Source organism: Kitasatospora sp. NPDC088160, assembly GCF_044741445.1.
GTDB lineage: Bacteria > Actinomycetota > Actinomycetes > Streptomycetales > Streptomycetaceae > Kitasatospora.
Genome location: NZ_JBIUSS010000019.1, coordinates 1 through 85945 on the forward strand (window position 1 = coordinate 1; position 85945 = coordinate 85945).

Consider the following 85945-nt stretch of genomic DNA (forward strand, 5'->3'; position numbering starts at 1 on the left):
GCCACCAGGTTCGACAAGACCGCCGTGTCCTACCAAGCCGCCGCCACCCTCGCCTCACTCCTCATGTGGGCCTGACCTTTGACGACACTGCCTAGGAGTCGACGGAACTCCTGGAGATGGGCAACCACCCGGGGAGACTCAACAACCGCCGCGAGGTCGAGAGCTTTTGTAGCAGTGGCGCAAGCCAACTCGACCTCCCGTCGTTGGAGTTGGGTCCGCGCGAGCCAGAAGGTGTGGAACGCGCGTCCTCTAAGGTTCGTCGTTGACTCGGCCCGCAGCGCTTCGGCGATGAGGGGTTCGGCAGCGATGGCTTCCCCCATTTGGCCAAGGGCGATTCCGGTATCCACGGTGAGCTTGGTGTGGTCGAAATACTGGACCCACGCAGGGTCGTCATCGCCCTCGGCGATGCGCTCGAAGTGCTACTCCCGCCGTGGACGGGATCGACGCTCTTTCCGAGACACCCCCAGAGGTTGCGGAGACCTTCAAGGCCTTTTCCACGAAGCTGGCCGGCGAGGGGTTCGCCTTCCTGAACTCCAGGCTCGATGCCGTCGGCCCCGTCCTGGTCGCGGTGCGGAACGGGCAGGTGGCCGGTGCCATCGGCCCGATGGAAACGATGCCCGACCCGATCGGGCGCGTCCGGCTCCTACCCCAGTACTTCGGAGTCCTACCGGAGTATCGAGGACTCGGGCTCGGGCGCCGACTGTGGCGGGCCGCCATGCACTGGGGCCAGGAGCACGATGCCGACTACCAGTTGCTGCAGACCACCGTCGGCGGCGCCTCTGACCAGCTCTGCCAGAGTGAGGGGCTGATCGACCTTGGGTTCGTCTGCACCTCTGGCGTCTGAACCCACAGCTCAGTCGCGAACGCCAGCGCATCCACGCCGCCATGGACCGCATCCTCACAGCCCACACCGAACGCTCAAACGGCGCGCTCACCATCGTTGCCCTCGCTGCGGTGCCGTCGGCCTGCGGGCTGGAGCTGGGAACCTGTGGGCCGTGACCACCACCCGCATTCACTGGGCAGACCTGCCCGACTCCGTGCACCGGGCCGTCGCCGCCCGCCTCGGGACGCCGGTCCTTGCCGCGCAGACCGTCTCGGCCGGTTTCAACTCGGAGATCGCCGCCAAGCTCAGCACCGCCAGGGGCGCTGTCTTCGTCAAGGGGATGCGGCTGAGTCACCCACGCGTGTGGACACAGCGACGTGAGAGGGAGGTCAACCCCTACGTGGAAGGCCTCGCCCCCACCGTCCTCTGGCACCTCGACGTCGACGGCTGGAGCCTTGTCGCGTTCGAGCACGTCGAAGCCCGCCACGCCGACTACCGGGAAACCGGGGACTTGGAGCTGATGGTCGACGTCCTCAGCCGGCTCGGCCGCGTCCCGTGTCCGCCGATCGAGCTACGCCGGGCCGAGCAGCGATGGGCCGCCTACGTGGACGATCCCGAGGTGCTGTCCCGCCTCGCCGGCGGCTATCTGCTGCACACGGACCTGAACAACGAGAACGTCCTGATCCGCGAAGACCATGCGCTGCTGGTCGACTGGGCATGGGCCACCCGGGGAGCGCCCTGGATCGACCCGGCCCTGTGGGTGATCTGGTTGATCGCTGCGGGCGGCCACAGCCCGGCTGGGGCGGAAGCGTGGGCTGCCAGGGTCCCGGCCTGGCAGGGCGGCGATCCGGCGGTGGTGGACGTCTTCGCGCAGGCTCAGGCCCGGATGTGGGCCGAGATCGCCGGAGACGATCCGGACCCGTGGACCGATCGGCTGAACCGGGCAGCTCAGCTGTGGGCCCGTTTCCGGGGGCGTGGCTGAGGTCTCCCGGCCGCGCTCCCCGGCTGCGGATGTCAGTGGGCGGGTGCAGACTCGCAGGGGTCGGGGAGGGTGCGCGTGCGCGCCCGATGGGACTCGTCCCGGCCACGTCTTCCGTCGAAGGGGCACCACCTCATGCTCACCACCGACTTTCCGGCCGGCGCGCCCTGCTGGATCGACCTCGGCAGCCCGGACATCCCCGCCACGGCCGAGTTCTACGGCAAGGTCTTCGGCTGGACGTTCCGGTCCGGCGGCCCGGAGGCGGGCGGCTACGGCTTCTTCCAGTTGAACGGCAGGACGGTAGGCGCCGTCGGCCCGCTCGACGAGGGTGACCAGCCGACCTGGACGACGTACTTCCGTACGGCCGACGTGAACGCCACCGCGCAGGCCGCCGAGCAGGCGGGCGGTTCGGTCCTGGTCCCGCCGATGGACGTCATGGGCGAGGGGTGGTTCGCCCAGTTCGCCGACCCGCAGGGGGCCAGGTTCGCGGTCTGGCAACCGGGCACGACCACCGGCCTGGACGTGGTGTCGGAGGACGGCGCGCTGGTCTGGTCCGAGCTGCACACTTCGGACCAGAGCGCCGGGTTCGGCTTCTACCAGGCGCTGTTCGGCTGGCGGGTGGAGAAGTTCGAGCCGGCTCCGGGCATGGACTACCGGGTGATCTCGACCTCCGAGGGCGACCAGCAGGCCACGGCCTTCGGTGGCATCGCCCCGACCATGTCCCCGCAGGAGCCCTCCGCCTGGACGCCGTACTTCGCCGCCGGCGACGTGGACGCGCTGATCGCGAAGGCGAAGGCTGCCGGCGGCACGGTGGTGATGGGGCCCGAGGACGTGCCGAACGTCGGCCGGATCGCCTGGATCGTGGACCCGCACGGCACGCCGTTCGCGCTGATCAAGGGCGATCCCCGCGAACAGTCCTGAGCACGCGAGAGGGCCCGCTGCGCCGGTGCGCAGCGGGCCCTCTCGCGGTAGTACGGACGGTCACCGCACCGGGTGCCCGGCCTCCCGCAGCGCGTCCTTGACCTGCCCGATCCGCAGGTCCCCGAAGTGGAAGACGCTCGCGGCGAGCACCGCGTCCGCACCCGCCTCGACGGCCGGCGCGAAGTCGGCGAGCTTGCCGGCGCCGCCGGAGGCGATGACGGGCACGGAGACGGCCTTGCGGACGGCCCGGATCATCTCCAGGTCGTACCCGTCCTTGGTGCCGTCGGCGTCCATCGAGTTGAGCAGGATCTCGCCGGCGCCGAGTTCGGCCGCGCGCCCGGCCCATTCGACGGCGTCGAGGCCGGTGCCCTTGCGCCCGCCGTGGGTGGTGACCTCGTAGCCGGACGCGGTCTCGGTGCCGGGAGGGCAGCGCCGGGCGTCCACGGACAGCACCAGGACCTGCCGCCCGAACCGCTGGGCGATCTCGCGGACCAGTTCCGGCCGGGCGATGGCGGCGGTGTTGACGCCGACCTTGTCGGCGCCGGCCCGCAGCAGCTTGTCGACATCCTCGACGGCGCGGATTCCGCCGCCGACGGTGAGCGGGATGAAGACCTGTTCGGCGGTGCGGCGGACCACGTCGTAGGTGGTTTCCCGGTCGCCGGAGGAGGCGGTGATGTCGAGGAAGGTCAACTCGTCGGCGCCCTCGGCATCGTAGAGCTTGGCCATCTCGACCGGGTCGCCGGCGTCGCGCAGGTTCTGGAAGTTGACGCCCTTGACCACCCGCCCGGCGTCGACGTCCAGGCAGGGGATGACACGTACGGCGAGGGTCACGGCTGGTTGCCTTCCAGGGTCTTTGCCAGCCCGGCACGATAGGCGTCGAGCTCGACCTCGACCATCATCCGGGAGTCGATCAGCCCGTCGACCACCACCATGGTGGCCGCCGGGCGGGCGGCGTCGAAGAGTTGGTGGTGGGCGCGGCCCACCTCGTCGGCGTCGCGGGCGTGGGTGATGTACATCCGGGTGCGGACCACGTCATCCGCCGTCAGACCGTACGCGGCGAGGGCGCTGAGGCCGACGCCGAACGCGGCGAGGGTCTGCCGGTAGGGGTCTCCCTCGTGCTCGATCCGGCCGTTCACCCAGGCGGTGGAGCCGGCCACGTGCACGTGGTCTCCCGCGGCGACCGCCCGCGAGTAGCCGAACTGGTCCTCCCAGGGGGAGAATCCGCCGACCCTGCCACGCACGATCCGACGTTCCGTCATCCTGAAACCGCCTCCAGGGCCTCTTCGAGGGTGAACTTCTGCTCGTAGAGTGCCTTGCCCACGATGGCGCCCTCGACACCCGCACCGACCAGGCCGGCGATGGCGCGCAGGTCGTCGAGCGAGGAGACGCCGCCGGAGGCGACGACGGGGCGGTCGGTGGCGGCGCAGACGTCGCGCAGCAGCTGCAGGTTGGGGCCGGTCAGGGTGCCGTCCCGGTTGACGTCGGTGACGACGTAGCGGGCGCAGCCCTCCTGGTTGAGCCGCTCCAGCACCTCGAAGAGCTGGCCGCCGTCGCGGGTCCAGCCGCGGCCGCGCAGGGTGGTGCCGACGACGTCCAGGCCGACGGCGATCTTGTCGCCGTGCTCGGCGATGGCCTTGGCGACCCACTCGGGGGCTTCCAGGGCGGCGGTGCCGAGGTTGACCCGGGTGCAGCCGGTGGCGAGCGCGTTGGCGAGCGACTCGTCGTCGCGGATGCCGCCGGACAGCTCGACCTTGATGTCGAGGCGGCCGGTGACCTCGCGCAGCAGCTCGTAGTTGGTGCCGGTGCCGAAGGCGGCGTCGAGGTCGACCAGGTGCAGCCACTCGGCGCCGGCGTTCTGCCAGGCGAGGGCGGCGGCGAGGGGTTCACCGAAGGAGGTCTCGGTGCCGGACGCGCCCTTGACCAGGCGGACGGCCTGGCCGTCCCGGACGTCGACGGCGGGAAGCAGTTCGAGGCGGCTCATAGTCACAACTCTTCCAAGCTCAGAGGGTGTTGACCCAGTTGGTCAGGAGGGCGGCGCCGGCGTCGCCGGACTTCTCGGGGTGGAACTGGGTGGCCCAGAGCGGGCCGTTCTCGATGGCGGCGACGAAGGGCTGCCCGTGGGTGGCCCAGGTGACGAGCGGGGCGTGGATCCGTGCGCTGTGGGTCTCCAGCTCCCAGTGCCGCACGCCGTAGGAGTGCACGAAGTAGAAGCGGCTCTGCGGGTCGAGGCCGGCGAACATCCGGCTGCCCTCGGGCACGTCCACGGTGTTCCAGCCCATGTGCGGGATGACGGGGGCGTCCAGCGGCTCGACGACGCCGGGCCACTCGTCGCAGCCGGCCGTCTCCACGCCGTGCTCGACCCCCTTCTCGAAGAGGATCTGCATGCCGACGCAGATGCCCATGACGGGGCGGCCCCCGGCGAGCCGGCGGCCGATGATCCAGTCGCCCCGGACGGACTTCAGGCCGCGCATGCAGGCCTCGAAGGCGCCGACGCCGGGGACGAGCAGGCCGTCCGCGTTCATCGCGGTGTCGTAGTCGGAGGTGACGGTGACGTCCGCCCCGGTCCGTTCGAGCGCGCGCTGCGCGGAGCGGAGGTTGCCCGACCCGTAGTCGAGGACGACGACGTTCTTGCCCATGTTCAGGTGTCCAGTCTCTCTACTGCGGGTCTACAGACGCATGATGCCGGAGGCCAGGCACATGACCGAGCCGAACGCGAGCACCAGGATGACGCCCTTGGGCAGCTTCTGCTTCCAGAACGAGATCACGCCGCCGGCCAGGAAGAGGCCGACGAAGATGAGGGCGAGGGCCGCCTTGCTCACAGTGCACCCTTGGTCGAGGGGAGGATTCCGGCCGCGCGCGGGTCGCGCTCGGCGGCGTAGCGCAGGGCTCGGGCCAGCGCCTTGAACTGGCATTCCACGATGTGGTGGGCGTTGCGCCCGTACGGCACGTGGACGTGCAGGGCGACCTGCGCCTGGGCCACGAAGGACTCCAGGATGTGCCGGGTCATCGTGGTGTCGTACGAGCCGATCATCGGCGCCATGTGCTCGGGCTCGGTGTGCACCAGGTACGGCCGGCCGGAGAGGTCCACGGTGACCTGGGCGAGCGATTCGTCCAGCGGCACCGTGCAGTTGCCGAAGCGGTAGATGCCGACCTTGTCGCCGAGCGCCTGCTTGAAGGCGGCGCCGAGCGCGAGGGCGGTGTCCTCGATGGTGTGGTGGGTGTCGATGTGCAGGTCGCCGTCGGTCTTGACGGTGAGGTCGAAGAGACCGTGGCGGCCGAGCTGGTCGAGCATGTGGTCGTAGAACCCGACGCCCGTGGAGATGTCGGTCTTCCCGGTGCCGTCGAGGTCGATCTCGACCAGGACCGCGGTCTCCTTGGTGGTGCGTTCGACGCGTCCGATGCGGGACATACGGGTTACAGCTCCTTGATCACTGTTCGAACGGCGTCCAGGAAGGCGTCGTTCTCTGCGGGCGTGCCGGCGGTGACGCGCAGCCACCCGGGGACGCCGTTGTCACGGACCAGGACGCCCTGGTCGAGGATGGCCTGCCAGACGGCGTGGGTGTCGGCGAAGCGGCCGAACTGGACGAAGTTGGCGTCCGAGTCGGTGACCTCCAGGCCGAGCCCGCGCAGCGCGTCGACCAGCCGGTCGCGCTCCTCCTTGAGCCGGCCGACGTACCCGAGCAGGGTGTCGGTGTGCTCCAGGCAGGCCAGCGCGGTGGCCTGGGTGACGGACGACAGGTGGTACGGCAGGCGGACCAGCTGCACCGCGTCCACCACGGCCGGGTCGGCGGCCAGGTAGCCCAGGCGCAGCCCGGCCGCGCCGAAGGCCTTGGACATGGTGCGGGAGACCACCAGGTTGGGGCGGCCCTCGATGAGCGGCAGCAGCGAGGCCCGGTGCGAGAACTCGACGTAGGCCTCGTCGACGACGACCAGGCTGGGCCCGGCGGCCTGCGCGGCCTCGTACAGCCGCAGCACGGTGTCGGCGGCGACGGCGGTGCCGGTCGGGTTGTTCGGCGAGCAGATGAAGACCACGTTCGGCCGGTGCTCGGCGATCGCGCCGAGGGCGGCGTCCAGGTCGATGGTGAAGTCGTCGTTGCGCGGGCCGGAGATCCACTCGGTGCCGGTGCCCCGGGAGATCAGCGCGTGCATCGAGTAGGAGGGCTCGAAGCCGAGCGCGCTGCGGCCGGGGCCGCCGAAGGTCTGCAGCAGCTGCTGGAGCACCTCGTTGGAGCCGTTGGCGGCCCAGACCTGCTGCCGGGTGACGGCGAAGCCGGTGGTCCGGCCGAGGTACGCGGCGAGGCCTTCGCGCAGTTCGACGGCGTCCCGGTCGGGGTAGCGGTTGAGGTTGCGGGCGGCCTCGGCGACGCGCTCGGCGATCCGGGCGACCAGTTCCTCGGGGAACGGGTACGGGTTCTCGTTGGTGTTCAGCTGGACGGGCACGTCCAGCTGCGGCGCGCCGTACGGGGACTGGCCGCGCAGCTCGTCGCGGATGGGGAGGTCGTCGATCCGAGTCACCCGCGTCGCACCCACCTCAGAAGTAACAGGAGTCACGATCCCGGCACCGTCCAGTCGAAGCGCGCCTTGATCGCGTCGCCGTGCCCGGGCAGGTCCTCGGCGTTGGCGAGGTTGACCACGTGCGCGGCGACGTCCGCGAGCGCGTCCCGGTCGTACTCGACGACCTGGACGCCGCGCAGGAAGGTCTGCACGGACAGGCCGGACGAGTGGCAGGCGCAGCCGCCGGTGGGCAGCACGTGGTTGGAGCCGGCCGCGTAGTCGCCCAGCGAGACCGGCGTCCAGCGGCCGATGAAGACGGCGCCCGCGTTGACGACCTTGGCGGCCGCCGCGTGCGGGTCCCGGGTCTGGATCTCCAGGTGCTCGGCCGCGTAGGCGTTGACCACGGCGAGGCCCTGCTCCAGGTCGTCGACCAGGATGATCCCGGACTGCCGGCCGCCCAGTGCCTCGGCGACCCGCTCGCTGTGCTTGGTCCTGGCGACCTGGACGGCGAGTTCCGCCTCGACCGCTTCGGCCAGCGCCGGCGAGTCGGTGACGAGCACCGAGCCGGAGGTCGGTCCGTGCTCGGCCTGGCTGATCAGGTCGGCGGCCACGTCGGACGGCAGCGCGCTGTCGTCGGCGAGGACGGCGATCTCGGTCGGGCCGGCCTCCGAGTCGATGCCGATCCGGCCGGCGAACAGGCGCTTGGCAGCCGCCACGTAGATGTTGCCGGGGCCGGTGACCATGTTGACCGGCGCGCACTCCTCGGTGCCCAGCGCGAACATCGCCACGGCCTGGGCGCCGCCGACGGAGTACACCTCGTCCACGCCGAGCAGCGCGCAGGCCGCCAGGATGGTCGGGTGGACGCGGCCGTCGAACTCCTTCTGCGGCGGGGACGTCACCGCGATGCCCTGGACGCCCGCCTCCTGGGCCGGCACCACGTTCATCACCACGGAGGACGGGTAGACCGCCAGCCCGCCCGGCACGTAGAGGCCGACGCGCTCCACGGGCACCCAGCGCTGGGTGACGGTGCCGCCCGGCACCACCCGGGTGGTGTGCTCGGTGCGGCGCTGGTCGGCGTGCACGGCGCGGGCCCGGCGGATCGACTCCTCCAGCGCGGCCCGCACCTTCGGGTCCAGCGTCTCCAGGGCCTCGGTCAGCTGCTCGGCCGGGACGCGGGTCGACTCCAGCCGGACGCCGTCGAAGCGCTCGGTGATCTCGATCACGGCCGCGACCCCGCGATGGCGTACGTCCTCGGCGATCGGCCGCACCTTCTCCAGGGCGGCCGCCACGTCGAACTCGGCACGGGGCAGCAGGTCACGCGGGTCGTCCAGCGAGCCGCGGAGGTCGATTCGAGAGATCACGCCACCCAGTGTAAGGAGTGGCCGGAACCCCTGGCCCCGCATTTCAGTCCGTGATACGAAAGGCGAGACGACCGGGGGGACGGGGAAAACCATGCTGGAGCACGCCCCGGAGGGCTGGACCGACACGGAGCGTGAGCTCTGGGAGGCCTTCCGTCGCGGCAACGTCTTCGACCGGCGGAGTGGCGACGCCGCCACCGACGACCCCTTCGGGGACGCCGTCTGGGGCCCCGGGCGCACCGTCCGGGCCAGGGTGCTCGCCCATCTGCTGCTGGCCGGCCCGGCCGCCGCCACCGGGCGGGTCGCCTCGCTGCGGCTCAACGGCGTGCTGGTCACCGGCGCGCTCAACCTGGCCGGCGGCGCCATCGGCCACTACGTCGAACTCCGCGAGTGCCGTTTCGAGCGCAAGATCCTCATCTCGGAGGCCTCGGCCTCGACGCTGCGCTTCGTCACCTGCCTGATCCCCCGCCTGGAGGCCTCCCGGCTCACCACCACCGGCGACCTCCACCTGGCCCGCTGCCGGATACCCGAGGGCGTACGGCTCACCGACGCCAAGGTCGGCACCGACCTGCTGCTCAACCAGACCATCCTGGGCGGCGACCGCTACGGCCGCGCGCTGTCCGCCGACGGCCTGGCCGTCCACCAGGACTTCGAGGCCGAACGCGTGGACGTGGAGGGCGAGTTGAGCCTGCGCACGGCCCGGATAGGCGGGCGGCTGTCGCTGCGCGGCGCCCAGCTGCGCGCCGTCCCGCAGAACCGCACCTGCCTCAACGCCGTCCGGCTCACCGTCGGCCACACCCTCTACCTGACCAGCTCCGCCGACGGCGGCTGGTTCGGCTCCCGCAGCTACTACGGCTCCGGCTACGGCCAGAACCCGCCGCCCGGCGCCCCCAGCACCCCGTTCCGCGCCTACGGCCGGGTCCGGCTCTCCGACGCCCGCTTCGAGAGCGCCTGCCTGATCTCCGGCGAGTTCCACCTGGAGGGTGACGACGAGCTCTCGCTGCGCCGCATCCACACCCCCGAGCTGCGGTTCACCTGCCGGATCCGCCCCACCGGCACCGTCTCGCTCTCCCGCGCCCGGGTCGGCAACCTCGTCGACACCCCGGACGCCTGGCCGCGCGGGCGCCACCTGGGCCTGACCGGCTTCGTCTACGAGGTGCTGCGCCCGGTCGGCCCCTTCAGCGTCCAGCAGCGGATCGCCTGGCTGGAGGGCTCCTCGGTGGACTTCCAGCCCGAGTCCTACGAGCAGCTCGCCGCCGCCCTGCGCCGCGACGGCGCCGACGACGACGCCCGCGAGGTGCTGTACGCCAAGCAGCGCCGCCGCCACCGGACCCTCCCGCTGCCCGCCCGGATCTGGGGCCGGGTCCAGGACGCCACCGTCGGCTACGGCTACCGCCCCGGCCGGGCCGGCCTGTGGCTGCTGCTCGCCTGGGCGCTGGGCAGCATCTGGTTCGCCACCCACCCGCTGGAGCCGCTGAAGGCCGACGAGCACCCGCACTGGAACCCGGTGCTGTACACGCTCAGCCAGCTGGTCCCGGTCGTCGAGCTCGGCCAGCAGGGCTGGAACCCCGGGGGCCTCAGCCAGTACGTCACCGCCGGGCTGGTGATCGTCGGCTGGCTGCTCGCCACCACCGTCGTGGCCGGCGCCACCCGCATGCTGCAACGGGGCTGACCGACCCGGCGGGCCCGCCCGCGGGCACAACCCCGACGCGCCGCGACCGCGCGGGGAACTACGCTGTCCGCCGTGACAGAACGGCTGCCGCTCTTCCCGCTGAACAACGTGCTCTACCCGGGCCTCGTGCTGCCCCTGAACGTCTTCGAGGAGCGCTACCGCCGTCTCGTCGCCGACCTGCTCCAACTACCGGCCGACACGCCGCGCCGCTTCGGCGTGCTCGCCATCAAGGACGGCCGCGAGGTCGCCCCGGTCCGCCCCGATGAGGGCCCGGCCGGGCCGCTCGACGGCCTCGGCACCGCCACCGGGGACCCGCTGGAGGCGATGTTCCACATCGGCTGCGTCGCCGACGTCGCCTCCGTCCAGGAGCAGCCGGACGGCCGCTACGAGCTGCTGGTCACCGGCACCACCCGGTTCCGGCTCCGCTCGGCGGACGTCTCCGGCCCGTACCTGACCGGCGAGGCCGAACTCGTCGAGGAACAGCCCGGCGAAGGCTCCGGCGCCCTCGCCGCCGAGGTCGAGCGGGCCTTCCGGGTCTACCAGAAGCGCCTCGCCGGGGCCCGCGAGGCCAGCACCGTCGGGCGCCAGGAGCTCCCGGACGACCCGCAGGTGCTCTCCTACCTGGTCGCCGCCGCCTCGGTGTTCGAGACCCCGGTCAAGCAGCAGCTGCTGGCCTGCCCCGACACCGCCCAGCGGCTGCGCACCGAACTCGACCTGCTGCGCCGCGAGAGCTCCGTGCTCAGCTGGCTGCCGTCGCTGCCCGCCGTCGACCTCACCCGCCAGTCGTTCAGCCCCAACTGATCCGGAAAACCCGCACGTAATCCGGGACACCCGCACGTAAGTCCGGGGGAACCCGCACGGCGAAGAAGGAGCCCCACATGGCGAAGAAGCCGAAGAAGGGCGGGCAGGGCACCCCCGCCACCGTCGCCCTGGAGACCGCCGCCGTCCCGTTCACCGTGCACGCCTACGAGCACGACCCGGCCGCCGCCTCCTACGGCGGCGAGGCCGCCGAGGTCCTGGGCGTCGCCGCCGAGCGGGTCTTCAAGACCCTGGTCGCCGACGTGGACGGCGTGCTCACCGTCGGCGTGGTCCCGGTCGCCGGGCAGCTCGACCTCAAGGCCCTCGCCGCCGCCGTCGGCGGCAAGCGCGCCGCCATGGCCGACCCGGCCGCCGCCGAGCGCAGCAGCGGCTACGTCCTCGGCGGCATCTCCCCGCTCGGCCAGCGCCGCCCGCTGCGGACCGTGGTCGACGCCAGCGCGCTCACCCACCCCACCGTCTACGTCTCCGGCGGGCGCCGCGGCCTGGAGGTCGAACTCGCCCCGGCCGACCTGGTCACCCTGACCGGTGCCCGCACCGCACCGATCGCCCGCTGACCCCGGCTGACCCCGGCTGACCCCCGCTGCCCCCCCGCTGACCCCGGCCGACGGGCCCACCCGCAGATGGGCCCGGGCCCACGCGGTCAGCCCTGCCCGCGCTCCCCCGGCCGCGCGGCGTCCTCCGGCCGAGCACCGTCGTTCGGCCGCGCAGCGCCGTCCGGCCGAGCGCCGTCGTCCGCCCGCACGGCGTCCTGCGGCCGCGCCGCGCCGTCCGCAGGGGCCTGCGGCACGGCCGCCCCGTACGGCCCGGCCCAGTACGGCGGCGGGTCCTCCTCGCGCTTGCCGAACGCCGCCGACAGCGCCAGCAGCACCACCATCGCCGCCATCGGCCACACCAGCAACGCCCCCAGCGCGCCGAGGTCGATGCTCGCGTCGAAGTGCCCGCCGTTGCCGACCCGCCGGGCTTCGGCGATCAGGTCGTTGCTGGGGCCGAGCCACCGCCCGAGCCGCCAGGCGCCGACCGAGCCGAGCAGTCCGCCGACCACCAGTCCGAGCGCGACCGCGATGCCGCCGCCGCGCTGCCGGGTGGCCAGGAAGGCCCCGAGCGCGGTCAGGAGGCCGGCGCCGAGCGCGATCAGGGCGAAGACCGCGTCGGCCCCCGCCCGCTGTTCGCCCTCGGGGTCGGCGTAGAGGATGCGGTCGCCGTCGACGACCAGCGGCACCTTGGGCGCGAGCCAGACCCACAACCCCGCCATCACCAGTCCGACCGCGATGCAGGCCAGTACCGTGCCCGCGCCGAGCCGCAGCTCGGGCAGCAGCCGCTCCTTGAGCGTGGGGCCCGGCGACTGCGCGACCGCGAGGCCGTCCGGCGGCGGGGTCCCGGCGTCGGGGGCGGGCGGCGGCGCGTACGGATCGGGGGTGATGTCCGGCACCGCGTCCGCGGCGGCGCGGGTGGGGTCCGGAGGCGTGTTCGGTACGGTCACGGACCCCATCGTTTCACGATCGCGGCCGGGACGAGCCGTCGCCCGTACCTGGCGGAACCTGAACCCCGCACCTCGCGGAGCCGGCCCCCGCACCGCGCGGAGTCCGAGCCCCGCACCTCCCGGAGCCGGCCCCCGGGACACGCCGGGACACCCCCTACCGGGAGACGGCCCGCCGGTAGGCCCAGGTGGCGATCGCCAGCGACACCACGCCGACGCCCGCGCAGACGGCGAGGTCGCCCGCGATCAGCGCCCAGTCCGGGTCGGGTTCGAAGGTCCGGGCGAAGGCCTCGACGCCGTACGTGGAGGGCAGCAGGTCGCGCAGCCACAGGACGGGCTGCGGGAGGTGGTCGACGGGCAGCACGCCGAGCAGCAGGGCCGCCGACATGCCGAGCTGCCCGAGCATGGTGGCGATCTCCTGGCGGGGCGCGAGCAGCCCGCAGGCGGCCCCGAGCCCGGACAGGGCGGCTCCGGCGAGCGGGACGACGGCCAGCAGCACCCACAGCTGCCCGAGCGGCAGCCCGAACATCACGGCGCCGAAGGCCGCGGTGAGGACCGTCCCGGGCAGCGTGAACGAGGCGTAGGCGCCGGCCGCGCCGAGCACCACGGAGGCGGCGGGTACGGGCAGCGTCGCGTAGTGGTCGAGTCCGCCGGTGGCCCGCAGCTTCCCGAAGTACTGGGCGAGCAGGTTGAGGGCGACGAACGCCACCACCAGCACGCTGGACCCGGCGACCACGGACCGCGCGGCCGAGGTCTGCCCGGCGTCCACCACGCCCCGCATCATCACGAGGATGCCGACGGACTGGAAGGTGGCGACGAACAGCAGCGGGATCCGCGCCACCCGGGCCCGGGCGAGCTGGGCCCGGTAGACGGCGGCGAGGGCGGGCAGCAGCCGGGCCGCGGGGGCGAGCGGGGCGGGGGTGCCGCCGGTCGCGGGGGCGGTGGCCTGCGGCGGCACCGAGAGCAGCGTCACTTGGCCAGTCCTCCGTGGCGGCCCCCGAGCTTGAGGTAGGCGTCCTCAAGGCTCGGGGTGGCGAGGGTGAAGTCGTCGAGGGCGGCGAAGGCCGGGCCGGTGGTGACGGCGGCGACCAGTTCGCGGGCCTGTTCGGGGGTGGTGCGGACGGTCCAGCGGCGGCCGGTGCGTTCGGCCCGTTCGGCGAGTTCGGCGACGGCGGGGACGGCGAGCGGCGCCTCGTCCCGCCAGACCAGGTCGAGCCGGACGTCGCCGTCGACGAGGGCCTTGAGTCCGCCGGGGGTGTCGCAGGCGATGACCTGCCCGTCGTCGATGACGGCGACCCGGTCGAGCACGGTCTCGGCCTCGATGACGTTGTGGGTGACCAGCAGGACGGTGGCGCCGCGTTCGGTGCGGCGCCGGTCGACGGCGGTCCAGACGGCCCGCCGAGCGACGGGGTCCATGCCGGTGGTGGGTTCGTCGAGGACGAGCAGCGGCCGTTCCCCGACGAGGGCCGCGGCGACGCAGGCGAGCCGGCGCTGACCGCCGGAGAGCTTGGCGAGCGGCCGCTGGGCGAGGGGTTCGAGCCCGAGTTCGGTGAGGACGTCGGCGCTTTCGGCGCGGGCCTGGGCCCGGGTGAGGCCGCGCAGCCGTCCGGTGGTCTCGGCGGCGAGCGCGACGGTCAGTTCGTCGAGGGCGCTGGATTCCTGGCCGAGGTAGCCGAGCAGCCGGGCGGCCCGTTCGGGGTGGCGGACGATGTCGTGGCCGAGGAGTTCGACGGATCCGGAGTCCGGCCGCAGCAGGCCGGTGAGCTGGCGGACGAGGGTGGACTTGCCGGCCCCGTTGGGTCCGAGCAGTCCGAAGATCTCGCCCTGGCGGACGGTGAGGCTGATTCCGTCGTTGGCCCGGATCTCGGTGGCGCCGGCTCCGCGCCCGGTGCGATAGGTCCTCACGAGGTCGCGCACGGCGACGCACGGCGGGGTGTTCTGGGGTGCTCGCCCTGCCGACTCGTTCACGACCGAAGACTTTACGCGTTCGCACGGGCGAACCGGACAAGGGGGCCTGATCACCGAAAACCGGCGCGCGGCCCGGCGGGTCCCGCCGGGTCCAACCCGGGCCGTGCGCCCGTCAGTCGTCCACGACCACCATCGATCCGCCGGGCACCCGCACCGCCAGTTCCTTCCAGAATCCGGCCCGGATGGCGTAGCGGTCGTGTTCGTCGATCTGGTCGTCCTTGTGCGCGAGCAGTCCGAAGCGGGCGGCGTAGCGGAGGAGTTCGCCGTCGACCCGGTGCGGGATGCGGGGGTAGTCGGGCCAGAGCACGGTGAGCCGTTCGACGTCGCCCAACCGTTCGCTCCAGCGGCGGGCGAAGACCTGGCCGACTTCGTGGGCGTCGCCGCCGATGGAGGTGATGTCCTCCTCGCGGTCGGCCCAGCGCTGTTCGGCGGTGGTGAGGTGGGCGAGGGTGGGGAGGCTGTCGCCGGCGGTGACGGCGGGTTCGGGGGCGGGGCGGTCGACCCAGCCGCGGTCGGAGGACCAGCGCAGGACGGGGCCGGCCTGTCCGGCGGCGCCCGTCGAGCCGACGGCCTGTCCGTTGGTGCCGTGCCCGTTCGCCTGCCCGTTCAGGAGCCCGTTGGCGCCCTGTCCGTTGGCGCCGTGCCCGTTGGCGCCGTGCCCGTTGACGAGCCCGGTGCCGCCGTGGCCGTTCGCGAGTCCGGTGCCGCCGTGCCCGTTGACGGCCGAGGCGACGGCGGGGGTGCGCCCGGCGAGGTCCTTGGGGGTGGGGACGACCTTGAGCGCGGCGGCCGACTGGGGCCGCCCCGCCGCTGGAACCGCCCCTGGAACGGTCCCTGGGACGGCGCCCGGGACGGCCCCGACGGCGGAGGCCCCGACGGCGGAGGCCCCGACGGCAGCGGGCACGGCGGCAGCGGGCACGGCGGCCGGCTGGACGACCGGGGGCGCCACGACCGGCGCCGCGGCGGGTGCCGCCACGGGCGGGCCGACGGGCGGGGCGGCGAGGATCTTGGCGATCTCCTGGCGGGCGCCGGGCGCGGGGAAGACGCTGGCGTTCTCCCGGAGGCTGAAGGAGCCCTCGATCCACTCGCGGTCGAGCACTCTTCGCTCGTCGGCCTCGCCGACCAGGTCCTCGGACTGGTTGAAGTCGCCGTCGGCGGCCTGGAGCGCCCACAGGTGGACGGCCACGCCGTGTTCCTTGGCGGTCATCATGCCGGGCAGCAGGTCGCCGTCGCCGGTGATCAGGACGACGTCGGCGCAGGCCCGGTTGCGGGCGAGTTCGGAGAGTTCGGCGTGCATGGCGGCGTCGACGCCCTTCTGCACCCAGCGCCCTTCGGCGCGGGTGAGGGCGCCGAGCCGCACGGTGACGCGGGGCAGGACGCGCAGCCGGCGGTGTTCGGGCATCGGGCGCCGGTCGGGGGCGGCGTCGAACCAGTAGATGCGCAGCAGCGGCAGTCCGGTCTCGGCCTCGGCGCGTTCGCGCAGCGCGGTGATCAGCGCGGTGTGGTCGACGGTGACTCTGGAACGGGACGGGTCACCGGCGAGCAGGCTGGCGGCGGCGCCCAGCAGGTATCCGGCATCCACCAGGACGACACAGCGGTCCATCGCGCACCTCTTTCCACTCGCCCTCGTGTGGGGGTCGGGCCGGGTGGGCGCGGATCCGCCCGTCGTCCGGGCGTGGTGGGGTGAGGGGCCCCCGTGGCCGCCCGATCGTTGGGTCACCTTTTCCCCCTGGTTCGCGCGCCGAACCTCGACGGATGTCGCGGTACCGCAACGGCAAGCCCAACGGAACGCAAAGGCGGGCCCCGTTCAACGACGGGGCCCGCCCTTGGTCACGCCGGGGGGTGCGAGCGGGCGCTCGCCGCGGGGTGCGAGCGCCCGAGGCCCGGCGGGGCCGGGTGTCAGCCCTTGAGCTCGGCGGCGACCAGCTCGGCCAGTTGGACGGCGTTGAGCGCGGCGCCCTTGCGCAGGTTGTCGTTGGACACGAACAGCGACAGGCCGTGCTCGACGGTCTCGTCGGCCCGGATGCGGCCGACGTAGCTCGGGTCCCGGCCGGCGGCCTGGAGCGGGGTGGGGATGTCGGACAGCTCGACGCCGGGGGCGGCGGCGAGCAGTTCGGCGGCGCGCTCGGGGCTGATCGGGCGCTCGAAGCGGGCGTTGATCTGGAGCGAGTGGCCGGAGAAGACCGGGACGCGCACGCAGGTGCCGGCGACCTTGAGGTCCGGGATGCCGAGGATCTTGCGGCTCTCGTGGCGGAGCTTCTGCTCCTCGTCGGTCTCGTTGGAGCCGTCCTCGACGATGGAGCCGGCCAGCGGCACCACGTTGAAGGCGATCGGGCGCTGGTAGACCTTGGGCTCGGGGAACTCGACGGCGGAGCCGTCGTGGGCGAGCGCGGCGGCGCCGTCGACGACCTTGGCGGCCTGGTCCTGGAGTTCGGCCACGCCGGCCACGCCGCTGCCGGAGACGGCCTGGTAGGTGGAGACGACGAGCGCGGCGAGGCCGGCCTCCTCGTGCAGCGGGCGCAGCACGGGCATGGCGGCCATGGTGGTGCAGTTCGGGTTGGCGATGATGCCCTTGGGCCGGTCGGCGATGGCGCCGGGGTTGACCTCGGAGACGACCAGCGGGACGTCGGGGTCGCGGCGCCAGGCGGAGGAGTTGTCGATGACGACGGCGCCGGCCGCGGCGGCCTTGGGGGCGAGGGCCTTGGAGGTGGAGCCGCCGGCCGAGAAGATCACGATGTCCAGGCCCGTGTAGTCGGCCGTGGCCGCGTCCTCGACGGTGACCTCGGTGCCCTGCCACGGCAGGGTGCGTCCGGCCGAGCGGGCCGAGGCGAACAACCGCAGCTGCTCGACCGGGCCCAGTCCGCCTTCACGACCAGCGCGCTCCGCCAGGATCTCGCGGACCACTCCGCCGACCTGGCCGGTGGCCCCGACAATGCCGATCTTCATTCCGACTACTCCTCTGGATGGTGCTGTCTACAGCCGCACTCTGCCCATCATGCCTTGTCACGCGGGTGCGGCGGCCTGGTGTTCCACGCTATGAGAGAGGGCTAGTGGTCCAGACCACTCACCAGCTTCAGCGCGGCCTCGACCTCCGCCTCCCCGGCCGGCAGCAGCGGCAGCCGGACGTCCGGGGTGGGGATCCGGCCCTGGGCGTGCAGCACGCCCTTGATCACCGTCGGGTTCGGCGCGGCGAAGGCGGCCAGCGCCAGCCCGGTGAGCCGGTGCCCGAGCGCCCGGGCCCGGGCGGCGTCCCCGGCCTGCCAGGCCCGCGTCAGCTCGACGAACCGGGCGGTGGCCAGATGGGCGGAGGCGAGGATGCCGCCGGCCGCGCCGAGCGCCAGCAGCGGCGACAGGAAGGCGTCCTCCCCGGTCAGCACCGCGAAGTCGGCGGGGGCGGCGGCGAGCAGTTCCACCGCCGTCTGGTCCACTCCCCCGGTCGCGTACTTGACGCCCGCCACGCCGTCCAGCGCGGCGAGTTCGAGCAGCGCGGCGGCGGACAGCTGCTGCCCGGTGCGGTACGGGATGTGGTAGACGACCAGCGGCAGCGGGCTGCTCCCGGCGAGCGCCCGGAAGTGCGCGACCGTCCCGGCCTCTCCCGGCCGCAGGAACGCCGGGACGGTGACCAGCGCGGCCGCGGCCTGCGGCACCCGCTTGCCGAGCGCGGCCAGCGACTCGGCGGTGGAGCGGGTGTCGCCGCCGTGCGCGCCGACGGTCAGGAGGGCCCCGCGGGCGGCGCAGGCGGCCGCGGCGGTCTCGACCACGGCCCAGCGCTCGTCCTCGCTCAGCGCGGCGGGCTCGCCGGTGGTCCCGAGGGCGACCAGCCCGGCCGCGCCGGCCTCCAGCAGTTCGGCGGCGAGCACGGCGAGGGCGTCCAGCGCGACCGTACCGTCCGCGGCGAAGGGCGTGATCAGGGGGACGTGGATGCCGGTGAGTTCCATGGCCACGATCCTGCGGCTCGCCGATCGCCCAGGTCCAGTTCACATTCGTGATGCTTCTCGTAAGCTGAGCCGATGCTCGACGTCCGACGCCTGCGCCTGCTGCGCGAACTCGCCCACCTCGGCACCATCGCCGCCGTCGCCGAGGCGCTCTCCTTCAGCCCTTCGGCGGTGTCCCAGCAGCTGTCCGTCCTGGAGAAGGAGGCGGGCGTCCCGCTGCTGGAGCGCACCGGGCGGCGGGTCGCGCTCACTCCGGCCGGGCGCAACCTCGTCCGGCACGCCGAGGCGGTGCTCGCCCTGCTGGAGCAGGCGGGCGCCGAACTCGCCCACGCCCGGCGGGGGTTGGCCGGCCCGTTGCGGATCGGCACCTATCCGTCGGCGGCCCGCGCGATCATCCCGGCGGTGCTGGGCGAGCTGGCCGCCTGGCATCCGGGCCTGGAGCCGATGGTGACCGAGGTGGATCCGGCGGGCGTCGCGGCGGCGCTGCGCGCGGGCGAGCTGGACGTCGCCCTGGTCCACGAGTACGACCTGGTCCCGGCCGATCCGGAGCCGGGCCTGGCGGTGACCCGTCCGGTGTTCACCGAGCCGATGTACCTGGCGGCCCGCGCCCCGGGCACCGTCGCCGAGCAGCGCGGCGCGCCGTGGATCATGGCCCCGCCGGGCACGCTCTGCCACAGCATGGCCGTCCGGGCCTGCGAGTCCGCCGGGTTCGCGCCCCGGATCCGGCACCAGATCGACGACTTCGCGACCGTCCTGGCCCTGGTGGCGGCCGGCCAGGGCGTGGCCCTGGTCCCGCAGCTGGGCGCCGCGCAGCCCCCGCCCGGCGTGGTCCTCACCCGGCTGCCGATGTACCGCCGCACCCGGGCCGCCTTCCGCGCGGGCGCCGGCTCGCACCCGGCCATCTCGGCCTTCGTCTCCGCCCTGCACACGGCCGTCCCCCCGGGCCTGGGCGGGCACGGCTGATCCCCCGGGGGCGCACCCCCGGGGGATCGGTCACCGGCTCAGCCCGCCAGGCAGCTCGGCCCGAGCAGCTGCTTGAGGTCCCCGAACAGCGCCGGGTCCGACTTCACCCGGTGCCGGTCCAGCCGCAGCACGGTCGTCTTGTTCCGGCCCTCCAGCCGCACCCGGACCTCCGTAGTGCCCCGGTGGCTGCCCAGCACCTCGCCGAGCCGGGCGATCAGCGGCGGGGTGATCTTCACGCTCGGGATGTTGATGACGATCGGCGCCTCGGCGTGCGCGTTCGACAGGTCCGGGACGGACAGCTCCATCCCCATCAGTCGCGGCACGTCCTCCCGCTTGTCCAGCTTGCCGCGCACGAACACCACGGCGTCCTCGACGAGTTGGGCCGAGACCAGCTGGTAGCTGGCGGGGAAGAACATACAGTCGATCGAGCCCGCGAGGTCCTCGACGGTCGCGATCGCCCAGGCGTTGCCCTGCTTGGTCATCTTGCGCTGGAGGCCCGAGATGATGCCGCCGATGGTGACGATGGTGCCGTCGGGCCGTTCGGCGAGGTCGGCCACCGCGCAGTCCGCCTTGTCGGCGAGCACGTGCTCGATGCCGTGCAGCGGGTGCGAGGAGACGTACAGGCCGAGCATCTCGCGCTCCTGGGTGAGCAGGAAGGACTTCTCCCACTCCTCCTCGGAGAAGACGACGTCGAGGCCGAAGCTGGGCTCGTCGGAGACGGCGTCCCCGCCGAACAGGTCGAACTGGCCCTCGGCCTCCTTGCGCTTGACCCCGACGACGTTGTCGATCATCGGCTCGAACTGCGCGCTGAGGCCCTTGCGGGTGTGCCCGAGCGAGTCGAAGGAGCCCGCCTTGATCAGCGATTCGACGGTCCGCTTGTTGCAGACCACCGACTCCACCTTGTCGAGGAAGTCCGGGAAGGAGCTGAACTTCCCCTTCGACTTGCGGGTGCGGATCATCGAGTCGACGACGGGGCCGCCGACGTTGCGGATCGCGGTGAGGCCGAACCGGACGAGCGTGTCACCGTGCGGGGTGAAGTCCGAGTCCGACTCGTTGACGTCCGGCGGCAGCACCTGGATGCCCATCTTGCGGCACTCGTTGAGGTAGATCGCCGACTTGTCCTTGTCGTCCTTGACGGACGTCAGCAGGCCGGACATGTACTCGGCCGGGTAGTTCGCCTTGAGGTAGGCCGTCCAGTACGAGACCAGCCCGTACCCGGCGGTGTGCGCCTTGTTGAACGCGTAGCCGGAGAAGGGGACCAGGACGTCCCACACCGCCTGGATCGCCGCGTCCGAGTAGCCGTGGTCCCGGCAGCCCTTCTGGAAGGGCACGAACTCGGCCTCCAGGATCTCCTTCTTCTTCTTGCCCATGGCCCGGCGCAGCAGGTCGGCCTGGCCGAGCGAGTAGCCGGCGAGGATCTGGGCGGCCTTCTGCACCTGCTCCTGGTAGACGATCAGGCCGTACGTCGGCTTGAGGATCTCCTCCAGGGGCTTCTCCAGCTCCGGGTGGATCGGGGTGATCTCCTGCTGGCCGTTCTTGCGCAGCGCGTAGTTGGTGTGCGAGTTGACGCCCATCGGGCCCGGTCGGTACAGCGCGAGGACGGCGGAGATGTCTTCGAAGTTGTCGGGCTTCATCAGCCGCAGCAGCGAGCGCATGGGGCCGCCGTCGAGCTGGAAGACGCCGAGCGTGTCGCCGCGCGCCAGCAGTTCGTAGGTCGGCTTGTCGTCCAGGGGCAGATCAAGCAGGTTGATCTTGATGCCCTTGTTCTTCTCGATCGCCTTGACGGCGTCGTCCATGATCGTCAGGTTGCGCAGGCCGAGGAAGTCCATCTTGAGAAGGCCGAGGCCCTCGCAGGTGGGGTAGTCGAACTGCGTGATGGTGACGCCGTCGGTGTGCCGGGTCCAGACCGGGATGTGGTCGGTCAGCGGCTCGGCGGACATGATGACGCCGGCCGCGTGCACGCCGGGCTGGCGGATCAGGCCCTCGATGCCGCGCGCGGTGTCGATGACCTTCTTCACGTCCGGGTCGGTCTCGTACAGCCCCCGGATCTCGCCGGCCTCGCTGTAGCGCGGGTGGCTGCTGTCCGTGATGCCGGACAGCGGGATGCCCTTGCCCATCACGTCCGGCGGCATCGCCTTGGTGATCCGGTCGCCCATCGCGTACGGGTAGCCGAGGACGCGCGAGGAGTCCTTGATGGCGGCCTTCGCCTTGATGGTGCCGTACGTGACGATCATGGCGACCTTGTCGGATCCCCACTTCTCGGTCACGTACCGGATCACGTCACCGCGCCGGCGCTCGTCGAAGTCGATGTCGACATCGGGCATGGAGATGCGCTCGGGGTTGAGGAAGCGCTCGAAGATCAGGCCGTGCGGGATGGGGTCGAGGTCGGTGATGCCCATCGCGTACGCGACCAGCGAGCCGGCCGCCGAACCACGGCCGGGGCCCACCGCGATGCCCTGCTCCTTGGCCCACATGATGAAGTCGGCGACCACGAGGAAGTACGCCGGGAACCCCATCTGGATGATGGTGTCCATCTCGTACTCGGCGAGCTTCTTGTGCTCCTCGTCGTACCCGCCCGGGAAGCGCCAGTCCATGCCCTTCCACACCTGGGACTTGAAGAAGTCCGCCTCGGACTCGAAGCCCTCCGGGATCGGGAAGCGCGGCATGAGGTTGCGGAACTTGAACATGCCCTCGGTGTCGACCCGGGAGGCGACGAGGAGCTGGCTGTTGCGGCAGCCCTCCTGCCAGGCGTCCGAGGAGTCCAGGGCGTACATCTCGGCGGCCGACTTGATGTAGTAGCCGGTGCCGTCGAAGCGGAAGCGGTCCGGGTCGGAGAGGTTCTTGCCGGTCTGCACGCAGAGCAGCAGGTCGTGCGCCCCGGCGTCGGCCTCGGTGGTGTAGTGCGAGTCGTTGGTGACGACCGGGGGGATGTTCAGCTTCTTGCTGATCTCCAGCAGCCCGTCGCGGACCCGCTTCTCGATGTCGAGGCCGTGGTCCATCAGCTCCAGGAAGTAGTTCTCCTTGCCGAAGATGTCCTGGTAGTCGGCGGCCGACTTCACCGCCTCGTCGAACTGGCCCAGGCGCAGCCGGGTCTGCACCTCGCCGGACGGGCAGCCGGTGGTGGCCATCAGGCCGCCGGACAGGTCGGAGATCAGCTCCTTGTCCATCCGGGGCCACTTCACCAGCCAGCCCTCGGCGTAGGAGCGCGAGGTCAGCTTGAAGAGGTTGTGCAGGCCCTCCTTGTTACGGGCCCAGATGGTCTTGTGGGTGTAGGCGCCGGAGGCGGAGACGTCGTCCCGCTTCTGGTGCGGCTGGCCCCACAGGATGCGCTTGGTGTTGGAGCGGGACTCCGGCGCGACGTACGCCTCGATGCCGATCACCGGGGTGATCCCGGCGGCGGTCGCCTGCTTGTGGAACTCGGCGGCGCCGTACATGTTCCCGTGGTCGGTCATCGCGACGTGGGTCTGGCCCAGCCGCTCGACCTCCTTGAACATCTGCTTCAGCCGGGCGGCACCGTCCAGCATCGAGTACTCGGTGTGGACGTGCAGATGCGCGAACGGCTGATCGCTCAAGGCGGGGCCTCCGGAGGCGAGTGCGGGTCTGGTGGGCCGGCGAACGCGCAGGTACGCGCAGGTCACGGAAGGTGCCTGGAAACGGATGTGGCCCGGACCACCTCGTGGGGTCCGGACCATCACTCACACGTTCACGCGTCTACTCTAGCTCCCCTTCGGAGGCGGCTCCCTCCGGCTCGGAGCCTCCCGAGCTCAGCCCGGCGAGTCGCGCCCCGGCGGCCTCGCGGACCTCCGGTACCTCCATCGGGTCGTCCCGCAGGTGGGCGAGGCGTTCCCGGACGTGGGGGCGATCGGGGGCGTGCGCGACGGCCAGGAGGCGGGCGTCGGCCTCGCAGTCCCAGAGGCACTCGGTGTACACCTCGGCCAGCCCGGCGGGGGCGACGGCGGCCAGTGCCTCCAGGTAGGCGGGGCGCTCGGAGGAGTGCGGCGTCCACAGCCAGAAGCGGCGCAGCAGCGACGCGGCCCCGGCCGCTTCGGGGCCGAACCGGGCCAGGCCCCGGGCGGTGCGCATCGGGCCGCACCACTCCTGGGCCGCCCACTGCCGCTCCAGCTCGCCCGTCGCCATGGACGGATCACTCGCGCCGCCGCCGTGCTCCGGCAGCAGGGCGGGCGGGCTCGCGCTGTCCCGCTCGGGGGCCGGGTCCGTCGAGCCGCGGGGGCCACGCCGCCGGCGTACGTCCTGCCCGTCACGGACGTCCTGCCCGGCCGCCAGGTCCTCCCACCACTGGGGCGGCCAGACCACGGCCACCGACTCCAGGACGGCCACCCGGTGCTCGCCCTCGCGGACGTGGGTGCGGAGTGCGTCCCGGGCCTCGGCGGAGCCGCCGAGCGCCAGCAGCTCCAGGACTCCGGTGGCCCGCAGGCAGGTGTCCTCGTCCCCGGTCAGCAGTTCGACGATCGGTCCGACCGGCAGTTCCAGGTCCCGGACGAGCCGCGCCAGGTAGAGGTGCCGGTCGTCCACCTGCCGGTCCCAGCGCCAGTCCCAGCGGATGCGCCCGTAGACCAGGTCGGCGGCTGCCGCCGGGTCCTCCGCCGCCATCCGCGCGCCCAGGCCCCGGCCGCGCTGCAACAGCCCGGGCAGGGTGCCTGCCGGGGCGTACTCGTATCTCCGCTGTGCCACGTGCCCAATCGTCCCTCAGCCCCCGACGGCTGGGCGGCGGGGGCTGGGGGTGGGGGTGGGGGTGGGGGTGGGGGTTAGGTGTCCTCGTCGGGCGGGGTCGCGCGGAGGGCGGTGATGACGCCCAGGACGACGGTGGCGATCGCCAGGGCGAGGAGGACGGCGAAGGCGGTGGCGATCAGGAAACGCACGAGTCGTCGCCTCGTTCGGCGGCGAGGAGGAGGGAGAGGAGGTTGAGGAGAGTGGAGGCGGGGGCGGCGTTGAAGCGGACGAGGATGCGGCCGTCGATGGTCTTGTCGGTGGTGGCCGAGGGCCAGATCAGGCCGAACCTCCGGCCACGCTCCTGGACTTCGGCGAGGAGCGTGTGGATGTGGTCGTCGGTGTAGTGCCGGATCCGGGGGTCGGTCGGCAGCATGGGGCGACGGCGCGGGAGGGGGAAGGACATCAGGCGGCGTCCAGCTCGAACCACACCATTTTGCCGCGTTCCTGGGGGTCCACGCCCCAGCGGTGGGTGAGTCCTTCGATGAGTTGGAGGCCCCGGCCGGACTGGGCGAGGGGCGCCGGCTCCTGCTTCTTGGGGAGGTCCGGGCTCTCGTCGCTGACGGACACCCGGAGGGTGGGGCCGACAGCGAGGATGAGGACGAGCGGCGCGGGGGTGCCGCCGTGCCGCCAGGCGTTCACGAGCATTTCGACGAGCGCGAGTTCGGCGTCCGCAGTGGCCGAGGGCGAGTACCCGCAACGACCCATCGCGTCCCGGAGGGACTGGCGGGCGATGGCGAGGGAGGGCGTGTTGAGGTGACGCATGGGAGTTCTCCCGAGGCGTGATGGTGAGGGAAGAACCGGCGGGCATGCCGCCGAAAGCCCATCAAGAGGGCTTTATTGACGATCCGTCGGATCGCCACGACACCGAACATAGCGCAGATGAGTATCCAAATTTCTACGCTCTCGGGAAGTTCCCCCTATGGTGGTAACCGGTGGACCAGCGCTCGACGAGCGCGGCAGACTTGGCCACACTGCACGCCAGGAAGGAAGCCATGCCGCCACGCTCGAACCCAACGCTGCGTCAACGCCGACTCGGAACCGAGCTGCGGAGAATGCGCGAGCAAGCTGGGTTTGGCGGCTCACAACTCGGCCGCGTCGTCGGCATGAGCCCCGCCCAAGTGACGCAGATGGAGTCAGGCCGGATCGGCATCAGCGTCGAACGTCTTCACACCATCGCCGCCGCATGTAACTGCGCAAACCGGCCCTTGATCGATGCGCTCGCCGCCATAATCGCGGAGAGGGGAAAGGGCTGGTGGGAGGAGTACGGCGAAGTCCTCACGTCGGACTTCCTTGAGGTAGCCGAGATCGAGGGGTACGCCGAGAAGCTCTCCATGTGCACGACCACCTACATCCCGGGGCTACTCCAGACCGCCACCTACGCCTCCGCTGTGTTCAAGCGAATCTATCCACCACTGCCTCGCAAGGATGTCGACATCCGAACAGCGTTCCGCGTCCAGAGGCAGCAGGTCATCCGATCCGGCCGGGCACCGTTCCGAGCGTTCATCCACGAGGCTGCACTGCGGATGCAGTTCGGCGGGCCGAAGGTGCTCGTGGACCAGCTTGACGCTCTGCTCGAAGACTCCCAGCAGCCCGGTATCTCCGTTCGCGTAGTTCCCTTCGCAGTCGACACCTTTCCCGGGGCCGGTGAGAACCTCACATTCGCAGAAGGGTCGGTCCCCGAGCTCGACACCATTCAGCTGGACGTCTCCCAAGGAGCCCTGTTCTTCGACTCTCCTGCGGACCTTGCCCGGTACCGGGCGATCTTCGCCCGCCTGGCCTCCACGGCTCTCCCCGAAGATGGGTCTCGAAGCTTCATCCGATCCATCAAGAAGGAACTGGAACAAACGTATGCCTGAGTCGACATGGCAAAAATCCAGCTTCAGCGCCTCAAGCAATGAGTGCGTCGAAGTCCGAACGGTCGACGGGCTGGTCGAACTCCGCGAGTCGGACGAGGGCCACCTCACCATCCCCACCACCCCCGCCCACTTCGCCGCCTTCCTCCAAGCCGCCAAGACCGGCGAGTTCGACCACCACGCCTAGACACACCACAGCGCAGGAAGTCGGCCAACCCGACTTCCTGCGCCGAACAACCAACGGGACCCCAGATGACCGACACCAACTGGCAGAAGTCCAGCTACAGCGGGGCTTCCAACGAGTGCATGGAGATCCGCACCGCCGACGGCCTGGTCGAACTCCGCGAGTCCGACGAGGGCCACCTCATCATCCCCACCACCCCCGCCCACTTCGCCGCCTTCCTCCAGGCCGCCAAATCCGGCGAGTTCGACCACCACGCCTAGGGCCTGTCCGGCGGATCAGGCGCGAGCGTGGTCCGCCGAATGCCCAGAGCGACTCAGGCCTGCGAGAACTGAGCGACGTACTCAGCGAACGCCGGGATGCCGACTTCTGCACGGCGCTCGTCCATGTGCTCGGGATCCTCGCAGGGCCACGGGATCGGCGAGCCGTCCTTCACGCCGGCGATCTGCGTGCCGTAGATCTGCTTCTGCCCTTCGTTCACAAGCGTGCGATCACGCAGGAAGGCGAGATCGCGCGGGCTGGCAGCACCGCTGGCCACCGCCTGCTCCATCAGCCCCAGCGCGCGCCGCTGAATGTCGAGCTGACGGTCGGCGTGCTGCGCGATCAGCCACGCAGCCCGAGCGGCGTCCTCGCCGACCAGCTCCGCGGTCGGCCACCCGTGCGCGTCCATGATCTCGCCGAGACGATCCGCGTGCTGCGCGGTCAAGCGGCGCCACGCCAACTGCTCCGCCGGGTCATCGCTGTTCGCCTGGCGCGCGGCCTGGTGATCTGCCGCAACCATGGCGGTGAGCTCTGCGGCCACTGCGGCGATGTCGGATGCCATCCCTACTCCACGTCAGATCGAGGTTTTCGCTGGTCATCCGCAACCTTAGGTGCGCAAATCACGACAAAATCTCCTCCCGGAGGACGGTGACAGACGCGTCCGAATGTTGGGATACTTGATCTATCCGCGGAGCCGGAGCCGGATCGACGCAACATTGACAGTCCCGTGAAAGACGTAGGCGCGCTTCTCATAGCGCGCCGCGACGGCGCGGAAGTGCTTCAGTCGATCCACTGGCCCGGCGTGATCAGTAGGGCCAGCGGCCGGCAGCCGCCTTCCCCCGCCAGGTGGACTTTGCCCAGGTCCCGTCTGCGGACCAGCGCCGATGCCGCTCGTAAACGGTCTTCCAGCTCCCGAAACGCTCGGGCAGATCACGCCAGGGCACTCCCGTTCGGACGTGGTCGTGACGGTTGGATGTGCGGTGACGTCCCTTCGACCGCTGGAGGCACGGTGGCTGGGCCTGTCATCAAACCCAGGCACTGCACCGCTACCTGCGCCGGCGCAACGCCAACGCCCGCCACCCCGACGTACTCGCCGCCCACCGCAAGGAACGCGCCAGCATCCGCGGCGAGAAGGGCATCCGCTGGGGCGGACGCCCCCTCGACGCCGCAGCCTGACCGACCCCGAACCGCAGCCCCGGAGTGCCGAAAGGGACAGGTTCACGAGAAGGACAGCGGCAGAAGGACGGCTCAGGAGGCGGACGGCTCGATCTCCCCCGCGAAGACGATGACCTGGTCGATGAGGCTCCGCCGCAGATGGACGACGTCCGTTCCCGCCAGGCGGGGGCCCCCATCCGGCGTGGTGAAGACCCACTGGTACCGGGCCCACTCGCCAGGCATGTCCACCGCTGAGCAGCGCGCCATCGTGCCGGCCCCCGCCGGGTGGCGCCGGATGTCCAGCACGAACTGCTCGACCGCCGCGATTCCTTCGCTGCGACCCAACGGCCCCCAGAAGACCACGTCTGAGGTCAGGGCCTGGGAGAGCAGGGCAGTCACATAGCTGTCGTCCGAGGCGTTGAACGCGGAGATGAACGTGTCGATCGCGGAGCGTGCCGTCTCTTCCTGCATGCCCCAGTAATACCAGCCGTTGCGCGTGCGCTCGCCCCGCGAGCCGCCTTCCGATCACGTCGGACCATCCCGGTCACAGCACTGGACACACCACAGCGCAGGAAGTCGGCCAGCCCGACTTCCTGCGCCGAACAACCAACGGAGCCCCAGATGACCGGCACCAACTGGCAAAAGTCCAGCTACAGCGCCGCGAACAACGAGTGCGTGGAGATCCGCACCGCCGACGGTCTGGTCGAACTCCGCGAGTCCGACCAGGGCCACCTCACCCTCCCCACCACCCCCGCCCACTTCGCCGCCTTCCTCCAGGCCGCCAAAGCCGGCGAGTTCAACCACCACGTCTAGATGAATGAGTCCAAGGGATCCGGGTTGGCCGCAACGAGGCTGACTGCGCCTGCTCAGTCCAGGCGCCGCCGGTAGTAGGAGATCGTGACGACCGCGAGCAGCGGCCCCCACAGCAGCAGTGGGGCGTAACAGGCGTCCATCACGACGAGCGCCGCCCCGGTCGGGGCTCCCTGTGCCCCTCCGAAGCCGCCCGCCCGGGGGATCGTCAACAGCATCAGAACGGCCGCGCCGAGCAACGCCGGAATCACCGCCGCCAGCGGCGCGACACGCTTCCCTCCGATCAGCGGGATCCAGCCCGGCACCACCTCGCCCCAGGGCTTGACCAGCCCAAGGGTGAGCAATGTGAGCCCTTCGGTACCCAAGCTCATCGCGATGCACATGGCGCTGAACCAGCCGGGGATGTCCAATCCCGTGGTGTTGAATCCCACCGGCATGCCGACCCCCATCGCGATCCGCCAGATCCCGGACGGCACCGCGGTGAGTGCCGCAATGTGCGCGACTCGGACCACCCAACGGGCAGGAGACTGACTCTCGGAGGCCGCAGCGGCTGTCGGTGTCCCAAACGTGACCATGGCCCCATGCTGTCCCGCGGTCCGCCCCGCCGAATCATGCGCAAGGTCCAACTCAAATCCCCCGCAGGGGGGATGGAGAACCTCGGCTTCGACCGGACAGTCGCCGACACCCGACTGACCGCACGCCAACCGAGTCCAAGGGATCGTCTGCGGAGATGGCGCGAGGGCGTCCAATGTAGGTGTGCGAAGGCAGAATTGGACACCCTCGCAACGGCGCTCCACGTAAGGATCGACGACCAGCTGAAGGCTTCGCCGGACTTCCGCCGCCTGTTCCCGCACCTGCCCCAGCAGTCCGGGTACAACAAGCGGCTCCGCAACGCATCCGAGCTGATCAAGCACATGATCTGGGCGGACTGCCGGTCCTGTTCGCACTCACCCGCGCGAAGTCCGACGAACGCGAGTCCCTGCACGGCATGCTCGATGCCGCACCCGACGTCGTCGCCGCCCATCCGAGGCAGACGATCATCGGCGACAAGAACTACTACGGCCACGACTTCGAGCACGACCTCACCGAGCGTCACCTGGCGTGTGTCCTGGCGCTCACCGCCGCGATCTGGTTCAACGACAAGACCGGCCAACCCGTCAAGCGATCCCTGATCGCCTTCGATCACGCAGGAAGTCGGCCAGCCCGACTTCCTGCGCCGAACAACCAACGGAGCCCCGGATGGCGCGGGCGAGGCGGCCTCACCCCGGCGGGTGAGGCCGCCGTGCGCATCACCAGGGCACTACGCCGGCGTCCTCGAAGAACTGGCCGGTCGGGCCGTCGTCGGGCAGGGTCGCGAGCTTGATCGCGATCGCCGCGCCCTGTTCGGGGGTGCGCACGCCGCGGAAGCCGTTGAGGTCGGTCGCGACGTAGCCGGGGCAGCCCGCGTTGATCAGGATGTTCGTGCCGCTCAGCTCCCGGGCGTACTGGAGGGTGACGGCGTTCAGGAACGTCTTCGACGGCGCGTACGCCACGGCCACCGGACCCGCCGTCTGCTCGGCAGCGGCTCCTGACTGGCGGGTGAGGGAGCCGACGCTGCTGGACATGTTCACGATCCGCGGTGAGGCGGAGCGGCGCAGCAGCGGCATCATCGCGTTGGTGACGCGGATGACACCGATCACGTTGGTCTCCACGACCGTCCGGATGGTGGCGGGATCGACCCGGGTGGGCTCCTGCGGCATGCCGCCGGTGATGGCGGCGTTGTTGACGAGCACGTCGAGGCGCCCGGCCCGTTCCTCGATCAGCCGGGCGGCGGCGGTCGCGCTCGCGTCGTCGGTCACGTCCAGCGGTACGCCGAACGCGTCGACGCCGGCGGCGCGCAGCCTCTCCACCGCGGCCTCACGGCGCTGGTCGTCGCGGGCGCCGACGCCGACGCTCCAGCCGAGGGCGCCCAGGCCCGCGGCGATCTCGTAGCCGATTCCCTTGTTCGCGCCGGTGACCAGCGCAGTCGTTCGTTCGCTCATGGGGCCATGCTGCCGCCGGCCCCCGGTCGGGGTCCAAGACCGATCGGGTGGGAATCGATACCGTCTGGGTATTGATCCGGAGTACCGTGGCCGGATGGAGACCCGGGAACTGCGCTACTTCGTCGCCGTCGCTGAAGAGCTGCACTTCGGGCGCGCCGCGCAGCGCCTCGGGATCGCGCAACCGCCGCTGTCACGGGCGATCCAGCAGCTCGAACGACGGCTCGGGGCAGCGCTGCTGGATCGGACCAGCCGCACCGTCACGCTGACGGAGGCCGGCTCGGTCCTGCTGGTCGAGGGCCGGGCGGCCCTGGAGGCGGTCGACGCCGCCGAGCGTCGGACCCGCCGCGCCGCCGCTTCCCCCACCGGCCGCCCCGGCCTGGTCCTGGTCACGAAAGCCAGCGCGTCCAGCGAACTGCTGGCGGAACTCCTCGGCGCGTACGCCGCCGAACCCGGCGCGGTCCCCGTCGACGTCATCCTGTGCGGCCCGGCCGAGCAGGCACGATTTCTGCTCGAAGGCCGAGCCGACGTGGCGCTGCTGCACCGGCCGTTCGACTCGACGGCCAGGCTCCACACCGAAGAACTCGGCACGGAGGGCCAGGTGGTGGTCCTGCCGACCGGGCATCCGCTCACCGCCCGGGACCACGTGCACATGGCCGACATCACCGGGCTGCCGGGCCTGCCCCTGCCACGCTGGCCCAACCCCGACGGCACCTACCCACCCGGCCCCGGCCCCCAGGTCCGCGACCACGCGCAGCTGTTGCAGCTCGTCGCGCTCGGCCGGGCTTGCGCGGTCTCACCGGAGTCGTGCCGAGCCCAACTGCACGGTGACCTCGCGGCGGTGCCCGTGCTGGACGCGCCGAAGGTCACCACCGTGATCGCCTGGCCACCGCACAGCCGGTCCAGAGCCGTCGCCGACTTCGTCCGGACGGCGACACGTCTCCGGTAGTTCCGACCTGCCCGGCCGGGTTCCACCTGTCGTGGCCCGGCTCGACCGTCACCGGACATCGCCGTCACGACCAGCGGAAGTCCCAACCGGTGGAACTCCCGTGCGACCGTGGGCGATCGCCGAGGACCAGGGGTGAAGGCAGCCGCCTCCGCGACGCCTGTCGAAGTTGCGTTTTCCCCGGCCCAAGTGGCCTCTTGCACCGGCCATTGCGGGGGCCCCGAACAGGTGACGGATCGCGAGACGCCCCACGCGCAGGAAGTCGGCCGGCCCGACTTCCTGCGCCGAACAACCAACGGGGAACAACCCACCACCCGCCGCCAAGCAGCCGAAGCCGGCGAGTTCGACCACCGCTCCCCAGTGCCGCTCACGCGCCGCCCGCCGCGGGATCAGGCGCTGCCCGCCTTTTCCTCGACCAGGACGGCGCCGGAAGCCGCTTCGGCCTTGCGCAGCGGAAGTTTGGACCAGCGGAAGGGAGCCAGCAGCAGGCCGAGGTAGGAGTCCGGCAGCCGGACCTGGTCGGCCAGGCCGATGTCCTCGGGCGGCATCCGGTCAGCGGGCAGGTAGAAGGTCCCGAACAGCAGATCCCACAGGACGACCTTGCCGCCGAAGTTCTTGTTGGCTTCGCGCAGGTCCCTGGAGTGGTGCCAACGGTGCCCTTCCGGTCCGGGCACCAGGTAGTTCAGCGGGCCCAGACGGACGTCCATGTTGGAGTGCATGGTGACGCCGTGGCAGTTGTAGAAGGTGAGGAGGATGATCAGGCCGGAGAGGCTGTGCAGCGTCCACCCGGTCAGGGCCAGCGGGAAGACGATCGCCACGTCGTCGAGGAAGAAGTCGATGGGGTGGAACCGGGCGGAGTTGAGCCAGTAGAGCCGCTCCGAGCTGTGGTGCACCGCGTGGAAGCGCCAGAAGACCCGCGAACCGTGAATCCAGCGATGCATCCAGTAGTAGAAGAACTCTCCCACCAGGAGCGCCAGCGCGGCCTGGGCGACGGGAGGCCAACTCGTCGGCCACAACGTGCTGTCCAGCTCTTCGGAAAGCAGGACGGATCCGGCGAACAGGACCGAGAGGAACAGCGGCTCGATCAGCCGGGCGACCACCAGCAGGGCCACCAGACTGGAGGTGGCGTCCGAGACGACGTCCTTGCGCGAGCGGTTCCAGCCCTCGTAGAACGGCTGGACCCGCTCCAGGACGGCCACGTACACCGAGGCGAACAGGGTGACCATCGGCACGATGGCCCACTGCGGGAACGAGGTGTCGACCAGGGTGATGGATGCCCCGAGTGTCAGCACCATGAGGATCGGATAGCTGAGATAGCGGATGGTGAAACGCAGGGTTCTCCGCGCGCCGCCGAGTTCTGTTTCCGTCGTTGATTTCATTCCTGATCTCCCCGTGGACTTCTTCGGACTTCTTCAGGCTTCTTCTGCACCCCTCCGCGCGGGACGGGCAGGTATCTACTGGCTTCCGGGGATCTGCTGCCATATCCGGACCGGCCCCAACGGCGAGAATCCGTTTGCCTCGGCAGCCGCCAGCTCCGCGTCCCGCTCGTACCCGACCAGGTCGATTCCCGGTGCCTCTTCGTGAGCACAGGAGATGAGACCGGCCCATGTCCGGGAAGATTCCCCCGAGGGTCCGAAGACGTTCGACACCCCCGCCACACCATGGCTCAGGTGGAGCACGGCTCCCGCCACCAGGCCGTCGCCCGAGAATCCCCCGAGGAAGATCACGCCGTCATCGAGCAGAAGGGTTTCGGGGAACGTGTTCACCGACGTGTCGCCGCCCGCCCATGCCCGCTCCCACGTCCGCAGCTCATCGGTGCCGGTGATACGCCGCCACCGCTGGTCGGCGCCGTCCCGTGACGCCACCTGCGCCGGGGCCGCGGCTGCGGCCGGCCGGTGGATCCACTCCGCCTCGATGAGAATGCGATAGTTCCCCGGGAGGAGGTCGGCGTTGGCGAAACTGTCCTTGACGAAAAGCGGCCCCAGCGGCGCCTCCCGCAGTACGTCGAGAACCTCCGAGCCGGACATCGACGGGCTCAGGATCACCAGGTTCGGGTAGTACGTGAGACTCTTCTTCAGATTCACCCACGCGACGTCGGAGATCTCTCCGGAGAACCCGTGCGCCCGACACATCGCCTCGCACCAGGACGAGTTGTTCCGGGCGGCGGCAAGCAGCATCGGCGCCACCGGAGGGGCGGCGGCCGGAGCCCGGCCATGGCCGAACCATCTCACCGGGAAGGCCGCGACCGAGCGAACGGATCGGCACCAACGGACCCACAACCTCGTAACGTCCACCAACTCCCTTTCGTCAAGGCCGACTCCGCAGCCGGCCGGCTTCCGCACCGCCGACCCTTCGAAAGGGATGGGTCCTGTCCGGGAAATCCCCTGACGACCCAGGCCGAGCGCCTTCAACGACCTTCTTGCACATCGGTGTTGCGCGGCGCTCCGCTATGATCACCCCTGCTCATGACCACGTCAAGATCCTTCCCGAGGGCACCTGCGACACCCGTACACGCCCGCCGGCGTCGACACGTCCGTGGGCCGGAAGCGCGGTCGGGCCGACAATTCCCGCGCGCACTCGCGGTTTCGTGCACCAGAATGCCCGCATGGAAACGGACACCGTGGCGGAACTGGTCACGCGGGCACTGTCGGCAATGCGCGCCATCACCGCCTCGGACGATCCGGACGACCACGACGGCTGGAACGAGTACTCACCGCTGCTGTGGCGGGCGGCCGCCGACGAGGCGGCGCTGCCGCTCGGCCTGGAGCTGATCGGTTCGGCCGATCCGATCGAGCGCACAGCGGGCTGCGACCTGCTGCGCGACACCAGCTATCACCACGAGGCAACCCGCGCCGGGACGGCCACCGCACTGGTCGCCCTCGCGCAGCGGGAGACCGACGACCACGTGCTGCGGGCCCTGGCGCGCGCGATCGAGCAGACGCACGACCCGCGCGCCGTCCCCGTCCTCGTCGCCCTCGCCGGGCATCCTGACGCCGAGGTCCGCGAGGGGGTGGCCCGCTCGTTCGCGGAGGTCCGCACCGGCCTGCCGGACGGGCCGGACATCCACACCCTCATCAGGCTGACCCAGGACCAGAACCCGCACGTCCGCGACTGGGCGACGTTCACCCTCGGCGTCCAGTCCGCGGCGGACAGCCCCGCGATCCGGGCCGCGCTCTGGGCGCGGACGGCCGACGAGCACGACGAGACCCGCATGGAAGCGATCCACGGACTGGCCAGTCGGCACGACCCCCGCGTCGTCCCGCTCCTCGCCGAACTGATCGGCAGCCCCGAGGGCGCACACGCCCTCACGTTCAGCGCGGAGCCGATCACGGACGACCCCGAACTCCTGCCGCCCCTCCCGGAGTACGAGCCCGGAGACGACTGGACCACCGACGCCGTGAACGCCTGCAACCCGGTCCGGCGGGCCCGCCTCGACGCCTTCGCCTGGGAACTGGTCTGCACGCTCCACCGGCTCCGCCCCGACCTGGACGCCGCCGTCTCGATGGAACGCTGCGGCTGGGGCCGCTCCCTCGACATCCACGCCGCCTCGGAGCCGACGGGCTACGACATCGAGGCGCTGCTCACCCGCGCGGACGGCGACCCCGCGCGCGCTGCCGAACTGGTCTCGACCGACCTGCCGAGAATCCAGCCCGACTGACACCTCGCCCCTTTCGGGAGCCGAGACTTCGGGTCTAGCCCTTGGTGCCCCTGCCGCTCAGGAGGTCCGCGATGCGCGCGTCGACCTGCTCACGGTCGTAGCCCCGCCGCACGATCTCGAACGCCGGCGGGGGTGGCGGCGAACCGGCTTCGGACAGGGCCCTGAGATAGAGGTCGACCTGCTGGCGTTCGTAACCACGCCGCACCAAGTCGAAGCCACGGAACTCTGGCGATGCTGACACTTCGCGGGTCCTCCAACCTTCGGTATCCACGTTCGTCGTCATGACACGGGCTACAGCAACCCCGCTGCGGCCACCGGTGATCACCGGCGTGGCCGCGGCTCCCACCCTAGACTCTGCCCACCGACAGGTGGCGCCCGATGTCCTGATGCCCCGAACTCCACCTCCGCCACCGGAAGCCGGTTGACGGGTCATCCGGCATTCGGGTTCATCCGAAAACCCACCGGCCGGGGTGGCGTAAAAAGGCGTCAAGACTCTCGATCTCGCCATATGGATTCCGTATGGAGTCGCGGGGCGGAGGATTCCGATGTCTACGATCCATCTTTGCCGAGTAGAAAGATGGATCTGACATGAAACCCCTGTCCCGCCTCAAACGCGCTCTGGCCTGCGGAATCGCCGCAGTCGCCGGGGTCGCCGGCCTGACCGTGCAGGCCCAGGCCGCGGAGTCACCCCTCCACGCGGACAAGACCTGCGGAACCCCGGCCTCGGTGGGCGGCGGCAACTGCATGACCGCGCTGATCGGCTCCGCCTTCGACACGATCAGGCTCATGCGCAACGCCGCCAACCTCAACAAGCTGGACAACGCGGAGTTCACCCAGAGCACCGCGTCGAAGTTGAGCGCGAAGTTTCCCGGGTTCAACGTCATGGTGTTCAAGACCGTGGGCACCGACCTGTATGACACCGAGTGGTTCAAGAACGAGTACAAGTCCGACATGAAGGGGGTGTTGATCGACACCACCTACAAGCTCAACCATTTCATGGACAAGGAGAAGAAGGAGCCCTCCGGCTACGACATATTCCGGATCTGGGTCTTCCAGGGGGACTCGACCATCCGCAACCGCGGCGACGGCGGTTACATGAACTGGGCGTTCATCGGCAATGACGGCGACACCGTCAAGAAGGAGCCGTGGACCTGCCGGGCGGGCACCGCACGGCCCTACAAGTGCGACGGCGACGTGCGCACCATCCACTTCCCCGCGCGGTCCGGCTACGGCACCAGGACCGGCAGCCTGACCCCCGACTCCAGCCCCGGCTACCACGCCTGCCTGGACGTCAACGGCAACGGCAACGCGAACGGCACCCCCGTGCAGATGTGGGAGTGCAACGGCAGCGACGCCCAGAAGTGGACCTACAACGGGTACAAGCTCCAGGCCGCCAACGGCAAGTGCCTCGACCTGGAGGCCAACAAGACCGCGAACGGGACCAAGCTCCAGGTCTGGGACTGCCTGGAGATCCCCGGTCAGCGCTGGAACATGTCGGCCAGCGGCGGTTTCCGGCACATGGCGGACATGGACGACCGGTCCAAGGACGTCTGCATCGACGACTTCAACGGCCAGACCGCCAACGGCAGCACCGTGGCGGCCTGGGCCTGCGGCTCCGAGGACAAGCGGGACGCGCCCAACCAGAACTGGGCCTGGGGCGGCACCCCGCCGACCACCAACCCGCCCACGCCCGGCGGAGGCGGCGGCAGCAACGGCGCCGACGTGACCCTGAAGCTCGACAACGGCCTGGGTGCCGTCCCGGTCAACGGCTCCGCCGGCGCGTCGGTCGTCGCCGGGATCCGGGGTGGCAACGAGTCCAAGTGGAAGCTCACCCCGGTCGGCGGCGGTCGCTACCGGATCACCAGCTCGTACGGGCTGGAACTCACCGAGAACAGCAACTACATGGCCGAACTCCAGCCGTGGAGCAACTCCTCGAAGCAGAAGTGGGAGCTCGTCGGAGTCGGCAACGGCAAGTACCAGATCCGGATCTCCGACGACGACTGCCTCGCCCACGACGCCGACTTCAAGCAGCTCGGCGTGTGGACGTGCAAGTCGGGCTGGCAGCAGGCGTGGGTTCTGGAGTCCGCGTCCGGCGGCGTGATCACCCCGACCGATCCGACCAACCCGACGAAGCCGGACCCGAAGCCCAAGCCGGACCCCAAGCCGAAGCCGGACCCGAAGCCGGACACCAAGCCGACCGTCCCGACCGAGCGGCCGCTGTTCCTGAAGCTCTCCAACGGCCTGGGCGCCTCGGCCCCCACCGAGACCTCGACCTGGGGCGCCCCGATCGTGGGCGGGATCCTGGGGTACAAGGGGTCCACCTGGACGATCAAGCCGCTGGGCGGGGACCGCTACCGGATCGTCAACGACCTCGGGTACAACCTCACCGAGAACCCCGAGACCTACGTCGCCGAGCAGCAGGCGTGGGGCAACACCTCCAACCAGAAGTGGGAGTTCGTCGGCCTCGGCAACGGCAAGTACCGGATCCAGATCGGCGACGACGACTGCCTCACCCACGACTCCGACTTCAAGCAGCTCGGGGTGTGGAGCTGTGAGGGCGGCTGGAAGCAGGAGTGGTCCTTCCAGCTCCTCTGACCGACCAGGCCAGGCCGGCCCGTATCAGGCCAGGCCGGAGTCACGGCGAAGGGCGCCGGCCGCACGGCCGGCGCCCTTCGCCGTTCTCAGCGGGCGCCCCGCCCGGAGGCGGCGTGGTAGCGCAGGCCGTCCATCAGGAGGTCGAGGAGGCGTTCCATCCGGGTGTGGTGCTCGGGGGTGGTCGCGGCCATGGACAGGCCGCTGAGGCTGAACAGCACGTCCTCCGGTTCGACGTCGGCGCGCAGCGCGCCCGACTCGGCCCCGGCCCGCAGGAGTTGGGTGATCGCGGCGGTCAGCATCGCGCGGCTGTGCGAGAAGGGGTCGCTGCCGGAGGCTATGAGCGCGCGCAGCGCGTCGGACATCCCGCGCTTGGTGGTCATGTAGCGGACGAAGCCGTCCATCCAGGCGCGCAGCGCGGCGTCGGGCCCCCTGCCGTCCAGCAGTTCCGCGGCGGAGTCGCACAGCTTGGCGAGTTCGCTGCGGTAGACCGCCTCGACGAGTTCCTCGCGGGTGGCGAAGTGCCGGTAGAGGGTGCCGATGCCCACGCCGGCCTCCTTGGCGATCGCCCCGAGCGTCGCGTCCGGCCCGTCCTGGGCGAAGGCCCGCGCGGCCACTTCGATCAGTCGGTCGCGGTTGCGGCGCGCGTCGGCGCGCAGCGGCCGGGGGTCGGCGGTGGTCACGGCTGGTCCTCCTCGGGTTGCAAACGGAGGATGCTCCGCTTAGCCTGGAGACATGCGGAGGGCCCTCCGGTTTCCACTCTACCGGCCGCCCCCTCCCGCGCACCCCCAGCTCCGGTCACCCAGCCAGACGGGAAGATCATGAACGCCAACACCCCGCGCCTCACCACCCCCTTCGGCGCCGAGTCCACCGCCGCCGAGGTCGTCTCCGGCACCGACCTGACCGGCCGCCGCGCCGTCGTCACCGGCGGCGCCTCCGGCATCGGCGTCGAGACCGCACGCGCCCTCGCCTCGGCGGGCGCGCAGGTCACCCTCGCGGTCCGCAACCTCGACGCCGGCGCCCGCACCGCCGAGGACATCACCGCGACCACCGGCAACAAGGACGTCCGGGTCGCGCCGCTGGACCTCGCCGACCAGGCCTCCGTCGCCGCGTTCGTCGCCGCCTGGGACGGGCCCCTGCACATCCTGGTCAACAACGCCGGCGTGATGGCCTCGCCCGAGCTCCGCACGCCGGAGGGCTGGGAGCTCCAGTTCGCCACCAACCACCTCGGGCACTTCGCGCTGGCCACCGGCCTGCACGCGGCCCTGGCCCGGGACGGCGGCGCCCGCGTGGTGGCCGTCAGCTCCAGCGCCCACCACCGCTCCCCGGTCGTCTTCGAGGACATCCACTTCCGCGAGCGCGCCTACGAGCCCTGGTCCGCCTACGGCCAGTCCAAGACCGCCAACGTCCTGTTCGCGGTCGAGGCCGCCAAGCGCTGGGCGGCGGACGGCATCACCGTCAACGCCCTGATGCCCGGCGGCATCCGGACCGCCCTCCAGCGCCACGTCTCCGAGGAGGAGCTCGACCGGCTGCGCGCCCAGGCCGCCAACGGCGCGGAGCTGCTGTGGAAGACCACCGAGCAGGGCGCGGCGACCTCCGTCCTGCTCGCGGCCTCACCGCTGCTGGCGGGCGTCAGCGGCCGCTACTTCGAGGACTGCAACGAAGCCGTCCGCGGCGAACTCAGCGCCCGCAGCGGCGTCGCCGACTACGCCCTCGACCCCGAGGCGGCCGCCCTGCTCTGGCAGGTCTCGCACGACACCCTGGGCAGCCGCGACTGACGGTCCGCGGCAGAACGCCCCGCGCTCCGCTCCCCCGACTCGCCGAGGGGAAGCGGAGCGCGGGGCGGGCCCGTTACCTGCGCGGTCCCGCCAGGGCGTAGGCCCCGGCGCCGGTCACCAGCAAGGCCACCGCGGCCCAGGTGGACGCCTCCGTGCCGGCCGGGTAGACCATCCAGCCGAGCGACTTCCCCACGACGTTGGGCGGCATCGGCGGGACGAGGACGGTGATCGCGAGCCAGCCGGTCGGCAGGGTCCAGGCGAGGTGCGCCCCGCACAGCACCACCCCGAGCCCGGCCAGGCCGACCAGGCCCGCGCTGTCCCGGACGACGACCTCGGTGGGGGCGAACTTCGGCCCCACCGCCTGGACCGCCAGCAGCGCCGCACCGGCGACCGCGCCGATCAGCAGCGCGTGCGCCGCCCGGCGGGGCGCCCACCGGATCGCGGCCGTCCTGTCCAGTGCGGGGTCCTGCCCGCCGAGCCCGACGGAGCCGGCCGCCACGCCCGCGGCGAGCACGAAGTACGCGACCGGGTTGATCGAGTCCGCCGCATCCGCCGCACCCGTACCGCCGCCCCGGTTGAAGGCCCACACCACCAGCGCGATGAGCGTGACCGCGGCGGCCGACGTGGGCACCTGCCGTGAACGCGCGTACAGCATCAGCCACCTCACTGCGACGCCTCCCCGGCCAGCTTCTGCATCTGCTTGTACCCCGCGCAGGAGAGGGCGGCGGCGTGCAGCTCGACGATCTGCGAGCGCTGCTCGGCCGGTGGCAGCGCCATCAGCTTCTGCCACGCGGCGTCGGCCTCCGCCCAGAGCTTGATCGCGTACGCGTCGGTGCCCTTCTCCTTCAGCGGTTGGAGCTGGGGGTCGTGGAGGGCCCAGCTCACGGCGAGGCTCTGGCCGAGGACGTCGTAGCTCCCCCCGCCCTCCCGGTCGTTGTCCGGGTAGCAGCTCGGTGCCAGGCCCCTGCCGATCAGCGCGCGGGTCAGCTTCTCACCTGTCGCGTCGGCGAGCATCCGATCGTTGAAGTCGACCAGCAGCACGTCTGCGGAGAGTTCGCGCGCCTCGGCGAGTTCGTGCAGCGCGGTGTCCTCGCGCACCGAGGTCGGCGCCTTGTCGCCCAGGACGTCGTGCAGCACGCGCATCGCGTCCTTGCTGCGCAACGCGAGCTCGGCCAGGCGCGAACGGCTCGCCTGCGTCACGCACACCGGCCCGTCGCACACCAGCGTCGCGGCGGCCTTGTCGACGACGTAGGTGTCGCGCGCAGCGGCCGGGATGACCAGCAGGGCCAGGGCCAGGCCGGCCAGGACGGGAGTCACCGCGAGCAGCCGGGCCCGGCGGGTCACGGCCACCAGCAGCGCGAAGCCGGTGGCGAGCAGGCCGAGCAGCCAGAGCGTCTGGCCGAGGTGGACGGAGCCGGCCAGGGTCAGCAGCATCTGCCGCGGCTCCGCGGTCGCCGGGTTCAGCTGGGCGAAGCGGTTCGACACCCTGCCCGTCGGTACCGCCCCTTCACTGTTCACGCGCAGGAGCAGGCCCGTCGCCACGAGGACGACCACCACCAGCGCCGGCGGGGTGAGGACGGAGGGCAGCGCCCGCGCGACACCCATGCCGAACACGGCGCCCGCGACCAGGGCCAGTACCGCCACCAGTGAGATCGGCAGCCACCCGAGGGGGGTGTAGGTGGTCGGACCGAGCGCCACCTGGATTCCGCCCGCCAGGACGAGCAGGCCGAAGCCCGCCGCCAGCGCGAGCGCGATCGCACCGGTCGGCAGCGCCGCACGGCGCCAGGCCGGCAGCGGCGTGGTCGACAGCAGCTCGGTCATCCCCGAGCGGGGTTCGCGCAGCCCGTACACCGCCCCGATGCCGACCACGAACGGCCACCAGAAGGACAGCAGGGACCGGGTCCACATGGCCATGGTGGTCCACTGGGCCGTCCACCCCGCGGTGCCGTGCCACCAGAACGCGTCGAACGGGAAGAAGACCGCCAGGCTGCCGCCCAGGACGACGACTCCGGCCCACGGGGCGGCGGAGCGCTTCAGTTCGGTTCGCAGCACACGTCCGTTCACCAGGCGCTCCCCTGCTGCCCGGAGTTGCGGAGCAGCGCCGAGTAGCCGCGCTCCAGGGGGCTGTCGCCCGGGTGGTCGGGGCTGCCTGCCGCACCCAACTCGTCCGGCGTGCCCTGGAAGACGAGGCGGCCGTCGGCGAACAGCACCACGTCGGAGCAGGCGGCCGCGACGTCCTCGACCAGGTGGGTGGAGACGACCACGCAGGTGTCGCGGCCCAGGTCCTGCAACAGCTCGCGGAAGCGCAGCCGCTGCGCCGGGTCCAGGCCGGCCGTCGGCTCGTCCAGCAGCAGCACCGCGGGGGAGTTGACGATGGCCTGGGCGATGCCGGCCCGCCGCACCATGCCGCCGGACAGGGTCTTCATCCGGTGGTCGGCGCGGTCCGCCAGGCCCACCCGTTCCACGGCCCGTTGCACGGCCCCGGGGATGTCCGCCTTCGGCACCTCCTTCAGCCAGGCCATGTACTCGACGAACTCGCGCACCGTGAAGCGCTTGTAGTAGCCGAAGTCCTGCGGCAGGTAGCCGATCTGGCGGCGCAGGGCCCGGTGGTCGCCCACCCTGCCCCCCAGGGAGGTGCCGAGCATCTCCAGTTCGCCCTCGGTGGGGCGCAGCACGGTGGCCAGCGTCCGGATCAGGGTGGTCTTACCCGCCCCGTTGGGCCCGAGGAGCCCGTGGGCGCCGATGCCCAGGGACAGGTCGAGCCCGTCGACGGCCATCTTGCTCCGTCCGACGCGCACCCTCAGGCCGCTGGCCCGGATCTCCCAGGCGTAGGTCTTCGGCGCGGTGTCGGCCGCGCTCGCCGTATACGTCATGCGATGGTCCCTTTCCAGGGTGGACATGGGTTTCACAGCGTTGAGTACGCGTCCCTGCGGGTGATCACGGCGCAGATGCCGAGCGCGAGGAGCAGCCCCCACACGGGCAACTGGTCGCGATGCAGGGCGAGTTCGAGGACGGCGGGGATGCGGCCGGTGACGAACGCGGGCACCACGACGGCGGCGCCCCACCCGGCCACCAGCCCCACGGCGGCGCGGGTCACGCCGACCACGCTGCCCAGCGCCAGGGCGGTGGAGGTGAAGGCCAGGGAGGGCAGCAGCCACTGCGCGACCGTCGTGTTCCCGGTCAGCCATCCCCCCAGCAGGAGCCCGGGCACGACCACCACGAGGACCGCGGTGGTGCGCCTGAGCAGCAGGGCCAGGCCGGCCCGGGCGGTCGAGGCCGTCAGTTCGTACGCCGGGTCCAGACCGCGCGACCACGATGCGGCGACACCGCACAGCGGCAGCACGGGCGCGATCAGCGCCACCATCGAGGCGCCGCCGAAGACCTTCGCCGGCGCGGCCACGTCCAGCAGCAGCGCCACCAGGGTGACGACGGCGGTCATCGCCAGCCACGGGGTCATGGCCGGTGTCAGCCAGGCCGACACCCACGTCGGGCGGTGCCGCCGCCGGGGCGCCCCGACGGACACGCCCAACTGCGCGTCCAGACCGGCCCGGACGGTGTCGACGAGCGCGGCGACGCCGGGCGCCTCGGTGGCCACGGAGGCCGCCAGCAGGCTCCGGCACGGCGCGCACGTCTCCAGGTGGGCCTCCAGCGCCCACACCGTGTCCGCGGCCATCGCCGTGTCACCACGCGCGTAGTCGTCGATCAGCCGCCTCGACGCGTGTTCCGCGTTCATGCCAGCGCCTCCCGCATCGCGATCCGGGCCCGGCGGGCACGGGTCTTGACCGTGCCTTCGGGCAGTCTGAGCAGGACGGCGGTCTCCCGGACGGAGAGCCCGTCGAGCACCGTCGCCTGTAGTACGTCTCGGAGTTCCGGCGCCAGCCGCCGCAGGGCGTCGCCCACGTCGCCGCCGACGGTCCCGGCGAGCGCCTCCTCCTCCGCCGCGGGCACCACGGCCCGCTCGGCGGCGGCGGCCGGCGGTTCGGCGTGGTGGGCACGACGGCGGAAGGCGTCGACGAGGCGGCGCGCCGCGATCGTCCACAGCCACCCGACGGCCGTCCCGCCGACGGCGCTCCCGGCGAACGCGCCGGCCGCGCGCCACACCGCCAGATAGGTCTCCTGCATGACCTCGGCGACGATCTGCTCGTCCGCGCAGCGACGGCGCAACCGCACCGCCAGCCACGGCGACGTGCGCCGGTACAGCTCGTCGAACGCCGCGCGGTCACTTCTGGCGATCAGCCGGACGAGGCGTTCCTCGTCCAGCTCGTCCAGTGCTCTCCTGCGTGATCTCACACCAGCCAGACGCCCGCGACCGCGCGCAGGTTCTGCGTTCGACGTGACCTGCGTCACATGAGAGCAGCGCAGGAAGTCGACCTACCCGACTTCCTGCGCTGCGGCCACCTCGACACCCTTCAGTCGGGCAGGTTCCCGTCGCCCCCCAGGTTGGCGACCATCCGACGCAGGACGTCGATCGTGGTCGCGAACTCGGCCGCGCCGATGCCCTCGTGCGTCTGCCGGTGCACCCGCAGATTGCGCTCCCGCGCCCGGAGGCGGCCGGCCTCCCCCGCCTCGGTCAGCGTCATGGCCCCCGCCTCCTCCGTCAGCCACCCCCGGGCGACGAGGTCGTCGAAGACGCCGCCGAAGTCGATCCCGAGGTCCTCGTACCTCGCCAGCCGCTCGACCAACGCCGCCCGGGTCCACCGGCCCGGATCTCCGGCCACGTGGTTGAGCGTCCACCAGTGCGGCTGCGTGAGGTCCTCCACCGCCAACTGCGCACGGAGGGCCCCGACCACCCGCCGGCACGCCTCACCGCTCCACGCGCCGATGGGCTGGGCGGCCAGCTCCTCCTGCGAGTACTCCCGGACTGCCATGTCCATTCGCCCCCCTCAAGCGATCACCGGAACACGGCCACCGTAGAACCTCAACCGCCCTTGAGATCAAGGCTGGTTCAGAAGGCGGCCGCCCGGATCAGGCACCTGTGGCGGCAGGCACCCCGGCGCCCTACCGGTCCTCGGCCGTCCGCGCCAGCAGCGCGATCTCGGCCGCCACCGCCTCCGGTTCGGCCGCGACGCTGACGTGGGCGACGCCGTCCAGCCCGGAATGCGTGCCGACCCGCACCGCCCGCTCGGCGTTGCGCAACAGGTCGAAGTCGTTGATGTCGTTGCCGAAGGCCGCGTACGCGCCGATGCCCATCGACGTCAGGGCCTCCCACTTCGTCGTGGAACCGGGCGCGAAGTCGATGATCGCCTCGTCGAGGTGGTGGTTCACCATCAGCCCGAGCCCCCGGCCGGCCTCGGCGAGTTCCGCCATGTCCGACGCCTCGACGACCAGGAACTTCACCACCTCGGGCAGCTCGGCCAGCTCCACCCGGCTCGCCAGGCCGCCCTGGTCGACGCGGCCCCGGATCGGGTGGTCCACCGGCCCGGTGTACGCGTAGTCCCAGGGCCCGTCCGCGAGATAGCCCGCCTCGTAGCGCGCGACCGCCGCCATCAGCCCGCCCAGCACCGCCGGTTCGAACACGGCCCGGGCCCGCACCTGCCCGTCGACCGACACCAGGCTCCCGTTCCCGCCGATCAGCATCGCGGCCGGGAAGGCGCCGTCGAGCACCGGCAGCATGTCCCGAACCGGCCTGGCCGACGCGAAGACCACCCGGTACCCGGCCCGCTCGCACTCCCCGATCGCCGTCAGGATCCGACCGTCGATCGTCCGCCCGTCGAAGCAGAGCGTGCCGTCGAGATCGAAAACCACCGTGCGGGTGCGAAGGTTGATCATTCCCGGATGATATCCGTCCGTTCGGAGCCCGCGATGTGATCCCCTCGACGCCGCCCCCGACACCCGTTCGACCGCGATCGCCACCGGTGCTCCGACCTCCCGAAAGCCGCTTGCCGGGCGGGCGACGGCCCCCGTACCGTCGCCCGACATGACCCCGACCCTGCGTACCGAGCGCCTGCTGCTCGACCCGTACGTCCTCGCGGACGAAGAGGACTTCGTGGCGCTGTTCCAGAACCGGCAGGTGTCCCGGTGGATGGGCGACGGCCCGCAGTCCGAGGCCGAGGACCGGGCCCTGTTCGGCCGCGTCTTCACCCAGGTCTACGCCTCGAACCGGTTCGACGTCTGGGCCGTGCGGCACGACGGCCGCCTCGTCGGGCACGCCGAGATCAAGCCCACCACCGCGGTCGAGGGCTTCGAGATCGTCTACGCGCTGGCCCCGGAGGCGTGGGGCCGCGGCCTGGGCACCGAACTGGCGGCCGCGATCGTCGACTACGGCTTCACCGCCCTGGGGCTGGCCGAGGTGCACGCGACGGTCGCCGACGCCAACCTCGCTTCGCTGGCGTTGCTGGGCAGGATCGGCTTCCGGCACGTCCGCGACATCACGGAGGACGACGGCAGCACGACCCGCCTGCTCACCCGGGGCCGCGCCGATGCCTCCGGGGCCGCCTCGCCGTAGCTTTCCCGCCGGAGCAGAAACGCCGAGGCCGGAAGGACTGAGGCCGGAAGGACTGAGGCCGGAAGGCCGGAACGAACGCTCCCCCGATCGGGGGAGGACCCCCACGAGCTGCGCCGCAATACTGGTGATCATGATCAGGGGAATCCGGCCGCTGCTGCGCGGCTCCACGTACTCAGGCGTACTGTTCGCCTTCCTCGGCGCGCTGGCGAGCCTGCCGCTGCTGCCGTTCGCGATGCTGCCGATGATGGCCTGGCCGTCCGGCCCCTACCTCGCACGGGCGGTGCTCACCCTGCTGGCCTGGGCGGCGCTGCTCGCCGTGGTCGGGCTGGCCCGCACCACCCGGCGGGTGCTGATCGGCGGCGCCCGCCGGCTGCTGAGGGTGCCGCTGCCGGACCCGGTGTCCGACACCCGGGCGGCGGACACCCCTGGCACCGACCGCTGGCGCACCCCGCTGTGGCTGCTGCTGCACGTGGCACTGGGCTGGGTGGGGGGCCTGGTGAGCCTCGTCCTGCTCGGCGCGGCCGTGGCCCTGCCGGGCGGCTGGGTCTCCGGTGATGCCCGGCTGAGCTGGCCCGGCCGGTCGGTGCAGGTGACGGGCGTCTGGAGCTGGGTGGTGGCGGCGGCCTGCCTGCTGCTGGCGCCGGTGGTGTGCGCGGCGGTGGCGAGCGCCCTGCGCGGTCTGGCCCCGAAGCTGCTGGGGCCGTCGGCGGCCGAGCGGCTGGCGATGGCGGCGGAGCGGGAGCGCCGGCTGGCCGAACGCAACCGGCTGGCGCACGAGTTGCACGACTCGATCGGGCACACCCTGACGGCGGCCACGATCCAGGCGGCGGTGGCGGGCGAGGTGCTCTCCGCCGACCCGGTGGCGGCGCGGGCCGCCATGCGCAGCATCGAGGAGTCGACCCGGGCCGCCCTGGAGGACCTGGACTACGTGCTGGGTGCGCTGCGCGAGGAGGAGTCGGGGGCGGCCACGGCCCGGACCTTGGCCGACCTGCCCGAGCTGCTGGACCGGTTGCGGCACGCCGGCGCGGTGGTGGAGCCGGAGCTGTCCGGCGAGCTGGCGCAGGTGCAGGGGACGCTCTCCCGGGCGGCGTACCGGATCCTCCAGGAGGGGCTGACGAACGCGCTGCGGCACGGAGCCGGCGGCCCGATCGAGGTCCGGGTGGCGGCCGGGCCGGACACCCTGGAGCTCAGCGTGGTCAACCGGACCGGGACGGGTCCGCGCCAGGGCGCCTTCCCGACGTCCGGCCACGGCCTGCCGGGCCTGGCCGAGCGGGTCCGGCTGCTGCACGGCGAGATCGAGGCCGGGCCGGACGGGCCCCAGGCCTGGCGGCTGGCCGTGCAGTTGCCCGTGCGGTTGTCGGCATGACCGGCCCGGACCCCACCGACGCCCCGAGCAACGCCCCCGTCACCCTCCTGATCGCGGACGACGACGAGGTGACCCGCAGCGGCCTGCGCACCCTGCTCGCGGTGCAGCCGGGGATCACGGTGGTCGGGGAGGCGTCCGACGGCGTCGACGCGGTCGACCAGGCGCAGCGGCTGCGGCCGGACGTGGTCCTGATGGACGTACGGATGCCGCGCCGCAACGGGATCGAGGCCACCCGGCAGCTGCTGGCCGAGTCGGCCGCGCCGCCGAAGGTCGTGGTGATCACCACCTTCGAGAACGACGGCTACGTCACCGCCGCGCTCAGCGCGGGGGCGAGCGGGTTCGTGCTGAAGCGGCTTCCGGTGCGGCAGATCGCGGAGGCGGTGCGGGTCGCGGCGGCCGGGGAGGCGATCCTCTTCCCGGCGGCGCTGCGCCGGATGGTCTCCGCCCGCCCGCTGGACTCCGCCGAGGCGCTGCCCCGGGCGGCGTTGACGGTGCGGGAGGAGGAGGTGCTGCGGTCGATGGCCACGGGCCAGTCCAACCCGGAGATCGCGGAGTCGCTCAGGGTGAGCCTGGAGACGGTGAAGACGCACGTCGGGAACGTGCTGACCAAGCTCGGCGCGCAGAACCGGACCCACGCCGTGGTGATCGCGTACGAGTCCGGCCTGGTGGTGCCGGGGCTCGCCGGCTGACCGGCCGCCCCGACGACCCCCTCACCTCCCGGTCAGGAATCCAGCTCGCCGAGGAAGTCCAGCGCGATGGCCCAGGCCCGCTCCGCCGCCTCGGCGTCGTAGTCGGCCAGCTCGGTGTCGGTGAACAGGTGCCCGGCGCCCCGGTAGCGGTGCACCTCGACGTCGGCCCCGGCCCGCCGCATCCCCAGGTACCAGGCGTTCAGCCAGTCCTCGGTCTCGAACGGGTCCGGCTCGGCGACGTGCAACTGCACCGGGATCTCGGTGGCCGCGTCCTCGCGCAGGTCGGAGGTGCCGTGCAGGAGCAGCAGGCCGCGGGCCTTGTCGTCGGCGAGGGCGAGGTTCTGCGCGAGCGAGCCGCCGAGCGAGAAGCCCGCGTAGACCAGGCCGCCGTCCGACAGCGGAGCGGCGGCGGTGACGGCCCGGCGCAGCAGTTCCTCGCTGCCGCCGACCTCCTCCTGGTACGCCAGTCCGGCCTCGATGTCGTCGAAGGTCCGCCCGTCGTACAGGTCCGGGGTGTGCACGGTGTGCCCGGCGGCGCGCAGCCGGTCGGCGGCGGCGTGGATGGCGGGGCGCAGCCCGAGGGCGGAGTGGAAGAGGACGATCTGGGCCACGGTCGGGGTCCTTCGGCAGCTGAGGGCGGGTACTCCCCCATGATCCCGCATGATCCGGCGACCCGACTTCCCCGGCCGGCCCGCCCCGACTTCCCCGGCCCGCCCGCGCCGAACCGCAGCCCCCTTCCCCTCCACGACGGGTCGTCAGGTCACCTGATTTACCTACGCTTTACTAGCGGGTAACCTTCCGGACGTGAACGATCTTGTCCATGACATGACCCCCGCCCACCCGCGCCGCCGCCAGGTCCTGAAGGCCGGCGCGCTGGCCGCCGGCGCGACCGCCGCCCTCCCGATCACCCTCCCCACCCCCGCCGAAGCCGCCGAGCCGGCCCAGGCCGCCGGAGCCGCCCAGGCCCCCGGAACCCCCGAAGCCGCCCCCCGCTTCCTGCACGGCATAGCCTCCGGCGACCCCCTCCCCGACGGCGTCCTGCTCTGGACCAGGGTGACGCCCCGCCCCGAGGCCGTCCCCGGCTCGGGCCTCGGCCCCGACACCGAGGTCCGCTGGGAGCTGGCCGCCGACCAGGCCTTCACCCGCGTCGTCGCGAGCGGCACGGTGACCGCCACCGCCGCCGCCGACCACACCGTCAAGGCCGACGTCCGCGGCCTGACCCCGGACACCCCCTACTGGTACCGCTTCACCGCCACCGCCACCGCCGGTACCGGCACCGCCGCCTCCCCCACCGGCCGCACCCGCACCACCCCCGCCACCGACGCCGCCCTCTCCCGGCTGCGGTTCGGCGTCGCCTCCTGCGCCAACTGGGAGGGCGGCTACTTCTCCGCCTACCGCCACCTCGCCGCCCGCGGCGACCTGGACGCCTTCCTCTTCCTCGGCGACTACATCTACGAGTACAAGACCGGCGAGTTCTGCGCCCGCGGCACGGTCGTGCGCCCGCACGCCCCCACCCACGAGATCCTCACCCTCGCCGACTACCGCACCAGGCACGGCCAGTACAAGACCGACGACGACCTCCAGGCCCTGCACGCCAAGCTCCCGACCATCGCGATCTGGGACGACCACGAGTTCGCCAACGACGCCTGGTCCGGCGGCGCCGAGAACCACACCCCGGGCACCGAGGGCGCCTGGGCCGACCGGATGGCCGCCGCCAAGCAGGCCTACTTCGAGTGGATGCCGGTCCGGCCCTCGATCGCCGGCACCACCTACCGCCGCCTGCGCTACGGCAAGCTCGCCGACCTGCACCTGATGGACCAGCGCTCGTTCCGCTCCCAGCAGGCGAAGACGGGCAGCGGTGCCGTCGACTCGGCCGACCGCACCCTCACCGGCCGAGCCCAACTGGACTGGCTCAAGGCCGGGTTGTCCGCCTCCGACACCACCTGGCGGCTGATCGGCAACGAGGTGATGATCTCCCCGGTCGCCTTCCTCTCGCTGCCCGACTACCTGCTGCGCCCGCTGGCCAAGCTGCTCGGCCTGCCCGGCGAGGGCGTGGCGGTCAACCCCGACCAGTGGGACGGCTACACCCACGACCGCCGCGAGCTGCTCGGCCACCTCAAGGCGAACGGCATCACCAACACCGTCTTCCTGACCGGCGACATCCACTCCGCCTGGGCCGCCGACGTCCCGAACGAGGCCGCCACCTACCCGCTGTCCGGCAGTGTCGCCACCGAGTTCGTGGTCACCTCGGTGACCTCCGACAACGTCGACGACCTCCTGAAGGTCGCCCCGCAGACCGTCTCACTGGCGGCCGGCACCGCGATCAGGACGGCCAACCCGCACGTCAAGTGGGTCGACCTGGACTCGCACGGCTACGGAGTCCTGGACATCACGCCCGAGCAGACCCAGATGGACTACTACGTCCTCTCCGACCGCACCCGCAAGGACGCGACCAGCAGTTGGACCCGCTCCTACCGCACCCGCACCGGCACCCAGCGGATCGAGCGCGCGAACGCCCCGATCGCCTGACCCCACCCCGGGCCCCCACGCCGGGCCCCACGTCTGTCACCCGGGCCCGCCGCACCCACGCGGCGGGCCCGCAGCACGACGGCCCTACGACACCACGTCCTTGCGCGCGAACCCCCGGAACGCCAGCGCGAGCAGCACCGCCGCGTACGACAGCGACAGCGAGACGCCCTGCACCATGCCGCCCCACTCCAACTGCGGCTGCAGGGCGTCCGCCCAGGCGTACTGCCAGTGTGCGGGCAGCCACTCCCGCAGGCCCCCCAGCGCCGTGACGGCGTCCAGCACCCCGGTGATGATCGACGCGAACACCGCCCCGCCGACGGCGCCCAGCGGCGCGTCCGTCGCCGTGGAGAGCCAGAACGCCAGCGCGGCGATCACGATCTCGGCGAGGAACACGTAGGCCGCCGCGACGGCCAGCCGGGGCAGCGCCTCCCCGGCCGAAAGGCTGGCCCCGGTGGGCAGCTTGAGGTCCCCCCAGCCGTACGCGGCGGTGCCGACGACCAACCCGATCAGCGGCAGCATCACCACCGCCACCGCCGAGAACGCCAGCCCGACCGCGAACTTGCGGGCCAGCAGCCGGGCCCGGGGCACCGGCGCGGCCAGCAGGTAGCGCAGCGAGGACCAGCTCGCCTCGGAGGCGACCGTGTCGCCGCAGAACAGCGCCACCGGGATGACCAGCAGGAAGCCGGTGCCCACGAACAGCATGGTGGCGGCGAAGTTGGGCCCGGACGCGGTGGCCAGGTCGATGAAGGTGGTCCGGTCGGGGCGGCTCGGGGTGCCGCCGATCTGGAACGCGGCCAGCATCACGAACGGCAGGGCGGCCAGCACCGCGCCGATCACCAGGGTGCGGCGGCGCCGCAGTTGGCGCATCGCCTCCACCCGCAGCGGCAGCGTCCGGCCCGCCCGGTACCCCTCGGCGTGGTCCGCCGACACGACGCCGCTCGCGCCACTGCTCACATCGCTGCTCACGTCACCGCTCACGTCACCGCTCGCCCCACCACTCACGCCACTGCTCACGCCGCACCTCCGATCAACGACAGGAACGCGTCCTCCAGCCGCCGCTGCGGCCCGGCGCTCTCCACCGGCACGCCGAGGCGCACCAGTTCGGCCAGCAGTTCGTGCGCCGCCAGCCCGTCCAGGCGCACCAGCAGCCCGCCCTCGACGGCCTCCGCCGACCCGACCCCGGCCAGCGCGCCCACCTTCTCGACGACCGACCCGGGCTCGTACCCGGCGGGCACGCCGAGGAACAGCAGCTCGCCCGCACCGACGATCTCGCCGACGGCTCCGGTGGTGATCAGCCGCCCGCGGTCCATCACCACCAGGTCCGTGCAGCTCTGCTCGACCTCGGCGAGCAGGTGGCTGGAGACGATGACGGTACGGCCGGCGGCGGCGTACCGGATCATCACCTCGCGCATCTCGCGGATCTGCGGCGGGTCGAGCCCGTTGGTCGGCTCGTCGAGGATCAGCAGGTCCGGCATCCCGAGCATGGCCTGGGCGATGGCGAGCCGCTGCCGCATGCCCTGCGAGTAGGTCCGCACCGCGCGGTCGAGCGCCTCGCCGAGACCGGCGATGGCCAGCGCCTCGTCGAAGCGGGCGTCCGCCTCCGGCCGACCGGTGGCCTGCCAGTACAGCCGCAGGTTGGCCCGGCCGGTGAGGTGCGGCAGGAAGCCCGCGCCCTCGACGAAGGCGCCGACCCGGGAGAGCACCGGTGCGCCGGGGCGCACCAGGTGGCCGAAGATCCGGATCTCACCCGCGTCGGGCCGGATCAGGCCCATCAGCATCCGCAGCGTGGTGGTCTTGCCGGCGCCGTTGGGCCCGAGCAGGCCGAGCACCTGCCCCTGCTCCACCCGGAAGCCCAACTCCCGCACGGCGTAACGGTCCTGAGCGCCCTTGTAGCGCTTGCTCAGGCCGGTGATCTGCAACGGCACCCCGGCCAGCGCCGGATCGTACGCCGGCCCGTCGCCCGCCCCCCGCCGACGGCGGCGCAGCAGCCGGGGCGACAGCACCAGGCCGAGCGCCACCACGACGGCCGCCAGCGGCAGCAGCCAGGTGCGCGCGGGCAGCGGCGTGGCCTCGGTGACGAGTTCGTCGTCGGTCGGCACGGTGAGCGCCCCGGCCGGCGCGACCCGGTAGGTGGCGGGCTCGACGGGCGAGGCGTACGCGAGGTCGGTGGCGGCCAGGACGAGCCGCAGCCGGTGCCCGGCGGCGAAGGTGTGGTCGACGGCGGGCAGCGCGACCGTGACGGTGCGGCCCGCGTCGGCGCCGGTGACCCGCAGCGGGGCGGCGAGCTGCTGCGGGAGCACGGCCTTGCCGTCCGGGCCCACGTCGTACAGCTTGGCGAAGAGCACCGCGTCCGGCCGGTCGGCGCGCACCTGGACGGGCACGGTGGGCTGCCCGGTCAGGTGCAGCGGCTGGTCCAGCGGCGCGGAGTCGAAGGCGGCGTGCTGGCCGGGGAAGTCGAGCGACAGCCCGGCGCCCAGCGAGGCGGCCTGGCTGAGCGCGCCGATCCCGGGCAGCGTCGAGATCCCCGGCGGGGCCCCGCCGGGCGGGTTGGCGATGGTCTGCTCACCACCGGCCAGTTCGACACCGTGGGAGCCGGTTCCGCCCAGGCCCGGGTAGCGGTCGGCGGAGGCGCCGCGCAGCACGGCCTGGAAGCCGGTGGAGTCGACGCCCCCGGTGCGGGTGACCCGGAACGCGGGGCCGGTGTCGTCGCCCTGCCCCTTCAGGTAGTGGTCGAACCAGGCGGTCACCCGGTCGTCGACCCGGGCGCTGGTGTCGGTGCCGCCGTCGTGCCCGCCGGCGAACCAGTCCACCGAGACCGGCGCCCCGTTGGCCGCGACGGCCCGGGCGATCCGGTCGCCCTGGTCGAGCGGGAACAGCGAGTCCTGCTGGCCCTGCACGACCAGGGTGGGCGCCTTGAGCTGCGCGGCCACCGAGGACGGGCTGGAGCGGTCCAGCAGCGCGACGGCCTCCGGGTCGGCGTGCCCGGCGGTGGCGACCCGGTCGTACATCTGGCAGAGCGACTCCAGGAACCGCCCGCAGCCGACCGGCCCGCCCGCGGCGTCGCCGCCCTGCCCCGGCCCGCCCTGCCCGGCCCCGCCGCCGCGCGGCGCGCCGCCGGAGGGCCCGAGGTCGCCGGCCGCGCCGGTGGTGAAGAAGATCCCGGCCCAGAGCTTCTTGAACACGCCGTCGACGGCGCCCGAGCCCTGCACGCCCTGCGGGAACAGCGCGTCGGCGAGGTTCCACCAGGTGATCTGGGTGGCCACCGCGTCGATCCGGTGGTCGTACGCGGAGGCCAGCAGCGAGACGGCGCCGCCGTACGAGGCACCGGTGATGCCGACCCGGGGGTCGCCGGGCCCGTCGAGCTGCACCTCGGGCCGCTGGGCCAGCCAGTCCACCAGGTGCTTGACGTCCTCGACCTCGCGGTCGGGCGCGTTGAGGCCGATCTTCCCGCCCGAGTGCCCGAAGCCGCGTGCCGACCAGGTCAGCACCGCGTAGCCCTGCCGGGCCAGCTGCTGGGCGCGTTCGCGCTCGCCGTCCTTGGAGCCACCGAAGCCGTGCGCGAGCAGGACCGCCGGGCGCGGGGTGCTGCCGGTGGTGAAGAAGGAGGTGTCCACCTGGACCTGCTGGTCACTGCCGGGGGTCTCCGGCATGGCGAGGAAACGGTCCTCCTGATGGACCGCCGGCTCACCGCCGGACGCCACCGTCGCCGTACCGACCCCGGCCACCACCACCAGGGCCACCGCACCGGCCACCACCCTGCGCCGCACCGTCGTACCCCGGCTGCGCCACCGGCGCCACGCCCCACCGAACTCCATGGGGGCTGATCGTATCCGCCCCCCGGGTAGGCGTCCGATAAGGCCACCGCCGAAGCCGCCGCTTCCGCCCCGTTCACCCCGTTGCGCCCTGGTACGGCACGGGACGACGGAGATCCCCGCACCCCACCAGGGGTACGGGGATCCACAGGGCGCGCCCTACAGCACCCGCGTCATCGTCCGATGCGGTATCCCCGCGTCCTCGTACACCGGGCCCTCGGCCGCGTACCCCAGCCGCTCGTAGAACCCCAGCGCCCGCACCTGCGCGTGCAGTTCCACCTCGACGGCGCCGCGGTCGAGCCCGGCCGCCTCGATCGCCCGCACCAGCTGGGCCCCGAGCCCGGTCCTCCGGGCCGCCGACACCACCGCGAGGCGTCCGAGCAGCACCCTGCCCTCGACACCCCCGGTGAGCTTCAGCGCCTGCTCCCCGAAGATCAGCCGTCCGGTCCCGAGCGCGGTCCCGTCCGCCGCCACGGCCAGCAGGTGCACCGAGGTCGCGTCGTACTCGTCGTACTCCAGCTCCTCCGGCACGTTCTGCTCGACGATGAACACCTCGCGCCGCACGTCCCGCACCAGCGCCAGGTCCGCGGCGCCCGCCGCGGTCCGGATGGCCGCCGTCATCTCAGCTCTCCGACGAGATGATGTCGAGCGCCTTGCGCAGGTCGGGCGAGTACTCGCTGGAGAACTCGACCCACTGCCCGTCCGCCGGGTGCTCGAAGCCGAGCGACACGGCGTGCAGCCACTGCCGGGTCAGCCCGAGCCGCTTGGCCAGCGTCGGGTCGGCGCCGTAGGTCAGGTCGCCCACGCAGGGGTGGCGCAGCGCGGACATGTGGACCCGGATCTGGTGGGTGCGCCCGGTCTCCAGCTTGATGTCGAGCAGCGAGGCCGAGCGGTAGGCCTCGATCAGGTCGTAGTGGGTGACGGACGGCTTGCCGTCCTTGGTCACGGCCCACTTCCAGTCCGAGCTGGGGTGCCGCCCGATCGGCGCGTCCACGGTGCCGCTCAGCGGGTCCGGGTGCCCCTGCACGAGGGCGTGGTAGCGCTTCTCGGTGATCCGGTCGTGGAACTGCCGCTTGAGGTCGGTGTACGCGCGCTCGGACTTGGCGACGACCATCAGCCCGGAGGTGCCGACGTCCAGCCGGTGCACGACGCCCTGGCGCTCGGCGGCGCCGGAGGTGGAGATCCGGTAGCCGGCCGCGGCGAGCCCGCCGATGACGGTGGTGCCGGTCCAGCCGGGGCTGGGGTGGGCGGCGACGCCGACCGGCTTGTCGACGAGCACGATGTCCTCGTCGTCGTGGATGATCCGCATGCCCTCGACCGGCTCGGCGATGATCCGCACGGGGGCGGCGGGGGCCGGGATCTCGACCTCCAGCCAGGAGCCGGCGGTCACCCGGTCCGACTTTCCGGCCACGGCGCCGTCGAGCGTCACCTTGCCGTCGGCGGCCAACTCGGCGGCCTTCGTCCGGGAGAAGCCGAACATCCGGGCGAGGGCGGCGTCGAGGCGCTCGCCCTCCAGGCCGTCGGGTACGGGGAGGCTGCGGATCTGCGCTGCGGTACTCACCCGTACGAGTATGCCGGAACCGCGGCCCTCCGCCGCCCGCCCGACCGCCCGGGGGCCCCTGCTACTCGGTCTTGCCGCCCTGCTGGTGGACGGTGCCGTCCGGGTTGCTGCCCCGGAAGGAGAGCAGCACGACGAGGATTCCGCCGCAGACGATCGCCGAGTCGGCGAGGTTGAAGACCGCGAAGTGCTGGACGGAGATGAAGTCGACGACGTGCCCGCGGAAGACGCCCGGCGAGCGGAACAGCCGGTCGGTGAGGTTGCCCAGGGCCCCGCCGAGCAGCAGCCCGAGCGCGATCGCCCAGGGCAGGCTGTACAGCCGGCGGGCGATCCGCCAGATCACCACGATGACGGCCGAGGCGATCATCGTGAAGACGACGGTCAGCGCCTGCCCCATGCCGAAGGCGGCGCCGGAGTTGCGGATGACCTGGAAGGTGACGACGTCCCCGATCACCTTGATCGCCGCGTGGTTCTCCAGCCGGGCCACGACCAGCAGCTTGCTGCCGAGGTCGATCAGGAAGGCGAGCAGCGCGACGACCATCAGCACGCCGACCCGCCGACGGCCCTTCGGCGCCTCCGCCGTGGCCGGGGCGCTCGCCTCGGTGGGCCCAGCAGGCTCGGCGGGCTCGGTGGACTCGGCCACGGCCACCTCCACGGCTTCGGCGGGGGTCGGGACGGCGTCGTCCCGCGTCTGGGGGGAACCTTGCGTACTGATGATCCGCTCCGCTGCCGGTGGAGCTCCCCCGGTTGGAGGTGGGGGAGGGTGGGCCCATTGGTCGCCGTACCGGACACCTCCGAACCGGACGTGTCCCGAGGATTCAGGCGACGTTACGGGGTCGAGCGTACGGCAAGCCCGACCCCCTGCGCCGCCCCGGTCGGCCGCGTCAGCGGCGTTCCTGCTTGGCCTTGCACTGCACGCAGAGCGTGGCCCGGGGGAAGGCCTGCATCCGGGCCTTCCCGATGGCCTGCCCGCAGGACTCGCAGGTGCCGAAGCCGACGCCCTCCAGTCTGGTCAGGGCCCGCTCGGTCTGGGCGAGGCTGTCCCGGGCGTTGTTGGCGAGCGCGAGCTCGCTCTCCCGCGAGATGTTCTTCGTACCGGCGTCCACCTGGTCGTCACCGGCTCCGTCGTTGGAGTCACGCATCAGGCCGGAGATGGCCGCCTCCGCGGCGTCGATCTCGTTCTGCAGCCGCTCCAGCTCGCTGATGAGCTCGGTGTGCAGCTCGTGGACCTCGTCGGTGGTCCACGGGTCCTCGCCGGGCCGGACCGGCAGCGTGGCCGGGTCCACCGACTCGGCGCCGCGCGGCACGGTGACGGTGTCGGTGCTGCTCTTCTGCCGTGCGGTAGTGGTCACGGTCCCCTCCCCTGGATCGGCCGCCACGGCCTTGCGTGCCCGCTTGGTGGCGGTACCCGCGCCGGTTGCCTTCTCAGCCATGGCTTCGACCCCATCTACGAACGAATCGAGCCGCCGGTTCCCGGCGGCCTCCAGTGCCGGAACGATAATCCCGATCAAAACCGGTCACAACATGACATTCCGACGCCCCATGATGACCCCACCCAGGCAGCCGCCCCAGCCGCCACGCCCCGCGCGCTGACCAGACTTGTGCCCAGATCACCCCCGCCTAACCACCACCGCCGCCGGCCCCGGAGCGCCCCGGCCGTCCACCGCGGGGAAAAACGATTTGGACAAACCGACTCGCCCGGCCGATACACTGGCCCTGCAAGGCGCAGATGGGACGAGTACCGACGTACGCAGCCACCAGCGACCCGGGGACGGTGCGAGCCCGGGGGTGTGCACGGCGGGAAGATCACCCCGGAGCCGCCGGAAGAACGGCCGCCCGCCACCGCGCGGGCCGGCCCACTAGACCCGGCAGCAAGCCCAAACAAGAGGGCCGCAGCAGCACCGCGGCCAAGGAGGGTGGTACCGCGGGGCGGCTCGCCGTCTCGTCCCTCCGTCGGATCCCGTTCACATCCGCCGGAGGTATGACGCCCGCGATGAGCACCTACAACTCCGTCCCCGCACAGGTGGACCTGCCCGCCCTCGAACACCAGATCCTGTCGTTCTGGCAGGACAACAAGATCTTCCAGCGCAGCCTGGAGCAGTCCGAGGGCCGCCCCGAGTGGGTCTTCTACGAGGGCCCGCCGACCGCCAACGGCATGCCCGGCGCCCACCACATCGAGGCCCGCGTCTTCAAGGACGTCTTCCCCCGCTTCCGGACGATGAAGGGCTACCACGTCGCCCGCAAGGCCGGCTGGGACTGCCACGGCCTCCCGGTCGAGCTCGCCGTCGAGAAGGAGCTGGGCTTCTCCGGCAAGCAGGACATCGAGGCGTACGGCATCGCCGAGTTCAACGCCAAGTGCCGCGAGTCGGTGACCCGCCACACCGACGCCTTCACCGAGCTGACCACCCGCATGGGGTACTGGGTCGACCTCGACGAGGCCTACCGGACGATGGACCCGTCGTACGTCCAGTCCGTCTGGTGGTCGCTCAAGCAGATCTTCGACAAGGGCCTGCTGGTCCAGGACCACCGGGTCGCCCCCTGGTGCCCGCGCTGCGGCACCGGCCTGTCCGACCACGAGCTGGCCCAGGGCTACGAGACCGTCGTCGACCCCTCGGTCTTCGTCCGCTTCCCGCTGACCAGCGGCCCGCTGGCCGGCCGGGCCGCGCTGCTGGTCTGGACCACCACCCCGTGGACCCTGGTCTCCAACACCGCCGCCGCCGTCCACCCGGAGGTCACCTACGTGGTGGCCACCGACGGCGAGGAGAAGCTGGTCGTCGCCGAGCCGCTGCTCGCCAAGGCCCTCGGCGAGGGCTGGGAGGCCACCGGCGAGTCCTTCACCGGCGCCGAGATGGAGCGCTGGGCCTACCGCCGCCCGTTCGACCTGGTCGAGATCGAGAACGCGCACTACGTCCTCAACGCCGACTACGTCACCACCGAGGACGGCACCGGCATCGTCCACCAGTCGCCCGCCTTCGGCGCGGACGACCTCGCGACCTGCCGCAGGTACGGCCTGCCGGTGGTCAACCCGGTGCTCGCCGACGGCACCTTCGCCCCCGAGGTCCCGCTGGTCGGCGGCCAGTTCTTCAAGAAGGCCGACGAGGCCCTGGTCGCGGACCTCAAGGAGCGCGGCCTGCTCTTCCGCCACCTCCCGTACGAGCACAGCTACCCGCACTGCTGGCGCTGCCACACCGCGCTGCTCTACTACGCGCAGCCGTCCTGGTACATCCGCACCACCGCGGTCAAGGACGCCCTGATCCGGGAGAACGAGGCCACCAACTGGTACCCGGAGAACGTGAAGCACGGCCGCTTCGGCGACTGGCTGAACAACAACATCGACTGGGCGCTCAGCCGTAACCGCTACTGGGGCACCCCGCTGCCGATCTGGCGCTGCGAGGAGGGCCACCTCACCTGCGTCGGCTCGCTGGCCGAGCTCTCCGAGCTCACCGGCACCGACCAGAGCGAGCTCGACCCGCACCGCCCGTACATCGACGACGTGACCTTCGCCTGCCGCGAGTGCGGCGGCGCCTCGACCCGGGTCCCCGAGGTCATCGACGCCTGGTACGACTCGGGCTCGATGCCCTTCGCCCAGTACGGCTACCCGTACCAGAACAAGGAGCTGTTCGAGAAGCGCTACCCGGCGCAGTTCATCTCCGAGGCGATCGACCAGACCCGTGGCTGGTTCTACACGCTGATGGCGGTCGGCACCCTGGTGTTCGACAAGAACAGCTACGAGAACGTCGTCTGCCTGGGCCACATCCTGGCCGAGGACGGCCGCAAGATGTCCAAGCACCTGGGCAACATCCTGCAGCCGATCCCGCTGATGGACCAGCACGGCGCCGACGCCGTCCGCTGGTTCATGGCCGCCGGCGGTTCGCCCTGGTCGGCCCGCCGGGTCGGCCACGGCACCATCCAGGAGGTGGTCCGCAAGACCCTCCTCACCTACTGGAACACCGTCGCCTTCCAGGCCCTGTACGCCCGCACCGCCGGCTGGTCCCCCTCGGCGGCCGATCCGGCCCCGGCCGACCGCCCGCAGCTGGACCGCTGGGTGCTCTCCGAGCTGAACACCCTGGTCCGCGAGGTCGACGCCGCCTTCGAGGCGTACGACACCCAGCGCGCCGGCAAGCTGCTGTCCGGCTTCGTCGACGACCTGTCCAACTGGTACGTCCGCCGCGGCCGCCGCCGCTTCTGGCAGGGCGACGCGGCCGCGCTCGCCACCCTGCACGAGGCGCTGGAGACGGTCACCCGCCTGATGGCCCCGATGACCCCGTTCATCACCGAGCAGGTCTGGCAGGACCTGGTCGTCCCGGTCGCCGCGGACGCCCCGGCCTCGGTCCACCTGGCCACCTGGCCGCAGGCGGACGAGTCGCTGATCGACACCGACCTCTCCCGGCACATGGCGCTGGTCCGCCGCCTGGTGGAGCTCGGCCGGGCCACCCGCGCCGAGTCCGGCGTGAAGACCCGTCAGCCGCTGTCCCGCGCGCTGATCGCCGCCCAGGGCTGGGACGAGCTGCCCGCCGACCTGCGCGCGCAGATCGCCGAGGAGCTCAACGTCTCCACCCTGGAGTCGCTCGCCGAGGTCGGCGGCTCGCTCGTCGACACCAGCGCCAAGGCCAACTTCCGCGCCCTGGGCAAGCGGTTCGGCAAGGGCGTGCAGGACGTCGCCAAGGCGGTCGCCGCCACCGACGCCGCCCGCCTGGCCGCCGAACTGCGCGCCGACGGCGAGACCTCGGTCGAGCTGAACGGCGAGCCGGTCACCCTCTCCCCGGACGAGGTGGTCATCACCGAGACCCCGCGCGAGGGCTGGGCCGTCGCCAACGAGTCCGGCGCCACCGTCGCCCTCGACCTGGCCATCACCCCGGAGCTCAAGCGGCTCGGCGTCGCCCGCGACGCCATCCGCCAGATCCAGGAGGCCCGCAAGAACTCCGGTCTCGACGTCGCCGACCGGATCGTCCTGCGCTGGCGGGCCACCACCGAGGAGACCGCCGAGGCCATCGCCGAGCACGGCCCCCTCGTCGCCGAGGAGGTCCTGGCCACCGACTTCGCCGCCGGCACGGCCGACTGGGACTCCGAGACCTTCGCCGACGAAGCCCTCGGCCTCGCCTTCCAGCTCCGCAAGGCCTGACCGACTCCGAAGCCGCCGTCACCCCGCCCGGGGCGACGGCGGCTTCGCCGTACCCGCGCGCCCCCGAAGCGACGTCACCACCCCGCGCGCCCGTCCCCCACCCTCGTCCGCACCACAGCAGAGCGCCCCCTGTTCGACCCGCGGGTCGAACAGGGGGCGCTCTCAAAAGGCCTCGCTACAACCTCAGTTGTCGCCGTCCTCGTCGATCAGGAAGCCCCGCATCGGCGCCGGAGCCTGCTGCATCGGCTGCGGAGGCTGCGGGCGGACGGCCGCCATCGGCTGCGTCATCCCGGCCGGCTGCATCTGCGGCGCGCCGGTGTTGCCACCGGACGCCTGACCGCCGAAGCTCGGCGCCGGCGGGTTGCCACCGAAGGAGCTCTGCCCGCCGAACGACGGCGCGTTGCCGCCGAAGGCCGGCTGGTTGCCACCGAAGGCCGGGGCACCGCTCATCGCACCGGCACCGGCCGGAGCCATCGACGAGGCCGCCGGCGGCAGCGACGCGGTGGCGGGGATCCGCGGCGGGGCGAGCGAGTCGTCGGCCTGCGACTCCAGCTGGCGCAGCTGGGTCTCCAGGTACGACTTGAGGCGCGTCCGGTACTCGCGCTCGAACGCCCGCAGGTCCTCGACCTTGCGCTCCAGCGTGGCGCGCGCGGACTCCAGCGAGCCCATCGCGACGCGGTGCTTCTCCTGCGCGTCCCGCTCCAGGGCGTCGGCCTTGGCACGGGCGTCGCGCTCCAGGCCCTCGGCGCGGCTGCGGGCCTCGCCGACGATCTTGTTGGCCTCGGAACGGGCCTCCGAGATCGCCTGGTCGGCGGTCTGCTGAGCGAGCGCCAGGACGCGGGCGGCACTGTCGCCACCGGGGCCCTGCTGCTGCATGGGGGCACCCATGGGGCCGCCCATCTGCTGCTGCTGCGGGCCGCCCATGGGGCCGCCCATCGGCTGCATCTGCTGCTGCTGGCCCATGCCCTGGCCCATCGGGTTGCCCATCTGCTGCGGGCCACCGGGGCCGCCCATGGGCTGGAGCATCTGACCGCCCATCGGCTGGACCAGCTGCTGCTGGCCGCCCATGGTCTGGTTCATCTGCTGCTGCGGGCCGCCCATCTGCTGGGGGCCGGCGGGGAGCTGCGGGGCGCCGGAGGGCAGGCCGAGCGGCTGGTTGCCCATCTGCTGCTGCTGCGGGCCGCCCATCTGCTGCTGCTGCGGACCACCGGGGCCCATCTGCTGCTGCTGCGGGCCGGGGCCCTGCTGGCCGGGAACCGGCGGGCCGGATATGGCGGCCGGAACGGGGGCGCCCGAACGGGCGTCCTGCGGCGGCTCCTTCCGCATGTTCGCCTGGTTCTGCGCGGCGGCGCGAGTCGCGGCGGCCAGCTTGGCGCGCAGGTCCTCGTTCTCGCGAAGCAGGCGGGTCAGCTCTCCTTCGACCTCGTCGAGGAAGGCATCGACCTCGTCCTCGTCATAGCCTTCGCGCAGGCGGACGGTCGTGAACTGCTTGTTCCGAACGTCCTCGGGGGTCAATGGCATCTCTTCACCTCAACGTGATCGTCGGCACACCGGCATCCTGTCGCATCGCTCACCTACGACTAGGGCCGCACAAGCGAGATCAGGACATACACAATGATCATCAGTACGAAGAAGGACAGGTCGAGCGCCACGCCCCCGAAACGCAACGGCGGAATGAACCGCCGAAGAAGCTTGAGCGGCGGATCCGTGACAGTGTACGTGGCCTCCAGGACCAGGACCATGGCCTTGCCGGGCCGCCACGAACGCGCGAACTGGAAGACCCAGTCCATGACCAGTCGCACGAGCAGGAACACCAGGAAGACGGTCAGGGCGTAGTAGAGCACCGCCCACACGATGTCCATCGCGTTTCCCTCTCCCCGGTTCCGGGCCCTTGGGCCTGCCGCTCGTCACCTGTCGCTAATCCACTGTTGATCAGATCCACACGTAAAGTCGTGGCCGGGTCAGCTCTGGTTGAAGAACCCACCCTCGGCGATCCGAGCCTTGTCCTCCGCCGTGACATCGACGTTAGCAGGCGACAGCAGGAACACCTTCTGTGTCACGCGCTCGATACTGCCGTGCAGACCGAAGACGAGTCCAGCGGCGAAGTCTACGAGTCGCTTCGCGTCGGTGTCGTCCATCTCGGTCAGATTCATGATCACGGGGGTCCCGCCACGGAACTGTTCCCCGATGGTACGGGCCTCGTTGTAGGTCCGCGGGTGCAGCGTGGTGATGCGGTAGGGCTCTCGTTCGTTCACTACCTTGGGCATGATCACCGGGGCGCTCTTCTCCAGGTTGTGGCGGCGTTCGGGTGTGATGGACGACACTGGGGCCATCCTCGGGGTCTCCTGCCGGATCGGCACCGCGGCCGGGACCGGCTGCGGAGTGATCGAGGAGACCGGGGCGGGCGCGGCGGCCGGCCGGGGGATGTCCTCGGTCCGCTGTCCCGTTCGAATCGGCTCGGGGTCCGCGTCGTAGTCGTCGTCAGGGTCGTACCCCTGACCGTCGTACGTCTCGTCCTCCACGAGGCCGAGGTAGACCGCCATCTTGCGCATTGCGCCGGCCATGCTCCTGTCTCCTCCGCTCATAGCCACCTCGCTGGCGCTCGGTGGCGGCTTCGCGAAACGCGCACCTTCCGATGGTCGCTCGCTCTGCTCGCTCCGTGCGGACCGACTCCGTCCCGGCGGCCAGGCCGTGCGGCCCTGCCTGCGGATTCCGCGGTCCACCCACGACGGCCCGTCAGGCCGACGGCCGGTCAGAGTTCGTGGGGTGGGGGCCGCGGAGCTGCGATCCACGGTTCGCTAGCGCTCCGAGGAGCTGCTAGATTCTGTCCTATTTTGTCCTGCAGTCTGATCTACTACCCGGTGACGTTACCTGAGGGGTGACCTCACTCCGAGTACCGCCGTTCCGACGCGCACATGTGTCGCCCCGGCGGCAATCGCCTGCTCAAGGTCACCGCTCATTCCCGCGGAGACCATGGTGGCAGCAGGATGGGTCGTGCGTACTGCGGTTGCGATTTCCGTCAGCCGCTCGAAGGCACGGAGCGGGTCTCCGGCGAGCGGACCGGCCAACGGAGCGACGGTCATCACACCGTCCAGCCGCAGTCCGGGCGTGTCGGCAATCGCGTCCGTGAGTTCCGCGACGTCCTCCGGGGCGACGCCGGCCCGGTGGGCCCCCTCGCCGTGCTCCTTGTCCAGGGCCACCTGCACCAGGCAACCCAGCTCCGGGCGCTCGGACTTGAGCACCGCCGCGGAGAGCGACCCGACCAGCCGCAGCCGGTCCACCGAGTGCACGTGGTTCGCGTACCGGACGACCGAGCGGACCTTGTTGGTCTGCAGCTGTCCGACGAAGTGCCAGTCAAGAGGAAGGTTTCTGCACTGCTCTGCCTTGGGTGCGGCGTCCTGGTCGCGGTTCTCCGCGACATCCGTCACACCCAGTCCGGCCAACAGCGCGGTGTCCTCGGCGGGGTAGGTCTTGGTGACGACGACCAGGGTGACCTCGTCGCGCGGCCGTCCGGCAGCCGCACAGGCGTCGGCGATCCTCCGCTCGACCACGTCGAGGTTGGTCCCCAGCTCCTCGTACCGGGCCCGCTGCCCCTCCGTCAGGGTCTCCAGCCAGCTCTGGTCGGGAAGGCCGCCGCGACTCCCCGGGAACGGTCCGTAGATGTCGTTCGTCATCAATGATCAGAGCCCAACCAGACGTAGCTCGCGAGCCGGCCGGTGCGCTGCTCGCGGCGATAGGAGTAGTGATCCGCGGATTCGAGGGTGCAGACCGGTGACCGCACCAACCCGGTGACCCCGGCGGCGGCCAGCTGGGCCGCGACCCCCTCGGCCACGTCCAGCGCCGGTGTTCCCCAGGAGGTCTCGGCGAACGCGGCGGGCACCACCGCGGCGACCTCCGCCCGCAGGCCGGCCGGCACCTCGTAGCACCGGCCGCAGACCGACGGGCCGGTGGCCGCGGCGATCCGGCCGGGCTCGGCCCCCAGTTCGACCATCGCCCGCAGGACCGCGGGCACCACCCCGGCCGCCAGCCCGGGCCGGCCCGCGTGGGCCGCGCCCACCACACCCGCCACCGGGTCGGCCAGCAGCACCGGAGTGCAGTCGGCGGTCAGGACGGCGAGCGCGAGCGGCCGGTCGGTGACCACCGCGTCCACCGTGGGGGCGTCCCCCGGCGACTGGCGCTGCGTCACCACGGCGACCCGCGCGCCGTGCACCTGGTTCATCCAGACCACGTCGGCCGGGTCGAGCCCGAGCTCGCCGGCGGCGATCGCCCGGTTCTCCCGGACGGTCTCCGGGTCGTCCCCCACCGCCCCGCCGAGGTTGAGCTCCCCGTACGGCGAAGTGCTCACCCCGCCCCACCTGTCGGTGAAGGCGAAGTGAGCACCCGCGCGTACGGCGTGATCGATCACTTAAGGAAATCCGGGACGTCGAGCTCCTCCGCCGGGCTCTCGACGAACGGCTGCCGGACCGGCTGCACCTGCGGCGGCACCGGGGCGGTGGTCACGGTCTCGGTGGCGCGCGGCGCGGCGTGGGTCTCCCCCTCCGAACGCGACGTCACCGAGCCGATGCTCCCGTAGGACGGCCGGGTGGCCGGGCGCTCCGGGGCGGCCGGCGGCGTGGCCGACGCGGCGGGGGTGGCCTTGACCACCGGGTCGCGGACGATCGCCGGCGGCTGCCCGCCGTCGAAGCCGGCCGCGATGACGGTGACCCGGACCTCGTCGCCGAGCGCGTCGTCGATGACCGCGCCGAAGATGATGTTGGCCTCGGGGTGCGCGGCCTCGCTGACCAGCTGGGCCGACTCGTTGATCTCGAACAGGCCGAGGTCGGAGCCGCCCGAGATGGAGAGCAGCACGCCGCGGGCGCCGTCGATCGAGGCCTCCAGCAGCGGCGAGGAGATCGCCATCACGGCGGCCGCCTTGGCACGGTCCTCGCCGCGGGCCGAACCGATGCCCATGAGCGCCGAACCGGCCTCCGACATGACGGACTTGACGTCGGCGAAGTCGAGGTTGATCAGGCCGGGGGTGGTGATCAGGTCGGTGATGCCCTGGACACCGGAGAGCAGGACCTGGTCGGCCGAGCGGAACGCGTCGAGCACGCTGACCTGGCGGTCCGAGATGGACAGCAGCCGGTCGTTGGGGATCACGATGAGGGTGTCGACCTCTTCGCGCAGGCTCGCGATGCCGTCCTCGGCCTGGTTGGCGCGGCGGCGGCCCTCGAAGGTGAAGGGGCGGGTGACCACGCCGATGGTCAGGGCGCCGAGCGAACGGGCGATGTTGGCGACCACGGGCGCACCGCCCGTGCCCGTGCCACCACCCTCACCCGCGGTGACGAAGACCATGTCGGCCCCCTTGAGGACCTCCTCGATCTCCTCGCGGTGGTCCTCGGCGGCCTTGCGGCCGACCTCGGGGTTGGCGCCGGCGCCGAGGCCCCGGGTGAGTTCACGGCCCACATCGAGCTTGACGTCGGCGTCGCTCATCAGGAGGGCCTGCGCATCGGTGTTGATCGCGATGAACTCGACGCCCTTGAGACCGACCTCGATCATCCGGTTGATGGCGTTGACACCACCGCCGCCGATTCCGACGACCTTGATGACTGCGAGGTAGTTCTGCGGTGCTGCCACGTCGAAGGCCTCTCGCCTCGAATTTCCGGGTCGGCCCGACCCGACGGGGGATCGTACCGACGGATGTCGATGGGTAGGGAGCCTGGTTTCCGACTGAATGTCCGAAATGCCGACCGCCGACCCCAACCCTAAACTTGACCTTTAGGGTTAGTCCTGTGCCTCCGTCACATCACCAGGGGGCACAGTCTGGTGACACAGGACACTAGGTGGCTCCAGGCACGTGTTTCAACGAACACGCCGAGCTTCCCCTTTTCTTTTGAGCCTATGTGATCATCGGCCGGCACATGAAACCGGGGTGACCACCAAGGGTCGGGCCGACACTTCACAGCGTCAACCCCTCCCTCAGGCACAGAACCTACCGGATCATCCCGACACCGCCGGCGCCTCCGGCGCACTCACGTCGAAGTTCGAGCCCTTCTGAGCCATCAACGCGACCAGCGTCCGGGCCTTGCGGTCGGTCTGCTCCGGGCTCCCCCAGCGCACCGTCGCACCCCCGCTGAGCTGCAGCTGAATATCGTCGTACGAGTGCACCAGCACCGCTCCGGCCCGCTTCGCCACCTCGGGCGGCAGTCCGGCGGCCACCGACACCGCGCCCTGAACCAGCTGCGAACGGGAGATCACCCCGTCCGCGTCCTTGGCCTGCTGACTGAGCCGCAGTTCCACCACCGGCACCCCCTCCGGCGGGGCCGCCTCGGTGGCGAAGCTCACGCCGGCGGCGTCCACCTGGGTGAACTGACCGTCCTCCCCCTTGACGGCGGCCACCGCCGTGCGCTGGACGACCTTCACCCGCAGGGTGTGCGGCCAGCCCCGCCACACCTCGGCCTTCGCCACCCGGGGGATCGCCTCCACCCGGCGCTGGACGGCGTCCAGGTCCACTCTGGCCAGCGGGCCGTCACCGATCCCGCCGATCGCCTCGCGGACCTGGTCCGCCGTCAGCTTCTCGTCCTTCGGCCCCTGGACCGCGACCTCGCGCACGTCCAGCACCGAGGAGAAGAACACCACCCAGGCCAGCACGCCCAGCACCGCGGCGCCGAGCACGCTCAGCACCACGATGCCCCGCCGGGAGAGCCGGAGCCGAGGAGCGGACTCCTCGGCCTCCAGCTCTTCCTCCAGCGGGTCGGCGAGCCGGCCGTCAGCCACGGCGGCGACCGCCGCGGGAGGCCTGGATCGCCTCGTAGACCATGCCGACCAGCAGGTCGTCGGCGTCCCGGCGGCCGAACTCGGCGGCGGCCCGGCTCATGTCCCACAGCCGCTGCGGGTCGGTGAGCACCGGCAGCACGTTCTGCAGCACCCACTCCGGGGTCAGCTCGGCGTCGTCCACCAGCAGGCCGCCGCCGGCCTTGACCATCGGCTGGGCGTTCAGCCGCTGCTCGCCGTTGCCGATCGGCAGCGGGACGAACGCGGCGGGCAGCCCGACGGCGGCCAGCTCGGCGACGGTCATGGCGCCGGCCCGGCAGAGCATCAGGTCCGCCGCCGCGTAGGCGAGGTCCATCCGGTCGACGTACGGCACCGCGCGGTACGGCGGCATCCCGGGGATGTCCTCGACCTGCGGCAGCTCGTTCTTCGGGCCGACGGCGTGCAGGATCTGCACGCCGTACTGCTGGAGCCGCGGGGCGATCGCGGTGACCACCTCGTTGAGCCGGCGCGCGCCCTGGGAGCCGCCGGAGACCAGCAGGGTGGGCAGCCGCTGGTCGAGGCCGAAGTAGTGCCGGGCCTCCGGCCTGGCGGCGCCCCGGTCCAGGGTGGCGATGGTCCGGCGCAGCGGGATGCCGATGTACCGGGAGTCACGCAGCTTGCTGTCCGGCGTGGAGACCGCGACGAAGTCCGTGTAGCGGGCGCCGATCTTGTTGGCCAGGCCCGGACGGGCGTTCGCCTCGTGCACCACGATCGGCACGCCGGCCCGCTTGGCGGCCAGGTAGGCGGGCATCGCGACGTAGCCGCCGAAGCCGACCACGGCGTCCGCGTTGACCCGCTCGATGATCTCCTGGGCGGCCCGGACGGTGCCGCGCAGCCGGCCGGGGACGGTGATCAGCTCGGGGGTGGGCTTGCGGGGCAGCGGGACGGCCGGAATCAGCTCCAGCTGGTAGCCGCGTTCCGGCACCAGCCGGGTCTCCAGTCCGCGTTCGGTTCCCAGGGCGGTGATCCCGATGGACGGGTCGTGCCTGCGGAGGGCGTCCGCGAGGGCCAGCGCCGGCTCGATGTGACCGGCGGTCCCCCCGCCGGCGAGTACGACATGCACCGAAATTCACCGCTCCCTGCGTGCCGGCCCCGGGGCCGGGCGCGCTGTGGTTCGTCGTCGTGGCAGCACCCGGGCCAGTCGTCTCCTGATCCGGGAGTTCTTGCTCCGGGCGGCCAGCGCCGCCTTCGCGCCCGAGGTGCTGCGCGCCAGGCACAGCAGCACACCGATCGCGGACATGGCCGACAGCATGGCGGAACCGCCGTAGGAGAACAGCGGGAGCGGGACGCCCGCGATGGGCAGCAGTCCCAGCGCCGACCCCAGGTTGATCATGGCCTGCGCCATGATCCAGGTGGTGGCGGCTCCCGCGGCGTACCTGACGAAGGGGTCCTTCGTACCGATGGCCACACGGATACCCGCGTAGCCTAGTGCCGCGAAGAGACCGATCACCGACAGCGTCCCCACCAGGCCCAGTTCCTCGCCGGTCGCGGCGAAGATGAAGTCGGTGTGCGCCTCGGGCAGCTGGCCCCATTTCTCCACGCCGGCACCGAGACCGGTGCCGAAGCCTCCGCCGAGCGCGAACGAGTACACGCCGTGCAGCGCCTGGAAGCAGGCCCCGTCCGGGTCGGGCTTGGTGACGCCGATGCAGCCCAGGCGCTCCGCCCGGTGCGGGACGGTGATCACCAGCGCGGTGCAGACGACCACGGCCACCCCGACGGTGGCCACGAACAGCCGCAGCGGCGCGCCGACCATCCAGAGCAGCGCGAACAGCATCGCCACCAGGATCATCGAGGTGCCCATGTCGCCGCCGAGCATGATCAGCGCGAGCAGCAGCAGGGCGCCCGGCACCAGCGGGACGAGCAGGTGCTTCCAGGTGGTGAGGGTGCCGGCCTTCTGCTTGCGGGCGAGCAGGTCGGCGCCCCAGAGCACCAGCGCGAGCTTGGCGAACTCCGAGGGCTGGAACTGGAAGAAGCCGAAGTCCAGCCAGTTCTGGTTGCCGTTGATCCGCACCCCGATGCCGGGTACGGCGACCAGCGCGAGCGCGCCGATCACCCCGAACATCACCGGGTAGACGATCACCCGCAGCACCGCCAGCGGCACGGAGGCGAAGCCGATCAGCAGGACCAGGCCGAGGATGGCCGCGATCAGCTGCTTGAGGAAGTAGTACTGCGCCGAGTGGTGCTGGCCCAGGGCGAGGATCTGCGAGGCCGAGAAGACCATCATCAGGCCGAGCACCACCAGCAGCAGCGTCGTGCCGATGACGAGCAGGTAGGGCGTGAGCGGCCGGTCCAGCCAGTACCGCACCCGGTACCGGAAGGCCCGTACCCGGGCCAGCGGTCCGGCCGACTTGTACTTGGTCGTGGTGGCCGAGATCACGCGCCACGGCTCGGCGGCCTCCCGCTCCGGTGCTCCGGAACCCGCCCTGCCCTGCCCAGCCACTCCCCGCTCACTCTCTCTTCACGGCTCACCCGCCGCCGGGCCGATCCGGCCCGGTACGGCCCTTCGGCTCACTCCCCGCGGTCCGCCAGCTGCCGGACCGCGGCGGCGAAGAGGTCGCCGCGCTCGCCGTAGTTGGTGAACATGTCCATCGAGGCGCAGGCCGGTGCCAGCAGCACCGTGTCACCCGGCCGGGCGAGCGAGGCGGCCGTCCGGACGACCTCCGCCATCGCCACCGCGCCAGTCTGGCCCTCGGCCGCCTCGATCACCGGGACATCCGGAGCGTGTCGCTCCAGCGCCTCCCGGATCAGCGCGCGGTCCTCGCCGATCAGCACGGCGGCGCGCAGCCGCCCGGCCGCGCCCTGGACCAGGTCGTCGAAGGTCGCGCCCTTGGCCAGGCCGCCGGCGATCCAGACGACCGGCCGGAAGGCGGCCAGCGAGGCGGCGGCGGCGTGGGTGTTGGTGGCCTTGGAGTCGTCGACGTAGGTGACCTCGCCGACCACGCCGACCTCGGCGATCCGGTGGGCGTCCGGGCGGAAGGCCCGCAGGCCCTCGCGGACGGCCTTCGGCTCGACGCCGTACGCCCGGGCCAGCGCCGCCGCGGCGAGCGCGTTGGCGATGTTGTGCGGGGCGGCAGGACGGCGCGCAGCGCCCTCCTCGGAAGGGTGGTGGTGGGCGACGGGTGGGCTGACGTCCTCGACGGTGCCCAGCTCGGCCGCGTTCTTGGCCCGGTCGGCCACGAACGCGCGGTCCACCAGCAGCCCGTCCACCACCCCGAGGTTCGACAGGGCGGGCGCGCCGAGGCCGAAGCCGATCGCCCGGCAGCCCTCCTCGACGTCGGCCTCGCGGACCAGCGCCTCGGTGGCCGGGTCGGCCAGGTTGTACACGCAGGCGACGGTGTTGCCCTGGTAGATCCGGCCCTTGTCGGCGGCGTACGCCTCCATCGAGCCGTGCCAGTCGAGGTGGTCGGGGGCCAGGTTGAGCACGACCGCCGAGTGCGGGCGCAGCGAGGGCGCCCAGTGCAGCTGGTAGCTGGAGAGCTCGACGGCGAGCACGTCGTACGGCTCCTCGGCGAGGACCGCGTCCAGGACCGACACCCCGACGTTGCCGACGGCGGCGGTGCGCTTCCCGGCGGCGGTGAGGATCGAGGCGAGCATCTGGACGGTGGTGGTCTTGCCGTTGGTGCCGGTGACGGCCAGCCAGGGGGCGGGCTCGCCGGTGGCGGGCAGCGGCCGGCGCAGGCGCCAGGCGAGTTCGACGTCGCCCCAGACCTCGATGCCGGCCGCCGCGGCGGCGGCGAACAGCGGACGGTCGGGCGCCCAGCCGGGCGAGGTGACGACCAGCCGGGTGCCCTCGGGCAGGCTGTCGCCGTCGCCGAGGCGGACGGTGACGCCGAGCGCCTCCAGCTCGGCGGCCCGGGCGGTCAGGCCCGCGCCGCTGCCGCCGTCCACCACGGTGACGTGGGCGCCGAGGCCGTGCAGGACGCGCGCGGCGCTGATGCCGGAGACGCCGAGCCCGGCGACGACGACGGGCAGGTTCGCAAAGTCAGGGTTCGTCATCCGGTCCGGTATCCCGCGTAGAAGAGGCCGAGGCCGACGGCCACGCAGAGTCCCTGGATGATCCAGAACCGGACCACGACCAGGACTTCGCTCCAGCCCTTGAGTTCGAAGTGGTGCTGCAGTGGCGCCATCTTGAAGACGCGCTTGCCGGTCATCCGGAACGAGCCGACCTGGATGATCACCGACAGGGTGATGATCATGAAGAGGCCGCCGAGCAGGATCAGCAGCAGCTCGGTGCGCGAGCAGATCGCCAGACCGGCCAGGGCGCCGCCGAGGGCGAGCGAGCCGGTGTCGCCCATGAAGATCTTGGCGGGCGAGGTGTTCCACCAGAGGAAGCCGAAGCAGGAGCCCATCAGGGCGGCGGCGACCACCGCGAGGTCCAGCGGGTCGCGGACGTCGTAGCAGCTGACGGTCGCGGTGACGGAGTAGGCGCAGCTCTGCCCGTACTCCCAGACGCCGATGAAGGTGTAGGCGCCGAAGGCCATCACCGAGGCACCGGTGGCGAGGCCGTCCAGACCGTCCGTCAGGTTCACGCCGTTGGAGGTCGCGGCGATCATGAAGTAGGCGAAGATGACGAACAGCACGGGGCCGATCGACCAGCCGTAGTCCCGGACGAAGGACAGGTGCTGGGACGCCGGGGTGAGCCCGCGGTCGTCCTGGAACTGCAGCGCCAGCACGGCGAAGGCCAGGCCGACGATGGACTGGCCGGCCAGCTTCGCCTTGGCCCGCAGACCGAGCGAGCGGCGCTTGACCACCTTGATGTAGTCGTCCAGGAAGCCGACCAGGCCCAGACCGGTCGTCAGGAAGAGCACCAGCAGGCCGGAGGCCGTCGGGCTCTCGCCCGTTATCGCCTTGGTCCCGAAGTAGGCGATCAGGGTCGCCAGGATGAAGGCGATGCCGCCCATGGTGGGCGTGCCCTTCTTGCTGTGGTGCGCCTTCGGCCCGTCGTCGCGGATGTACTGGCCGTAGCCCTGCCGGGCGAGCAGCTTGATCAGGGCGGGGGTACCGACCAGCGACAGGATCAGGCCGATCATGCCGGAGAAGAGGATCTGCTTCATTACGCGGCCACACCGTCCGAGAGGAGGGCCTCGGCCACCTTCTCCAGCCCCACCGAACGGGACGCCTTCACCAGGACCACATCCCCCGGCCGAAGTTGACTGCGCAGCAGCTCGACCGCCGCGTCCGCGTCGGACACCAGCACCGACTCCTCACCCCACGAACCTTCGTTCCTCGCGCCGAGTTCCATGCAGGCCGCCTCGCGTCCACCGACCGCCACCAGCTTGGTGACGTCCAGTCGGACGGCGAGCCGCCCGATGGCGTCGTGCTCGGCCAGGCTCTCCTCGCCGAGCTCCCGCATCTCGCCGAGCACCGCCCAGGTGCGGCGGCGCTCCGGGCCGCGTCCCCCCATCGAGACCAGCGCCCGCAACGCGGCCCGCATCGAGTCGGGGTTCGCGTTGTAGGCGTCGTTGACGACGGTGACACCATCGGCCCGGTCGACGACCTCCATGCGCCAGCGGGACAGCGCACCCGCTTCGCCCAGGGCGGTCGCGGTGTCGTCGACGGACATCCCGAGCTCCACCGCCACCGCAGCGGCGGCGAGGGCGTTCGAGACGTGGTGCTCACCGTACAGGCGCAGCTGCACGGGCGCGGAACCGGCCGGGGTGGTGAGCCTGAAGGATGGCCGTCCGGCGGCGTCCAGCCGAACGTTCGTCGCCCGGACGTGGGCATCCGGGGATTCCCCGAACAGGACCACCTTCGCCCTGGTACGGCCGGCCATCGCGCGCACCAGCCGGTCGTCCGCGTTGAGGATCGCGGCGCCGTCGGCGGGCAGCGCCTCGACGAGTTCGCCCTTGGCCTCGGCGATCGCCTCCTGCGAGCCGAACTCGCCGACGTGCGCGGTGCCGACGTTCAGCACCACTCCGATCCGGGGCGGCGTGATCGAGGTGAGGTACTCGATGTCGCCCTTGTGCCGGGCGCCCATCTCCATGACCAGGTGCCGGGTGCCGGGCTCGACCCGCAGCGCGGTCATCGGGTGGCCGATCTCGTTGTTGAGCGAGCCGGGCGGGTAGACCGTGTCGCCGAGGCGCTGCAGCAGCTGGGCGATCAGGTCCTTGGTGCTGGTCTTGCCGGCCGAGCCGGTCAGCGCGACGACGGCGGTGCCCTCGGCGCGGGCGACCACGGCCCGGGCCAGCTTGCCGAGCGCGTCCACCACACTGTCGACCAGGACGGCGGGCACGCCGACCGGGCGGTCGGCCAGCACCGCGACGGCGCCGGCCCCGACCGCGACGTCCGCGTAGTCGTGGCCGTCCACGCGCTCGCCGACGAAGGCCGCGAACAGGCCGCCGGGGCGCACCTTCCGCGAGTCGACCTCGACCGGGCCGGTCACCAGGGCGCCGGGGTCGGCGCCGTCCAGGGTGCCCCCGACTGCGGCGGCCACCTCGGCGAGGGTCAGTGCGATCACTGCTGCTCTACTCCTCGGTCGCCCCGGGCGGCCGTGGTCTGCGTGATGGATTCGCGCAGCACCTCCCGGTCGTCGAAGGGGCGGATCTCGTCTCGTACGTACTGGCCAAGTTCGTGGCCCTTGCCGGCCACCAGCACGGTGTCCCCGGCGTGGGCGCGGGCGACGGCGATCCGGATCGCCTCGGCCCGGTCGGGGACGACCAGGACGGTCCCGCGCTCGGCCTCGGGCACCGCGGCGGCGCCGGTCAGCATGCTGGCGAGGATCGCCAGCGGGTCTTCGCTGCGCGGGTTGTCGCTGGTCAGCAGGGCGGTGTCGGCGAGCCGGGCGGCGATGGCGCCCATCGGGCCGCGCTTGTGCGGGTCCCGGTCTCCGCCGCAGCCGACGACGACGTGCAGCCGGCCCTTGGTGACCTCGCGCAGCGAGCCGAGGACGGCCTGGAGGGCGTCCGGCTTGTGCGCGTAGTCGACCACGGCGACGAACGCCTGCCCGGCGTCCACCCGCTCCAGCCGGCCCGGCACGCCGGGCACCGCGGCGACGCCGGCCACGGCCCGCTCCAGCGGCAGGCCGGCGGCGACCAGCAGGGTGATCGCGGCGAGCGCGTTGGCCACGTTGAACGGGCCGGGCAGCGGCACGGCCGCGTCGGCCTCGGCGCCGTCCGGGCCGAGCACCCGGAAGGTGGAGCCGACCGGGCCGAGCTGGACGTCCACGGCCCGCCAGTCGGCCTCGACGGCGCCGGTGGCGGAGAAGGTGGTCACCGGGATCTTGGCCTCGGCGGCCAGCCGGCGGCCGTACTCGTCGTCCACGTTGACCACGCCGTGGCGGGACTTGCCGGGCTGGAAGAGCCGGGCCTTCGCCTGGAAGTAGTCCTCCATGTCCGGGTGGAAGTCGAGGTGCTCGGGGGTGAGGTTGTTGAACAGGGAGACGTCGTACGTCACCCCGTCGGTGCGGCCGTAGACCAGCGCGTGGCTGGAGACCTCCATGGTCACCGCGTCCGCGCCGCGCTCGGCCATCACGCCGAGGATCGCGTGCAGGTCGGTGGCCTCGGGGGTGGTGCGCTCGCTCTTGATCCGCTCGTCGCCGACCCGCATCTCGACGGTGCCGATCACCCCGGGGGCGCGCCCGGCGCCGAGCAGGCCGCCCTCGACCAGGTAGGACGTGGTGGTCTTGCCGTTGGTGCCGGTCAGCCCGATCATCAGCAGCCGCTCGGAGGGGCGGCCGTAGACGGCTGCCGCGAGCTCGCCCATCCGGGCCCGCGGCCGGTCGACGACCAGCAGCGGCAGGCCGGTGCCGGCCGCCAGCTCGGCGCCGGCCGGGTCGGTGAGCAGCGCCGCCGCGCCCGCCGCCGCGGCCTGGGCCGCGAAGGCCGCGCCGTGGTGGTTGGCGCCGGGGAAGGCCACGTACACGTCGCCGGGGCGCACCGCCCGGGAGTCGTGGGTGACGCCGCTGACGAGGCCCCCCTCGACGGGATCGAGGCCCAGCTGGCGGGCCAGTTCGGCGAGCGGCAGGGCGGCGGTCCCGGCCGGGCGGGGCGGACTCACGGTGATTTGATCGGGTTTCGGCACGGCGGGAAGGCTATCCGCCGAAGGGTGTCCAGGGCCAAACCGGCCCTTCGCCGCGCCGCCGTCCGGCCCGACCCGCTCGTTGCTCATACTCGCTCACGGCTTCCACTCGACGGGCAGGTTGGGCGCCTGGCTGCCGCTGGGCGGGACCTGCATGGTCTTCAGGGTGAACTCCATCACCTGCTTGAACACCGGTCCGCACAGCTGGCCGCCGAAGTGGCCGTTGACCGGCCCCTGGAGGGTGCAGGAGACGGTGTACCGGGGGGCGTCGGCGGGGGCGAAGCCGATGAAGGAGGCGGTGTAGCCGTCGTAGCCCTTGCCGTTGGCGGCCCCCCGGTTGGCGGTGCCGGTCTTGCCGGCGACCCGGTAGCCGGGGATGGCGGCCTTGCCGCCGGTGCCCTGCTCGTCGTCGACGACCGACTCCAGCATCGAGGTGAGGGTCTTGGCGGTCTGTTCGCTGACCACCTGGGTCTGCTCGCCCGGCGGGGTCGCGGTGTACTTGCCGTCCGGGCTGGTGGTGCCCTGGACGATGCTGGGCGCGACCCGGACGCCGCCGTTGGCGATGGTCGAGTACACCGAGGTGGCCTGCAGCGCGTTCATCTGCAGCGGGCCCTGGCCGAAGGCGATGTTGTACTTCTCCGAGGCGACCAGGTCCCCCGGCTTCTTGAGCATCCCAGGGGTCTCGCCGGGGAAGTTCAGACCGGTCGGCTGGCCCACGCCGAACTTGCGCATGTAGCCGTCCAGCGTCTTGTTGACCTCCGACTGGTCGGCGCCGAGGGTCTCGACCGCCTCGATGGTGCCGATGTTGGAGGACTTGGCCAGCACCCCGGCCAGGGTCAGGTACCAGTCGCCGTGCTCAACGTCGTCCTTGAACTGCTGGCCGGCCCGGACCAGCCGGTTGGGCACGGTGACCTTGGTGTCCCAGTTGGCCTTGCCGGTGTCCAGGACGGCGGCCAGGCTCATCAGCTTGGCGGTGCTGCCCGGCTCGTACGCGTCGACCAGCGCGGCGTTGCCCATCTGGGACTGCTTGGCGGTGCTCAGGTCGTTCGGGTTGAAGCCGGGCGCGGTGGCCATCGCCAGGACCTGACCGGTCTTCACGTCCTGGACGACGACGTAGCCCTTCTCCGCCCCGGAGTTGGCGACCTGGTCGGTGAGCGCCCGCTGGGCGGCCCACTGGATGTCCCGGTTGATGGTCAGCTTCACGTCGGTGCCGGGCACGGCCGGGTCCATCGAGCCCCCGGCGGTGGGCACCAGCCGGCCGCCCGCCTGGGCGTAGCTGCTGTGCCCGTCCTTGCCGGCCAGCTGCTTCTGGTACTGGAGCTCCAGGCCGCCGGCGCCCTCGCCCTCACCGTTGACGAAGCCGACCAGGTTGGCGGCCAGGCCGTCGGCGGGGTAGATCCGCTTCTGGGTCTCCCGGTTGAACACCCCGGCCAGCGGGTTGGCGCACTCGTTGTCGACCCGGGTGCGTCCGCCCTGGTCGGCGGCCTTGGTCAGCAGCCGCTTCTGGGCCTGGCAGGTCCGCGAGCCGGCCTGCTTCTCCAGGCCCGCCTTGAGGTCGCTGATCTGGCTCTTGGTGGCCGGGGTCTGCTGGGCGGCGAGCCGCTTGTAGCGGGTCTTGGGGGTGTGCAGGTCGGCGGCGATCTTGTCCTTGGGCACGCCGAGGATCGGCGCCAGCAGGGCGGCCGCCTGCTCCGGGGCGTCCGGGATGCCGGTCGCCGCCGGGGTGAACATCGCCGGGTCGGCGGTGATGTCGTACGCGTCGACGGTGGCGGCCAGCGCCACCCCGTCGGAGGACGTTATCGAGCCGCGCTCGGCGGTGATCGGGATGTTCAGGTAGCGGTTGGTGTTGGCGTCGGCGGCCAGCGCGTCGGAGTCCAGCAGCTGGAGCTGTACCAGGCGGCCCGCGAACACCGAGAACACCAGCGACATCACCACGGTGATCACCCGCAGGCGGCGCTTGGGCTCGGCCAGCCGGAGCGCCTTGGGGCGCAGCGGGCGGCGCGGCCGGACGGCGGCCTGGCTCCGGGCCGGCGGGCGGCCCTCGGGGCGGCGCTGCTGCGGTGCCCGGGGCGTACGGGCGGCGGCGGCCTTGGCGGGCTGGCCCTTGGCCGGCTGCCCCTTCGCGGACTGTCCCTTGACGGGTTGTCCCTTCGCGGGCTGGGCCTTGCCGGCGGACTGGCCGCGCGGCGCGGCCGCGCGGGGCGCGGCGCCCTTGGGCGGCTGGCGGCGGCCGTTGCCGGAGCCTCCGGACGGCTGACGTGGCGTGCTCATCGGCCCGCACCTCCGGTCGACGGCGCGGCCGGGGAGGCCGGGTTGATCTGGACCACGGAGTCACCGGCCGTCGCCGCCGGGCTCGGCGCGCCCGGGGGGGCGCTCGCCGGGGGCGCACCCGCCGGGGCGCTCGGCGCCGGCTGCTTCATCGGCCACGGGTCGACCGTCGAGCGCTTGACCGGCGGGCTGTCCTGCGCCGGTCCGGGCGTGCCGATCACCTTGCCGCCGTTCGGGACGTCCAGGAAGGCCATCCCGCCGGCCGGGACCATGCCCAGCTCGGCGGCCCGCCGCGCCAACGCGTCCGGCGCCGAGCTCTGGTCGATCTGGTGCTGGAGGCCCTGCTTCTCGTCGGTCGCCACGGTGGTCTGCTTCTGCAGCCGGGACAGTTCGAAGGAGCCCTCGTTGAGCGCCGTGTTCAGCGCCAGCAGCCCGAGCAGCCCCGCCGCGAGCAGCACCACCACGAGCACCGCGAACGGCGTGCGGCCCCGCACCGGACGCCGCCCCGGCCGGACCGTGATCCGCGCCCTGCCCTGTCCGGGGAACGATCCCCGCCCCGCCCGGACCCCACCGGCCACCGGCCCCACTGCTCTCCTCCGCCCTTCGGACCCCGCCGGGGCCAACGTTTCAGCCCCGCTTGCTACGGTCCCTGATCCTCTCCGCCACCCGCAGCCGTACGGGCGCGGCGCGCCGGTTCTCCTCGATCTCCTCCTCCGTGGCCAGCTCGGCACCACGGGTGATCAGCTTGAGCCAGGGCTGGTGCTCCTCCGGGATGAACGGCAGCCCCGGCGGCGCGGTGTTGGTCGACCCGGCGGCGAAGTACTGCTTCACCAGCCGGTCTTCCAGCGACTGGTAGGACATCACGACCATCCGACCGCCGATCGCCAGGGCCTCCAGCGCACCGGGAATCGCCCGGTCCAGGACCTCCAGCTCGCCGTTGACCTCGATCCGCAGCGCCTGGAACGTCCGCTTGGCCGGGTTCCCGCCGGTCCGGCGGGTCGCCGCCGGAATGGCGTTCCGCACCAACTCGACCAGACGCGCGCTGTTGGTGAACGGTTCCTTCTCCCGCTCCCGGAGGATCACCGAGGCGATCTTCCCGGCGAACCGCTCCTCGCCGTAGACCTTGAGGATCCGGGCCAGGGCACCGTGGCTGTAGGTGTTCAACACCTCCGCCGCGCTGATCCCCCGGGTCTGGTCCATCCGCATGTCCAGCGGCGCGTCCTGCGCGTACGCGAAACCGCGATCGGCCTCGTCCAGCTGCATCGAGGAGACGCCGAGGTCGAACAGGACGCCGTCCACCCGGTCGATGTCCAGGCGCTCCAGCACCTCGGGGATCTCGTCGTAGACGGCGTGCACCAGGGTGGCCCGGTCTCCGAAGGGCGCCAGCCGCTCGCCGGAGAGCTTCAGCGCCTGCGGGTCGCGGTCCACCGCGACCAGCCGCACCTCGGGGAACTGGGTGAGCAGCGCCTCGCTGTGCCCGCCGAGGCCGAGGGTGGCGTCCACCACCACCGCCCCGGGGCGCGAGATCGCCGGAGCCAGGGCGTCCATGCACCGCTGCAGCATGACCGGAACGTGCTTGGGGCCCGGATCGTTGGTGGTCATGCGCGGTGGCGCCCTTCCTCAGGTGCGGAGCAGCCCGACGACCGGGAGCTCCGACCATTCTCGCCCACCACTGCACGACGCGACGACGCGGCCCGTGGTCCCCGCCCGCTCCAGGGGGAAGATCGTGACCGCCCGGCGCCGGGGAAGGTGCGCCAGGTGGGCACGGAGCGGGTGGAGGCCACGGGCCGCATCAACCGGGCCACCCAGGCCGGAAAAGCCCGGTTGACGGGATCCGGCGGGTGTGCTCCACTGCGCCGCAAACTCTATCGCGCGGGCCCCGCCAGTCAATGGTCCGCTCCGGCGCACCACCCGGGCGGCGGTACGGATCACCGCAGGTCGCAGCCATGGGAGTGGCCCCGCGGAGGTGCCGGCCGGGGGCCCGCGGGAGCGGCCGCGCGCCCCACCCGCGCACCCGCCCCGCGGGCGCTCCGGGACCAGCCCGGACAAACCCTCCCGAACGCGTGGAACGGTCCGCCTGTTGTGGCTATGCGCTCGATCACAGCGGCCCGATCTGTAGCTCTCCTCCCCACCGCGGACGCCCGAATCGCACTAACGTCGCCACCATGACAGTGACCCCCGACCGGCCGACGCCGACCGACGCTGCCGACTCCCCGCGACCCGCCATCATCGACCGCTTCGTCACGGACAACCGCGAGTACGCCGTGACCTTCCGGGACGGCGGCATGGACGCCCGCCCGGTCCAGAAGATCGCCGTGGTGGCGTGCATGGACGCCCGCCTCGACCTGTTCGCGGCGCTCGGCCTCGAACTGGGCGACGCCCACGTCATCCGCAACGCGGGCGGCGTCGTCACCGACGACACCATCCGCTCCCTCACCATCAGTCAGCGCGCCCTCGGCACCCGCTCGGTCGCGCTGATCCACCACACCGGCTGCGGCCTGCTCGGGCTGACCGAGGACTTCCGCCGCGAGCTGGAGCTGGAGGTCGGCCAGCGCCCGCAGTGGGCGGTGGAGGCCTTCGTCGACCTCGACGGCGACGTCCGCCAGTCCATGCAGCGGGTCCGCACCTCGCCCTTCCTGCTGCACACCGACGACGTCCGCGGCTTCGTCTTCGACGTCCACACCGGGCTCCTGCGCGAAATCCACTGAACCCCGTACCCGCACCACCGCCCCGCACCGCGCACCGCCCGGCCAACGGCGTCCGGGCATCCGGGGCCGTCCCGAGGGTGACTTCTGGTCACCGGTCAGGGGAGAATGCGCCTGCCGGTCAGACCCCGAACCACCTGGGGCGGCCAGGCCGCAGGCCGCTACCCCGGCACCGGATTCCCGACGGAACCGCCCCCGGGAAGGCCGCGTCAAGCATGGGGTGGGGTCCGGCCTCGGGGTGAGGCGGGCACAGGGTGCCAGGGAGCGTATACGGGTGACGAGCTACAGCGATCAGGCCGGTCTCGGCAGTCCTGCGGGGGGCGGCCAGGGGACGGACGGGTACCACCGGGCCGGACTTCCCGAGCTCGCCGCGGTCGTGGACCGGATCCGCGCCAACATCGAGAGCGTGATCGAGGGCAAGCCGGAGGCCGTCCGGGTCGCACTGACCGTCCTGCTCGCCGAGGGCCACCTGCTGCTGGAGGACGTGCCCGGCGTCGGCAAGACCATGCTGGCCAAGGCGCTCGCCCGCTCGGTCGACTGCACCGTCCGCCGCATCCAGTTCACGCCCGACCTGCTGCCCTCGGACGTCACCGGCACCAACATCTACGACCAGCACCAGCGCGACTTCGAGTTCCGCCCGGGCGCGATCTTCGCGCAGATCGTGGTCGGCGACGAGATCAACCGCGCCTCGCCCAAGACCCAGTCCGCGCTGCTGGAGTCGATGGAGGAACGCCAGGTCACCATCGACGGCACCAGCTACGAGCTACCCTCGCCGTTCATGGTCGTGGCCACCCAGAACCCGGTCGAGATGGAGGGCACCTACCCCCTGCCGGAGGCCCAGCGGGACCGTTTCATGGCCCGGATCTCGATCGGCTACCCCAGCCCCGAGGCCGAGTTCGCGATGCTCGACGTGCACTCCGGCGCCAGCCCCCTGGAGGACCTCCAGCCGGTGGCGCACGCCGCCGACATCCTCAAGCTGGTCGACCTGGTGCGCAGCGTGCACATCGCCGACCCGGTCCGCCGCTACGCCGTCGACCTGGTCGGCGCCACCCGAACCAGCCACGAGCTGCGTCTGGGCGCCTCGCCGCGCGCCACCCTGCACCTGGTCCGGGCCGCCCGCGCCGCCGCCGCGCTCGACGGGCGCGACTACGTCACCCCGGACGACATCCAGCGCCTGGCCGTGCCCGTCCTCGCGCACCGCCTGATGCCGACCGCCGAGACCCAGCTCAGCCGCCGCACCGCCGAGCAGATCGTGACCGACCTGGTCGCCCGGCTGCCGCTGCCGCGCCCGCAGGGCGGCCCGGCCGTCCGGAGGGGCTGAGGTGGCCCCGTCCGACCCGACGTCAGGTCTGCGGACCGGGCTGCGCGGCCTCACCACCCGGGGGCGCTCCTTCCTCGCCGCCGGCGTCACCGCGGTCGGCTGCGCCTACCTGCTCGACCAGGACGCGCTGCTGCGCGTCGGCGTGCTGCTCGCCGCGCTGCCGCTGGCCGCCGCGCTGGTGGTCGCCAACACCCGCTACCGGGTGGCCAGCGGCCGCCGGCTGAGCCCGCGTCGCGCGGTGGCCGGCCAGGAGGCCCGGGTCCACCTGCGGGTCGACAACGTCTCCCGGGTGCCCACCGGGCTGCTGCTCCTGGAGGACAAGGTCCCGTACGTGCTCGGGCCGCGCCCGCGCTTCGTGCTGGACCGGGTCGAGCCGCGCGGCCACCGCGAGGTCTCCTACCGGGTCCGCTCCGACCTGCGCGGCCGCTACCCGCTCGGGCCGCTCCAGCTGCGGCTGTCCGACCCGTTCGGGATGTGCGAGGTGAACCGTTCCTTCTCCGCCTCCGACGTCCTCACCGTCGTCCCCCAGGTCCAGGCCCTGCCGCACGTGCGGCTGAGCGGCGAGTGGGGCGGCCAGGGCGAGAGCCGTGCCCGCACCCTGGCGCTGGCCGGCGACGACGACGTGATCCTGCGCGAGTACCGGCCCGGCGACGACCTGCGCCGGGTGCACTGGAAGTCCACCGCCCGGTACGGCGAACTGATGGTGCGCCGCGAGGAGCAGCCGCAGCGGGCCCGCGCGACCGTCCTGCTGGACACCCGGGAGATCGGCCACCGCGGCATCGGCCCCGCCTCCTCCTTCGAGTGGGCCGTGAGCTGCGCCGCCTCGGTCGCCGTGCACCTGCTGGAGCGCGGCTACCAGACCCAGCTGCTCACCGACACCGGCCAGTGGGTGCCCGGCCCCGGCGCCGGCGGCGGCAACACCGCGGCCGACGCCTCCGGGCTGATCCTGGACGCGCTCGCGGTGGCCGACCTGTCCGACGGCGCCGGCCTCTCCCGCGCAGAGGAGCCGCTGCGCGCCGGCGGCGAGGGGCTGCTGGTCGCCGTACTCGGCGAACTCGACGAGGCGCAGACCGCCCGGCTGGCCCGGCTGCGCAGCCGCACCGGCGGGGCCGTCGCGTTCCTCCTCGACACCGGCACCTGGGCGGGCCTGCGGATGCTCGCCCCCGACACCGGCGGCGACGAGTTCCGCAACCGGGTCCGGCAGCTGCGCGAGGCCGGCTGGACCGTCCTGCCGGTCAGCTCCGGGGACTCCGTCCCGGACCTCTGGCAGGCCGCCGACGGCGCCAAGACGACCTCCCCCTACCGAGAAGAGGCCGGCGCGTGACCACCCGGGCCAAACTGACCGTCTACTCGGCGCTGGCCACCGCCCTCGCGTCGCTCTGCCTGACCCCGCTGCTCACCACCAGGAGCTGGATCACCCACGCCTTCCTGGTGATCGCGGTGATCGCGGCGGTCGGCGCGGGCCTGCGGCGGGCCCCGCTGTACCGCTGGACGGTGCCCGTCGGCCAACTGCTGGTGCTGTTCCTGCTGATCCTGATCGGCTTCGCCGGCTCCGGCTCGCTGCTGGGCGGCGTGGTGCCCGGGCCGTCCTCGCTGCGCGCCCTCGACCACGTCATCAACTCCGGCCTGGACGACATCCAGGTGTACGCCATCCCGGCGCCGCCCAACCCCGGCCTGCGGCTGATCCTGGTCACCTCGGTCGGCCTGGTCGCCGTCGTGGTGGACACCGTCGCCGTGACGTACCGGCGCTCGGCGCTGGCCGGGCTGCCGCTGCTGGCGCTGTACTCGGTCGGCAACGGGCTCTCCGGGGACCACGGCAGCTGGCTCTGGTTCGCCCTGGCGTCGGCCGGCTACCTGGTGCTGCTGTTCGCCGAGGGGCAGGACCGGGTCTCCCGCTGGGGCCGGGTCTTCCACGGCGGCTCGCGCGACGGGACGAGCTCCGGCCGGGTCAGCCCGGGCGGCCAGCAGGTCGGCGTCCTCGCGCTGGTCGCGGCGCTGCTGCTGCCGGTCGTCCTGCCGCACTGGGACTCCGGCCTGCTGAGCCCCGACTCCGGCGGGTCCTCGGGCAAGAGCTCCATCGGGTCGGCCACCAGCCTCGACCCGCTGGTCAGCCTGGAGTCGGCGGTCACCAAGCCCACCAACAACGAACTGCTCAGCTACACCCTGGACAGCGAGATCGCCGACCAGATCTACCTGCGCACCGGGGCGCTGGACCAGTTCGACGGCACCAACTGGCGGCTCGGCAGCACCACGGTCAACGACCTCCCGTCCTCCTTCCCCGCCCCCGAGGGCCTGCGGGACGCCAACCTCCCCCGGATCGAGGGCGACTTCCAGATCAGCGACCGGCTGGAGAAGAGCTGGCTGCCGATGCCCTACCCGGCCGCCTCCGTCCAGGTCCCCAACCGGTCCGACTGGAAGCTCGACCCGCTCACCCGCACCGTCCTGCCGACCAACGACCGGGCGATCCGCAGCCTGCGCTACCACGTCAGCGCGCTGGACGTGCGGCCCACCGCGAACGAGCTGCGCACCGCGTCGACCGCGCCGCAGGACATCCGGGACCACTACACCGGCCTCCCCCAGGACCTCCCGCCGGTCGTCGCGCAGCAGGCCCACGAGGTCACCGCCAAGGCGACGAACGACTACGACCGGGCGATGGCGCTGGTGAGCTGGTTCACCGGCCCGCAGTTCCAGTACGACACCGCGGTCAACGGCGGCACCGGCAGCAACGCGATCGCGGTCTTCCTGCGCGACCGCAAGGGCTTCTGCGTCCACTTCGCCTCCACCATGGCGGCGATGGCCCGCACCCTGAAGATCCCGTCCCGGGTGGCCGTCGGCTTCACCCCCGGCGACGCCAAGGGCGGCAACGTCTACTCGGTGACCGGCCGGATGTACCACGCCTGGCCCGAGCTGTACTTCTCGGGCTACGGCTGGCTGCGCTTCGAGCCCACCCCGAGCCGCGGCGTCCAGCCCCGCTACACCGAGCAGTCCACCACCCCGACCACCGCGCCGACCCAGCAGCCGACCGCCTCCGCGCAGAGCTCGGCGCCGGTCGCGGCGCCGACCGACAGCAAGGACTGCGACGCGAAGCAGCGCCAGCTGGGTGAGTGCGGCGGCAGGAGCAAGGCCGTCAGCAGCGCCGCCGAGGACTCCTGGCTGCTGTCCGGGCAGGTCCTGGGCAGCGCCGCCGTGGTGGTGCTGGTGATCGCGCTGCTGCTGGTGCCGATGCTCTGGCGGTCGGCGCTGCGCCGGCGCCGGCTCGGCCCCGGCGGCCGGCGCGGCCCCGGCGGCGGCCCGGCCGAGCTCACCGACGCCCAGGTGCTGGCCGCCTGGGACGAACTGATCGACTCCGCCTGGGACCTCGGAATTCCCCCGGACGAGTCACGCACCCCGCGCTCGGCCGCCCGGCGGATCACCGAGAAGGCCGAGCTGGACGCGGACTCGGCGGCGGCCGCCGGGCGGCTGGCGCTGGCCACCGAACGGGTGCTCTACGCCCCGGCCGGCCAGGTCACCACCGCCCCGCTGTCGGCGGACGTCCGGACCGCCCGGCAGGGCCTGCGGGCCACCGCCGGCCGGGCCGGGCGGACCAGGGCGGTGCTGCTGCCGCCGTCCTCGGCCCAGCTGTGGTGGCGGATCTCGGACGCCCTGCGGGCGGCCCGGGAGGCGGTCGGCACCAGCGTCGGCCGGGTGTCCGCCGCGGTCACCGGCCCGGTGCGGCGGGTGGTCTCCCGGCGCAAGCGCAAGCCGGAGTCCGAGCAGGCCTCCAGGGAGTCCTGAGCGGGGCCCGGGCGAACGGGCCGTCGCGCGGACGCGGGAACGCCGGGGGGGGGCGGGGGGGGGCGGGCCCCCCCGGGGGGGGGGCCGCGGGGGGGGGGCCCCGCGGGGGGGGGGGGGGCGGCGCCGGAGCCGGCGGCCGGCGCGGGGCGGCCGCGC

At 72.2% G+C, this 85945-nt stretch carries 80 protein-coding genes and 2 pseudogenes; 25 read left to right on the plus strand and 57 right to left on the minus strand.

The window, feature by feature from the left end; genetic code table 11:
* Positions 1–430: 430 nt before the first annotated feature.
* The 3 genes from ACIOGZ_RS27285 (at position 431) to ACIOGZ_RS27295 (ending at position 2723) form a co-directional block, all read left to right on the plus strand.
* Positions 431–844, plus strand: a complete 414-nt coding sequence (locus ACIOGZ_RS27285; protein ID WP_400987771.1) for a GNAT family N-acetyltransferase — start codon at positions 431–433, stop codon at positions 842–844.
* A 151-nt stretch (positions 845–995) separates the two neighbouring features.
* Positions 996–1805, plus strand: coding sequence for an aminoglycoside phosphotransferase (locus ACIOGZ_RS27290; RefSeq protein WP_400987773.1), 810 nt, complete (start codon positions 996–998; stop codon positions 1803–1805).
* Positions 1806–1937: 132 nt separating this feature from the next.
* On the plus strand, positions 1938–2723 hold the full coding sequence (locus ACIOGZ_RS27295; protein ID WP_400987775.1) for a VOC family protein: 786 nt from the start codon (positions 1938–1940) through the stop codon (positions 2721–2723).
* A 60-nt stretch (positions 2724–2783) separates the two neighbouring features.
* On the opposite strand, the gene hisF is transcribed toward ACIOGZ_RS27295, so the two are convergent.
* Genes hisF through hisD form a run of 8 tightly spaced genes read right to left on the minus strand, consistent with a single transcriptional unit; the run spans position 2784 to position 8578 of the window.
* Complete coding sequence (gene hisF, locus ACIOGZ_RS27300; RefSeq protein ID WP_363582824.1) at positions 2784–3554, minus strand: imidazole glycerol phosphate synthase subunit HisF; 771 nt, start codon at positions 3552–3554, stop codon at positions 2784–2786.
* On the minus strand, positions 3551–3982 hold the full coding sequence (locus tag ACIOGZ_RS27305; protein ID WP_363582826.1) for a RidA family protein: 432 nt from the start codon (positions 3980–3982) through the stop codon (positions 3551–3553). Before ACIOGZ_RS27305 ends, hisF begins: the two co-directional genes overlap by 4 nt.
* On the minus strand, positions 3979–4704 hold the full coding sequence (gene priA, locus ACIOGZ_RS27310) for a bifunctional 1-(5-phosphoribosyl)-5-((5-phosphoribosylamino)methylideneamino)imidazole-4-carboxamide isomerase/phosphoribosylanthranilate isomerase PriA (RefSeq protein ID WP_350885736.1): 726 nt from the start codon (positions 4702–4704) through the stop codon (positions 3979–3981). Before priA ends, ACIOGZ_RS27305 begins: the two co-directional genes overlap by 4 nt.
* A gap of 19 nt (positions 4705–4723) precedes the next feature.
* Positions 4724–5359, minus strand: a complete 636-nt coding sequence (gene hisH, locus ACIOGZ_RS27315; RefSeq protein ID WP_063347181.1) for an imidazole glycerol phosphate synthase subunit HisH — start codon at positions 5357–5359, stop codon at positions 4724–4726.
* Between the two features lie 30 nt (positions 5360–5389).
* Positions 5390–5542: a hypothetical protein gene (locus ACIOGZ_RS27320; RefSeq protein ID WP_350885740.1), complete on the minus strand. Its 153-nt coding sequence runs from the start codon at positions 5540–5542 to the stop codon at positions 5390–5392.
* A complete protein-coding gene (gene hisB, locus ACIOGZ_RS27325; protein WP_063347182.1) occupies positions 5539–6132 on the minus strand; it encodes an imidazoleglycerol-phosphate dehydratase HisB in 594 nt (197 codons plus the stop codon). Before hisB ends, ACIOGZ_RS27320 begins: the two co-directional genes overlap by 4 nt.
* A 5-nt stretch (positions 6133–6137) precedes the next feature.
* On the minus strand, positions 6138–7238 hold the full coding sequence (locus tag ACIOGZ_RS27330) for a histidinol-phosphate transaminase (RefSeq protein WP_400987777.1): 1101 nt from the start codon (positions 7236–7238) through the stop codon (positions 6138–6140).
* Between the two features lie 32 nt (positions 7239–7270).
* Entirely contained in the window at positions 7271–8578 is a 1308-nt protein-coding gene (gene hisD, locus ACIOGZ_RS27335; protein WP_400811973.1) for a histidinol dehydrogenase, read from the minus strand.
* Between the two features lie 91 nt (positions 8579–8669).
* On the opposite strand from hisD, the gene ACIOGZ_RS27340 reads away from it, so the two are divergent.
* From ACIOGZ_RS27340 to ybaK, 3 genes are all read left to right on the plus strand, one after another.
* Entirely contained in the window at positions 8670–10247 is a 1578-nt protein-coding gene (locus tag ACIOGZ_RS27340; protein WP_400987779.1) for an oxidoreductase, read from the plus strand.
* Positions 10248–10319: 72 nt separating this feature from the next.
* On the plus strand, positions 10320–11048 hold the full coding sequence (locus ACIOGZ_RS27345) for an LON peptidase substrate-binding domain-containing protein (RefSeq protein ID WP_363582835.1): 729 nt from the start codon (positions 10320–10322) through the stop codon (positions 11046–11048).
* Between the two features lie 77 nt (positions 11049–11125).
* A complete protein-coding gene (gene ybaK, locus ACIOGZ_RS27350) occupies positions 11126–11620 on the plus strand; it encodes a Cys-tRNA(Pro) deacylase (protein ID WP_063347187.1) in 495 nt (164 codons plus the stop codon).
* Between the two features lie 86 nt (positions 11621–11706).
* On the opposite strand, the gene ACIOGZ_RS27355 is transcribed toward ybaK, so the two are convergent.
* The 6 genes from ACIOGZ_RS27355 to ACIOGZ_RS27380 form a co-directional block, all read right to left on the minus strand.
* Positions 11707–12546 carry a hypothetical protein gene (locus ACIOGZ_RS27355; RefSeq protein WP_363618915.1) on the minus strand — a complete coding sequence of 280 codons (840 nt, stop codon included), beginning with the start codon at positions 12544–12546 and terminating at the stop codon, positions 11707–11709.
* A 154-nt stretch (positions 12547–12700) separates the two neighbouring features.
* Entirely contained in the window at positions 12701–13516 is an 816-nt protein-coding gene (locus tag ACIOGZ_RS27360) for an ABC transporter permease (RefSeq protein WP_400811969.1), read from the minus strand.
* Positions 13513–14511, minus strand: a complete 999-nt coding sequence (locus ACIOGZ_RS27365; RefSeq protein ID WP_400811967.1) for an ABC transporter ATP-binding protein — start codon at positions 14509–14511, stop codon at positions 13513–13515. The genes ACIOGZ_RS27360 and ACIOGZ_RS27365 overlap by 4 nt, the downstream gene beginning before the upstream one ends.
* A 112-nt stretch (positions 14512–14623) precedes the next feature.
* Complete coding sequence (locus ACIOGZ_RS27370; protein ID WP_400987781.1) at positions 14624–16114, minus strand: NYN domain-containing protein; 1491 nt, start codon at positions 16112–16114, stop codon at positions 14624–14626.
* Between the two features lie 296 nt (positions 16115–16410).
* Positions 16411–17457, minus strand: a complete 1047-nt coding sequence (locus tag ACIOGZ_RS27375; RefSeq protein WP_363582845.1) for an aspartate-semialdehyde dehydrogenase — start codon at positions 17455–17457, stop codon at positions 16411–16413.
* A gap of 101 nt (positions 17458–17558) precedes the next feature.
* A complete protein-coding gene (locus ACIOGZ_RS27380) occupies positions 17559–18449 on the minus strand; it encodes a dihydrodipicolinate synthase family protein (protein ID WP_363582847.1) in 891 nt (296 codons plus the stop codon).
* 72 nt (positions 18450–18521) lie between these two features.
* On the opposite strand from ACIOGZ_RS27380, the gene ACIOGZ_RS27385 reads away from it, so the two are divergent.
* Positions 18522–19409: a LysR family transcriptional regulator gene (locus tag ACIOGZ_RS27385; protein WP_350885762.1), complete on the plus strand. Its 888-nt coding sequence runs from the start codon at positions 18522–18524 to the stop codon at positions 19407–19409.
* A gap of 38 nt (positions 19410–19447) precedes the next feature.
* Here ACIOGZ_RS27385 and dnaE read toward each other — a convergent pair whose 3' ends face one another.
* The 4 genes from dnaE to ACIOGZ_RS27405 all read right to left on the minus strand — a co-directional run bounded on the left by dnaE (position 19448) and on the right by ACIOGZ_RS27405 (position 24902).
* Complete coding sequence (gene dnaE, locus ACIOGZ_RS27390; protein ID WP_363582849.1) at positions 19448–22981, minus strand: DNA polymerase III subunit alpha; 3534 nt, start codon at positions 22979–22981, stop codon at positions 19448–19450.
* Positions 22982–23120: 139 nt separating this feature from the next.
* A complete protein-coding gene (locus ACIOGZ_RS27395; RefSeq protein WP_400987783.1) occupies positions 23121–24101 on the minus strand; it encodes a hypothetical protein in 981 nt (326 codons plus the stop codon).
* A gap of 175 nt (positions 24102–24276) precedes the next feature.
* Positions 24277–24543, minus strand: coding sequence for a hypothetical protein (locus ACIOGZ_RS27400; RefSeq protein WP_159398403.1), 267 nt, complete (start codon positions 24541–24543; stop codon positions 24277–24279).
* Positions 24543–24902, minus strand: coding sequence for an ATP-binding protein (locus ACIOGZ_RS27405; protein WP_363582853.1), 360 nt, complete (start codon positions 24900–24902; stop codon positions 24543–24545). Before ACIOGZ_RS27405 ends, ACIOGZ_RS27400 begins: the two co-directional genes overlap by 1 nt.
* 170 nt (positions 24903–25072) lie before the next feature.
* Here ACIOGZ_RS27405 and ACIOGZ_RS27410 point away from each other — a divergent pair, with 170 nt between their 5' ends.
* The 3 genes from ACIOGZ_RS27410 to ACIOGZ_RS27420 all read left to right on the plus strand — a co-directional run bounded on the left by ACIOGZ_RS27410 (position 25073) and on the right by ACIOGZ_RS27420 (position 26437).
* Positions 25073–25996, plus strand: coding sequence for a helix-turn-helix transcriptional regulator (locus ACIOGZ_RS27410; RefSeq protein WP_350885772.1), 924 nt, complete (start codon positions 25073–25075; stop codon positions 25994–25996).
* Complete coding sequence (locus tag ACIOGZ_RS27415) at positions 25989–26180, plus strand: DUF397 domain-containing protein (protein ID WP_400987786.1); 192 nt, start codon at positions 25989–25991, stop codon at positions 26178–26180. Before ACIOGZ_RS27410 ends, ACIOGZ_RS27415 begins: the two co-directional genes overlap by 8 nt.
* A 65-nt stretch (positions 26181–26245) precedes the next feature.
* Complete coding sequence (locus tag ACIOGZ_RS27420) at positions 26246–26437, plus strand: DUF397 domain-containing protein (protein ID WP_400987788.1); 192 nt, start codon at positions 26246–26248, stop codon at positions 26435–26437.
* 53 nt (positions 26438–26490) lie between these two features.
* On the opposite strand, the gene ACIOGZ_RS27425 is transcribed toward ACIOGZ_RS27420, so the two are convergent.
* Positions 26491–26997, minus strand: a complete 507-nt coding sequence (locus ACIOGZ_RS27425) for a DUF6624 domain-containing protein (protein ID WP_363582861.1) — start codon at positions 26995–26997, stop codon at positions 26491–26493.
* 292 nt (positions 26998–27289) lie between these two features.
* Positions 27290–27388: pseudogene (locus ACIOGZ_RS27430) on the minus strand (transposase); the annotation flags it as partial.
* Positions 27389–27461: 73 nt separating this feature from the next.
* Here ACIOGZ_RS27430 and ACIOGZ_RS27435 point away from each other — a divergent pair.
* Positions 27462–27611: pseudogene (locus tag ACIOGZ_RS27435) on the plus strand (IS630 family transposase); the annotation flags it as partial.
* 72 nt (positions 27612–27683) lie between these two features.
* On the opposite strand, the gene ACIOGZ_RS27440 reads toward ACIOGZ_RS27435, so the two are convergent.
* Positions 27684–28061 carry a nuclear transport factor 2 family protein gene (locus ACIOGZ_RS27440; protein ID WP_363582862.1) on the minus strand — a complete coding sequence of 126 codons (378 nt, stop codon included), beginning with the start codon at positions 28059–28061 and terminating at the stop codon, positions 27684–27686.
* A gap of 150 nt (positions 28062–28211) precedes the next feature.
* Here ACIOGZ_RS27440 and ACIOGZ_RS27445 point away from each other — a divergent pair, with 150 nt between their 5' ends.
* On the plus strand, positions 28212–28403 hold the full coding sequence (locus tag ACIOGZ_RS27445) for a DUF397 domain-containing protein (RefSeq protein ID WP_400987790.1): 192 nt from the start codon (positions 28212–28214) through the stop codon (positions 28401–28403).
* Between the two features lie 53 nt (positions 28404–28456).
* On the opposite strand, the gene ACIOGZ_RS27450 is transcribed toward ACIOGZ_RS27445, so the two are convergent.
* Positions 28457–28912, minus strand: a complete 456-nt coding sequence (locus ACIOGZ_RS27450) for a hypothetical protein (protein WP_400805688.1) — start codon at positions 28910–28912, stop codon at positions 28457–28459.
* Positions 28913–29689: 777 nt separating this feature from the next.
* Complete coding sequence (locus tag ACIOGZ_RS27455; RefSeq protein ID WP_363582868.1) at positions 29690–30421, minus strand: SDR family NAD(P)-dependent oxidoreductase; 732 nt, start codon at positions 30419–30421, stop codon at positions 29690–29692.
* A 94-nt stretch (positions 30422–30515) separates the two neighbouring features.
* Between ACIOGZ_RS27455 and ACIOGZ_RS27460 the strand changes: the two genes are divergently transcribed.
* Positions 30516–31367 (plus strand): LysR family transcriptional regulator, encoded by an 852-nt coding sequence (locus ACIOGZ_RS27460; protein WP_363582870.1) that lies wholly within the window; start codon positions 30516–30518, stop codon positions 31365–31367.
* A 386-nt stretch (positions 31368–31753) separates the two neighbouring features.
* On the opposite strand, the gene ACIOGZ_RS27465 is transcribed toward ACIOGZ_RS27460, so the two are convergent.
* Positions 31754–32743 (minus strand): sterol desaturase family protein, encoded by a 990-nt coding sequence (locus ACIOGZ_RS27465; RefSeq protein ID WP_400987792.1) that lies wholly within the window; start codon positions 32741–32743, stop codon positions 31754–31756.
* A 75-nt stretch (positions 32744–32818) separates the two neighbouring features.
* Entirely contained in the window at positions 32819–33541 is a 723-nt protein-coding gene (locus ACIOGZ_RS27470; RefSeq protein ID WP_400805684.1) for a hypothetical protein, read from the minus strand.
* Positions 33542–33969: 428 nt separating this feature from the next.
* Here ACIOGZ_RS27470 and ACIOGZ_RS27475 point away from each other — a divergent pair, with 428 nt between their 5' ends.
* Positions 33970–35022 carry a HEAT repeat domain-containing protein gene (locus ACIOGZ_RS27475; RefSeq protein WP_400987794.1) on the plus strand — a complete coding sequence of 351 codons (1053 nt, stop codon included), beginning with the start codon at positions 33970–33972 and terminating at the stop codon, positions 35020–35022.
* 34 nt (positions 35023–35056) lie between these two features.
* Here ACIOGZ_RS27475 and ACIOGZ_RS27480 read toward each other — a convergent pair whose 3' ends face one another.
* On the minus strand, positions 35057–35305 hold the full coding sequence (locus ACIOGZ_RS27480; RefSeq protein ID WP_363582878.1) for a hypothetical protein: 249 nt from the start codon (positions 35303–35305) through the stop codon (positions 35057–35059).
* 305 nt (positions 35306–35610) lie between these two features.
* Here ACIOGZ_RS27480 and ACIOGZ_RS27485 point away from each other — a divergent pair, with 305 nt between their 5' ends.
* On the plus strand, positions 35611–37617 hold the full coding sequence (locus ACIOGZ_RS27485; RefSeq protein ID WP_363628761.1) for a ricin-type beta-trefoil lectin domain protein: 2007 nt from the start codon (positions 35611–35613) through the stop codon (positions 37615–37617).
* A gap of 86 nt (positions 37618–37703) precedes the next feature.
* Here the strand turns inward: ACIOGZ_RS27485 and ACIOGZ_RS27490 are convergent, their stop codons facing one another.
* Positions 37704–38297, minus strand: coding sequence for a TetR family transcriptional regulator (locus tag ACIOGZ_RS27490; protein ID WP_363628763.1), 594 nt, complete (start codon positions 38295–38297; stop codon positions 37704–37706).
* 138 nt (positions 38298–38435) lie between these two features.
* Between ACIOGZ_RS27490 and ACIOGZ_RS27495 the strand changes: the two genes are divergently transcribed.
* Entirely contained in the window at positions 38436–39392 is a 957-nt protein-coding gene (locus ACIOGZ_RS27495) for an SDR family NAD(P)-dependent oxidoreductase (protein WP_400987796.1), read from the plus strand.
* A 73-nt stretch (positions 39393–39465) separates the two neighbouring features.
* Here ACIOGZ_RS27495 and ACIOGZ_RS27500 read toward each other — a convergent pair whose 3' ends face one another.
* The 7 genes from ACIOGZ_RS27500 to ACIOGZ_RS27530 form a co-directional block, all read right to left on the minus strand.
* On the minus strand, positions 39466–40059 hold the full coding sequence (locus tag ACIOGZ_RS27500) for a hypothetical protein (RefSeq protein ID WP_400987798.1): 594 nt from the start codon (positions 40057–40059) through the stop codon (positions 39466–39468).
* Positions 40056–41456 carry a hypothetical protein gene (locus ACIOGZ_RS27505; RefSeq protein ID WP_363582888.1) on the minus strand — a complete coding sequence of 467 codons (1401 nt, stop codon included), beginning with the start codon at positions 41454–41456 and terminating at the stop codon, positions 40056–40058. The genes ACIOGZ_RS27500 and ACIOGZ_RS27505 overlap by 4 nt, the downstream gene beginning before the upstream one ends.
* The gene (locus tag ACIOGZ_RS27510; RefSeq protein WP_350884316.1) at positions 41453–42265 is read right to left on the minus strand and encodes an ABC transporter ATP-binding protein; all 813 of its coding nucleotides are present in this window, start codon (positions 42263–42265) and stop codon (positions 41453–41455) included. The genes ACIOGZ_RS27505 and ACIOGZ_RS27510 overlap by 4 nt, the downstream gene beginning before the upstream one ends.
* Positions 42266–42297: 32 nt before the next feature.
* Positions 42298–43125 (minus strand): zf-HC2 domain-containing protein, encoded by an 828-nt coding sequence (locus ACIOGZ_RS27515; RefSeq protein ID WP_363628764.1) that lies wholly within the window; start codon positions 43123–43125, stop codon positions 42298–42300.
* On the minus strand, positions 43122–43682 hold the full coding sequence (locus ACIOGZ_RS27520) for an RNA polymerase sigma factor (protein ID WP_350884320.1): 561 nt from the start codon (positions 43680–43682) through the stop codon (positions 43122–43124). The genes ACIOGZ_RS27515 and ACIOGZ_RS27520 overlap by 4 nt, the downstream gene beginning before the upstream one ends.
* Positions 43683–43801: 119 nt before the next feature.
* The gene (locus ACIOGZ_RS27525) at positions 43802–44266 is read right to left on the minus strand and encodes a MarR family transcriptional regulator (RefSeq protein ID WP_363582892.1); all 465 of its coding nucleotides are present in this window, start codon (positions 44264–44266) and stop codon (positions 43802–43804) included.
* A gap of 124 nt (positions 44267–44390) precedes the next feature.
* The gene (locus tag ACIOGZ_RS27530; RefSeq protein ID WP_400805676.1) at positions 44391–45161 is read right to left on the minus strand and encodes an HAD hydrolase family protein; all 771 of its coding nucleotides are present in this window, start codon (positions 45159–45161) and stop codon (positions 44391–44393) included.
* Between the two features lie 148 nt (positions 45162–45309).
* Between ACIOGZ_RS27530 and ACIOGZ_RS27535 the strand changes: the two genes are divergently transcribed.
* From ACIOGZ_RS27535 to ACIOGZ_RS27545, 3 genes are all read left to right on the plus strand, one after another.
* Positions 45310–45837, plus strand: coding sequence for a GNAT family N-acetyltransferase (locus ACIOGZ_RS27535; protein ID WP_400805674.1), 528 nt, complete (start codon positions 45310–45312; stop codon positions 45835–45837).
* A gap of 130 nt (positions 45838–45967) precedes the next feature.
* A complete protein-coding gene (locus ACIOGZ_RS27540) occupies positions 45968–47203 on the plus strand; it encodes a sensor histidine kinase (protein ID WP_400987801.1) in 1236 nt (411 codons plus the stop codon).
* Positions 47200–47892 (plus strand): response regulator, encoded by a 693-nt coding sequence (locus ACIOGZ_RS27545; protein ID WP_400987803.1) that lies wholly within the window; start codon positions 47200–47202, stop codon positions 47890–47892. Before ACIOGZ_RS27540 ends, ACIOGZ_RS27545 begins: the two co-directional genes overlap by 4 nt.
* 32 nt (positions 47893–47924) lie before the next feature.
* Here the strand turns inward: ACIOGZ_RS27545 and ACIOGZ_RS27550 are convergent, their stop codons facing one another.
* Positions 47925–48554, minus strand: a complete 630-nt coding sequence (locus ACIOGZ_RS27550; RefSeq protein WP_400987805.1) for a dienelactone hydrolase family protein — start codon at positions 48552–48554, stop codon at positions 47925–47927.
* A 163-nt stretch (positions 48555–48717) separates the two neighbouring features.
* Between ACIOGZ_RS27550 and ACIOGZ_RS27555 the strand changes: the two genes are divergently transcribed.
* Entirely contained in the window at positions 48718–50421 is a 1704-nt protein-coding gene (locus ACIOGZ_RS27555) for an alkaline phosphatase D family protein (protein ID WP_400987874.1), read from the plus strand.
* A gap of 84 nt (positions 50422–50505) precedes the next feature.
* Here ACIOGZ_RS27555 and ACIOGZ_RS27560 read toward each other — a convergent pair whose 3' ends face one another.
* From ACIOGZ_RS27560 to ACIOGZ_RS27585, 6 genes are all read right to left on the minus strand, one after another.
* Positions 50506–51387, minus strand: coding sequence for an ABC transporter permease subunit (locus tag ACIOGZ_RS27560; protein WP_363582904.1), 882 nt, complete (start codon positions 51385–51387; stop codon positions 50506–50508).
* A gap of 44 nt (positions 51388–51431) precedes the next feature.
* Positions 51432–54236 (minus strand): alpha/beta fold hydrolase, encoded by a 2805-nt coding sequence (locus ACIOGZ_RS27565; protein ID WP_400987807.1) that lies wholly within the window; start codon positions 54234–54236, stop codon positions 51432–51434.
* 156 nt (positions 54237–54392) lie between these two features.
* Positions 54393–54854 carry a GNAT family N-acetyltransferase gene (locus ACIOGZ_RS27570; protein WP_363582908.1) on the minus strand — a complete coding sequence of 154 codons (462 nt, stop codon included), beginning with the start codon at positions 54852–54854 and terminating at the stop codon, positions 54393–54395.
* A gap of 1 nt (position 54855) precedes the next feature.
* Positions 54856–55794 carry an RluA family pseudouridine synthase gene (locus ACIOGZ_RS27575; protein ID WP_363582910.1) on the minus strand — a complete coding sequence of 313 codons (939 nt, stop codon included), beginning with the start codon at positions 55792–55794 and terminating at the stop codon, positions 54856–54858.
* 61 nt (positions 55795–55855) lie between these two features.
* A complete protein-coding gene (gene lspA, locus ACIOGZ_RS27580; RefSeq protein WP_400987810.1) occupies positions 55856–56440 on the minus strand; it encodes a signal peptidase II in 585 nt (194 codons plus the stop codon).
* Between the two features lie 235 nt (positions 56441–56675).
* Complete coding sequence (locus tag ACIOGZ_RS27585) at positions 56676–57143, minus strand: TraR/DksA family transcriptional regulator (protein WP_244293330.1); 468 nt, start codon at positions 57141–57143, stop codon at positions 56676–56678.
* 641 nt (positions 57144–57784) lie between these two features.
* On the opposite strand from ACIOGZ_RS27585, the gene ileS reads away from it, so the two are divergent.
* Entirely contained in the window at positions 57785–60913 is a 3129-nt protein-coding gene (ileS, locus tag ACIOGZ_RS27590) for an isoleucine--tRNA ligase (protein ID WP_400987812.1), read from the plus strand.
* 183 nt (positions 60914–61096) lie between these two features.
* Here ileS and ACIOGZ_RS27595 read toward each other — a convergent pair whose 3' ends face one another.
* The 16 genes from ACIOGZ_RS27595 to rsmH form a co-directional block, all read right to left on the minus strand.
* Complete coding sequence (locus tag ACIOGZ_RS27595) at positions 61097–62434, minus strand: DivIVA domain-containing protein (RefSeq protein WP_400805663.1); 1338 nt, start codon at positions 62432–62434, stop codon at positions 61097–61099.
* A gap of 59 nt (positions 62435–62493) precedes the next feature.
* Positions 62494–62775 (minus strand): YggT family protein, encoded by a 282-nt coding sequence (locus ACIOGZ_RS27600; protein WP_063347232.1) that lies wholly within the window; start codon positions 62773–62775, stop codon positions 62494–62496.
* 99 nt (positions 62776–62874) lie between these two features.
* Complete coding sequence (locus tag ACIOGZ_RS27605; protein ID WP_031071810.1) at positions 62875–63477, minus strand: cell division protein SepF; 603 nt, start codon at positions 63475–63477, stop codon at positions 62875–62877.
* Between the two features lie 303 nt (positions 63478–63780).
* On the minus strand, positions 63781–64587 hold the full coding sequence (locus tag ACIOGZ_RS27610) for a YggS family pyridoxal phosphate-dependent enzyme (RefSeq protein WP_079135532.1): 807 nt from the start codon (positions 64585–64587) through the stop codon (positions 63781–63783).
* Positions 64587–65318: a peptidoglycan editing factor PgeF gene (gene pgeF / locus ACIOGZ_RS27615; protein ID WP_400987814.1), complete on the minus strand. Its 732-nt coding sequence runs from the start codon at positions 65316–65318 to the stop codon at positions 64587–64589. The genes ACIOGZ_RS27610 and pgeF overlap by 1 nt, the downstream gene beginning before the upstream one ends.
* On the minus strand, positions 65315–66529 hold the full coding sequence (ftsZ, locus tag ACIOGZ_RS27620) for a cell division protein FtsZ (protein ID WP_363582920.1): 1215 nt from the start codon (positions 66527–66529) through the stop codon (positions 65315–65317). Before ftsZ ends, pgeF begins: the two co-directional genes overlap by 4 nt.
* A gap of 363 nt (positions 66530–66892) precedes the next feature.
* Positions 66893–67669: an FtsQ-type POTRA domain-containing protein gene (locus ACIOGZ_RS27625; protein ID WP_363582922.1), complete on the minus strand. Its 777-nt coding sequence runs from the start codon at positions 67667–67669 to the stop codon at positions 66893–66895.
* Positions 67662–68768, minus strand: a complete 1107-nt coding sequence (murG, locus tag ACIOGZ_RS27630; RefSeq protein WP_063347235.1) for an undecaprenyldiphospho-muramoylpentapeptide beta-N-acetylglucosaminyltransferase — start codon at positions 68766–68768, stop codon at positions 67662–67664. Before murG ends, ACIOGZ_RS27625 begins: the two co-directional genes overlap by 8 nt.
* Positions 68769–68774: 6 nt before the next feature.
* Positions 68775–70082 (minus strand): putative lipid II flippase FtsW, encoded by a 1308-nt coding sequence (gene ftsW, locus ACIOGZ_RS27635; protein WP_371516659.1) that lies wholly within the window; start codon positions 70080–70082, stop codon positions 68775–68777.
* Between the two features lie 131 nt (positions 70083–70213).
* Complete coding sequence (gene murD, locus ACIOGZ_RS27640) at positions 70214–71701, minus strand: UDP-N-acetylmuramoyl-L-alanine--D-glutamate ligase (protein ID WP_363628777.1); 1488 nt, start codon at positions 71699–71701, stop codon at positions 70214–70216.
* Positions 71698–72759, minus strand: coding sequence for a phospho-N-acetylmuramoyl-pentapeptide-transferase (gene mraY / locus ACIOGZ_RS27645; protein WP_350884360.1), 1062 nt, complete (start codon positions 72757–72759; stop codon positions 71698–71700). Before mraY ends, murD begins: the two co-directional genes overlap by 4 nt.
* Positions 72759–74162, minus strand: coding sequence for a UDP-N-acetylmuramoyl-tripeptide--D-alanyl-D-alanine ligase (gene murF / locus ACIOGZ_RS27650; RefSeq protein ID WP_400987816.1), 1404 nt, complete (start codon positions 74160–74162; stop codon positions 72759–72761). The genes mraY and murF overlap by 1 nt, the downstream gene beginning before the upstream one ends.
* On the minus strand, positions 74159–75811 hold the full coding sequence (locus ACIOGZ_RS27655) for a UDP-N-acetylmuramoyl-L-alanyl-D-glutamate--2,6-diaminopimelate ligase (protein WP_079135533.1): 1653 nt from the start codon (positions 75809–75811) through the stop codon (positions 74159–74161). Before ACIOGZ_RS27655 ends, murF begins: the two co-directional genes overlap by 4 nt.
* Before the next feature lie 6 nt (positions 75812–75817).
* Complete coding sequence (locus tag ACIOGZ_RS27660; protein ID WP_363582928.1) at positions 75818–77992, minus strand: penicillin-binding protein 2; 2175 nt, start codon at positions 77990–77992, stop codon at positions 75818–75820.
* Positions 77989–78483 (minus strand): hypothetical protein, encoded by a 495-nt coding sequence (locus tag ACIOGZ_RS27665; RefSeq protein ID WP_363582930.1) that lies wholly within the window; start codon positions 78481–78483, stop codon positions 77989–77991. Before ACIOGZ_RS27665 ends, ACIOGZ_RS27660 begins: the two co-directional genes overlap by 4 nt.
* 133 nt (positions 78484–78616) lie before the next feature.
* Complete coding sequence (rsmH, locus tag ACIOGZ_RS27670) at positions 78617–79591, minus strand: 16S rRNA (cytosine(1402)-N(4))-methyltransferase RsmH (RefSeq protein ID WP_363582932.1); 975 nt, start codon at positions 79589–79591, stop codon at positions 78617–78619.
* A gap of 563 nt (positions 79592–80154) precedes the next feature.
* Here rsmH and ACIOGZ_RS27675 point away from each other — a divergent pair.
* From ACIOGZ_RS27675 to ACIOGZ_RS27690, 4 genes are all read left to right on the plus strand, one after another.
* Entirely contained in the window at positions 80155–80697 is a 543-nt protein-coding gene (locus tag ACIOGZ_RS27675; RefSeq protein WP_063347243.1) for a carbonic anhydrase, read from the plus strand.
* A gap of 373 nt (positions 80698–81070) precedes the next feature.
* A complete protein-coding gene (locus ACIOGZ_RS27680; protein ID WP_363583028.1) occupies positions 81071–82015 on the plus strand; it encodes a MoxR family ATPase in 945 nt (314 codons plus the stop codon).
* A gap of 1 nt (position 82016) precedes the next feature.
* On the plus strand, positions 82017–83339 hold the full coding sequence (locus tag ACIOGZ_RS27685; RefSeq protein WP_363582934.1) for a DUF58 domain-containing protein: 1323 nt from the start codon (positions 82017–82019) through the stop codon (positions 83337–83339).
* A complete protein-coding gene (locus ACIOGZ_RS27690) occupies positions 83336–85789 on the plus strand; it encodes a DUF3488 and transglutaminase-like domain-containing protein (RefSeq protein ID WP_363582936.1) in 2454 nt (817 codons plus the stop codon). The genes ACIOGZ_RS27685 and ACIOGZ_RS27690 overlap by 4 nt, the downstream gene beginning before the upstream one ends.
* The last annotated feature ends 156 nt before the right edge of the window (positions 85790–85945 follow it).

Coding starts and splice junctions, on each gene's coding strand:
- ACIOGZ_RS27295 (WP_400987775.1), top strand. CDS start 1,938: ATGCTCACCACCGACTTTCCGGCCGGCGCGCCCTGCTGGATCGACCTC.
- ACIOGZ_RS27305 (WP_363582826.1), bottom strand. CDS start 3,982: ATGACGGAACGTCGGATCGTGCGTGGCAGGGTCGGCGGATTCTCCCCC.
- priA (WP_350885736.1), bottom strand. CDS start 4,704: ATGAGCCGCCTCGAACTGCTTCCCGCCGTCGACGTCCGGGACGGCCAG.
- hisH (WP_063347181.1), bottom strand. CDS start 5,359: ATGGGCAAGAACGTCGTCGTCCTCGACTACGGGTCGGGCAACCTCCGC.
- hisB (WP_063347182.1), bottom strand. CDS start 6,132: ATGTCCCGCATCGGACGCGTCGAACGCACCACCAAGGAGACCGCGGTC.
- ACIOGZ_RS27340 (WP_400987779.1), top strand. CDS start 8,670: ATGCTGGAGCACGCCCCGGAGGGCTGGACCGACACGGAGCGTGAGCTC.
- ybaK (WP_063347187.1), top strand. CDS start 11,126: ATGGCGAAGAAGCCGAAGAAGGGCGGGCAGGGCACCCCCGCCACCGTC.
- ACIOGZ_RS27370 (WP_400987781.1), bottom strand. CDS start 16,114: ATGGACCGCTGTGTCGTCCTGGTGGATGCCGGATACCTGCTGGGCGCC.
- ACIOGZ_RS27375 (WP_363582845.1), bottom strand. CDS start 17,457: ATGAAGATCGGCATTGTCGGGGCCACCGGCCAGGTCGGCGGAGTGGTC.
- ACIOGZ_RS27380 (WP_363582847.1), bottom strand. CDS start 18,449: ATGGAACTCACCGGCATCCACGTCCCCCTGATCACGCCCTTCGCCGCG.
- ACIOGZ_RS27385 (WP_350885762.1), top strand. CDS start 18,522: ATGCTCGACGTCCGACGCCTGCGCCTGCTGCGCGAACTCGCCCACCTC.
- ACIOGZ_RS27400 (WP_159398403.1), bottom strand. CDS start 24,543: ATGTCCTTCCCCCTCCCGCGCCGTCGCCCCATGCTGCCGACCGACCCC.
- ACIOGZ_RS27405 (WP_363582853.1), bottom strand. CDS start 24,902: ATGCGTCACCTCAACACGCCCTCCCTCGCCATCGCCCGCCAGTCCCTC.
- ACIOGZ_RS27415 (WP_400987786.1), top strand. CDS start 25,989: ATGCCTGAGTCGACATGGCAAAAATCCAGCTTCAGCGCCTCAAGCAAT.
- ACIOGZ_RS27420 (WP_400987788.1), top strand. CDS start 26,246: ATGACCGACACCAACTGGCAGAAGTCCAGCTACAGCGGGGCTTCCAAC.
- ACIOGZ_RS27425 (WP_363582861.1), bottom strand. CDS start 26,997: ATGGCATCCGACATCGCCGCAGTGGCCGCAGAGCTCACCGCCATGGTT.
- ACIOGZ_RS27440 (WP_363582862.1), bottom strand. CDS start 28,061: ATGCAGGAAGAGACGGCACGCTCCGCGATCGACACGTTCATCTCCGCG.
- ACIOGZ_RS27445 (WP_400987790.1), top strand. CDS start 28,212: ATGACCGGCACCAACTGGCAAAAGTCCAGCTACAGCGCCGCGAACAAC.
- ACIOGZ_RS27455 (WP_363582868.1), bottom strand. CDS start 30,421: ATGAGCGAACGAACGACTGCGCTGGTCACCGGCGCGAACAAGGGAATC.
- ACIOGZ_RS27460 (WP_363582870.1), top strand. CDS start 30,516: ATGGAGACCCGGGAACTGCGCTACTTCGTCGCCGTCGCTGAAGAGCTG.
- ACIOGZ_RS27465 (WP_400987792.1), bottom strand. CDS start 32,743: ATGAAATCAACGACGGAAACAGAACTCGGCGGCGCGCGGAGAACCCTG.
- ACIOGZ_RS27470 (WP_400805684.1), bottom strand. CDS start 33,541: ATGCTGCTTGCCGCCGCCCGGAACAACTCGTCCTGGTGCGAGGCGATG.
- ACIOGZ_RS27475 (WP_400987794.1), top strand. CDS start 33,970: ATGGAAACGGACACCGTGGCGGAACTGGTCACGCGGGCACTGTCGGCA.
- ACIOGZ_RS27480 (WP_363582878.1), bottom strand. CDS start 35,305: ATGACGACGAACGTGGATACCGAAGGTTGGAGGACCCGCGAAGTGTCA.
- ACIOGZ_RS27485 (WP_363628761.1), top strand. CDS start 35,611: ATGAAACCCCTGTCCCGCCTCAAACGCGCTCTGGCCTGCGGAATCGCC.
- ACIOGZ_RS27495 (WP_400987796.1), top strand. CDS start 38,436: ATGAACGCCAACACCCCGCGCCTCACCACCCCCTTCGGCGCCGAGTCC.
- ACIOGZ_RS27510 (WP_350884316.1), bottom strand. CDS start 42,265: ATGACGTATACGGCGAGCGCGGCCGACACCGCGCCGAAGACCTACGCC.
- ACIOGZ_RS27515 (WP_363628764.1), bottom strand. CDS start 43,125: ATGAACGCGGAACACGCGTCGAGGCGGCTGATCGACGACTACGCGCGT.
- ACIOGZ_RS27525 (WP_363582892.1), bottom strand. CDS start 44,266: ATGGACATGGCAGTCCGGGAGTACTCGCAGGAGGAGCTGGCCGCCCAG.
- ACIOGZ_RS27530 (WP_400805676.1), bottom strand. CDS start 45,161: ATGATCAACCTTCGCACCCGCACGGTGGTTTTCGATCTCGACGGCACG.
- ACIOGZ_RS27535 (WP_400805674.1), top strand. CDS start 45,310: ATGACCCCGACCCTGCGTACCGAGCGCCTGCTGCTCGACCCGTACGTC.
- ACIOGZ_RS27540 (WP_400987801.1), top strand. CDS start 45,968: ATGATCAGGGGAATCCGGCCGCTGCTGCGCGGCTCCACGTACTCAGGC.
- ACIOGZ_RS27545 (WP_400987803.1), top strand. CDS start 47,200: ATGACCGGCCCGGACCCCACCGACGCCCCGAGCAACGCCCCCGTCACC.
- ACIOGZ_RS27550 (WP_400987805.1), bottom strand. CDS start 48,554: ATGCGGGATCATGGGGGAGTACCCGCCCTCAGCTGCCGAAGGACCCCG.
- ACIOGZ_RS27555 (WP_400987874.1), top strand. CDS start 48,718: ATGACCCCCGCCCACCCGCGCCGCCGCCAGGTCCTGAAGGCCGGCGCG.
- ACIOGZ_RS27565 (WP_400987807.1), bottom strand. CDS start 54,236: ATGGAGTTCGGTGGGGCGTGGCGCCGGTGGCGCAGCCGGGGTACGACG.
- ACIOGZ_RS27570 (WP_363582908.1), bottom strand. CDS start 54,854: ATGACGGCGGCCATCCGGACCGCGGCGGGCGCCGCGGACCTGGCGCTG.
- ileS (WP_400987812.1), top strand. CDS start 57,785: ATGAGCACCTACAACTCCGTCCCCGCACAGGTGGACCTGCCCGCCCTC.
- ACIOGZ_RS27595 (WP_400805663.1), bottom strand. CDS start 62,434: ATGCCATTGACCCCCGAGGACGTTCGGAACAAGCAGTTCACGACCGTC.
- ACIOGZ_RS27600 (WP_063347232.1), bottom strand. CDS start 62,775: ATGGACATCGTGTGGGCGGTGCTCTACTACGCCCTGACCGTCTTCCTG.
- ACIOGZ_RS27605 (WP_031071810.1), bottom strand. CDS start 63,477: ATGGCCGGCGCAATGCGCAAGATGGCGGTCTACCTCGGCCTCGTGGAG.
- ACIOGZ_RS27610 (WP_079135532.1), bottom strand. CDS start 64,587: ATGACGAACGACATCTACGGACCGTTCCCGGGGAGTCGCGGCGGCCTT.
- murD (WP_363628777.1), bottom strand. CDS start 71,701: ATGACGAACCCTGACTTTGCGAACCTGCCCGTCGTCGTCGCCGGGCTC.
- mraY (WP_350884360.1), bottom strand. CDS start 72,759: ATGAAGCAGATCCTCTTCTCCGGCATGATCGGCCTGATCCTGTCGCTG.
- ACIOGZ_RS27655 (WP_079135533.1), bottom strand. CDS start 75,811: ATGAGCAACGAGCGGGTCGGGCCGGACGGCGGCGCGGCGAAGGGCCGG.
- ACIOGZ_RS27660 (WP_363582928.1), bottom strand. CDS start 77,992: ATGAGCACGCCACGTCAGCCGTCCGGAGGCTCCGGCAACGGCCGCCGC.
- rsmH (WP_363582932.1), bottom strand. CDS start 79,591: ATGACCACCAACGATCCGGGCCCCAAGCACGTTCCGGTCATGCTGCAG.
- ACIOGZ_RS27675 (WP_063347243.1), top strand. CDS start 80,155: ATGACAGTGACCCCCGACCGGCCGACGCCGACCGACGCTGCCGACTCC.